This window comes from Catellatospora vulcania, assembly GCF_009720385.1.
In the GTDB taxonomy this organism is placed as follows: Bacteria; Actinomycetota; Actinomycetes; order Mycobacteriales; family Micromonosporaceae; genus Catellatospora; species Catellatospora vulcania.
This window is the reverse complement of record NZ_ML769303.1, coordinates 380,665-465,009: the sequence shown is the minus strand read 5'-3', so window position 1 is coordinate 465,009 and position 84,345 is coordinate 380,665. Positions and strand designations below refer to the sequence as shown.

Here is an 84,345-nt window from a genome sequence, read left to right as displayed (position 1 = left end):
GCACGCCGCCAGCGTTCGTCCTGAGCCAGGATCAAACTCTCCAAAAAGAATTCAAAAACCCGGCAAAAGATCAAACCCCGACAAATTAATGTCCGAATCCGAATCCATCACCAAAGCAACCACCCCGGAACGAAGCCGGGATGGCCAATAATTGGCACTTGGCTTAAATAGCACCCTGTTGAGTTCTCAAAGAACAAGCACACACCGAACACCACCCGATTCCTCGGGAAGCGCTACGGGGCTGTGTCGTTCACAGTACCGGACCGGTTTCGCGGCCCCCAACCGGGGTCCGCCCCACTCCGGGCGGCCAAGCGATCCGGCCTCCACCCGAGCTCTTCAGCCCCGGTGTTTTTGTCCGTTCCTCGCTGGCAGAGAGAACATTACGCGGCCCCCCGACCCGGATGCAAATCGGGGTCGGTTGTCGCCGGTCACATCATCACCGCCCGCCTATCTTAGCTGTTCACACCGGTTCGATGTCGCTAAAGGAGTGTTCCGGCAGGCAACGTGGAGGCAGAATCTGACCCGTGAGGGTGACCGCGGACACAGTCCTGGCCGAGTACGCCCCCACGGTCATGCCCTGGCTCAGTAGCGAACCGATCCGCAACAACCAGCTGCTGACACTGCTGCAGTCGCGGATGGACGGCATCGTCGCGCCCGAATCGGACCTGCTCATGCTGCGGATACTCGGCGACGGCGACACCCTGGCCGGCGTCGCGGTGTGCCCACCGCCCTTCGCCATGCTGCTGAGCGAGCTGGCCGAGGGCGCCGAGGCGGCGCTGGCGGATTACCTCGTCGCGCACGCGCCACAGGTTCGGCGGTTCACCGGGCTGCCGGAACAGACGCAGCGACTCGCGGCGGAACTCGCCGGGCGCGCCGGTGGCAGCGCGACCCTGCTGGCGTCGTACCGCATGTTCGATGTCGTGCGGGTGGTGCCACCGGCGGGGGTGGCCGGACGGCCGCGGGAGGCCGCGACCGCGGATCGGGACCTGCTCGTAGCCTGGTCTGCCGCGTTCCAGCGGGAGGCGCTGGCGGACCACCCGCACTCGAACCCGGCCGCGCCGATCGACGGCCGGCTCGCGCTGGGCGGGCTGCTCTGGGTGTGGGAGGCCGGCGGCGAGCCGGTCAGCATGGCCGCGCTCACCGCGCCCGCGGCGGGCGTCGTACGCCTGAATCTGGTCTACACCCCGCCCCGCCGCCGCGGAAACGGCTACGCCGGAGCGCTGGTCGCCGCGGTGAGCACGGCCGCGCTGACCGCGGGGCTGCGCCCGACGCTCTTTACCGACCTCGCCAACCCGACCAGCAACAAGATCTACCAGGCGATCGGGTATCGGCCGATGCAGGACACCGCGCTGTGGGAGGTCGACTAGGCCGACGCGCCGGCCGCGACCGGCTCGCGGTGGGCGATCTCCGCCGCGCGCAGCCTTCCTGCGGCGAGCGCGACGATCGCGATGAGGCCCGTCACCAGTGCGAACGAGAACGGCAGCGAGGTCGCGTGCGCGATCCCGCCCATCAGGCCCGGCGCGGCCAGACCGGCCCCGTACGACACCGTGGCCACCCCCGCGATCGCGTGCGCGGGATGGTCGCCGGTGTGCCCGGCGGCGCTGAACGCCAGCGGGACCACCACGGCGCAGCCCAGGCCGATCATGCCGAAGCCGAGTATCCCGACCAGCGGCGTCCAGGCGGTGACGACCAGCAGACCGCCGATGATGCCGACGACTCCGGCCACCCGCACCGTGCCGACCGCGCCGAAGCGCCGGACCACCGCGTCACCGACGAGCCGGCCGCCTGCCATGGACAGCGCGAAGGCGCTGTACGCCACCGCGGCCTGCCCCTCGCCGGCGTCCAGGACCTGGCGCAGGTAGACGGCACACCAGTCGGCGGTGGCTCCCTCGGCGAAGACGGCGCAGAAGCCGACCAGCCCGATGATCAGCACGGGTCCGCGGGGCAGCGAGAACCGCGGCCCGTCGTCGGAGGCCGGCACCGGCGCGTTCGGCAGCAGCCATCGACCGGCGGTGACGCCCACCACGGCGAGCAGTACGCCCATCACCCCGAGGTTCACCGGGGCGCTGATGCCGAGGTATGCCGCCCCGGCGCCGATGCCGGAACCGATCAGGCCGCCGACCGACCACATCCCGTGCAGGCTTGACATGATCGAGCGGCCGAGCCGTTGCTCCACCTCGACGCCCTCGGCGTTCATCGCGATGTCGGAGGTGCCCGCGGCCGCCCCGGCGAGCAGCAGCATGCCCATCAGCGCCCACTGACTGGGCGCGAGCGCGAGCACGCCGACGGCGAGGCTCCAGGCCGCGATGAGGACCCGGGTCGCGGTGCGCCCGCCCCAGCGCTGCACCAGCCGCCCGGCGAACGGCATGGTGCTCAGTGAGCCGACTGCCGGCATGATCAGCGCAAGACCGAGCGAGCCCTCGTTGAGGTGCAGGTTCTCGGCGATCCACGGGATGCGGGAGGCGAAGCTGCCGCTGGCCGCACCGTGCGCCGCGAATACCGTCGCCACCGCCCAGCGGGCTCGTGTCACCACCGAAGTCACAGGTGGGACGTTACGTGCCGGGCTCACCGGCGGCCACAGTGATTTCACCGGCCCCGGCCCTGCCCGCATCCGGGACCGCTTCCGCGAAGCGCTCATGGTGAGGGAGCACACCATCACGTCGCCGGGGCGGTGCCGCCTGCCTTGAGGGTTGCCGCACTGCGGGTCCACAACTTCTGGGTTGTACGCACAACCCAGAAGTTGTGGACCGTGCGACAGGAACAGCCGGGCCGGGCCGGCCGGGTCGCCGCCGCACGGCTGTCGCCAGGGTTCAGGCCGCGGCAAGGACCAGCGCGGTCGCGGCCATGCCGAGACCCGCGAACTGCACGGGGCGCAGGCGCTCCTTGTTCACGGCGAGTGCCAGCAGCACGGTGCTGGCGGGGTAGAGCGAGGCGATCGGGGCGACGATGCTCAGCTGTCCCTGGTGCGCGGCCAGCAGGTAGAGGCCGTTGGCAACGATGTCGAGTGTGCCCGCCACCGCGGTGAGCGCCAGCACCGATCCGCGCAGCCGCAGCGTGCCGCCCATGGGCCGGAGCAGGAGCAGACCCACCGGGATCGACGCGAACCGAGCCGCGGCCAGCGGCCACATGCCGGCGCTCTCCCCCGCCTGGGCCAGCAGCAGGAAGAAGATTCCGAACATGGCCCCGGCGGACAACGCGAGCCCTATCACCCGAGGGCTGGTCGCGCTCGCGCCCTCGGCAGGCCCGAGGCTGACCAGCGCGATCGCCCCGATGGCGCAGACCGCCCCGATGAGCGAGGCGAGGGCGGGCCGCTCGCCGAGCAGCAGTCCGCCGGTCAGCGGTACGAGGGCGGAGGTGACCGCGGTGACGGGGGCCACGACGGCCATGGCGCCACTCGCCAGCCCTTGGTACAGCAGGACAATCCCGAAAAGTCCGGCAATCCCGGCCGCTGCGCCCCATCCCAGTGCCGACACGCCGAGCCGACCCGGGACCAACAGGAGGAAAGCTGCGATCATCGGTATTGCGCACAACTGCGATACCACGGTCACCGAGTACGAGTGGCCACGCACGCTCGGGGCACCCTGTACGGCCTTGCCGCCGCAGAAGTCGGCGGTGCCCCAGACCAGGGCGGACGTGCCCGCGAGCAGGATAGAGATCACGACGAGTTCGTATCACAGTATTGACCGCAAAGGACAGCGTGTTGACCGATACGACGATCGAACGGGCCCGATCCACCGAGCGCGGCGACGGTTCGCACGCGCCCCGGCCCCGGCATCTGCCCCTTGAGGAGATCAACGCCGCGGTCGCGCTGCACGTGCGCGCGCTGCGGGCCGGCCGCGGCTGGTCCCTGGACGAGCTGTCCGGCCGGTCCGGGGTCAGCAAGGGCATGCTCGTCCAGATCGAGGGCAGCCGCACCAATCCCAGCGTCGGCACCCTCGCCCGCATCGCGGACGCCTTCGGTGTCACCGTGGCGCGCCTGCTCCAGCCCGCCGCCGACCGGACCGTGCACCTCAGCGAGATGGACGACGCCCCCGTGCTGTGGCGCGGCGGGCGCGGCGGCACCGGACGGCTGCTGCGCGGGCTGAACGACCCGGACTTCGTAGAGCTGTGGGACTGGCGGTTCGCCCCGCAGGAGCGCTACGAGGCCGAGGAGCTGCTGCCCGGCACCCGGTGCATGGTGCACGTGCTGGTCGGGCAGATCGCGGTCACCGTCGACGGCGTCGACCATCCGGTGCACGTCGGGCAGACCCTGGACTTCCGGGCCGACCGGGCGCACACGTACCGCAACGCGCTGGACTCCCCCGCCCGACTGGTCATGATCGTGGCGATGCCGCCGGGCGACTTCGACCGCCGGCGCGGCTCACTGATCGCCCAGCGCTAGCCGGAAGACGACGAAAGCGCCGTCCCCGACAGAGGGACGGCGCTTTTCAGCGTGTTCAGGCGGTCTTCTCCTCGCGGTGGTGACGCGCCCGGCGGCCGGTGCTGAGGTCGCGCCGCGGCACGATGGTCGGGTAGACCTTCTCCAGCACGGTGTCGCGGGTGATCAGCACACGCTCGGCGTTCGGGTCGCTGGGCACCTCGTACATCACGGAGAGCAGGACCTCTTCCATGATCGCCCGCAGGCCGCGGGCGCCGGTGTTGCGCAGCATCGCCTGGTCGGCGATGGCCTCCAGGGCCTCGGAGTCGAAGTCGAGCACCACGTTGTCCAGCTCGAACAGGCGCTGATACTGCTTCACCAGGGCGTTGCGGGGCTCGGTCAGGATCTTGACGAGCGCCTCGCGGTCGAGGCTGCGCACCGTGGTGATGACGGGCAGGCGGCCGATGAACTCGGGGATGATGCCGAACTTCAGCATGTCCTCGGGCATGACCTTGGCCAGCACCTCGTCGTTGGTGCGGTCGGACACCGCCCGCAGGTGCGCGCCGAAGCCCAGGCCCGAGCGCGCGGTGCGCTGCTCGATGATCTGCTCCAGGCCCGCGAACGCGCCACCGCAGATGAACAGGATGTTCGTGGTGTCGATCTCGACGAAGTCCTGGTGCGGGTGCTTGCGGCCGCCCTGCGGCGGCACGTTGGCCCGGGTGCCTTCCAGGATCTTCAGCAGCGCCTGCTGCACGCCCTCGCCGGAGACGTCACGGGTGATCGAGGGGCTGTCGGACTTGCGGGCGATCTTGTCGATCTCGTCGATGTAGACGATGCCGGTCTCGGCACGCTTGATGTCCCAGTCGGCGGCCTGAATGAGCTTGAGAAGGATGTTCTCGACATCCTCACCCACGTAGCCGGCCTCGGTCAGCGCGGTCGCGTCGGCTATCGCGAACGGGACGTTGAGCATGCGGGCCAGGGTCTGCGCGAGGTGCGTCTTGCCGGTGCCGGTCGGGCCGATGAGCAGGATGTTGCTCTTCGCGACCTCGACGGCCTCGCCGCCCCTGGTGTGCGCCGCGTCGGCCTGCAGCCGCTTGTAGTGGTTGTAGACCGCGACGGCCAGCGCCTTCTTGGCGCCGTCCTGGCCCACCACGTACGAGTCGAGGAACTGGCAGATCTCCATCGGCTTGGGCAGCTCTTCCCAGCGGACCTGCTCCTCGCCGGCGAGCTCCTCTTCGATGATCTCGTTGCAGAGGTCGATGCACTCATCGCAGATGTAGACGCCGGGCCCGGCGATGAGTTTCTTCACCTGTCGCTGCGACTTGCCACAGAAGGAGCATTTCAGCAGGTCGCCGCCGTCGATCCGTGCCACCTACGACTCCCCCTGCCCCTGAAGCGGACGAACGCCGCGCCGCACGAGACGGCGCGAATTCGGTTCTGCCTTGACGTTACCTGTTGTGAGCCGGTTTGCGGCGTCCCCACCCCGCCTACCGATGAACCTGATTCTGACACGTGGCTGTGACACCGCGGTGGTGCCGTCCACCTGTTGGGGTGAACGGCACCGCGCGACACTCAGCGAGCGCCCGCCATCAGGCTCTTCTTGCGGCTGGTCATCACGGAGTCGACCAGACCGTAGTCGAGCGCCTCGGCTGCGGTGAGGATCTTGTCGCGGTCGATGTCCTTCTTGACCTGTGCCAGGTCCTTGCCGGAGTGACGCGACAGCATCTCCTCCAGCTGGGTGCGCATGCGCATGATCTCCCGAGCCTGGATCTCGATGTCCGAGCCCTGCCCGTAGCCGCCCTCGGTGGCCGGCTGGTGGATAATGATGCGGGAGTTCGGCAGGGCCAGGCGCTTGCCCGGAGTGCCCGCCGCCAGCAGCACGGCCGCGGCGCTGGCCGCCTGGCCCAGGCACACCGTCTGGATGTCCGGGCGCACGAACTGCATCGTGTCGTAGATGGCGGTCATCGCGGTGAACGAGCCGCCGGGCGAGTTGATGTACATGGTGATGTCACGGTCCGGGTCGGCCGCCTCCAGCACCAGCAGCTGCGCCATCACGTCGTTGGCGGACGCGTCGTCGACCTGCACACCCAGGAAGATGATGCGGTCCTCGAACATCTTGTTGTACGGGTTGGTCTCCTTGGTCCCGTACGACGTGCGCTCGATGAACGAGGGGATGATGTAACGGTTGCTGACTTCGGCGAAGCTCGGCTTCAGGTTTGGAAACATCGTTTAGCTCCTTCAGTTCCCGACCGGCACGGCCTGCGCCGAGGTGATGACGTGGTCGATGAAGCCGTACTCCTTGGCCGCCTCCGCGTTGAACCAGCGGTCACGGTCGCTGTCCGCCTCGATCTGCGCCACCGGCTGGCCGGTGTGCTGGGCGATCAGGTCGATCATCAGCTTCTTGGTGTAGATCATCTGCTCGGCCTGGATGGCGATGTCGGCCGCGGTGCCGCCGATGCCTCCGGAGGCCTGGTGCATCATGATCCGCGCGTGCGGCAGCGCCGAGCGCTTGCCCTTGGCGCCCGCGCACAGCAGCATCTGCCCCATCGAGGCCGCCATGCCCAGCGCGATCGTCGCCACGTCGTTCTTGATGTACTGCATGGTGTCGTAGATGGCCATGCCGTCGTACACCGAGCCGCCGGGCGAGTTGATGTACAGGTAGATGTCGCGGTCCGGGTCCTCGGCGGACAGCAGCAGCAGCTGCGCGCAGATCCGGTTGGCGACCTGGGTGTTCACGTCACTGCCCAGGAAGACGATGCGCTCCTTGAGCAGGCGGTTGTACACAGAATCGTCGAGGCCGCCGGCGATCGGATCGGAACCCCGCGCAGATGGAACGTGCAGCTCGCTCATATCGGCAGCCTTTCTCGTTGTCCTACAGCGACCCTAACCGCTGCCACTGACCGCAGCTTCCCCGAGATCGGCGTGTTCGCTGTCAGCGCACCCCGCCCCGGCATGAACGGAGAAGGACCCGCCCACGGTGGTGAACGGGTCCTTCTCGATCTTCATGTCAGTGGTTGTGACCCTCGTGGTCACCGTGGTCGTGGCCCGCGTGGTCGTGGCCCTCGTGGCCGTTGTCCTCGCGCAGCGAGTCCAGGCTCAGCACCTCGCCGTCGGTGTCGGTCATCACGACCCGCTCCATGACCAGCGCCAGCGCCTTGCCTCGGCGCACGTCGCCGTAGACGGCGGCCGCCGCGCCCTGCTGGACCAGGCGGTCGTAGTAGACCTGCGGAGCGACCCCGGCGCGCTGCGCGCGGTGCACGATCTCGTGGCCGTACTCGTCGTCGCTGACCTCGACGTTCTCCGCCTCGGCGATGGTGTCCAGCACGAGCTGGATCTTCACGCCCTCGGCGGCGGCGTCGGCGAGCTCGGCGTCGATCTGCTCCTCGGTCTTCTCCTCGGCGGCGAGGTACTCCGGAAGGCTCGCGCCCATCCGCTCGAGCTGCTCGACCATGGCGGCCTTGCGCTGCTCGACCTCGTCGGAGACGACGCCCTCGGGAGCCGGCACGTTGGCCTGCTTGACCAGCTCGGCGAGCGCCTTGTCGCGGGCCGCGTACAGCTGCTCGACCTTCTTCACCCGGGTGATCCGCTCGCGCAGGTCGCCGCGCAGCTCCTCCAGGGTGTCGAACTCGCTGGCCAGGCCGGCGAAGTCGTCGTCGAGCTCGGGGAGCTCCTTCTCCTTGACCGTGCGCACGGTCACCTTCACGTCGGCGTCGCGGCCGGCGAACTCGCCGCCCACGAGCTGGCTGGTGAAGGTCGCCTCCTCGCCGGCGGACAGGCCGGTGATGGCCTCGTCCAGGCCCTTGAGGAGCTGGCCGGAGCCGACCTCGTGGGAGATGTTGCTGGCGGTGCCGCCCTCGACCTCTTCGCCGTCGACCGTGGCGATCAGGTCGAGCTGCACGTAGTCGCCGGTGGCGGCGGCGCGCTCGACCGTCTTCAGGGTCGCGAAGCGCTGGCGCAGGCCGTCGACCTGCTCGTCGATCTCGGCGTCGGCGATGGCCAGCGGCTCGACCTCGACCTTGATGGCGCTCAGCTCGGGCATGGTCAGCTCGGGGCGCACGTCGACCTCGGCGGTGAACTTCAGCGGCTGGCCGTCGGAGAACTCGAGGTTGTCCACGGCCGGGCGGCCGAGCAGCTTGACCTCGTGCTCACGCACGGCGGCGAAGATCTGCTGCGGGATGGCCTCCTCGATCGCCTCCTGCAGCACGGCGCCACGGCCGACGCGCGCGTCGATGACCTGGGCCGGGATCTTGCCCTTGCGGAAGCCGGGGATGTTCACCTGCGCCGCGATCTCCCGGTACGCCTTCTTCAGGCTCGGCTCGAGCTCTGCGAACGGCACCTCGATGGCGAGCCGCACTCGCGTCGGGCTCAGAGTCTCGACGGTGCTCTTCACTGGCGTACTCCTTGGGATCTTTCGGTCGTTTTGACGGGCCTTCGCACTGTACTGCTCGGCCACGCCGCGTCATGAGGCCGGTCCGACACGCGGACAGCGAAGCCCGGTCGAGTGTAGGCGAATACCTGGTGGCCCCCTGGCATCGGGCCGCGGTTCTCGGCGGATGTCACACATCCCGGGCGCGGCACCACCATAATATCCAGCAAAGCAGACAAACTGGGCGGGTTGTCCGGGGAGGGGTCCGCCGTGCCACCGATCGATGCGTCAATGCTGCTCGCCACCGTGCTCGCCGACATCGGCGGGCCGCTGATGAGCCTCGCTCCCGCCGCGGACCCGCTGCCCCGCCCGAGCATGATCCTGGCCTCGCCCGCGGCCGGCGACAAGGAGCTGGCGCTGCTGGGGGCGGTCTTCTTCGCCCTGCTCACGGTGGCGCTGACGGTGTGGCTGCACAAGAAGATCAGGCCAGAGCGGCTCACCCCGGCCAACGCGCACCTCGGGCACAACGAGCGGCCCGCGCAGCCCGGTGGAGCCCCATCCGCCTGATCGAACAAAGCCCCACCGGGGGTCCGGGCCACACCGCCGCGCCGAGCACCGGCCCTGCCATAGGCGCCGGCCCAGGAGCGTCACACGGCTCGGACGAACGAACCCCGGTGCACTCCTGAACCGGCGAGCGAGGGGCGCATCGTCTCCCCGTCCCTGACTCCACCGTAGGACGGCAGAGAGGTCGGCACGGGGCAAATGCCGAAAATGATTCACAACGGGACACGGTTATATGGGTGTGCGACAGCGTGCGAAGACCGCATACACTTCCGGGGGCGCCGGTGACCCGGCGCAACGGGGTGTAGCGCAGCTTGGTAGCGCACTCGCTTTGGGAGCGAGGGGCCGTCGGTTCGAATCCGGCCACCCCGACCAGCCACGGTCCGGCAGGAACCACCTCGCCGGAGGGCCGTGCTGACGGGCCGCTAAACTAGGGTCCGCGCGGGCGTAGCTCAATGGTAGAGCTTCAGTCTTCCAAACTGACTACGCGAGTTCGATTCTCGTCGCCCGCTCCAACGATGAAGGCCCAGGTCACCGGCACCCGCCGGACCTGGGCCTTTCTCATCGCCGGAGGCCTGTCACGCGGCCTGCGGGTCCGGGTCGCCGGCCGGGCGGGCGTTGTACACCAGGTCGCCGTGACCTGCCCAGATCACCACGCCCGCGCGATGTGCCCTCGCCCGCTCGGCGGCGGCGCGCAGGTTGCCGACCCGGAACCGGACGTAGTCCTCGCCCCGCCCGGCGGCGGCCGCCACGTCGACCAGGTGCTTGAGGATCAGCTCGCAGTCGTCGACCAGCTCGTCGAGCCGCCCGAAGTCGACCCACACGTCCCCCTGGGACAGCCCGACCACCACCGTCGCGCCCAGGGCGCGCACCGCGGGCGAACCCCACAGGGTGTGCCGCGTGTCGTCATGCCCCACCAGGTCGGACTCCTCCGGCGGGGTGGTGAGGATGACGAGGTTGCCGGAGTCGTTGCGCAGAAAGACGTCGACCGAGATGCTCACCAGCGCAGCAGACCACACCTGTGGGTAGCGCTCCAATCACGACTCACGCCATAGAGCGACAGCCGTACGGCCCGGCGTATCTGCCCGGACGGTCCATACCAGGGCCGGCGGCGTCCGCTCAGGCGTTGCAGAGTCGCTGGCGGGCGTACTCGTCGGCCGTCGTGTCGCACCGGTAGGGCGAGCCGAGGATCTCGCGCAGGTGCTCGGTCAGCGGGATCAGCTCGATGACCCCGGGGGCGAACACCCGCACCCGGTAGCCGTCGCCGACCCGCGGCAGGCCTTCGAGGCTGTCCGGCACGACCGTGGCGCCGCTGTCGTCGGTGTAGCGGAAGCCGGTGTAGAGCAGGTGGGGCGCGCCGGGGCTCAGGTCCACCTTGAGCGTCGCGGTGGCCGTGCAGCGGACCGGGACGGAGATGCCACGGCACGGGCCGAGTTCGATGCGTTCGGTGGCCGTGCCGTCGGGCTCGATCGTCATCTCCGCGCCGTGCACGCGCCACGTGCCGACGTATGGAGCGAGCTCGGGGATGACCAAGGCGGGCGTCGAGGCCGGGGTGCCGCTGGGCGTCACCGAAGCGGCGAGGTGCGCAGGCGCCGCGGCGACCGCGGTCGGGGTGGGGTCGCCGAGGCGTCCGTGGCCGAGCGCGATGCCGCCGCCGAGCAGCAGCACGCCCAGCGCCGCAGCCAGCGGATACCGCACTCCCACCGTGGCCTCCCCGCGTCCGCGCAAACTACGTCGGGCCGATTCACCCTAGTTCACACCGATTCGCGCCATCCAGCAAACGCGAAGATCGCCGTTCGAGGTCGGGATCCACGGTCGAACCACGGATCCTGACCTCAAACGGCGATCTTCAAGGGCGCGGCACGCGCCCCGAGGACGCGGAACGCGGGTCAGCGCACCCCGCGCAGGAAGTTCCAGGCGTCGACGACCCAGTCGATGGAGCGCAGGTACTGGATGCCGGCCACGACCAGGAAGATGCCGATCACGGCGTGGGACAGCCAGGCGGTGCGCCGGGTCCGGCCCATGATCTTCTCCAGCACCACCCCGCCGACGAGCCGGGACAGCGCGAACAGGCCGGCCCCGACCACGAAGATCAGGAACAGGGCCAGGGTGGCCGTGCCGTGGTCGCTGTCCGCGCCCGCCGAGGCCGCCCACAGGCCCCAGGAGACCAGCAGGAAGATCGCGCCGGCGACGCTCCACCGGCCGCCCGCCTTCAGCTGGCGCATGCGCACACCGAACGGCACATCCGGGCGCTTGAGGTGGCCGGAGGTGACGATCTGCCCAGGCATGAGCGTCGGCTCGAAGGAGACGGTCTGCTCCACCTGGCGCTGGGCGGGCACGGCGGCCACACCCGTCTTGTAGTCCTTCTGCCCCGGCGCGGGCTGCTGGGTCTGCAACGCCTCGGTCGGGATCTCCTGCGTACGGTCGAAGCGCAGTTCCTGCGTCGGATCGGTCCCCTCAGTCACGCCCGACATGCTAGCCGCCTGGCACGACACCGCCAGCCGAGTATCGCGGCCGCCCCCGTCGAACGACTAGCCTGGCGGGATGCAGGAATACGAGCGCCGTAGGCATCGTGGCCGCTCCGACGACGATGACGACCACGACCTCGAACGGGGTCTGCGCGGTCTGATCGGTCCCGGTGCGTCGCAGATCAGCCTGTCCGCGGCGATGCGGGCGCGCGACGCGGCCCGGCCCACGGCGGAGGATCTGGCCCGCGCCGAGGCCGAGCTGGAGATCGTCCGCCGTGGCTGGGTGCCGCGGGACCCGCTGCGCTGACGCCGCCGGAATCGCCCCGGATCAGTCAGGAATCCGTCAGTTCGGCAGCGGGGGAAGCTCGCCGGTCTTCTCGTAGACGGCGACCTCGTCGATGCGCCGGGCGTGCCGCTCGGCCTGCGAGAACGGGGTGCTGAGGAACGCCTCCACGATCGCGGTGGCCTCTTCCAGCGAGTGCTGGCGCGCGCCGATGCCGACGACGTTGGCGTCGTTGTGCTGGCGGCTCAGGGTGGCCGTGTCGATGTTCCAGGCCAGCGCGGCGCGTACGCCCGCGATCTTGTTGGCGGCGATCTGCTCGCCGTTGCCGGACCCGCCGATCACCACGCCGAGGCTGCCCGGGTCGGCGACCACCCGGTGCCCGGCATGCAGGCAGAACGAGGGGTAGTCGTCCTCGGCGTCATAGGCGTGCGCGCCGACGTCGACCACGTCGTATCCCTTGGCCTGCAGTTCGGTGACCAGGTGGGCTTTCAGTTCGAAACCGGCGTGGTCCGCCGCGAGGTAAACGCGCATGGTCAAAGTCTGCCAGCCGGACCCGGCCGCCGTGCAGCGGACCCGATCCCCGCCTCGCCCAAGCGGAGCGGGGTCCGCACCAAGGTCTTTCGACTTGCCAGGCAACTGGGCGAACAGATTTTCAAGATACGCACAGGTGCCCGGCAAATCGGACGATCATGAAGCGCGCGCCCCGACCCGACGCCGCTGCTCGACCGCACCGGCCCGTTAAGAAGGGCACCTTCTACATCGCAAAGCGATAAGAAGGTGCCCTTCCTTCGGCCTGTTGTTACGGGAGCTGGGCTACGACCAGGCCGGCGCGGGCTTTGGGGGTGAACCAGGTGCTCTTGCGGGGCATCTTCTGCCGGGCCAGGTTCACCGCGACGAAGTCGTCGACGGTGACGGGGGCGATCAGCACCGCGAGGGCGGACCGGCCCGCGTCGACCTCGGCGGTGAGCCAGGAGGCCGGGTAGTCGCCGCCGACGTAGGTGATGCGCTTGTCGCCGGGCTCGGTGTCCAGCGCCTCGCCGAACAGCACCCGCTCGACCAGAGCGTGGTCGATGTTGTCCACCACGGACCCGGCGGGGTCGCGGGGCAGGGTGACCGCGTAGGAGCGGCCGGCCGCGTACAGGTGGATGACGCCGCCGGTGGCGGGCACGTCCGGGGTGCCCTCGGCGACCTGCGCGCCGGCCTTCTCCAGCCGGGTCAGCAGCTCCTCGACGGTGACGTCGAGTTTGTGCACGAGGCGGTTGTAGGGCTGGATCGCCACCGAGGCCGGGGTGGTCACCACGGCCAGGAAACGCGCGAAGCCGCCGGTCTGCGCGGCCAGGCTGCGGTGGTTGCCGTCGGCGACGACCAGGTCGCCGCCGCCGGCCAGCGCGACCAGCGCGTCCGCCTGCGGGCCCGCGGGCAGCGGCCAGATCGCGTGGGTACGCCCCGACGGGTCCACGTCGGTCGCGGCCGGTTCGCCCGCCTGGGCGACCGCGTCGGCGAGCGCCGCGTGCAGCTCGTCGCCGCGGCCGGTCTGCAGCAGCAGCACCGGCGACAGCAGGTGGCCCAGCGCCTGGGCGAGCGCCACGCGCTCGCGCACCTTCTCCAGGAAGACGTCCTCGTTGCGGATGACCAGGCCCGGCTCGTCGGCGCTGGTGGAGATCTGGTCGGTGTCGACCATGCACCAGAGGCCGTATGCGGCCGAGCCGTCGGGGGCGGTGATCGCGTAGAGCACCACCACGTCCTGCTCGGCGCGGTACGCCCCGGCGTCCTTGGCCTGCGTCAGCCGCGCCACCGCGTCGGGCAGCGCGTCGGCGAAGGACTTGCCCAGGCTGTCCGGGGCCCGGTGCGGCATCTCGACGGCGAGCGCGCTACGCGGGTTGGCGGTGATGATCTCGGTGATCTCGGCGTCGTCGGCGAACTCGTCGTAGTTCTGCGCGCCGGTGGCTCCCGTGGTGAGCCAGGCCGTGTGGATCGGGTGTACGACTGTCACGGCTGCTCACGCTACCGCCGTCCACCGGCTGGGACGGGATGGCCCCGGAAGGTGGACGGCGGCGTGGCGTGGCTGCGCGCTCAGCGGCGCCGGGTGACTCCGAAGCCGGCGGGCGAGGCGCCGACCAGGACCGGCTCGGCGAGGAAAGCGGCGATCTCGGCGGGCAGGTTCGGCTGCCAGGTCGCCCACCTGCTCTCCTCGACGGTGAAGCAGGAGGTGCCCAGGCTGTCCGTGACGGCCTGGGCGGGTGCGTCCAGGCGCCAGGGGTCCGCGGCGACGTCCGCCATGATCTGTTCTCCCGACTCGTCGGTGAAGTGGTGAAAGTGGTCCACCTCACCAACGAGCGGGCGCGCGGAAAAGGTCGCCCCTGCGCGGTAGGCCGGTCGGCCGGACCTCAGTCGAAGATCGGACCGAGCTCGCGGCTGCGCTTGAGCTCGTAGAAGCCGGGGATCCCGGCCACCAGCAGCACGCCGTCCCAGAGCCGTCCCGCGGCCTCGCCCTTGGGGGCGGGCGTCACGACGGGGCCGAAGAACGCGATGCGCTCGCCGTCCGGGCCGTCCGTGTGGATCACGGGGGTGCCCACGTCGGTGCCGACCGGCTTCATGCCCGCGTTGTGACTCTCCACGAGCAGGTCGTCGTGCACGGTCTCGTCCGCGGCCGCGGCCAGCGCGGGGTCTAGCCCGGCGTCGGTGAGGGCGGCGGCGTACAGCTCCGGGCCCAGCTCCTGCTTGCCCAGGTGGATGCGGGTGCCCAGGGCGGTGTAGAGGTCGCGCAGCACGTGGTCGCCGTACTTGCGGGCGGCCGCGATGCACACCCGCACCGGACCCCAGCCGCGCTCCATCAGCCGCTGGTACTGCTCCGGCACGTCGCGGCCCTGGTTGAGCACGGACAGGCTCATCACGTGGAAGTCCACCCGCACCGGGCGGACCTGCTCGACCTCCAGCAGCCAGCGTGAGGTCATCCACGCCCAGGGGCAGATCGGGTCGAACCACATGCCGACCGAGGAGGGGGTTTCACCAACAGGGGTCATGTGGTGAATCATGACGCGGCGGTTTCACTCCGGCGCGTGACCTTAGCCACGCCCCTAAGACACAATGTGAAACAGTTACTTCGCGCCCTCACCCGGGACGTGATGAAAGACTGCTCTGGGCAGCGACACTGCCCTCCATGCTGCTCACGACCGCAGCCGACAGGAGTTAACACGCCGTGACCGGTACGCGCAATCTCTCCCAGGCCGAGGCCGCCGACAGGGCTCGGTTGCTGGACGTCAACTCGTACGACATCTCGCTGGACCTCACCGACGGGGCCGGCAACCCCGGCGACGGCACGTTCCGCAGCGTGACGACGGTGAAGTTCACCGCCGCGCAGCCGGGTGCGGGCACCTTCATCGAGGTCGCCGCGAGCAAGATCGCTCGGGCCGAGCTGAACGGCGTCGCGCTGGACACCAGCGCCTGGACGGCCGAGACCGGCCTGGTGCTGCCGGAGCTGGCCGGGCAGAACACGCTCGTGGTCGAGGCGGACTACCCGTTCTCGCAGCAGGGTCAGGGCCTGCACCGCGCGGTCGACCCGGCGGACAAGGAGGTCTACCTCTACAGCCAGTTCGAGACCGCGGACGCGCAGAAGGTCTTCGCGTGCTTCGACCAGCCCGACCTGAAGTCGGTCTACACCTGGCACGCCGTGGTTCCCAAGCACTGGAAGGTCGTCTCCAACGCGCCCGTCGCGTCGGTCACCACCGAGGGCTTCGGCAAGACCGTCCACTTCGAGCAGTCGGCGCGCATGTCGACGTACGTCACCGCGCTGTGCGCCGGGCCGTACCACGAGGTGCGGACCACGCACGACGGCATCGACCTGGGCGTGTACTGCCGCGCCTCGATGGCCGAGTACCTGGAGCCCGACGAGCTGTTCGAGATCACCAAGCAGGGCTTCGACTTCTTCCAGGCGCAGTTCGGCGTGCGCTACCCGCTGCCCAAGTACGACCAGCTGTGGGTGCCCGAGTTCAACGCGGGCGCGATGGAGAACTTCGGCTGCGTCACCCACGCCGACGCGTCCTACATCTTCCGCAGCGAGGTCACCGACTTCGAGCGCGAGCAGCGGGCCAACACGATCCTGCACGAGCTGGCCCACATGTGGTTCGGTGACCTGGTCACCATGCGCTGGTGGGACGACCTGTGGCTGAACGAGTCGTTCGCCGAGTGGGCGTCGCACTGGTGCAACGCCGAGGCGACCCGCTTCTCCGACGCCTGGACCACGTTCCTGTCACTGCGCAAGAACTGGGGCTACGGCCAGGACCAGCTCTCCAGCACGCACCCGGTCTACTGCGACATGCCCGACGTGGACGCGGTCGAGGTCAACTTCGACGGCATCACGTACGCCAAGGGCGCCAGCGTGATCAAGCAGCTCGTGGCGTACGTCGGCATCGACGCGTTCGTCACCGGCCTGCGCTCCTACTTCAAGCAGCACGCCTGGGGCAACGCCACCTTCGGCGACCTGCTCTCGGCGCTGGAGGCGGCCTCCGGCCGCGAGCTTCGCGAGTTCGCCGCGGCCTGGCTGGAGACCGCCCAGGTCAACACGCTGCGCCCGGTCGTGGAGATCGCCAAGGACGGCACGTACCGGCAGGTCACCGTGCTGCAGACCGCGCCGGAGAGCCACCCGACGCTGCGCCCGCACCACCTCGCCGTCGGCCTGTACGACCTCGTGGACGGCGCACTGGTGCGCCGCGAGCGGATCGAGACCGACGTCGCCGGCGCGGAGACGGTGCTCGCGGAGCTGGCGGGCCGCAAGGCCGCGGACGTGCTGCTGCTCAACGACGACGACCTCACCTACACCAAGCTGCGCCTGGACGAGCGCTCGCTGGCGACGGTGGTCGGCAACCTGAGCGGGTTCGACTCGTCGCTGGCGCGGGCGCTGTGCTGGGCCGCCGCATGGGACATGGTCCGCGACGCGGAGATGGCCGCCCGCGACTACGTGGCCCTGGTCACCAACGCCCTGCCGGGCGAGCGCGACATCAACCTGGTCACCGCCACGCTGCGCCAGGTCCAGCTCGTGCTCACCCAGTACGCCGACCCGGCCTGGGCGCCGACGGGCTGGGCGAAGCTGGCCGACACCGCCAAGGCCGCGCTGGCCGTCGCCGAGCCCGGCAGCGGCTTCCAGCTCGCCTGGACGCGGGCCTTCATCAGCGCGGCCCGCGGCAGCAACGACCTGGCCACGCTGCAGGGCTGGCTCACCGGCACCGGGGTGCCCGACGGCATCACCATCGCCGGCGAGCTGCGCTGGCAGCTGGTGCAGTGCCTGGTCGCCAACGGCGGCGTCGACCCGTCGATCATCCAGGCCGAGCACGACGCCGACCGGACCGCCTCCGGCGACATGGGCGCCGCGCTCGCGTACGCGCTGATCCCGACGCCTGCGAACAAGGCCGCGGTGTGGGCCGAGCTGACCGGCCCGACGGCGCTGCCGAACTGGCGCAACCGGGCGCTGATCCAGGGCTTCCAGCACTCGGCTCAGGCGGAGCTGACCGCGCCGTACACGCCGCGGTTCTTCGCCGAGGTGGCGGGCGTGTGGGCGGCCCGGGACAGCGAACCGGCCCAGGAGTTCGTGGTGCTCGCCTACCCGGTGCTCGACGTGTCCCCGCAGACCGTGTCCGCGGCGGAGGCGTGGCTGGCCGAGGAGGGCCACCCCGGCCCGCTGCGCCGGCTCATGGCCGAGGGCAACGACCGGGTGCTGCGTGCCATGAAGGCCCGCGCCAAGGACGCCGCGGCCTCCTGAGCGGAAGCGAAAGGGGCCGGACGCATCGCGTCCGGCCCCTTTTCCGTGCCTGCCGTCAGGACTTGCCGGCCAGACCGGTGAGCTGGGCGAGGCCGCTGACCAGGCCGCCGGCCAGGTCGCCGCCGCCGAACGAGGCCGCCATGGACAGCGCGGCCAGCTTGCAGTCGCGGTCCGACAGACGCTTGCGGGCCTGCGACCCGGTGACGATCTCCAGCTGGCGCTGGCCCGGCGCGACGGCGATGAGCACCGACTCCGCCGGGTGTGCCAGGCGGGCGTGCAGCAGCTCGGCCCCCTCGCGCACCGGCTCGTCGACCTCGCCGACGTACACGCTGAAGGTCAGGCCGGTGTTCTCGTCGGCCTTGCGCAGCGCGTCGTCGAGCCGCAGCAGCTGACGGGTCGTGAACGGCCCGTCGAGCACCGCCGTGCTGGACACGGCGTAGTGGTCACCAGCGGTCACTTGCGCCCCCTGTCACGTCCACGACCGGCGTGATGTCGCCGGCCGCGGTCAGCTCCGCGCGAGCGGCCGCGTCCAGCGCCGCGTGCTGCGCCTCCGGTCCGTCCGATTCGGGCCGGGCGAGGAACCACACCGGCGCGAACTCGTACGGCCGGCCGGGCCGGTACCGCTTGGCGTTGCGGCCGCCGGCCGCATAGACCAGTGCAAAGATGATCGCGATCACCGCGAGCGGGATGCCTGCGTAGATCAGCAGATCGGGTAGATCTGGCGTGGACACCGTGGAAGCCCCCCGGCTCGGTTCGAATGAACGTCTCAACGCTAGCGGAGCGGACGCGGCCACCTGCTCAGGGGTGGTCGCGTGCCGTCTCAGTCACCCAGCCGCGACAGCTCGGCGAGCACCGTCGGCCAGGCCGCCGACAGCGGGTCGATGACCCCGAAATGGGCCGCGCCGGGCACCGCGACGAGCCTGCTGCCGGGCTGCCCGGCGGCGTACGACTCGGCCACGGCGATCGGCACGATCGCGTCCGACACCCCGTGGACCAGCACCGTCGGGTCCGCGGGTGCGGGCAGCCGGGCCGGATCGAGATCCTCGCGGGTCGATGCGTCCGCGCCCAGGAAATCGACGACCGCGCCGCCGTCGAGTTCCAGCCGCTGGGCCAGTCGCAGGTCTGCCACCGGCGCCAGGGCCAGCGTACCGGCCTGCTGCGGCGCCGGGGCGGCGATCGCCGCCCACAGCACCAGGTGACCGCCCGCCGAATGCCCGACGGTGATCACCCTCCCGTCGTGTCCGCCCAGCTCACCAGGTATGACGGCGAGCGCGTCGGCGACGTCGCGGACTGTCGCGTCCGGATCGCCGGGCTCGCGGCGGTACTCGACGGACACCACCGTCCAGCCCGCGTCGCGGATCGCGGCGGCCATCGGGCGGGTGTGGGCACGGTCATACTCCGGCCGCCAGAAACCGCCGTGCACGATCACGACCAGCGGCCGGGCGGCGGCCCGCGCGTCGCCGCACCAGGCGTCGGCGACGTGTTCGGGCCGCGGACCGTAGCGCAGGGCGAGATCCGGGGCGACCGCCTCGCGGGTGAGCACGGAACGGTCCTCGCTCACGCCTCCTCCTCGCTGCGGCCGCCGCCGGCGCGTTCGCTCATGCGGCCCTCCCCAGGAAGGCCAGCGCGTTGCCGCCGAGCAGCTTGGCGCGCTGGGCGTCGGTGAGGAAGTCGGACTTGCGCACCACCGCCCCGACCGGGCGCTCGCCCAGCGGGTACGGGTAGTCGCTGCCCAGCAGCACCCGGTCCTCCCCCATCGTGTCCACCAGCAGCCGCAACGCGGCCGGGTCGAACACCACGGTGTCGACGGAGAAGCGGTGCGTGTAGTGGCTGGGCGGCAGCGCGGACTGCCCGCGTACCACGTCGCCGCGCCGGTGCCAGGCGTTGTCGGCCCGGCCCAGCCAGAACGGGAAGCTGCCGCCGCCGTGCGCGAAGCACAGCCGCAGCGTCTCCGGGACCTGGTCGAACACCCCGCCGAGGATCATCGACAGCACCGACAGGTGGGTCTCGGCGGGCATGCCGGTGAGCCAGCGGGCCATCCACCGGTCCAGGCGCGGCCCGGTCGGCATGTCCCAGGGGTGCACGAACACCGGCACCCCGACCTGCGCGCAGTGCTGCAGGAACTGCACGATGCCCGCGTCGTCGAGGTCGCGGTCGCCGACGTGGTTGCCGATCTCGACGCCGACGTGCCCGTTGGCCAGGCTGCGGTCCAGTTCGGCGCAGGCGAGGTCCGGGTCCTGCAGCGGCACCTGGCAGAACGGCACCAGCCGGTCGCCGCCCGCGGCGCAGACCTCCAGGGCCAGGTCGTTGAAGATGCGGGCCACCTTCATCGCCTGGTCGGCGGGGCGCTCATAGGAGAAGAACACCGGCGTCGGGGACACGACCTGGACGTCCACGCCGTCGTCGGCCATGTCGGACAGCCGGGTCGGCGCGTCCCAGCACTGCGCGCCGATCGGGCGGAACTCGGTCTCCCCGATCATGATCATGGCGGCGCGTTCGGAGTCGACCCGCAGCCAGGGCCAGTCGTCGCCGCCGCACGCCGACGACAGCTCCGGCCAGCCCTGCGGCACGACGTGGGTGTGCACGTCGACGACGGGGGCCATCAGCCCTTGCCCGGGTGCAGCGTGCCGCACTTGGCGCAGGTGCGGGCCTGCTCGCTGTCGTAGAACGCGGTGAAGACCGGGGGCAGGTCGGCGACGATGTCGCGCACCTGCAGCTCCACCTCGTGCACGACGTTCGCGCAGTTCGGGCAGTACCAGCGGAACTTCTCCAGCGTGCCCTCCTCGCGGACCCGCTCCATGACCAGGCCGATCGAGCCGGCCTCGCGCTGCGGCGAGTGCGGGGTGAGCCGGGGCAGCATCCACATGTGCCCCTCGGGCACCGTGATGGTCCGCGGGCCGTCCGGCGTCATCAGGTTGATCCGCAGGGTGCCCTTGATCTGGTAGAAGAACTCCTCGTACGGGTCCACGTGGAAGTCGGTGCGCTGGTTCGGGCCGCCGACCACCATCACGATGAAGTCGTCGCCGGTGGGGAACATCTGCTTGTTGCCGACCGGCGGCTTGAGCAGGTGCTGGTTCTCGTCGATCCAGCCGGGGAAGCTCACCGGCTCGGAAATCTCCGTCACTTCGGTCCTCCTTCGGGCAGCAGTGCGACAGCCTGGATCTCGATCAGCAGGTGCGGGTGCGGGAGCTGGTGCACCGCGACCGTGGTGCGGGTGGGCCCGGTGGCGTCGAAGTACTCGCCGTACACCTCGTTGTACCCACCGAAGTCGTTCATGTTGACCAGATACGTGGTGACCTGGACGAGGTCGGACAGGTCGGCGCCGACCGAGCGCAGGATGTCGCCGATGTTCTCGATCACCGCCCGGGTCTGCTCGCGGATGTCGAGGCTGGTCGTGCCCATCGCGTCGACCTGCGCCCCGGCGATCGTGTTGTCCGGCCGCCGACTGGACGTGCCACTGACGAACACGAACCCGCCCGCGACCTTGACGTGCGGAAACCGCCCCCGCGGCGTCGCCTTGCCCGCGACCGTCTTCGCCCCGGTCATGCCCTCTCCTCGCCGCGTCCGGCTCGGCCGGTCTGCAGTTTCGGGGAAACTGCGGGAATCGACGGCTCGATTCCGTCACTTTCCCCGAAACTGCACCAGCCTCCGCCGCCCGTGGCGGTGCGACCCGGGCGGGGGGTCATCGTGACACCTTCAGGGAGGCGGTGCCGATGGTCTCGACGACGGCGCGGACGTGGGCGCCGGGGGTGAGCGGGACGGCGGCGGTGGCCGCGCCGGCGAGGAAGACCCAGCCGGGCTCCAGGGCGAGGCCGTGGCGGGCGGTCAGGGCGCGGCCCTCGGTCAGGGCGCGGCGCGGGTCGCCGAGGATCGCCGCGGTCGAGCCCGCCTGGACCACCTTGCCGTCGACCTCCAGCAGCACGCCGAGGTTGTCCACCCCGGCCGGCATCGGCTGCCACGCGCCGATCACGAAGGCCGCGCCGGAGGTGTTGTCGGCGACCACGTCGGGGTGGGTGAACTGGAAGTCCGCGTACCGGGAGTCGATGATCTCCAGCGCCGGGGCGACCGCGGCGATGCCGTTCTCGCCCAGCAGGAACGCGATCTCCGGCTCGACCCGCGGGTGGATGAACCCGTCCAGGCTCAGCTCCCCGCCGTCGGGCACGGCCATCGCGTCGGTGAGCCGTCCCCAGATCACCTCGTGCACGCCGACCTGCGCCATCTTGGCCCGGCTGGTCAGCCCCATCTTGACGCCGACCAGGCGCTGGCCCCGGTCGAGACGGCGCGCGATGAGCGCCTCCTGGACCGCGTACGCCCCGTCGACGTCCAGCTCGTGGCTCAATGTGAGCTGCGGGATCGCGGTGGCGTCGACCGCCGCGTCGTCCAGCAGCACGGCCATCTCGGAGATGCTCACTTGGTTCCCTCCGCCGCCTGGACCAGGTCCAGGGCCACGTCCACGATCATGTCCTCCTGGCCGCCGACCATGCGGCGGCGGCCCAGCTCGACCAGGATCGAGCGCACGTCCACGCCGTACTTCGCCGAGGCGCGCTCGGCGTGGCGCAGGAAGCTGGAGTAGACGCCCGCGTAGCCGAGCGACAGCGTCTCCCGGTCGACCTGCACCGGCCGGTCCTGCAGCGGCCGCACGATGTCGTCGGCCGCGTCCATCAGCGCGAACACGTCGCAGCCGTGCTGCCAGCCCATCAGCTCCGCGGTGGCCACGAACACCTCCAGCGGCGCGTTGCCCGCGCCCGCGCCCATGCCCGCCAGGCTCGCGTCGACACGCACCGGCACGCCGGGGCGGTCGCCGTGCTCGACGGCGATCACGCTGTTGGCGACGCCGAGCGACAGGTTGTGGTGGGCGTGGATGCCGACCTGCGTGGTCTCGTCCAGCACCTGCCGGTAGGCGTCGACCCGCTCGGCGACGTCACGCATCAGCAGCCGGCCGCCGGAGTCGGTGACGTATACGCAGTGCGCGCCGTACGACTCCATGAGTTTGGCCTGCTCGGCCAGGCCCGCCGGGTCGTTCATGTGCGACATCATCAGGAAGCCGGCCACGTCCATGCCGTTGTCCCGCGCCCAGCCGATGTGCTGGGCGGAGATGTCGGCCTCGGTGCAGTGCGTGGCGATGCGCACGCTGGTCACCCCGAGGTCGCGGGCGGCCTTCAGGTCGGCGATGGTGCCGATGCCGGGCAGCAGCAGCGTGGTCAGCTTCGACCGGGTCATCACCTCGGCCGCCGCGGCGATCCACTCGGCGTCGGTGGCCGCGCCGTGGCCGTAGTTGACGCTCGACCCGGCCAGGCCGTCGCCGTGCGCCACCTCGATCGCGGCCACGCCCGCCGCGTCCAGCGCCGCGGCGATCTGCCGCACCTGGTCGACGGTGTACCGGTGCCCGATGGCGTGCATGCCGTCGCGCAGGGTCACGTCCTGTACGTAGATCTCCGTCATGCCGCCAACTCCATGCTCACGCCGCGCCGCTTCTCGACCAGGCGCTCCGCGGTGCGCAGCGCGGCCGAGGTCATGATGTCCAGGTTCCCGGCGTACTCCGGCAGGTAGTGCCCCGCCCCGGAGACCTCCAGGAACACCGACACCTGCAGCGCGGGTCCGGCCAGCATCGGCACGGTGACCTCGTCGAACTGCACCTTCTGCTTGAGCCGGTAGCCGGGCACGTAACCCTGCACCTGCTTGACCATGTCCTCGATCGACGCCTCGATCGCGGCCCGGTCGGCCCCGGCGTCCGCGCACAGGCAGTACACGGTGTCGCGCATGAGCAGCGGCGGCTCGGCCGGGTTCAGCACGATGATCGCCTTGCCGCGCGCCGCGCCGCCGACGACCTCGATGGCCCGCGCCGTGGTCTCGGTGAACTCGTCGATGTTGGCCCGGGTGCCGGGGCCCGCCGAGCGCGACGCGATGGACGCGACGATCTCGCCGTACGCCACCGGCGTCACCGCGTCGACCGCCGCGACGATCGGCACCGTCGCCTGGCCGCCGCAGGTCACCATGTTGACGTTGGACTGGTCCAGGTGCTCGTCCAGGTTGACCGTGGGCACGACGTACGGCCCGATCGCCGCCGGGGTCAGATCGATCACGATCTTGCCGTGCTTACGCAGCACCTCGTCGTTGCGCCGATGCGCCCCGGCCGACGTGGCGTCGAACACCACGTCCACCTCGGCGAACTCCGGCATCGCCACCAGCCCGTCCACACCGGCGGCGGTGGTCGCCACGCCAAGCCGCGCGGCCCGCGCCAGCCCGTCCGACTCCGGGTCGATCCCCACCATCGCCACCATGCGCAGCGACTCGCTCAGCCGCAACACCTTGATCATCAGATCGGTCCCGATGTTCCCCGACCCGATCACCGCCACTCCGGCCTTCACCGCACCCACCGCTTTTCTTGGTTGATCATGAACTTATGGCACGGGTCGGCGGCGTAACGTGACCACAACTTCATGATCAACTGATCTGCCGCGCCGGGCCGAGCCGGGTCTGCCGCCCGGAGGCGGGTTGCGGGAGCCACGCGCCTCACCCGGCCAGGCCGGAGAAGCGGGTGCGGACCGAGCCGAGGCCGGAGATGCGAGCCTCATAAACAGCGCCCGGTGTCACCGGGACCATCGGCCCCAGGGCGCCGGACAGGATCACGTCACCGGCGCGCAGCGGGGTGCCCGCGGCGGCCATGGTCTGGGCCAGCCAGGCGACGGCGTGCAGGGGGTTGCCCAGGCAGGCCGCGCCCGCGCCGACGGACACCGGCTCACCCTCGTGCTCCAGCACCATGCCGCACAGGCGCAGGTCCACGTCGGGCAGCGCGACCGGCCGGTTGCCCAGCACGAACATGGCGCTGGAGGCGTTGTCGGCCACCGTGTCCACGATGGAGATGTCCCAGTTCGCGATGCGCGAGCCGACGATCTCGATCGCGGGCAGCAGGTGGTCGGTCGCGCGGACCACGTCGGCCACCGTGACCTGCTCGTACGGCAGGTCCCGGCCGAGCACGAAGGCGACCTCCGCCTCGACCTTGGGCTGCAGGATCCGGGTCACGTCGACCTCGGCCCCGTCGAAGGCGGCCATGTCGGCGAACAGCACCCCGAAGTCGGGCTGGTCGACGCCGAGCTGCCGCTGCACCGCCGGGTTGGTCAGGCCGATCTTCGCCCCGACGATGCGCCGTCCGGCCGCGACGGCCTGCTCGGTCATGGCCCGCTGCACCGCGTACGCCGAAGCCACGTCCCCGGCCGGCAGCAGCCGCTCGCGCAGCGGGGCGCACGGCGTACGGGTCTCCTGCGCCTCGCGCAGCAGCCGCACCGCCTCGCCGAGGGTCTCCTTGCCGATACTCATGCTCACCTCTCGGGTCGTGGCGATGTCGCTCACGACAGGTCCACGCATACGTTGGTCAGTTCCGAGTAGAAGGCCAGCGAGTGCACGCCGCCCTCGCGGCCCACCCCCGAGGCCTTCACCCCGCCGAACGGGGTGCGCAGGTCGCGCAGGAACCAGGTGTTCACCCAGACCAGCCCGGCGTCCAGGCGCGACCCGGCCCGGTGCGCCCGGCCCACGTCCCGCGTCCACACCGTGCTCGCCAGGCCGTACACGCTGTCGTTGGCCAGCGCGTACGCCTCGTCCTCGTCGTCGAACGGCAGGAGGCTGCACACCGGCCCGAAGATCTCCTCGCGGTTGACCCGCGCGTCCTGGGCCAGCCCGGTCAGCACGGTCGGCTGCACGTACGCGCCGCCGTCCCGCGCGTCGCCGAAGCTGGGCACCCCGCCGCCGGCCAGCACCGTCGCGCCCTCGGCGCGGGCCAGGTCGTAGTAGCCGAGCACCTTGTCCCGGTGCTGCCGCGAGATCAGCGGCATGTTCACCGTCGCCTCCTCGTGCGGCCAGCCGAAGGCCAGCTCGGCTGCCTGCTTGGCGAGCCGGTCGGCGAACTCGTCGAAGACCGAGCGGTGCACGTACAGGCGCTCGGTGCACAGGCACACCTGGCCGCCGTTGGTGAAGCTGGACCGCACCGAGCCGGCCACCGCCGCGTCCAGGTCGGCATCCGGGAAGACCAGCCCGGCGTTCTTGCCGCCCAGCTCGAACGAGACCGCTTTCACGCCATCGGCCGCGGCGCGCATGATCGCGCTGCCGGTGGCCGACTCGCCGGTGAACGTGATCGCGTCCACGCCCGGGTGCCTGGTCAGGAACTCGCCGGCCGAGTCCGGGCCGAAGCCGTGGACCAGGTTGAAGACGCCCTCGGGCACACCTGCGGCGGCCATCACCTCGGCCAGCAGCGTGGCCGACGACGGGGTCTCCTCCGACGGCTTCACAATGACAGCGTTTCCGCAGGCCAGAGCCGGGGCGAGTTTCCAGGTGAGCAGCAGCAGCGGCAGGTTCCAGGGCACGATGACCGCGACCACGCCGACGGGCTTGCGTACCGCATAGTTCAGGGCGCGGCCCCCGGCCGCCGTCGTGGTCATGAACGATTCGGTGGGGGTCGTCGCCACGATGTCGGCGAAGGCCCGGAAGTTGGCCGCGCCGCGCGGGATGTCGAGGGTACGCGCCTGCGAGATGCTCTTGCCGGTGTCCGCGACCTCGGCCGTGACCAGGTCGTCGAAGCGCCGTTCCAGCTCGTCGGCGACCCGGCGCAGCACTGCCGCGCGCTCGCCCTCGCTCATCCGCCCCCACGGCCCGTGCAGGGCCCTGCGGGCGGCGGTGACGGCCGCGTCCACGGTGGACGCGTCCGCCTCGGCGACGTCGAAGACCTTCTCGCCGGTCACCGGCGACACCTTCGCGAACGTCTTGCCCGTCGCGACGAACTCCCCGCCGACGAAGTTGCGCAGCAGACCCGGCTCACCCGCCGGGCGGCCGGTCATCAGGATCGGATCCCAGTTCATCGGCCCGTGCCCTTCCGGAAGGCGAACGCGGCCAGCGCCCCCACGGCCAGCGCCGCCGCACCCGCCGCCGCGGCGAGCAGCCGCTGCTGGCGGCGCACCCGCTGCTGGACCTTGGCATATGGCGTGGTCGAGAACGACACCAGCTCGTAGCGGGAGACGTACCGGCCGGGCAGCGCCCGCTCCAGCGCGTGCTCCACCTTCTTCTGCGCCTGGAACACCGGGGAGGCGACCTTGTCGCGCATCTCCACGAAGTTCTCCAGCGCCATCTGCGCGATCGCCTCGGTGTTCTCCCGGCGGCGCGCCTCGAACTCGGGCAGCGCCCGGTCCCAGTCGTCGCCGGTCTCGTCCAGGATGCGATCCAGCTCGACGACGTCCTCGAAGGCGCAGTTCGCGCCCTGGCCGTAGAACGGCACGATGGCGTGCGCGGCGTCGCCGAGCAGACCCACCCGGCCGTAGGCGTGCCACGGGCTGCACCGGACCGTGCCCAGCACACCCACCGGGTTGTACAGGTAGTCGTCGACCAGGTTCGGGGCCAGCGCGATCACGTCCGGGTACACCCGCGCGAAGTGCTGCTCGATCGCGGCCGGGCTGCTCAGCGACGCGAACGCGTCGGTGCCGCCGGTCGGCCAGAACAGGGTGCAGGTGAAGGAGCGGTCCGGGTTAGGCAGCGCGATCATCATCGACGCGCCGCGCGGCCAGATGTGCAGCGCACCCGGGTCCATCGCGAACTCGCCGTCGCGGGCCGGGATGGTCAGCTCCTTGTAGCCGTGCTCCAGGAAGTCCAGGCTCTCGGTCAGGCCGGTGTGGGCCAGGAGCTGCCCGCGTACCGCCGAGCTGAAGCCGTCGGCGCCGATGACCACGTCGGCCTGCGCCTCGACCGCGCCCTGCGGGGTGTCGAAGCGCATCTCGCCGGTCTTCGGGTCCAGCCCGACCAGGCGGTGGTCGAAGAACGCCGTCACGTTCGGCAGTGCGGTCGCCGCCTCCAGCAGGGCGTTGTTCAGCGCGCCGCGGCTGATCGAGTTGATCGCCCGCTCGCCGTCGCTGCTGTAGGGCTGGAAGCCCGGCTCGCCCTCGACCGGGTGGATCATCCGGCCGCGCATCGGCAGCGCGTCGGCCATCACCGAGCGGTCCAGGTCGATGCGGCGCAGCGCGTCCAGGCCGCGCTCGGACAGCGCCAGGTTGATCGAACGCCCGCGCTCGACCTTGCCGGTACGCGGGTCCGGGCGGCGCTCGTACATCGTCACCGGGTAGCCCCGGCGCGCCAGGTAGCAGGCCAGCAGACTGCCCGCCAGCCCCGCGCCGACGACGGCGACCTTCTTCTCGTGCGTCATGCCTTCTCCTCGCCGTGCGGGAAGATCGCGGCGAGCGCCTGGGCGACCCGCCAGCAGTCGTGATAGGTCGAGTACAGCGGCACCGGCGCGAAGCGCACGATGTCGGGCTGGCGCGCGTCGGCGATCACGCCGTGCTCGTGGCGCAGCCGCCGGGCCAGCTCGTTCGCGCCCAGCTCGGTGGTCCGCACGGACAGCTGACAGCCGCGCCGCTGCGGGTCGCGCGGCGTCACCTGGGCCAGCGGCCGTCCCGGCAGCACCTCGTCGAGCAGGCTCTCCAGGTATGCGGTCAGCCGCATGCTGCGCTCGCGCAGCGTGTCCATGCCGACCTTGTCGAACAGGTCGAGCGACGTGCGCACCGGGCCCATCGCGAAGATCGGCGGGTTGGAGATCTGCCACGCCTCGACCGTGGCCGGCGGGCGGGAGGTCGGCGTCATCTCGAACCGCGTCGACGCCTCGGTGCTCCACCAGCCCTCGAAGCGGGGCAGCTCGGGGTCGCCGAGGTGACGCTCGTGCACGAAGACGCCGCCCAGCGCGCCGGGGCCGGAGTTCAGGTACTTGTACGAGCACCAGGCCGCGAAGTCGACGTCCCACTCGTGCAGCCGCAGCGGCACGTTGCCCGCCGCGTGCGCGAGGTCCCAGCCGACGACCGCGCCCGCGGCCCGGCCCGCCTCCGTGATCGCCGGGATGTCCATCAGCTCACCGGTGAGGAAGTTGACCCCGCCGAGCATGACCAGGGCGACCGTGTCGCCCTCGTCGCGCAGGAACGCCAGCACGTCCTCGGTGCGCAGGGTGTCCTCGCCGGTGCGCGGGCGCAGGCGTACCACGGTGGTGTCGGGGTCCAGGCCGTGGAAGCGGGCCTGGCTGCGCACCGCGTAGCTGTCGGACGGGAACGCCGCGTCCTCGATCACGATGCGGGTGCGCGCGCCCGCCGGACGGTAGAAGGACACCATCAGCAGGTGCAGGTTGACCGTCAGCGAGTTCATCACCACGGCCTCCGCGGGCAGCGCCCCGACCAGGCGGGCAGCCTGCTCGGTCAGCAGCTCGTGGTACGGCAGCCACGGCCGGGCCGCCTCCAGATGCCCCTCCACCCCGAGCTGCGCCCAGGCGTCGAGGTCGGCCAGCAGCTCGTCCCGGGTGGCCCGGGGCGGCAACCCGAGCGAATTCCCCGCCATGTAGGCGGTCTGCTCGTACACCCCGCCCTCCGCCGGTGGAACCCGGAACAGGTCTCGATGGCCGGGATCGGCCTGGTCCCGAAGCCGGGCGTCTTCTTCAGTGAACGTCATGCTGCTCTCGCTGTGTCTCGTCAGATGTCCTGATCATGAGGTTATGGCACCGACACGCCGTCGACCCGTGCCATAAGTTCATGATCAGCGCTTACATGGCGGTGCGGGCGGTCCAGAGTTCCGGGAAGACGGTGCGGGACATGCTGCGCTGGAGCCAGGCGTAGCCGTTGGAGCCGCCGCTGCCGACCTTCGCGCCCATGGTGCGCGCCACGGCCTTGAGGTGCTTGTAGCGCCAGTCGTCGAAGCGCTCGGCGACGTCGGTCAGCGCCTCGCCGAGCAGGCGCAGGTGGTTGTCCGGGCTCTCGTCACCGTAGATCCGCACCCAGGCCGCCTCGACGGCCGGGTGGGCCTCGTGTTCGGTCGCGAAGTCGCGGGTCAGCAGGTCAGCAGGGATGTCGAAGCCCTGGCGGGACAGCAGCGCGATCACGTCGTCCCACACGCTCGTGCCGTGCAGGGTCGCCAGCAGGTCGTGGTACACCTCGTCCTGGCGCTGGAACGGGCGGACCAGCGACGCCGTCTTCAGGCCGAGCAGGAACTCCAGATGCCGGTACATCGCCGACTGGAAGCCCGAACCCTCGCCGAGCAGGTTGCGGAACCGGTTGAAGTCGGCCGGGGTCATCCAGTGCAGCGTGTGCCAGGCCGCGTTGAGCCCGTCCAGGTGCAGCGCGGTGCGGCGCAGCGGGGCGAGCGCGCCGTACACGTCGTCCTCGGCCAGCAGCCGCTGGGTCTCCCGCAGCTCGAAGCGCACCAGGCCGAAGTACAGCTCCATCACCTGACTGATCATGAGGAAGGACATCTCGCCCGGGTCCTTGCTCAGCGTCTGCTGCAGCGTGTGCAGGGTGCTCGCGTGCACGTAGGCGTCATACGGCGTGCGCTGGGCGAACTCCAGGGTCGGCTCACCGCCGTTGGCCTCGGCGCGCTCGGCGCGTTCCTGCGCGGTCGCCGGGCGTACGGCGTCGGTCGTCGTCGATGGAGCGGTCACGCGTTCCTCCAGGTGCTCTGGTCAACGTCATGATGTCTCCGTTGGGGGCCGAGATGGAATGCCGAATCAACGGCGCTCGGGGCGATCGGCTTAACGTTCATACTGGGGTAGGGGCGTTTCGTTTACGAAGGGAAAGCGCGTCGTGGACGACATGGATTGGGCGCTGCTGCGCGAGCTGCAGGACGATGCTCGGCTGTCCTTCAGCGAGCTGTCCCGGCGGGTGCACCTGTCCCCGCCGGCGGTCGCCGAACGGGTACGGCGGCTGGAGGAATCCGGCGTGATCGTCGGCTACCGGGCACACGTGGACCTGACCGCGGCCGGGCGGCCGGTCGTCGCGCTGATCCAGATGTCCTGCTACGGCGCGGGCTGCGTGCTGCGCGACCCGGCGGTGCCCGAGTGGCCGGAGATCCTGGAGATCCACCGCATCACCGGCGACGCCTGCAGCGTCCTCAAGGTCGCCGCGACCTCGATGGACGCCTTCGAAGCCCTCATCGACCGGCTGGCCCCCCACGGCCGCCCCTCCAGCACCCTCATCCTCTCCACCCCCCTCGCCTGGCGCCCCCTGACCCCACCCCCCACCCCCTGACCCCACCCTCTTTCCTGGCGCAACTCTTAAATAGACGCGGCATCGGGAGGCCCCAGAGCCCGCAAGTCTTTAAGAGTTGCGTAGGGAGGTGGCGCGGGGCCGAGGGCAGGCGATGGTGGAGTCGTCCGTTTCGGGCTCTTTTTCATGTTTCCAAGGGTGGTGGGTGGGGCCAAGGTGAGAGGATTTGCGGTAGCCCGGGGTGATCGGGTGCTGATGAGTGATTTGGGGGAAACATGCGGTCTGCTCTCCGGGTGGCGGCCGGTGCCGCGGCGCTGGTCGTGGCGGCGCTCACCGCCCCGGCGCCCGCGCACGCCGAGGGTGTCTTCGTCGAGGTCAACCCGAGCACCATCCAGGCCGGTTTCCAGGTGGCGATCCGAGCCAGCTGCGGCGACGCGCTCAACAACGCGAAGGTGCACTCCGAGGCGTTCGGCACGGTCACCGTGGAGCCGGTCAACGTGTACCTGATCGCGGCCGCGACGGTGCCCGAGCACAAGAAGGCCGGCGGCTACAACGTGAAGCTGACCTGCCCGAGCCGGCAGACCGCCACCACCACGCTGTGGGTGGTCAACCACGACAGCCCGCAGCACGGCCCGAACACGGGCGGCGGCGGGCTGGCCGGGGACAACGGCGCGACGCTGATCGGCGCGGGCGCCACGGCGATGGGTCTGGGCCTGGGCGTGCTGCTGCTGTCCCGGCGGCGCGGGCGCAGCCCGCTGACCCCCGCCTGACGCCGTGCTGCGCCGGCTGCGCGGCCCGCTGGCCGTGGCACTGCTCCTGGTCGGGATGTTCAGTGTCGGCATCGGCCTGGGCAAGGCCAACGGCTTCTCGTTCGCGGAGCTGTTCCGGGGGCCCGGCAAGGCTCCGCCGGGCGAGTTCCCCGTGCTGGGCCCGAGCCGCCCGCTGCGGATCCAGATTCCCACCATCAAGGTCAAGGCGTACATCCACGGGGTCGGCCTGGACGAGCGCGGCGCGATCGACACCCCGTCGCTGCTGCTGCGCAACGAGGCGGGCTGGTTCGACGACGGGCCCTCCCCCGGCCAGTACGGGCCGGCGATCATCGTGGGGCACGTGGACACCAAGGATCAGCCTGGTGTGTTCCACCGCCTGAACGAGCTGAAGCCGGGCGCGAAGATCGAGATCACCCGCCGGGACAACAAGGTCACCGTGTTCGAGGTCAACACGGTCGAACGGTTCAGCAAGCAGAAGCTGCCCGTCGACCGGATCTACCACGACTACACCCGGCCCGGCCTGCGGCTGATCACCTGCGGGGGCCGCTGGGTGGGCGGCGAGCTGGGCTACGCCGACAACATCGTGGTGTTCGCGAGCCTGGTCAGCGCGCACAAGGCCTGAGCCTCAGGCGGTCTCCAGCCACTGCGCCCAGCGCGGGTCCGGGGTGCGGTGGCCGAGCACCCGCCAGATCGCGCCGTGCGGCACGGTGGGCTTCATGGGAAGACGCCAGCCGAGGTCGGCCAGCGTCTTGTCGCCCTTGTGGTGGTTGCAGCGGGCGCAGGCGGCGACCACGTTGTCCCAGGCGTGCTGCCCGCCCTTGGAGCGCGGGTGCACGTGGTCGATGGTCTCGGCCGGGCCCTGGCAGTACACGCAGCGCCCGCCGTCGCGGGCGAATATCGCGCGCCGGGACAGGCCGACCTGGGTGCGATACGGCACCCGCACGTAGCGGGTGAGCTTGGCCACCAGAGGGACGGGCACCCGGGCACGGGAGCTGTGCAGCACGCCGTCCCCGTCGGCGACACAGATGGCCTTGCCTGAGAGAATGAGTATTGCGGCCCGGCGCACGGACACGACACACAGCGGTTCATAGGTCGCGTTGAGGAGCAACGCGGCGGAGGCGGCTGTGGGTCGTATGTCAGGCATCGGTCTCACCCTCCGGCGGCCAGTCACGTCATCGCGTCATTGTGACCATCGTCCCCGATTGATCTGGTGAATGCACCTACAATTTGCGGCGGTCTCATGAATTCTCAGCCGCGTTATGCCCTGCTCATTGGCATATGCGAGGAAAGTCCCCCCAGGCCGCCCGCACCGTCGACCGACCGATGAGGTAGCTAGTTAGCCATGCCGTTGAGCCTTCTCGCCCCCGACCCCGCGACACCCTGCACCGAAAGCGACGTCATCTGCCAGTGGCTGTACAAGGCCACCGACTCGGCATGGCTGGCCGACGGCGGCTATTACCTGCTCCTCAAGCCGATCCGCATCATCGTCATCATTCTGGTCGCGATGATCGCCCGCGCGCTGCTGAACCACACGATCAACAAGATCGTGGCACGTACCGCGCAGGGCAAGGTGCCGACGATGCTGCGGCCGATCCGGGAGAAGGTGCCGGTCTCGGTGCTGAACACGGGGGCGATGTTCCCCGAGCGCCGGCGCCAGCGCGCGGAGGCCATCGGCTCGGTGCTCAAGAGCATGGTCACCGTGGGCGTGTTCTCGGTCGCCTTCCTGATCGTGCTCAGCGAGTTCGATATCAACGTCGGGCCGCTGATCGCCAGCCTCGGCATCGTCGGCGTGGCCCTGGGCTTCGGCGCGCAGTCGCTGGTCAAGGATCTGATCGCGGGCCTGTTCATGCTGCTGGAGGACCAGTACGGGGTGGGCGACGTGATCGACACCGGCGAGGCGGTCGGCGTGGTCGAGTCGGTCGGCCTGCGCACCGTCACCATCCGCGACGGCCGCGGCGTGATCTGGTACGTGCGCAACGGTGAGATCATCCGCATCGGCAACAAGAGCCAGGGCTGGGCCACCGTCATGATCGACGTGCCGATCGGCTTCGTCGGCGTGGAGGAGGCCACCGCGGTGCTGCGCCAGTCCGTCGACGCCTTCGCCAACGATCCCGAGTGGTCCGCCGACTTCGTCGAGCCGCCGCAGGTGCTGGGTGTGGAGAACATCAGCGTGGACGGCGCGGTGATCCGCACCGTCTGCAAGACCTCCGCCGACCGGCAGTGGGATCTGCAGCGGGAGATGCGCCGCCGGCTCACCGAGGCCCTGGAGGCGTCGGGCATCGCGGCGCAGATGCAGGCGGCCCGCGCGATGCGGACGTCGGTCCCGGCCGAGGAGCCGCCGTCGGCTCCCTGACCGGACACCGTGGCATCAGCCGTAGAGGCTAGCGCTTTATCCACCGATCGGGCAGAATCAACCGACGACATCCCTTCTGGGACGGTCATTCGGCGTGACTCTGCGACAGGATGGCGGTCCTCGACACTCATGTCGTGATCGATGGAGGACCATCCGGTGGTGCACCACCCCGCTCGCACCAACACACCCCCGCCGAACGAACCGCCCGGCTCGCAACCCGAGCACCGCGCGACCTTCGGTGAGGTGCTCGCCATCCGCGAGTACCGGGGCATGCTCGGTGCGAGCGTGCTGTCCTGGATCGGCGACTACCTGGCCAAGGCCGCGGTCACCACGCTGGTCTACGAGCAGACGCAGTCCGCCGGCATGGCCGCGGCCACCTTCGCGATCAGCTTCGCGCCGTGGGTGCTGCTGGGGCCCATGCTGTCCGCGGTCGCCGAGCGGTATCCGTACCGCACGGTCATGATCGTCAGTGATCTGGCCCGCATGGTGCTCATCGCGCTGGTCGCGGTGCCCGACCTGCCGATCCCGGTCCTGATCGGCCTGCTCTTCCTCACCGCTCTCGGCAACCCGCCCTACGAGTCCGCCCGCTCCGCGCTGTACCCGTCCATCCTCACCGGCGACCGCCTGGTGGTCGGCATCTCGCTGAACATCAGTGCGGGCCAGGCCGCACAGATCGGCGGCTACCTGGCCGGCGGCGTGCTGGCCGCGATGAACCCGCGCGCCTCGCTGCTGCTCGACGCCGGCACGTTCGCCGTGTCCGCGCTGATCCTCACCTTCGTCGTGCGGCACCGCCCGGCCGTGAGCGATCCGAAGGCACGGCGCAACCTGGTCCGGGAGACCGCCGACGGCTTCCGGGTGGTCTTCGGGATGCCCGCGCTGCGTGCCATCGCCCTGCTCGTCTTCAGCGTGACCCTGTTCGCGATCGTGCCCGAGGGGCTGGCCGCCGTCTGGGCGCACCACCTGGCACCGGGCGAGGACTCCGAGCGCGGCTTCGCACAGGGGATGATCATGCTCGCCAACCCGGCCGGTTACGTGCTGGGTGGCATCGTGGTCGGCCGGTTCATCGCACCGCACCTGCGCCGTTCGATGATCCGCCCGCTGGCCCTGCTCACTCCGATCATGCTGGTGCCGGCGCTGCTCAACCCGTCCCTGACCGCGGTGTGCCTGATGGCCGCGGCCTGCGGCTTCTGCGTGGCGGGCATGCTGCCCACCATCAACGGGCTCTTCGTGCAGGCGCTGCCCAACGTCTACCGGGCGCGCGCGTTCGGCGTCATGCAGGGCGGGGTGCAGGTGATGCAGGGCGGCGCGGTGCTGATCACCGGGGTGCTGGCCAACCACTGGCCGCTGCACCAGGTCATCGGCCTGTGGAGCGTGGCCGGCGTGGTGCTGGTGCTGGTGGCGCTCAGCGCCTGGCCCCCGCAGGAGCGCTTCACGGCCGCCATCGAGCGCGCCCGGCGGCTCAATGAGGCCCCCGTCGCCGGGTAGCCTAGGGCTGGTGAGTGACCAGCCCGCCCCCGCGTCGACCGCCCTGCCGACCCCGAACTACTTCGAGCTGCTCGGCGGTGAGGACGCCTTCCGTCTGCTCGTGGACGAGTTCTACGCCGGGGTCGCCACCGACCCGGTGATGCGCCCGATGTACCCGGAGGAGGACCTCGGCCCGGCCAACGAGCGGCTGCGCCTCTTCCTCATCCAGTACTGGGGCGGCCCGACCACGTACTCGCAGGAGCGGGGGCACCCGCGGCTGCGCATGCGCCACGCCCCCTTCGTCATCGGCGCCGTCGAGCGCGACGCCTGGCTGCGCCACATGCGCCACGCCGTCGACGTCCTCGAACTCACCCCCGAGCTGGACAAGATGCTCTGGGACTACCTGGAGCGGGCTGCGTTCTTCATGGTGAACGCCGAACACTGAGCGGCTCGGCAGTGACCTTGGGCACCCTTCTCGACTGACCTGCCGAGAGGGGTGCCCTCCTTTCGGTCGCCTCGTTAACCAGGGCGAGATTGCCCGGATTTGCGAGGAGACGTCCTGATGCGCCATCGCGTGGTATCGCTGGCCGCCCTGGCCGCGGTGGCCCTGCCCACCGCCGTGTGGGCCGCACAACCCGAGACCCCGGCCGAGAACCTGAAGCCGCGCGCGGTGCGCACCGTGGACGAGGATCCCGCCGACTGGACGCCGCACATCCTCGACGGCGAGGTGCACGCGCTGGCCGTGGTCGGCCAGACCGTCGTGGTCGGCGGCGACTTCACCAGGGTGAGCGACAACCTCGGCACGCAGGAGTACGAGCGCGAGCACCTGTTCGCCTTCGACCTGCGCACCGGGGACGTGCTCGACTTCGCCCCCGACGTGGACGGCATGGTCTACTCGCTGACCCCCGGCCCGGACAACTCGGTGTTCGTCGGCGGCTCGTTCCTGGAGGTCGACGACGAGGACCAGCGCGGGCTCGCCCGGCTGGACCTGGCCACCGGCGAGCAGGTGGAAGGCTTCGACGCCGAGATCAACTGGGGTGACATCCGCGGGCTGGCCGTCTCCGGGCGGTGGCTCTACCTCGGCGGCTCGTTCACCGCGGTCAACGACGTGCCGCGGCGCGGCCTGGCCCGGCTCGACCCGCTCACCGGCGCGGTGGACCCGCTGTTCGACGCGCGGCTGGACGCCCCGGAGATCGGCCGGGTGAAGGTCGAGGACATCGCGCTCTCGCCGGCCGGCGACCGGCTGCTGGCGATCGGCGCGTTCACCCGGGTCGGCTCGGCCCGCCGGGTGCAGGCCGCGATGTTCGACCTGACGGCCAACCCGTCCAAGGCCGCCAACTGGTCGACCGACGCGTACGTGCCGCTGTGCCGGGAGGGCTTCGACACCTACATGCGCGCGGCCGACTTCTCCCCCGACGGCGAGTACTTCGTCATCGTCACCACCGGGCGGCTCAGCGGCTTCGAGATCAACTGCGACACGGCGGCCCGGTTCGAGACCTACGCCACCGGCAAGGTCCGCCCCACCTGGGTCAACCACACCGGCGGCGACTCGCTGTACGCCGTGGAGATCGTCGGCGGAGCCGTCTACGTCGGCGGGCACCAGCGCTGGCTGAACAACCCGTACGGCATGGAGTCGGCCGGGCCGGGGGCGGTGGAGCGTCCCGGCGTGGCCGCGATCAACCCGGTCACCGGGATGGCCCTGCCCTGGAACCCGACCCGCTCCCGCGGCGTGGGTGTGCGCGCGTTCGCCACCACCCCGGAGGGCCTGCTGGTGGGCTCGGACACCGACGAGCTGGGCCGGGAGTACCACGGCCGGATCGGCCTGTTCCCGCGCACCGAATGAGGCCGTGACCCGGCCCACCCGGCAACGGGGCGGCCGGAGCGCGGCTCTGACGAGATCAGCCGCCTGCCCGGGTGTACGAGACCCGGACAGGCGGCTGTCGCCGTCAGAGGGCCCTGCGGCGGTGGAACGGCGTCCTCAGAGCAGCAGGCCGCCGTCGCTGTGCATCCAGTCCACGAAGGTGGTGGAGACCGAGGCGGCGCAGTCGAGCAGCTCCATCAGCAGCGCGTCGTGCACGCCGGAGCGCAGGGGCACCTGCCATTCGGCGTAGATCGGCAGCTGGCCGCGCTCGGTGGGGTCGCCCACATACGCCTTGGCGAAGCGGCGGGTGTGGTTCCACTCGTTGACCGCGCGGTACGCGAGGTCGGCCAGCTCCGGCGGCACGGTGGCGTGCGGGCGGGCCCGGATCACGAGGATCTCGTCGTCGGGGCCCTCGACCGCGAACAGCAGGGCGTGCCGCTCCCAGAGCGCCAGCAGGCTCTCCTCGCCGTCGGAGAGGTAGCGGATGTCGAGCAGGTCCAGGGTGGCGGCGATGCGGCGCAGGGTGACCTGCGGTGTCTCGGCCGGCGCCAGGGTCGTCGGAGCCGGCGGCAGACTGTCCATCATGGACAGATCGTCCGGCACCTCGAACAGACTCCGTTGCTGCGGGACCGTGCGCGGTCGCGCCGTCCCCGCCGTCGACTGCCCCACCCGCAAGCGTTGCCACGAAAACCACGCCATGCCCATGCTCCTGTCCGACCGTAGCCTGAAGCCGACAGATCAATGCTGAGGGAGATTGCTTGCCTACCCTCAGTTCCATCCCCGGCGAGGAGGCTACCCGGACAGCCGTCTTTCGTCATCCCCTTACCGAAGGTCCCAGGCTGAACAGCCGATGCGCGATCAGCCGATCGGCCGAGTAGCAATCGGTCGCACGGACAACACGGGTGTCCGGAACCAGGCGGTGCCAAAGGATCCGGCGAGTCCGGTCCACGTCCCCGCGGTGACGACGGTCACCTCCGCCGTGCCGAGGAAGCCCATCCGCACCAACCCCTGCACGAGCCGCTGCGGCACCGCGAACGCTACACCGTCCACATCGGACGTGCCGCTCACCACGACGTGGTCCAGGAGCGCGTCGCGCAGCACCCGCTGCCCGACGACCCGGCCCTTCACGCCGGTCGTCTCGACGTCGCGCAGCGCCTGGGCCGCGGCCGCGGCCGCCCCGCCGACCACCGCCGCGGGCAGCCGCTCGACGGCGCGGGCGGTCGCCGGGGGCAGCGCACCGCGCCACCGGTCGTCCAGCACCGGCGGCTCGGCAACGCCTTCCAGCAGCGCCGACGCCGCGGCCACGCGGTCGCGGTCGACGTGGCCGGCGACGGTGCGGGTAACGAGCACTCCCCATGGCAGCGAGGCCCACAGCGCCACCCGGCCCGGCCCGGCCGGGCACAGCCGCACCAGCGTCGCCGGGTCCAGCCGCAGCAGCCGGCGCAGGAACACCGCCGCGTCGGCGCGGTCGCTCAGGTCGACAGCCATGGCTTCAGGAAACTCTGCTCGGCCTCGCTCATCCGGCGCGGCCGCTGCTTGTCCAGGTCATACGGCACCAGCACGGACTTCGCCCGGCTGGCCAGCAGGTCACCGTCGAACAGCTCGTAGCAGACGGTGAACCGGGACGGCTTGAGGTCGGTGATCCACAGTTCGATGCGCACCGGGTCGCCGTAGTCGACGGGCCGCAGGTAGTCCACCTCGTGCCGGGACACCACGATGCCCTCCTCGAAGGAGGTGACCCCGGCCTCCCGCGCGCCGACGAACATCATCGCGACCCGGGCCTCCTCGTACAGGGTGAGGAAACGCGCGTTGTTGACGTGCCCGTACGCATCAAGATCGGACCACCGCAGCGCGCAGTGGTAGGTGAATCTCATGGTTCTCCCACTCCCCATGATTTCGGCCTGCCGACCGCACAGGCGGTCGGCAGGCCGTGGATCTACACGATCCGGATCAGTCGCGGGTCAGCCTGCGGTGGGTCACCCGGTGCGGGCGGGCCGCCTCGATGCCCAGGCGCTCGACCTTGTTCTTCTCGTACGACTCGAAGTTGCCCTCGAACCAGAACCACTTCGACTCGTTCTCCTCGGTGCCCTCCCACGCCAGGATGTGGGTGGACACGCGGTCGAGGAACATCCGGTCGTGGGAGATGACCACGGCGCAGCCCGGGAACTCCAGCAGCGCGTTCTCCAGGCTGGACAGCGTCTCCACGTCCAGGTCGTTGGTCGGCTCGTCGAGCAGCAGCACATTGCCGCCGATCTTGAGCGTCAGCGCCAGGTTGAGCCGGTTGCGCTCGCCGCCGGACAGCACGTTGACCGGCTTCTGCTGGTCCGGGCCCTTGAAGCCGAACGCGGCCACGTAGGCCCGCGACGGCATCTCGACCTTGCCGACCATCAGGTAGTCCAGGCCGTCGGAGACGACCTCCCAGACCGTCTGGCCGCTGTCCAGGCCGGCCCGGGTCTGGTCGACGTAGGACAGGGTGACCGTCTCGCCGACCCGGACCGCGCCGTCGTCCGGCTTCTCCAGCCCGACGATGGTCTTGAACAGGGTGGTCTTGCCGACGCCGTTGGGGCCGATGATGCCGACGATGCCGTTGCGCGGCAGCGAGAACGACAGGTTCTCGATCAGCACCCGGTCACCGAAGCCCTTGACCAGGTCCTTGACCTCGATCACCGTGTTGCCCAGGCGCGGGCCCGGCGGGATCTGGATCTCCTCGAAGTCCAGCTTGCGGGTCTTCTCCGCCTCGGAGGCCATCTCCTCGTACCGGTCCAGACGGGCCCGGGACTTGGTCTGGCGCGCCTTGGCGTTGGAGCGCACCCACTCCAGCTCCTCGGACAGGCGCTTGCGCATCTTGGCGTCCTTGCGGCCCTCGATCGACAAGCGCGCCGCCTTCTTCTCCAGGTAGGTGGAGTAGTTGCCCTCGTACGGGTGGGCGCGGCCGCGGTCGAGCTCCAGGATCCACTGGGCCACGTTGTCCAGGAAGTACCGGTCGTGGGTGATCGCGATCACCGTGCCGGGGTACTTCGCCAGGTGCTGCTCCAGCCACAGCACGCTCTCGGCGTCCAGGTGGTTGGTGGGCTCGTCGAGCAGCAGCAGGTCGGGCTGCTCCAGCAGCACCTTGCACAGCGCCACCCGGCGCTTCTCGCCGCCGGACAGCGGGCCGACCTCGGCGTCCGGCTCCGGGCAGCGCAGCGCGTCCATCGCCTGCTCGAGCTTGGAGTCGAGGTCCCACGCGTCGGCGTGGTCCAGCTCCTCCTGGAGCCGGCCCATCTCGTCCATCAGCTCGTCGGAGTAGTCGGTCGCCATCAGCTCGGCGATCTCGTTGAACCGGTCGAGCTTGGCCTTGGTGCCGGCGACGGCGAGCTCGATGTTCTGCAGCACGGTCAGCGACTCGTCCAGGCGCGGCTCCTGGGCCACCATGCCCACGGTGTAGCCGGGCATGAGCCGGGCCTCGCCGTTGCTGGGGATGTCCTGACCGGCCATGATCCGCAGCAGGCTGGACTTACCCGCGCCGTTCGGGCCGACCACGCCGATCTTGGCACCCGGCAGGAAGCTGAGCGTGACGTTGTCGAGCACAACCTTGTCGCCGTGCGCCTTGCGTGCCTTCTCGAGCGTGTATATGTACTGGGCCACGGTCGGGCCAACCCCCTTCAGACAGTCTTCGTGTCAATACTCCCAGGTGGCCCCGCGGCCTGGGCGGTGGGGCCGTGTGAGCCCACTCGCTCCGCCCGGGACGTGCGCCGATCCGGACATGCGGTTTGGCCGGGCACGGCCTGGGCATCACGCAGCGGGTTGTGATCAAAGCGCCCCGCTGGGATGATCTACACGTATCGCCTACGCGTGCCGCGCCGTTGATCCACCTTTGCGGGGACTTCAGTAGTCTCAGAGGATGGCCCACGATCCACCGATCGGAGGAGAGGCAGCGATGGTCGATCGCAGCCCGTTCGTTGTCGTCGCCAACCGGCTGCCCGTGGACGAAGTGACCACGGACACCCCGGGAGGCCGCGTCACCGGCTCCGGTGATTCCCGCCGCCGCTGGCGGCGCAGCCCCGGCGGTCTGGTGACCGCCCTGCACCCGGTGCTCGTCGAGCGCCATGGCACGTGGATCGGCTGGTCGGGCTCGCCCGGCGACGCTCCGGACCCGTTCGAGCTGGACGGCATCAACCTGCGGCCGGTGCCGCTCTCCGAAGAAGATCTTGAGCGGTACTACGAGGGCCAGTCCAACGCCACCATCTGGCCGCTCTACCACGACAACGTCGAGCCGCCCGTGTTCCGCCGCCGCTGGCGGGAGGCCTACCGGGTGGTCAACCGGCGCTACGCGGAGGCGGCCGCGGAGGTCGCCGCCGAGGGCGCGACCGTCTGGGTGCAGGACTACCAGCTGCAACTGGTGCCCGCGATGCTGCGGGAGCTGCGCCCCGATCTCAAGATCGGCTTCTTCCTGCACATCCCTTTTCCGCCGATCGAGCTGTTCATGCAGCTGCCGCAGCGCGCCGAGGTGCTGCGCGGGCTGCTCGGGGCCGACCTGGTCGGCTTCCAGCAGCGGCTGGCCGCGCAGAACTTCATCCGGCTGGCCCGGCACCTGCTCGGCACGCCGTACCACGGCAACGTGATCGAGTACGAAGGTCGCCAGGTCAAGGCGGACGCGTTCCCGATCTCGATCGACGTGGGCGAGATGCAGCGTCTCGCGGACAACCCACTTGTCCGGGAGCGGGCGGTGCAGATCCGGGCCGAGCTGGGTGACCCCAAAACGGTCATCCTGGGCGTGGACCGGCTCGACTACACCAAGGGCATCGAGCACCGGCTGAAGGCATATCGCGAGCTCCTGGCCGCGGGACGGCTTTCCGTGCCGGAATCGGTGATGGTGCAGGTCGCGACGCCGAGCCGGGAACGGGTCGAGCACTACCAGGCACTTCGCATCAAGGTCGAGCGCGAGGTGGGCCGGATCAACGGGGATTTCGGCCGCGTCGGCGTGCCTGCCGTGCATTACCTGCACCAGTCGTACAGTCGCAGTGAGTTGGCCGCGCTCTACTGCGCGGCCGACGTCATGATGGTGACCCCGTTGCGGGACGGTATGAACCTGGTGGCCAAGGAGTACGTGGCAGCACGCTTGGAACACGGTGGGGCGCTCGTGCTGAGCGAGTTCGCCGGCGCCGCGGGGGAACTGCGGCAGGCGTTCCTGTGCAACCCCCACGATCTGGACGCGGTCAAGGACGCACTCATGCGCGCGGTCACCGTCGACGAGCACGAGGCCCGGCGCCGGATGAGCGTGATGCAGCGGCACCTGCGCCGCCACGACGTGGCGCGCTGGGCGTCAGACTTCCTGACCGAACTGGGAGCAATACCATGACCCTGGGCATGACCGTCGATCTCGACCGCGACGGCTTCGACCCCGAACTGCGCTCCGCACTGGCGCAGCTGGCCCGTGTGCCGCACCTGCTCGTCGCGTGCGACTACGACGGCACCCTGGCCCCGATCGTGGAGGACCCGTCCGCGGCCGCCCCGATCCCGGAGGCGGTCGCAGCGTTGCGATCGCTGGCCACGCTCCCGCAGACCACCGTCGCGGTGGTCTCCGGGCGGGCGCTGCGCGACCTCGCGGCGCTGTCCCGGCTGCCCAGCGAGGTGCATCTCGTCGGCAGCCACGGCTCCGAGTTCGACATCGGCTTCGTCCAGCGGCTCGCCTCCGACCTGGTCGAGCTGCGCAGCAGGCTGCAGACCGAGCTGGAGCGCATCGCCGCCGAGCACCCGGGCGTACGCCTGGAGAACAAGCCCGCCAGCGTCGCAGTCCACCTGCGTACCGCCTCCCGGGCGGTGGCCAGCGCGGTGACCGACGCGGTCCGGTGCGGCCCGGCGTCCTGGCCCGGTGTGCACACCACCGAGGGCAAGGAGGTCGTCGAGTTGTCGGTGCTGGCCTCGCACAAGGGCACCGCCATCGACGAGCTGCGCCGCCAGGTGTCCGCGGGGGCCGTGCTGTTCATGGGCGACGACGTCACCGACGAGAACGCCTTCCGGCAGCTGTCGGGCAAGGACATCGGCGTCAAGGTGGGAGCGGGCGAGACCGCCGCGAACTTCCGGGTGCACGACCCGCTGCAGGCGGTGCGCATCCTGGCGCTGCTGCTGGACACCCGGCGGCACTGGCTGTTCGGCGAGCGGGCGGTGCCGATCGAGCGCCACTCGATGCTGGCCGACGGCCGCACCGTCGCGCTGATCAGCCCGGACGCCCGGGTGAGCTGGCTGTGCCACCCGCGGCCCGACAGCGCGGCGATCTTCGCCGACCTGCTCGGCGGCGCCCCGGCAGGCCACTTCACGGTCGCGCCGCTGCGCGGCGGCCACCCGCTCGGCCAGCGCTACCGCCCCGGCACGATGACCGTGGAGACCCGCTGGTCCGGGCTGACCGTGACGGACTGGCTGGAGGGCGACAGCCTGATGCGCCGCCTCACCGGCAACACGGTGGTGCGCGTCGAGTACGCCCCGCGGCCCGAGTTCGGGCAGGTGCCGGTGCAGTTGCAGCCGCTCACCGACGGGCTGCTGGTGCTCGGCACCAGCGAGCACCTGTGCCTGTACTCCCCCGGCGTGGAGTGGGACGTGGTCGACGACGGCGGGCACGACACCGCCCGCGCGGTGATCGACCTGTCGAAGATGAACGGCGAGGCGCTGCTCGAGATGCGTATGCGCAGCCACAACCTGACCGCCCACCCGCTGTCCGCGGGCGAGCGGCTGGAACTGGTCGAGCAGCCGTGGCGGGAGTGGGCCAACTCCCTGGAGCTGCCCTCGGTCGAGAAGGAGGTGGTCATGCGCAGCGCGCTCACGCTGCGCGGGCTGTGCCACTTCGAGGGCGGCGGCGTCATCGCGGCGGCGACCACCTCACTGCCCGAGACGCTCGGCGGCATCCGCAACTGGGACTACCGCTTCGTCTGGCTGCGCGACGGCGCGATGACCGTCAAGGCGCTCGTCGAGCTGGGCTCGCTGACCGAGGCCGAGGCGTTCCTGCGGTGGGTCGACGGTGTGGTCGACCGGACCGGCGGGCACCCGGAGCGGCTGCACCCGCTCTACACCGTGGACGGCTACGAACTCGGCCCGGAGGCCGTGATCGAGAGCCTGCCCGGCTACGCCGGCTCCCGGCCGGTGCGCGTCGGCAACGCCGCCAACAAGCAGCTCCAGCTCGACGTGTTCGGGCCGGTCGCGGATGTGCTGATGGCGGTCGCGGACCGGCGCGGCAAGATCCGTCATGAGGAGTGGCGGGTCATGGAGGCCATGGTGCAGGCCTGTGCCCAGCGCTGGCACGAGCCCGACCACGGCATCTGGGAGGCCCGCCTGCCTCCGCGGCACCACGTGTACTCCAAGGTCATGTCCTGGATGACGGTGGACCGGGCGCTGCAGGTGCTGGAGCGGCACACCACCGAGGAGCGGCCCGAGTGGGTCGAGCTGCGGGACCGGATCGCCGAGAACGTCCTGCACCAGGGCTGGCACGAGGGCACCAAGGCCTACACGGTGGCCTACGGGTTCCCGGAGATGGACGCGTCCAGCCTGTGGATCGGCCTGTCCGGCCTGCTGGCCGACGACGACCCGCGCTTCCTGGACACGGTGCTGGCCGTCGAGGCCGAGCTGCGCTCGGGACCGGTGGTCTACCGGTACAAGTGGGACGACGGCATGCCCGGCAAGGAGGGCGGCTTCCACATCTGCACCGCGTGGCTGATCGAGGCTTACCTGCGTACCGGCCGCCGGGCCGACGCCGAGGAGCTGTTCGACCAGATGCTGGCCACGGCCGGCCCGACCGGCCTGCTCCCCGAGCAGTACGACCCGGACCTGGAGCGCGGCCTGGGCAACCACCCGCAGGCCTACAGCCACCTCGGCCTGATCAGGTGCGCGCAGCTCCTGGGCCGCTGAAAGGAAGGGCACCTTCACATCGCCATGCGTTGTAGAAGGTGCCCTTCTTAACGTCTCGATAACTATGGTAGCTGTAACTATCATAGTTGGCGCTACCATAGTTGCGTGAATGCGTCCAAGCCTGAGCGGTTGCACGGCCGCACCCTCGAATGGGACGAACTGACCGACTTCGTGTCAGCGCCGACGCCCGGCGCGACGCTCGGGCTCGTCTACGGCCGCCGCCGCCAGGGCAAGACGCTGATGCTGGAACTCCTCGCACAGCAGACCGGCGGCTTCTTCTTCGGCGCGACGCAGCAGACCGAGAGCCAGAACCTCGCCGACCTCGGCCGCGCCCTGGCCGAGCACCGCGGGCTCGGCTCGCCCCTGGCCCCGGCCGACTGGCGCGAAGCCCTGGCCGAGCTGATCCGGCTCGGCCGCGAGCGGCAGCTCCCCGTGATCATCGACGAGTTCCCCTACCTCGTCGCCACCACGCCCGCCCTGCCCTCATACCTGCAGCAGGCGCTCAGCCCGCTCGGCGAGGCCAAGCAGGACACCCGTACCCGGCTCATCCTCTGCGGCAGCGCGCTGACCACGATGTCCACGCTGCTCGGGGCGGGCGCGCCGCTGCGCGGCCGGGCCGTGCTGGAACTGGTGGTGCGCCCGTTCGGCTACCGCGAGGCCGCCGCCTTCTGGGGACTCGACGATCCCGAACTCGCGTTCCGGGTCAACGCACTGGTCGGCGGCACCCCGGCGTACCTGGAGATGAGCGGCGGGGCCGGGCCGCGCAGCGTGGCCGATTTCGACCGCTGGGCGCAGCGCCGGATCGTCAACCCCGCCTCGGCGATGTTCCGCGAGGGCAGCCTGCTGCTGCGCGAGGACCCGTCGATCGCCGACCCCACCTCGTACGCCGCGGTCCTCACCGCGCTGAGCGCCGGCAAGGTCCGCCGCACCGAGATCGCGGCCGAACTGGGCCGGCCCGCTTCGGCGCTGGCCCACCTGCTCAACGGCCTGCAGAGCATCGGCCTGGTCGAGGCCGTCGACGACGCGCTGCGCAGCAAACGCACCGTGTACCGGATCACCGAGCCCGTCGTGCGGCTGTACCAGCTGATCATCACGCGCCACGAGGCCGAGCTGGTCGCCGGGCGCGCGGACCAGGTGTGGGCGCGCAACGCCGACACGATCGCCTCTAAGATCTACGGGCCGCACTTCGAGGACCTGACCCGCCAGTGGTGCCAGTGGCACGCGAGCGAGCAGACCCTGGGCGGCCTGGCGAGCCGGGTGCTGCCCACGCAGATCGCCTGCCGCGAGCACCGGGCCGGCCACGAGCTGGACGCCGTCGTCTGGGAGACCCGACCCGGCCAGGCCGACCGCATCATCGCCATCGGCGAGGCGAAAGCCACCACCAGCCCCGTAGGCGCCGACGAGCTGTCCCGCCTGGACCACCTGCGCACCCTGCTCCCCGCCGACGCCGCCGCCCCCACACCCCGACTGCTCCTGTTCAGCCGCTCCGGCTTCACCCCCGCCCTGAAACGCACGGCAGGCACCCGCGACGACGTCGAACTGGTCGACCTGGCCCGCCTCTACCAGGGCTCCTGACCCACCCTCCCGCCACTGCTGCGCAGTTTCGGGGAAGCTGCACGATCCACCGCCCCGTTTCATGCACTTTCCCCGAAACTGCGGGCCGGGGGCGGGCGGGGCCGGCCGGGGTGGGGTGGGCCGGCCGGGGTGGGCCGGGCCGAGGCGGGGGTGGGGGGTGGGAGGGTGGGGTTTGGGCGTGGGTGGGGTGGGTGTCAGCGGGTGGGTGTCAGCGGGTGGGTGGGAGGACGTCGGCGACGTGACCGACGACGACGATGGCGGGCGGGTTGAGTTGCCTAGCCAGGTCGGGGAGGTCGGCGAGGGTGCCGTGGACGGACTTCTGGTGGTCGGTGGTGCCCTCCTGGATCACCGCGGCGGGGGTCGCGGCGTCGCGGCCGTGGGCCAGCAGCGTGGCCACGATGGCGGGCAGGTTCTTCAGTCCCATCAGGATCACCAGGGTGCCGCGTAGGCGGGCCAGCGCCTGCCAGTCCACCAGCGAGTCCGGGTGGTCGGGGCCGATGTGCCCGCTGACCACGGTGAACTCGTGGGCCACCCGGCGGTGGGTCACCGGGATCCCGGCTGCGGCGGGCACCGAGATGGCGCTGGTCACGCCGGGCACCACGGTCACCGGGACGCCCGCCTCGGCGCAGGCCAGCACCTCTTCGCCGCCGCGGCCGAACACGTACGGGTCGCCGCCCTTGAGGCGCACCACGAACAGCCCGGCCCTGGCCCGTTCCACCAGGATGCGGTTGATCTCCTCCTGCTGCGCGGCCGGCCCGTACGGCAGCTTCGCCACGTCGACGAGTTCCACGTCGGCGCGCAGCTCGTCGAGCAGCAGGCCGGGCCCGAGCCGGTCGGCGACCACCACGTCCGCGGCGGCCAGCAGACGGCGGCCCTTGACCGTGATCAGTTCGGGGTCGCCGGGACCGCCGCCGACCAGGGCCACGGTGCCCTTGACCGTCTCCGGGACCGTGGCCTCGTCGGTGGCCAGCAGGTTCGCGATGCGGTCGCGCACCGCCACGGCCCTGCGGGGTGAGCCGCCCGCGAGCACCGCCACGGTCACCGCGCCGTGCCGGGCCACCGCCGGGGTCCAGGCACTCGCGGCGTGCCGGTCGTCGGCGCGTACGCAGAAGATGCGGCGCCGCTCCGCCGCGGCCGAGACCGACTCCGCGGCCTCGTGGTCGTCGACCGCGACCTGCACCAGCCAGACGCCGTCCAGGTCGTCCTCGGCGAACGGGCGCTCGTGCCAGGTGAACCGGCCCGCGTCGGAAAGGCCGCGCAGCGCGGGTGTCAGCTCCGGCGCGACCAGGCGCACGTTCGCCCCGGCCGCCAGCAGCGCCGGCACTCGCCGGGTCGCCACCGCGCCCCCGCCGACGACCAGCACCAGCCGCCCGTCCAGCCGCAACGCGAGGGGATAGAGGTCACTCACTGTCGGTGCACGTCCTTTGTGGGTGCCGGCGCAGCGTCCCCGGTCGGGCTCGCTGCGTCCGTGCTCAGTCTTCGGTCCTGGCGGAGCCGCCCGGGCTCGGCCGGGCGAGGCCCGCTCCGCTCACTCATCGACTTTCGCGGCGACACCGGCGCTGTCGAACGTCGCCATCTCGTGCAGGACCCGCACCGAGCCGGCGACGATCGGGTAGGCCAGCACCGCGCCCGTGCCCTCGCCCAGCCGGAGGCCGAGGTCGAGCAGCGGGTTCAGTTCGAGCTGCGACAGCGCCACGCTAGCGCCCGGCTCCACCGACTGGTGTCCAGCGATCATGGCGTCCCGGCTGCTGGGCGCCAGGGCCACGGCGGTCAGCGCGGCGGCGGCCGCGATCACGCCGTCGAGGATGACCGGCACCCGGCGCGACGCCGCGCCCAGGATGAAGCCGGTCAGCCCGGCGTGCTCCAGGCCACCGAGCGCGGCCAGCACCGCCACCGGGTCGGTGGCCGGGTCGCCGCCCCAGGACGGGCCGTGCAGCCCCAGCGCCTGCCGGATCACCTCGACCTTGCGCAGGTGGGTGGGCGCGTCGATGCCGGTGCCGTAACCGGTGACCACGCCGGGGTCGCGCCCGGTGAACGCGCAGATGAGCGCCGCCGACGCGGTGGTGTTGCCGATGCCCATGTCACCGGTGAGCAGCACGCGGGCTCCGCCGTCGATCATCGCGTGCGCGGTCTGGATGCCGACCTCCAACGCGGCCAGTGCCTCGGCGCGGGTCATCGCGGGCTCGACGGTCATGTCCCGGGTGCCGTGCCGGACCTTGGCCGAGATCAGGCCGTCGGCCGGGGGCAGCTCGGCGGCGACGCCGACGTCGACCACGGTCACCGTGACGCCGGTCTGCCGGGCGAGCGCGTTGACGGCGGCGCCACCGGCCAGGAAGTTGCCGACCATCTGGGCGGTGACCTCCTGCGGCCACGGCGTCACGCCCTGCGCGTGCACCCCGTGGTCGCCGGCGAACACGGCCAGCTGCGCCGGTTCCAGCAGCGGCGGCGGGCAGGCCGCGGTCAGCCCGGCCAGCCGCACCGACAGTTCCTCCAGCTCGCCCAGTGAGCCGGCGGGCTTGGTCAGCCGGGCCTGCAACTCACGGGCCTGGTTCATCGCGGCGGCGTCGAGCGGACGGACCGCCTCGATCGTTAAGCCCAACAGCTCACTCGTCACGACCTCACCTCACCACGTCGGCTGTCGCGATGCCGACTCGGGGGTAGAAATCGTCGCGTCTTTTACTGCTTTGAATCCATCTACTGAGTAGTTTGTCCTACCTTTGTAGGGTGAAGCCGCTTAGCCGCCTAAAAGGTGCAATTTCCGCCACCGGACGTCTCGCGCCGATCCTGCGCTCGGGCCTCATCGCAGGCGTCGTCGTCGCCGCGGTCACCTACCCCCTCGCCGCGGTGGGCGGCCTGGGGCTGAAGGCCGGCGCCGATTTCTACGACTCGCTGCCGTCGGAGCTCAAGAGCCTGCCTCCGGCACAGACCAGCTACGTGTACGCGTCGGACGGCAAGACGCTGCTCACGAACTTCTACGAGGAACATCGCAAATACGCGCCGATCGGCGACGTCTCGGAGAACATCCGCAAGGCGATCGTGGCCAGTGAGGACGGGCGCTTCTACGAGCACAACGGCGTCGACGCCAAGGGCATCGCCCGTGCCTTCGTGGCAAACCACACCGCGGGCGAGGTGTCCCAGGGGGCGTCCACGCTGACCATGCAGTACGTGCGCATGGCGCTGCGCGACGGCGCGCAGACCCCCAGCGAGGTCATGGCGGCGACCGAGCAGACACCGCTTCGCAAGATCCGCGAGGCGCGGCTGGCCATCAAGGTCGAGAAGGAAATGTCGAAGACCGACATCCTGGAGCGCTACCTGAACGTGGCCTACTTCGGGCACCGGGCCTACGGCGTCTTCGCGGCGGCGCAGATCTTCTTCTCCAAGCTGCCGAAGGACCTGACGCTGGCCGAGTCGGCCACGCTGGCCGGCCTGGTCAAGGCGCCCACCGCCTACGACCCGGCGGGCAGCGACCAGACGGCGGCCACCCAGCGGCGCAACTACGTCATCGACCGAATGGCCGAACTCGGCTACATCACGCCCGCCGTCGCCGAGACGACGAAGAAGGAACCCATCAAGCTGAAGATCACCGAGCCGCCGAACGACTGCATCGCGGTGGCCAAGAAGAACAACAGCTGGGGCTTCTTCTGCGACATGTTCAAGAACTGGTGGCTGTCGCAGCCGGCGTTCGGGGCCAACCCGGGTGAGCGCGAGGACAACCTGCGCCGCGGCGGCTACAAGATCACCACATCGCTGGACCCGAAGGTCCAGGACATCGCGATGGACCACGTCACCAAGCGGCAGCCGATCGGCAGCGCGTACGCCCTGGGCGAGGTCGTGGTGCAGCCCGGCACCGGGCTGGTCAAGGCGATGGCGGTGAACCGGACGTACTCGCTCGACCAGGCGGGCAACGGGGCGCACACCGACCCCAAGCGCTACGGCAAGGTCAAGGGCAACTACCCGAACACGGTGAACCCGCTGCTCGGCGGCGGCAACCTGCCGGGTTACCAGGCAGGCTCGACGTTCAAGATCTTCACGATGGTGGCCGCGCTGGACGCCGGCATGAAGATGAACACCTGGTTCTACGCGCCGCACCGGTACAAGTCGCAGTACTTCGCCGGCTGGGGCGAGCGCGGCTCCTGCGGCGGCGGGCACTGGTGCCCGTCCAACGCCAGCGGCTCGATGACCGGCAACCACGCCATGTGGTCGGGCTTCGGCAAGTCGGTCAACACGTACTTCGTCCAGCTGGAGCAGAAGGTCGGCGCGGACAAGGCGGTCCGCATGGCCGAGCGGCTCGGCCTGAAGTGGCGCACCGACATCGACCAGCTGCAGGCCTCGCCGGGCAAGTCCAAGACCTGGGGCTCGTTCACCCTCGGCGTCGCGGACACCACGCCGCTGGAGATGGCCAACGCGTACGCCACCATGGCCGCCGAAGGCAAGTTCTGCGAGGCGCTGCCGGTCACCGGGATCGTCAATCCCGACGGCACCCCGGCGATGATGACCGTAAAGGGCCAGCAGGTGCCCGTCGCGACGCCCCGCTGCCGCCAGGAGGTCAGCAAGGACGTGGCCCGCGCCGCCACCGACGCGATGCGCTGCGTCACCGGGTACGGCGCGGCCAAGGGCGGCTGCGGCGGCTGGTCCACGGCCCCCGGCGTCTACGGCATGGTGGACCGCCCGGTCGCGGGCAAGACCGGCACCACCGACGACACCCGGGCCGCCTGGTTCGTCGGGTTCACCAAGGAGCTGGCCGCGGCGGCCTTCATGGCCGACCCGGACAACCCGTTCCACGCCACCGGCGACTACAACTCCTGGAAGCCGATCGAGACCGTGGCGTACACCCTGAAGGACGCGCTGAAGGGCAAGGACGTCCAGCACTTCAACCCGCCCTCCGACAAGATCCTCGGGAAGAAGCCGGCCAACCTGCCGAAGATGAAGAAAAAGAAGAAGAACTGAACGGCTCACACAGCGAAGGGGCCCCGCCGGTCGGCGGGGCCCCTTCGCTGTTCCGGCTGTGTTCGGCGATTCAGCGCAGGTCGGCCGCGACGATGGACCAGACCTCCAGGTCCACCCGGCCGCTGTGCACGTACCCGGCGTTGCGCAGCAGGCCCTCGTAGGTGAAACCGGCCTTCTCGGCCACCCGCCGCGACGCCGTGTTGCCCGGGGCCACCCGCAGCTCGATGCGCTGGAAGCCGTGCTCCAGCACCAGGGCCAGGGTCAGCGCGTCCACCGCCTCCGGCGCCATGCCCAGGCCGCGGGTGTCCGCGGAGACCGCGTACGAGATCTCGGTGACCCGGCCGACCCAGTCCGTGCGCTTGGTCCACAGGCAGCCGACCAGCCGCTGGTCCTCGCGCCGCACGATGCCGTAGTGGTCGCCCGCCCCGCTGTCGCGGCGCTCCCCCGCCATCTCCGTGCACCACGAGCGCCCGTCGATCTGCCCGAACTCCTTCGGGAACGGCAGCCAGCGCTGCGTCTGCTTGTCCGCGAAGATCTCCGTCACCGGGTCGGCGTCGGCGCCCACCAGCGGGCGCACGTCCAGCCGCGGCGTCTGCACGGTCATCGTCGGAAACCGGCGCACCGCGACGTTGCCCAGCCCGGCCCCGCCGGAATCGGGATTGGCAGACATACGGAGAACTCCAGACGTAAGGGCGGCCGCCTCGGCGGAGCACAGGTGCTGTTCTTCAGACGCGCGGCCGCTGTCCGAAGCTGCACCATACCCGCTGTGCCATCCGGTCGTCCGAGTGACCGCTCCACCGATCGGCCGTGACAGAACTCACAGCTCACGGCCTGGGTAAACTGCCCGGGTGCACGCCCTCCTCTCCCGCCGCTGGCTGACCGTCTTCGCCGTCGCCCTGCTCGCCTCCTTCGTGATGGTGCTGCTCGGCCGCTGGCAGTGGAGCCGTTACGAACTGCGCAGCGCGATCAACGACCGGATCGACGCCAGCACCGTGGTCACGCCGGTGCCGGTGGGCGACGTGCTGGCCGCCGCCCCCGCCGGCAAGGGCGCGGCGCCCGGCCCCGGGGACGACTCGGCCTGGACCCGGGTCACCGCCACCGGGCGGTACGACACCACGCAGGAGATCCTGGTCCGCAACCGCACCGTCGACGGCACCGTCGGCTACGAGATCCTCACCCCGCTGCTGCTGGCCGACGGCTCGGCGCTGCTGGTCGACCGCGGCTGGGTGCCGCCGCACCCCGACGGCATCACCGTCGCGCCGGCGTTCCCCGCCGCGCCGACCGGCCCCGTCACCGTCGTCGGCCGGGTGCACCTGACCGAATCCGGCGCGGGCGCCGTCGACCAGCGCAACGGCCACTGGGAGACGCGCCGGGTCAGCCTGCCGGCCATCGCGGACAAGCTGCCCTACCCGGTGCTCGGCGCGTACCTGCTCGCCGACGCCGACACCCCCGGCGCGCAGGGGCTGACCGCGATCGAGGTCGGCCACGAGAACGACTGGCTCAACCTCGGGTACGCCGTACAGTGGTGGATCTTCGCGGCCGGCGCCCTGGTCGGCGTGGCCTATCTGGCCCGCAAGGATCTGCGCGAGCAGGCCGCCGCCGAGTCCGGCGCGGGCCCGGACCCGGAGCCGACTGCCGCACCGGCCGACGCCGCCGCATCGGCCTGACCTGGCCTGCCGTTCCGGCATCACCCCGGCCGCCGCCGTAAGCACACTGTCCGGTGCGGACGCCGGGTGATCGCACCGCGGCCCGCGCACGTGCGATCACCCCGGTGAGCGCTGATGCCGTGGACGGGCAACGGCTATCGTGCCGGTGTGACCGACGAGCAGCCCGACCAGCCGCGCCCCGACCTGCCGCCGACCCTGCCGCTGCCGACCCAGCCCATGTCGGCGTTCGGCGCACGCGCCCGTGCCGAGATGCCCGACGCGGCACAGGTCCCGGTCGCCGCCCCGCCGAGCGAACCGCCGGCCCCGCCGACCATGCCCGTGGTCTACCTCGCCGCCCCGCCGGTGACCCCGTCCACGCCACCGGCCGACCCGACGCAGCCGATCCCGTCGGCGCCCGCGGTCGGCTCGGCGTCCGTGCCCGCCCCGCCCCTCGCGCCGACGGCGCCGATCGCCTCCGCGCCTGCGGTGGGATCCGCGCAGGTCTCCAGCCCGCCCGCCGCACCACGCACACCACCGCTCGCGCCCACCATGCCGATCGCCTCCGCGCCTGCGGTGGGATCCGCGCAGGTCTCCAGCCCGCCCGCCGCACCACGCACACCACCGCTCGCGCCCACCATGCCGATCGCCTCCGCACCCGCGGTCGGATCCGCGCAGGTCTCGACTCCCCCGGTGGCTGCGTCGCCCTGGACGCCGCCGGTCGCCGCCGCGCCACCCGCCCCGCCCGCCGCGCCGCCGGCCCCGCCGCCGGTGGCACCGCCGCCCACGGCGCGAGCCGCACAGCCCGCGCCGCCGCGACTGCAGATGCCGCACACGCCTGCTCCGGCGACCCGTCCCCCGGCCACGCCGCCCGGGCGGCCCTCCGCCGGCCCCGGGCCGGTGCTCGTGCAGCTCGGCGAGGTGTCCGTCAGCTCGACCACGATCCACACGCCGTCGGGTGAGATACCGCTGCGCGGTTCGCAGTGGGCGGTCAGCGATCAGTGGCACTCCCAGCAGCGCATCCCCGCCTGGGCGGTCGTCTGCGCCGTGGTGGGCTTCTTCCTGCTCTGCTTCCTGAGCCTGCTCTTCCTGCTGGCCAAGGAGACCCGGTACACCGGCACCGTCCAGGTCATCATCACCAACGGCCCGCGCCAGTACGTGGTCCGCATCCCGGTGACCGACCAGCGCGTGGTCGCCCACATCCACGCCCAGGTCAACTACGCCCGCTCCCTGGCCGCCCTGTAACCCTGGCCGCCCTGTAACCGGACACCCCGTCATGCATAGACGCTGGCCTATCTGGATGAGAAAAACAAGATCGTACTCAACCAGATAGGCCAGCGTCTATGAAAAAGTGGGGACCCGCACCGCCCCGACGCCCGGCACGGGCGCGAGGCGGGACGGGTCCCTGGTGGTCGGCGGTCAGGCCTTGGCGGCCTCGGCCACGTTGTGCAGGAGCAGGGCCTCGGCGAGGCAGACCCGGGCGAACTCGCCCAGGTGCAGGCTCTCGTTCGGGCCGTGTGCCTTGGCGTGCGGGTCCTCCACGCCGGTGACCAGGATGGACGCTCCGGGGAACATCTCCTGGAAGGTGGCGATGAACGGGATCGAGCCACCGACGCCGATCTCGACCGGCTCGGTGCCGTCCCAGGCCGTGGCGAACGCCGAGCGGGCCGCGTCGAAGTACTTGCCCGTGGCGTCGATCACGCACGCGTTGCCGTCGTGCTCGAACTCGAAGCTGATCTTCGCACCCCACGGCACGTGCTTCTCCAGGTGCGCCATCAGCGCCTGGTACGCCGACTTCGGGTCGTCGCCGGGGGCCAGGCGCAGGCTCAGCTTGGCGCGGGCCGCCGGGACCAGCGCGTTGGGCGCCTCGGCCGTACGCGGCGCGTCGATGCCGAGCACCGCCAGCGCCGGCTTGGTCCACATCCGGTCGACGATGCGGCCGGTGCCGATCAGCTCGACGCCGTGGAGGATGCCCGCCTCGGCGCGGTAGCGGTCCACCGGGTAGTCCAGCGGCGCGGCTTCGCCGCTGACCAGGCCGGGCACCGCGACGTCGCCGTCGGCGTCGTGCAGCGTGGCCAGCAGCCGGCACAGCACCGTCAGCGCGTCGGGGACGGGGCCGCCGAACATGCCGCTGTGCACCGCGGACTCCAGCACCTGCACGTCGACGAAGCTGTTCACGATGCCGCGCAGCGACGTGGTCAGCGCGGGCACGCCGATGTCCCAGTTGCCGGAGTCGGCGATGACGATGACGTCCGCCGCCAGCTCGTCCTTGTGCTTGGCCAGCAGGCCCGGCAGCGAGTCGGAGCCGAACTCCTCCTCGCCCTCGACGAACACGACCACGCCCAGCGGCAGCCGGTCGTCGTCGGTTCCGCAGCCGAACGCGCGCAGCGCCGCGATGTGCGCCATGACACCGGCCTTGTCGTCGGCGGCGCCGCGGCCGTAGAGGCGGCCGTCGCGCTCGGTCGGCTCGAACGGCTCCGACTCCCACTTGCTCAGGTCGCCCACGGGCTGGACGTCGTGGTGGGCGTAGAGCAGGACGGTCGGTGCGCCGGCCGGGGCGGGGCGGCGGCCGATGACCGCGGGGTGCCCTTCGCCGATCCGGCTGACCTGCACGTCGAGCCCGACGCCGCGCATGAGTTCGGCGACCGCCTGGGCGGAACGCTCCAGCGGGGCGAAGTCGAAGCCGTCGAAGGCGATGCCGGGGATGCGTACGAGCGCCTCGAGGTCGGCCCGTACCCCCGGGAGCTCGCGCTCGATCGCAGCGCGCAGCTCGTCAACAGTGAGGGTCGTCATGAGGATGATCCTGTCACGGCCCCCGGACGACCTGCACGGTGATCGGCCCGTTGGGGCCTGTGCCACCGGTGGGCCGTCCCGCTCAGCCCGCCCCGTCGATCCGCAGGTCGGCGAGCGCGGCGGTGCCGTCGGCGGCGAAGTGGATCGCCTCGCGCCGCCGCCACTGCCGCAGCACCGGCTGCATCGCCGGTCCGTCACGCAGCACGCTGCGCGCCCGGCGCACCTCGGCCGGGGCGTCGACGTACACGGTGAGGCTGGCCAGGGGGCGGCCCTCCGCGCGGGCGCTGCCGACCCCTTCGACGATCACGATCTCGGCGGGCCACACGGTGATCCACTCGGTGCCGAAGCGGCGCAGGTGCCAGTCGTACGGGTGGTAGCCGCCCGGCGCGCCGAACCGGATCGGCGTGAGCACCTGCCGCTCCAGCCGCGGCCAATAGGTGAACTGGTCGTCCCAGCCGTCGAGCAGGTCGTCGGTGTGCACGACCGAGACCGACCGTGCGCCCAGCGCCTCGGCCAGCCGCGCCGCATGGAACGTCTTACCCGCCCCGCTGGGGCCGTCGACCAGCACCAGTCGGGTGCGCCCGAGCCGCGGTTCCGCCGCCAGCACCCGTGCCGCCTCAACGCTCGTCATCTCGCTCCTCACCGGCTCGGCCGCCCACAGTTTCGGGGAAACTGCACCCATCGGCGTGGCCGTTCCTGCACTTTCCCCGAAGCTGTGGGCCGTCCGCCGGGTGGGGTCAGGTGAGTGAGGGTGCGCCGGGTGGGAGGAAGGGGAGGTCCATGGGCGCTCCTTTCTCGATGAGGCGCCAGAGGGCGTCGGTGTCCAGATGCTCCTCGACCAGGTCGCCGAGGCGGTCGACGGTCGCCTCCCGCATCGCGGCGAAGCTCGTGTCCGGCGCGACCTCGAAGCCGCGCCGCCCGGCGAGGCCTGCGGCGAGGGTGAGGAAGCGGCGGCGGAACTCGTCGGACTCGAACGCGCCGTGCCAGTGCGTGCCGAACACGTTGCCGGCCGCCGCGCCCTCGGTGTCGCCGCCGGGCAGGGTGATCAGCGACGCCAGCGCCGGATCCCGGTACGCCACCCGCCCGTGATGGATCTCGTACCCGCGCACGTCGGCGCCGAGCGCCTGACCGGCCGGCCGGGACAGGGTCTTGTCCGGCGCGAACACGATGCGCACCGGCAGCAGCCCGAGTCCGGCGACGTCGCCGCGGCGGCTCTCCACCTCGTCGGCGATCTGCTCGGACAGCATCTGGAAGCCGCCGCAGATGCCCAGCAGCGGCCGCCCGGCCCGTGCGTGCGCCAGCACGGCCTGGTCCAGGCCGGTGTCACGGAGCCAGCGCAGGTCGTCCACGGTCGCCTTGGTGCCGGGCAGCACGACCAGGTCGGCGTCGGCCAGCTCGCCCGGCTCAACGGTCAGCCGGACGCTCACCCCGGGCTCGCAGGCCAGCGCTTCGGCGTCGGTGGCATTGGAGATGTGCGGCAGCCGCACCACGGCGACCCGCAGCCATTCCTGCCCCCGCGCCGGGGCGGGCCGCCCGAGCACCCGCCCGTACGCCAGCGCGTCCTCGGCGTCGAGCCACAGGTCCACATCGAACGGCAGCACGCCGTACACCCTGCGGCCGGTAGCCGCCTCGATCATGTCGACGCCGGGCTGCAGCAGCGCCCGCGAGCCGCGGAACTTGTTGACCACGAATCCGGCAACCAGCGCCTGGTCCTCGGCGTCGAGCAGGGCGACGGTGCCGAACATGGCCGCGAAGACGCCGCCGCGGTCGATGTCGCCGACCACGATCGTCGGCATCCGCCCGTGCCGGGCCAGCCCCATGTTCACGTAGTCGTGGTCCCGGAGGTTGATCTCCGCCGGGCTGCCCGCGCCCTCGCACACCACCACGTCAAACTCGGCGGACAGCTCGTCGTAGGCGGCGAAGGCGGCTCCGGACATGGCCGGCTTCAGCCGCCGGAAGTTCGCCGCGTCGATGGTGTCCACGGCCTGCCCCAGCAGCACGACCTGGCTGGTGTGGTCGCTGCCCGGCTTGAGCAGCACCGGGTTGAACCGCACCTGCGGCTCCTGCCCGCAGGCGAAGGCCTGCAGCGCCTGCGCCCGCCCGATCTCGCCGCCGCGGCCCTGCGCGTCGACGACGACCGCCGAGTTGTTCGACATGTTCTGCGCCTTGAACGGGGCCACCCGCACACCTCTGCGGTGCAGCCACCGGCACACCCCGGCGGTCAGCACGCTCTTGCCGGCGTCGGAGGTCGTGCCTGCGATCAAGATCCCGCTCATGCTCCCAGCCTAGGGGACCCCACTGCGCCGCCCGGCGGGCCGGACCTGCGGTGTGAGCGGGCGCAGCGAGCGAACCACACGGTTCGGTCGTCACGACGCCGACGAGCACGGCGAGGAGGGGGCGACCCGGCCACACCATCGGCCGGCTCGGCCGAACGAGCCGGACCGGGCTGGAGCGGGGCGGCCGGTCTCCCCAGTTTGCCCACCGGCCGCCCCTCCCCTGCAGAACATCGCCCGCCCGGCGACGCGCCCGCCGCTACCGCGGGCCGCCGCCGCGCGTCCCTACCGCGGACGGCAGGACGGGCCATGTCCCCCTCCCAGGGGTCTACGCCGCGACAGGCACGCGCGAGCGGGCCGCCGCCTCGTTCTCGTCCAGGTCGTCCTCGTCCTCGTCGTCGGCGTCCTGTTCGCCGGTGACGAGTTCGGCCTGCAGGCCGCCGCCGCGCAGCGAGGAGATCGCGTCGAGGTCGAACGCGCCGCCGAAGGACACGTCGTCGTCCTCGGCGAACAGCGGATCGTGGGGGTCCGGGCCGATCCGCATGTCCGGAGCGGCCTCGGTCTCCTCGCCGCCCACCCGGCTCTCCCCCGTGCCGTCCTCGAGCGCGCTGGTCGCCGTGCTCGGCTTGGTCCGGGCGAACTTGCCCCGGCCCCGGGACAGGTCGTGGCCGACCGCCGCCGCCTCCAGCTCGTACATCACGCGGCGCTGGCCGTCCTCGTCGATCCAGTCCCGGGTGTAGAGGCGGCCGACGACCACCACGGGGTCGCCGACCATGACCGAGCTGGCGACGCCCTCGGCGAGCCGCCGCCAGCAGTTGACCCGCACGCGCAGGCTGTTGCCGTCGACCCAGCGGTTGTTGGCCCGGTCCAGCCGGCGGGCCGTGGAGGCCACCTTGAAGTTGGCCACGAGCTGCCCGGACTGGCTGGTGCGCCGCCACTCCGGCGCGGTCAGGACATTTCCTACGATCGTGATGTTCGTGTCAAACACCGTTGTTTCTCCTCTCGGCGGGCGATGACACGAGGGTGCGCTGCGAGGGCGGCTCCGAGCCATCGACGTGGGCCGCATTCTGTGGACGGCGGGCTGCTTGGGGATAACCGCCTGATCATGGAGTTGATCTGTTATGACCGACCCCTACTTCGCGGTAACATAGGCCCGTGCAGACGGACATCCTGGGCGCGCCCTACCTGCAGCGGGTCATCGACCTCCCCGACGACGACCAGGGAAAGGTCGTCGCGACGCTGGTCAGCCGGCGCGCACCCGGGGACAGCCGGCGCGCGGTGCTCTACCTGCACGGCTTCACGGACTACTTCTTCCAGACCCACCTGGCCGACTTCTTCGTCACCCGCGGCTACGACTTCTACGCGCTGGACCTGCGCAAGTACGGCCGCAGCCTGCTGGCGCACCAGACGCCGAACTTCACCCGCAGCATGGACGAGTACTTCCCCGAACTGGACGAGGCGGCGCGGATCATCCGCGAGGAGGACGGCCACGACACGATGGTGGTCGCCGCGCACTCCACCGGCGGGCTGATCTCCGCGCTGTGGGCGCACGCCCGCGCCGACGCGGGCCTCGTCGACGGCCTGCTGCTGAACAGCCCGTTCTTCGACATCAACGCGCCCTGGATCATGCGCCGTCCGGCGGTGTCGGCGGTCGGCTCGCTGGCCCAGCGCGCGCCGTACCGGGTGATTCCGCTGAAGCTGCCCGGTCTGTACGGCCGCAGCCTGCACCGCGACCACGACGGCGAGTGGGACTACCGGGTCGACTGGAAGCCCGTGTCCGGCTTCCCGGTCCGGGTGGCCTGGCTCAAGGCGATCCGCAGCGGCCAGCGCCGGCTGCATGCCGGGCTCGACCTGAAGGTGCCGGTGTTCGTCGGCTGCTCGACGGCGTCGTACCGGCAGCGGCAGTGGTCGGAGCTGGCGCACGAGGCCGACGCCGTGCTCAACGTGGACCACATCGTGCGGTGGGCGCCGGCGCTGGGCCGCGACGTCACGCTGGCCCGCATCGAGGGCGGCAAGCACGACCTGACGCTGTCCCGACGGCCCGCCCGCGACCGTTTCTTCGCCGAGTCCGACCGCTGGCTGCAGACCCGGCTGCACTGACCGACCGACCAGTCGATCATGAACATAAGTCGCTGTTCGGCGGCGTGTCGCTGCCCTAGGATCGTGGTCAACTTCCGCCGGGTAGCCGATCACGCCGATCGTCTCGCACGGTAGCCTTCAAACGCGCGCTCGTAGCTCAGCTGGATAGAGCAGGGGCCTTCTAATCCTCAGGTCGCAGGTTCGAGTCCTGCCGGGCGCACCACATCGAAGTCCACGCTGTGCGCCCGGCCGTGGGCTCGGTCAGGCCGGGGACAGGTAGATCGACCAGGTCCCCGACTGCCCGGGGATCGGGGCGACGAACGGACGCCACCCTTCCAGGAACGTGCCCGGCCGCGGCGGCGTCCGCAGGACGACCGCGACCAGCTGTCCCCGGCCGCGAGCCGAGACGAGCGCCGCAGGCTCGGTGTTGTTGGGCGCGCTGCCGAGGGCGTCGCAGCCGAGCTCGTACGCGATGTGGAACCTGCCCTCGCCGGCGACCGCGCAGTCACCGGTCACGCCCAGCTCCCGCAACCGCTCGACGACCGCCGTGTAGGAGACCGTCCGGCTCGTCATCCCGGTGCGGTTGTTCACCGCGGCGAGCAGCTGAACCCCGGCCAGGCCGAGCGCGATGGCGACGGCGAGGACGGGAGCGGCCAGGCGCGCCCGCGGCAGGCGCAGCATGCCGACCTCCAGCACGCCGTACGCGACCGGCAGCACCAGCAGCCCGATCACCGGCAGCACGAAGCGCAGCTGGCCGTAGCGCATCATGAACAGGTAGGGGAAGGCGACGCACAGCCCGACGACCAGTGGGGCCAGGAACGGGGTCGCGCCCTCCGCCGTGCGGCGGGCGCGCACCGCGCCGAGGGCGCCGACGGCGAGCGCGAAGGCTGCGGCGGCCCACCACAGCAGGTCGAGGTAGCTGGCCCCCGGCAGTTGCACGGTCGCGACGGTGGCCGCGCCGCCGCGCAGCGGCACCGGGACGTCCAGACTGACCGCGCCGACGCTGCCCGAGTTCCAAAGCTTCACGTACAGCCCGGCCATGGCCAGGTCCGGGTACAGGTGGGTGCCCCCGAGCATGGCGCTGGACAGGTGCAGGCGCTGGAACGGGCCGCCGAACAGGTAGAGCGACTCGATGATCCACGGCGCCCAGCCGGCGACCTGGCCCGCCGCGACCGCCACGAGGATCCCCGGACGGCGCCAGTCGCGCAGCGCCAGCCAGGCCAGGCCGAGCGGCAGGACGAGCCACAGGCTGTCGCTCGGCCGCACCAGCGCGGCCAGCGCCACGGCGGCGGCCAGGCCGAACAGCGACCGGCGGCGGTTCTCGGCGCTGCGCCGGCAGACGACGAAGTAGCCGGTCGCGGCGACCGCCGCGAGCGCGGAGTAGAGGTTGGGCAGCGCCAGGGAACCGTTGAACACGACGACGGCCGTGCCGGCGAAGAGCGCGGCGGCGACCGGCGCCAGCGGCCGGGCGGACACCCGCAGCCAGGGCCGGAAGGCCAGGAAGAGGCCGGCACTCGCGAGGACCACGAAATAGAGGCGCACTGCCCAGAGCGGGGCGTCGAGCGCGGCCATCGGGGCGCCGAGCACCGGCATGCCCCAGGCCCGCCAGGCCGCCCACCCGTAGGTCGGCACGTCCGGGTTGAACTGGCTCAGGTAGATGGCCTCATCGGTGCTGTACGGGTAGCCCAGGCCGACGACCACCGGCACGAAGACGCCGAAGGCCACCGCCACGGCCGCGAGCAGCCATCCGTTGCGCCGGGCAGGTGGCCAGGAGGCGACGTCGAACCGCCGGCGCGAAGGCGGCTGCGGGCGGGACTCGCCGGCCTCCGTGGACGTGTCCGTCAGCGTCAGCACGCCGGATGCAGCACGGTCGCCGTCCCCGAGCCGGGCTTGTTCGGCACTGCTGCGCCGTACGTCCATGTCATGCCCTCTCCCGAACCACGTCCGGCGTCATCGGTGCGGCTCGAACGCGGTCACCTGTGCGCCGGACGCCCGGCCTTGCGCGCTCGATCGGCAGCATCCTAGACCCCGTCGGGGCCGTTGCCCGAGCCGGAGAAGCGATGGTACCGGCTGATCAGCCGCTCCCGCCGTGCCGTGGTCCGCGAAAACGGACGGACACCGCGTCGTCCCCTGGTGATAACTTCCGTCGGTGAACTACCCCTCACCTGAGTCGACTCCACCGCCGTACGGGCAGCCGCCGTACCCGCAGGTCCCGGCACCGCCGCCGGCCGCGCCGCAGTCCGGCCCGCCCGCCGACCCGTACGCGCCCTACGGCACGGGACCCCAGTACGGCACGGGCCAGCAGTACGGCAGCGGCCAGCAGTACGCCGTGAGCCAGCCCTACAGCGCCCCGCCGCAGCAGACCCCGCCCGGCGGCTACGCCGTGCCCTACCAGCAGACGCCCCCGCCGTCGGGGACCAACGGCTTCGCCATCGCCGCGCTGATCTTCGGCATCATGGGCGGCTGGCTGCTCGGCTTCATCTTCGGCTTCGTCGCGCTGTCGCAGATCAAGAAGCGCAACCAGAACGGCCGCGGCATGGCCATCGCCGGCCTGGTCCTCAGCTCGCTCTGGACGCTGGCGATCTGCGCCGTGATCGGCATCGCGATCGTGGCCGCCAACGAGACCGGCGCGTCCGGCACCACCGGCACGACGGGCGGCGACGACACGTCGGTGCACTCGCTGCGCATCGGCGACTGCCTCAACGACCTCAGCACCGAGGACGAGATCGAGGAGCTGCCGGTCGTAGCGTGCAGCGCGCCGCACGACGGCGAGGTGTACGCCGAGTTCAAGCTGACCCAGGCCACCTTCCCGGGCATCGACGCGATCGAGAAGGAGGCCGACCCGCGCTGCGCGGACCTGCTGAAGTCGTACGCCCCCGACGCCGTGGACGACCCGGCCGTGGACACGTACTACCTCTACCCGACGGCGGAGAGCTGGGCTCGCGGCGACCGCGCGGTGACCTGCATCGCGAGCTTCGACCCGGCGCGCACGGGCAAGCTCAAGGGCTGATCTCCGATCGCACCGGACGCCGCCCGGAACGAGTGGTCCCGGGCGGCGCCGCTTGCTCATCCCCGCCGTCGGCGGCGGCGCAGCAGCATCACGACGGGTGTCGCGAACAGGCCGGTGAAGACGACCAGGCAGCCGAGGAAGGCCCAGTCGAGCGGTTCGCCGCCGCCCGCGTCGACCGCGACGGCCACCAGCAGCACCGTCGTCAGGGCGAGGACGAGGGCGACCAGACCCAGTAGCGCGATCGCGATGATCTCCCCGACGTTGCCGCCGTCACCGGCGGCGGGCGGCACGGTCGCGGGCCGGACGGCGGCGGGCCGCGGGATCGAGGCCGGGTCGCGGGCGGGCTGCGGCAGGTGCCGGGCCGGGCCGACCCCGGCGTCCAGCGCGGCGATCTCCTGGTACGGCAGCGCCCACATCGCGGGTTCCAGGTGCAGCACGATGCCGTCGTGGCCGATGAGCCGGCGGGCGCCGTCCGGCCAGCTCATCATGGCCGCGCAGGCCGCGTAGTGAACCGTGGAGCAGGACCGCGAGCGCACGATGCTGACCGCCTCCGGGCCGATGACCAGCGCGAGCTCGCCGTCCTCCCGGTGGGCGTACCGGCGGCCGTCGGCCTCGCACTCCGACGAGGTCGGCGCGGCGGCGAACCCGGCCCAGTCCGCCGTGGTGCGGTGCGGCGTCTGCAGCAGGGCGGAGTCGGCGGCCTCCACCGCGACGGCGTGCACCTGTGCCACGGTGACGGCCGACAGCTCGGCGCGCAGTTCGGCCACGGTCAGGTTGCGCTGGCCGGTGAGCAGGTTCAGCGCGTGTCCGGGCAGGCGGGCCGCCTCGATCTCCGGGTGGTTCAGGTTCTCCAGGGACTTGGTGCGTACGGCCGCGACGCTCGCCGGGTCGATGGTCCCGTGACGCAGCCGGGCCAGCACGTCGACGAAACCGCCGAGCACAGCCCCCTGCTTCTCCGGCAGCGCGTCCGCGTGCGCGGTGATCGTGGCGTAGCCGTCGCCCCGGGGGTCGTACGAGGTGGACGCGGTGTACGAGTAGCCGCCCTCCTGCCGCAGGTCGCGGAACAGCTCCCGTTCCAGCACTCCGGAGTAGACGCTGGCCGCGGTGCTGCGGCGGACCACCGCGCTGCACACCACGCTGCTGTCGTCGCCGGTGTACCAGGCCGGGGTCTGCGACAGCGCCGAGGTCGGCACGGGCACCGGCCGGCGCGCTCCCGGTCGCAGCCGCAGCCGCAGCCCGGCCGGGACCCGCTCGCCGGCGATCCACAGCACGGCGTTCTCGCGGGTGAAGTAGTTCTCCACCCACCAGCGCAGGTCCTCGGGGCGCAGCCGGGCCAGCCCCCATTCGGGGTAGCTGGGCAGGCCGTAGCCCTGCGCGCCGTACCGCCACAGCGGCAGGGCGGAGGTGCCGCCGCGGGTGCGGCTCTCGGTGCGCAGGATCTCCTTCTCGGTCTCCAGCCGGTGCATCGGCAGGTCGGCGAGCCCGTCGCACACCTTGCCGAGATAGCCGACCACATCGGACTCGCCGCCCCGCAGGTGGAAGTGGGTGTACACCGAGGCCGTCTCGCCGTTGTAGTGGTAGTCGGACAGCCCGCTGTCGTGCAGCGCCAGATGCTCCACCAGGTGGGTGATGCCGTGCAGCGGCAGCGTCTCGTCGGCCTGGCCGACCCGGAAGATCAGCCCGGCCGCGGTCCGCCCGGTGGACGGCGCGAACAGCGTGGGCACGCCGTCGACCTCGGTCACCTCGACCACGGGTCAGCCCGCCTTCAGCGCGAGGTCGCGGTGCTTGACGTACTGCTGCTCGGCGTCGCCGCCGTAGGCCCAGGGGTATCTGTCGGCCAGGCCGCCCAGGGCGCGGAAGTGCACCGCGGCCCGCCGGTGGTCCCCGGCCAGGCTGAACGCCCAGGCGAAGTGGCTGTGCGCGCCCACCCAGCCGTAGGTGGGGCGGAACGCCGGGTGCAGCACCGAACGCAGCGCCGCCTCGGCCACCTCCCGCTGCACCTCGGGCCGGCGCAGGTACGCGTCGCGCTCGCCACCGCGCAGCGACAGCCAGTACTCGGCGTGCAACTCGGGGATGAGCGCGCCGCTCAGGCTGCCCTCGGGTGCGGCGGCGGCGCACCGGCGCGCGAACCCGAACGCCGCGTCCCACGAGCCGCTCCACTTCGGACACAGCTGCTGCAGCAGCTGCGCCTGGGCGAAGTACATGTGCGGGTGGTGTTTGGCCAGCCGGTCGTAGCGCCGTCGCGCCTCGGCCTGGCCGAGTTGCAGGCCGCGCGCGTTGGTGATGCGCAGCGCCCAGGCCGCCCCGTTGCCCGGCTCCCGGGCGGTGACCTCCAGCAGCCGTTCCTCGCCGTAGCGCAGGTGTTCGTGCATCTCGTCGAACTGCTCGCGGCTGACGTGCGCGGCCCGCGCCGTGGTGCGCGCGTCCCAGGCCAGCGCGGCGGCGCGGGCGGCGAGCAGCAGCTTGGGCAGCACGGCCGACGGCTGTGCCTGCGCCACCTCGCCGACGAAGGTCATCACGCCCGGCAGCTCGCCGACGGCCCGCACGGTGAAGTACACCGCGTCGGCCGTCGGCAGCTGCGCGAAGTGACGTGCCACCGCGTCCCAGTCGCCCTGGCGGCACCAGGCCTGCACGGCCTGCACCTCGGGGAAGGCCGCGGCGCGGTCGAAAGTGGGCGCCGCCACGGCCGGGGTGATCGTCACCGGGGCATCCTAGGTGACCTGTCACGCTGTGCGATGCCCCGTGACGACGCCCGTACGGCTAGAGCTTCACCACCATCTTGCCGGTGTTCGCGCCGCGCAGCAGGCCCAGGAACGCTTCCGGCGCGTTCTCCAGCCCCTCGACCACGGTCTCCTCGGCCTTGATCTCACCGGCCGCGTACCAGGCGCCGACCTCGCGGATCAGGTCGGCCATGCGGTCGTTGTGGTCGGAGACGATGAAGCCGCGCATGGTGATCCGCTTGCCGATGAGCAGCGCCAGGTTGTCCGGCCCCGGCACCGGCTCGTTGTACGCCGAGATCGCGCCGCACAGCGCGAACCGGGCGAACGGCTTCGCCCTGGCGATCGCCGCGGTGAGGTGGTCGCCGCCGACGTTGTCGAAGTACACGTCGATCCCGTCCGGCGCGGCCTGCTTGAGCAGTTTGGACACCTCGCCGTCGCGGTAGTTGAACGCGGCGTCGAAGCCGAGGTCGCCGGTGAGGTGGGCGACCTTCGCGTCGCTGCCCGCGCTGCCGACCACCCGGGCCGCGCCCTTGAGCCGGGCGAGCTGGCCGACCAGGCTGCCGACGGCGCCGGCGGCACCGGACACGAACACGGTGTCACCGGGCTTCATCGCGGCGATGTCGAGCAGCCCGACGTACGCGGTGAGGCCCGGCATGCCCAGCACGCCCAGGAAGGCGCTGGGCGGGGCGATCGGCTCCAGCTTGCGGAAGCGCCGCGCGTCGTCGACCACGAAGTCCCGCCAGCCGTAGCCGTGCAGCACCAGGTCGCCGGGCTTCAGGTCGGCCGAGCGCGACTCGACGACCTCGCCGACGGCCCCGCCGTCGAGCACCGCGTCCACCGCGAACGGCGGCACGTACGACTTCACGTCGTTCATCCGCCCGCGCATGTACGGGTCCACCGACATCACCAGGTTGCGCACCTTCACCTGGCCCTCAGCGGGTTCCGGCACGTCCACCTCGACCAGGCGGAAGTTGTCCGGGGTGGGCACGCCCACGGGGCGCGAAGCCAGGTGGATCTCACGTCCGACGGTCACGTCGTCTCCTTGTCCGGGGCGGCCGTGGCCGCCTCAGTGATCTTGCGCAGCGTGTCACGCAGATAGGCGAGTTCGGAAGCGGGCACGCCGGTCGCCTCGGCGATGGCCCGCGGGATGCCGGTGGCCTGCTCGCGCAGGCGGTCGCCGGACGGGGTGAGGCTGACGACCACGGAGCGCTCGTCGCGCGGGTCGCGGGCCCGGTCCACCAGACCGGCCGCCTCCAGCCGCTTGAGCAGCGGGGACAGCGTGCCCGAGTCGAGCTGCAGGGACTCCCCCAGCGCCTTGACCGAGGTCTGCCCGCGTTCCCAGAGCACCAGCATCACCAGGTACTGCGGATAGGTCAGGCCGAGCCGTTCGAGCACCGGGCGGTAGACCGCGGTCAGCGCGCGGCTGGCGGCGTACAGCGCGAAGCAGACCTGCTTCTGCAGGTCCAGGTCACCGGGGTCCGGGCGGTCGGCGCGGGTCATGGTCTCAGCGAAGCACGAGCTGGACGTCGATGTTGCCACGGGTGGCGTTCGAGTACGGGCAGACCTGGTGCGCGGTGTCCACGAGCTGCCGCGCCGTCTCGGCGGGCACGCCCGGCAGCGCGACCTCCAGGGTGACGGACAGGCCGAACCCGGCGCCGTCGCGGCCGAGCCCGACGTGCGCGGTCACCTCGGAGCCGTCGACGTCGGCCTTGGCCCGCCGGGCGACCAGCCGCAGCGCGGAGTGGAAGCAGGCCGCGTATCCGGCCGCGAACAGCTGCTCGGGGTTGGTCGCCCCACCGGCTCCGCCGAGTTCCACGGGCGTCGCCACAGCCGTCTCCAGCAGCCCGTCCGAGCTGCGCACCTTGCCGTCACGTCCGTCACCGGTGGCCGTCGCGACGGCCGTGTAAAGAGTAGTCATGCCCCCGACGCTAACGACCGTTTAGATTGTGCACAACCAAAACGCACGCGACTAAAGTCACTTCCACCCCGGAGTCGTCTGCAGTTTCGGGGAAACTGCTGCATTCGACGGTGGGGTGGCCGCAGTTTCCCCGAAACCGCAGACCGGCCGGGCGCAGGCGACGCAGCCCGCGGACGGCAGGGCGTGGTGCGACGATGGGGCGGTGGGGCGAACACGACAAAACGGGCGACTCCGGGAGCGGCGGGCGACGTTGTTCTGGCTGGTCGTGCTCGTGCTCGCCGCGGGCGGTTGGCTCTGGTACGCCTACGGCCGCCCCGATGCCCGTCCGCCCGGCGCGACGGCGTCATCGAGCCCGTCCGCCCGGCTCACCGGGCCGCCCGCCGGAGCGCAGCAGGTACGCGTGGACTTCCCGCTCGACGGTGACTCGTTGCAGGTCACCGCGGATCAGCCGGGTCCGGTGATCGACATCACCGACCCGGTCCAGCTGCGCCTGCTCGGCATCGACGCCCCTGAACTGCACGGCGCCGACGGCACCCCGCAGTGCTGGGCGCAGACCGCGCTTGCCGAACTGCGGAAACTGGCCCCGCCCGGCGCACGGCTGTGGCTGCTGCCCGACAGCCAGCGCCTCGATCCGTACGGCCGCCGACTGGTCTACGCCTGGACCGCCGACGGCCGCTTCGTCAACGGCGAGCTGGCCGCCCGCGGGGCCGTGCGCGAACTCGCGATCCGTCCCAATCTGGCGCACCAGCAGGACTTGCACGACGCCGTCGAGCAGGCCCGGACACAGCGGCGCGGCCTGTGGGGAAGCTGCGTGGAACGATAATCATTTAGCGAAGATTTCAAGTATGTCCAATGGCTTTGTGTCGTTGATTGCGGAAGAATCCCGCCCGTGGAGGTCCCGATCGGTACCGCGCTGGCAGGGCGATACGTGCTGACCAGGCCTCTGGCGCGCGGCGGAGTATCCACTGTGTACCAGGCCGTCGACGCGACCGCCGGCCGCCGGCTCGCCGTGAAGGTGGTCGACGACCGCTATTCGGGCCTGATCCGGCACGAGGCCGCGATGACCGACCGGCTGCGCCATCCGCATGTGCCCAAGGTGCTCGACGTCGGCGTGGAGACCGGGCCGGACGGCCGCGACATCGGTTACCTGGCGCTGGAGCTACTCAAGGGCGAGGCGCTGACCAGCGTGCTGCTGGACGGCCCGCTGCCGTGGGCCGGGGCGGTGCGGGTCGCCGCGACCGCCGCCGACGTGCTCGCGGTGGCGCACCGGCGCGGCGTCGTGCACCGGGACCTGACCCCGGGCAACGTCATGATCACGACCACCGGGCCGAAGGTGGTCGACTTCGGACTGGCCGAGCTCATCGGCAGCACCGCCGCCCCGGCGGGCGAGTTCGCCAGTCCCTCCGACGACGTGTACGCGCTCGGCGCCCTGCTCTACCAGGTGCTCACCGGCAAGTCCCCGTATGCCGGGGTCAACCGCAGCCCGCAGGGCACGACCGCGCTGCGCTGGCTCGCGCCCACCCCGGTGCTGGGCGTGCCCGGCCTGCCGCAGGCCGTCTCCGACCTGTGCCGCGCCTGCATGGACAAGAACTCGCTGGCGCGGCCCAGCGCCCGGGAGGCGTCGCTGCGGCTGTGGACCATCGCCGGCAACGCCCTGCACTAGTGCTGCTCAGGCACGCAGCTCTCCGGCGGCGAGCCCGGCCGTGAAGGCCCGCCACTCGTCCGCGTCGAAGGTCAGCCACGGGCCGTCCGGGTCTTTCGAACTACGCACCAGGACCAGCTCGCCGTCGAAGCACACTTCCACGCACTGCCCGGACTCGCATCGGGACGACCGCCGCCAGTGACGGTCCTGTTGGTACTCGGACATGGCCTACCGCCTTACGCCTCGTTCCGGTTCCCGCTCATCACTGTGACATATCCACGAATGCACGAACATGCCATGAGTCGTGAACGACGGGTACTCGCGCGAGGACATTCACGTCTACTCCCCCGGGCAAACAAAAAGCCGGCACGGGCGTCGTCGCGTGCCGGCCGGAGCCTGTTCATCCATACGGGGTCAGCGCAGGTCGAACTCTCCGGTTTTCACGCCGGCCACGAAAGCGCGGAACGCCTCCGTCGACACGACCAGATGCTGCGCCGGACTCACCGAGTCCCGAAGACCGACTCCGGTGTTGCCCAAATCTGCGATCTCCACGCAGTGGGCCGATTCGCAGCGGCCGCTCTTGCGCCATGCTGCGCCCAGCACAGACGTCATAGGTTCACTCCAGGTCACGATGTGTAAAGAGTTTCGCCCCGCGGTTACTGGCACGCCGGTGGTTGGCGCGCAGGGCTGCGCCCCCAGTAAACTCGTCGGAAAGATTGGTCGCAAGTAGCCATACGGCGTTTCGCCAGCGGCTCAGTCCGTGGCGTGGGGCGGAAGGCGGAGATCAACGTGAGCGCGCAGAGCCCGGCGGTCGCCCGTCTCAGGCTGCGACACGCGCTCCGGTCCGCCCGGGAGGGCTCCGACTACACCCAGGAGCAGGTCGCCTCCGAACTCGAATGGTCACTCTCCAAGGTGATCAGAATCGAGAACGGCACCGTCCGGATGACCGTGACCGACGTGCGGGCGCTGATGCAGCTCTACGGCATCGACGACGCCTCCGAGATGTCCGAGATGGAGAGCCTGGTCCGCGCGTCGCGTCAGCGCTCGTGGTGGACGCAGTACGGCAGCGAGGTCATGTCGGGCCGCTTCGCCACCTACATCGGGCTGGAGGACGGCGCGTCGGCGCTGGCCATGTACCAGGCGCTGGTGGTGCCGGGGCTGCTGCAGACCGAGGCCTACGCGCGCGCCGTCATCGCCGGGCTGCGCATGCCCGAGGAGGACACCCGCAACCACGAGACGTATCTCGACATCCGGCTGCGCCGGCAGGAGAACGTGCTCCAGCGCAAGGACCCGCCGCAGATCCACGCGGTGCTGGACGAGGCCGTGCTGCGCCGCATCAACGGCGGCGTCGGCGTGCAGCGTGACCAGCTGCTGCACCTGGTCTCGCTGGGCGCCGCGCCGCACATCCACCTGCGGGTGCTGCCGCTGTCCACCGGCATCCACACCATGGAGTCGACGTTCGTGCTGCTGTCCTTCCCGTTCGGCGAGGACGTCGTCTACCTGGAGCTGAACAGCGCGCTGGCGGGCGACCCCGACCGGGGCCAGTTCCTCGACCGCGGCGAGGTGGCCGCGCCGTACCGGGACACCTTCACCATGCTCACCGGCGCCGCCCTCAGCGAGGCCGACTCGCTGGCGTTCATCGCCAAGGTCGCCGGGGATCTCCGTTGATCACCACGCGCCGTCCCGCCGCAGCGTGCGGCATAAACTCGGCGGCATGAGCTTTCCTCCCTCCGCCGCGCCCTGCGCCGACGTGCAGCGCGTGCTGTGCGTGTTCGCCCATCCCGACGACGTCGACTTCGGCGCGGCCGGCACGGTGGCCCGCTGGGTGGACGAGGGCCTCGAGGTGTCGTACCTCCTGGTCACCAGGGGCGACGCGGGCGGCTTCGACGAGACGCCGCGCGCGGAGATGCCCGGCCTGCGCGAGGCCGAGCAGCGGGCCGCCGCGGCCGCCGTCGGGGTCAAGCAGGTCGACTTCCTGGAGGGGTATGCCGACGGCTCGGTCACGGCGAGCCTGGCCCTGCGCAAGGACCTCGTCGCGGCGATCCGGCGCGCCCGCCCCGACCGCATCCTGACCAGCTCCCCGCTGCGCCGCTGGGACCGCATCGCCGGGCCGAGCCACCCCGACCACCTGGCCGTGGGCGAGGCGGCGACCTGCGCGGTCTACCCCGACGCCCGCAACCCGTTCGCCCATCCCGACCTGGGCGCGGCGGGCCTGGCCGCCTGGACGGTCCGCGAGATCTGGTATTCGGGCGGCCCTGACCCCGACCACGCGGTGGACGTGACCGACACCTTCGACCGCAAGCTCGCCGCGCTGCGGGCGCACTTCTCGCAGACGGCCCACCTGCACGAACTCGACGTGATGCTGCGCGAGCGCCTGGGCGGCCTGGCGGAGTCGCTCGGCCTGCCCGGCCGGCTGGCCGAGGCGTTCACCGTCATCAGGACCGAGTGAGCCGGGGACGCGCAACGAGGGCGTTGCCGCGGGTGCGGCAACGCCCTGTTCTGTTCAGGCGGGCAGGTCAGGCGGCGCGTTCCCAGCCGGACCGGCTCCCGCCGGGGACCAGTCGAGAGGGGTGCATGTTCGAGGGGTGCGGCACCCCGCGGCTCGGCCTGGGCCGCGGGAGGTTCAGGTGGCCCAGGCGCGCCTCGACGAGGCTGCGCCGCAGGTAGCGCTCCACCGCGTGGAACAGCCACCAGTCGTCGCTGACGAACAGCTGGGTGGGGTGACCGTGGTAGTCGGCCCACAGCTCCAGCCGCCGCGGCCGCCGCCGCGCGCTGATCAGCGTGGCCACGGCCAGGCCGCTGAGCACGGCGACCGCGGCGACGATGCCGGTCGCGTTCAGCAGCGGCGCGAACGCCCCGAGCAGGACCATGCCGACCACGGCCATCGCTCCGGCGCGACGCGTCAGCGGGTCGTGCCCGGCCTGTCGCATGTGGACGTTCTCGATGGCGCTGAGGGTGAAGTGACGCCCGCCGACCTGGAAACATGTCGACGAGATGTGCAGCCCCGGGCGGATGGTCACGATGGCTTGTTCTGGTGGCCGTTCCGGTGCCCGTGTAGGCTCCATGGAAGTCTCCCAACTGCTCGACACGCGGGCCCGGCTGGTGGTGGTGCCCGCGGAGGTGGCGACGCCTGGCATGTGGTGGAGCTTGTGGACCGACACTCGGTGGCCGCCGGGTGTCGGTCTTTTTCGCTTTTCGAGCCGCCGCGTTAGCCGTCCGTCGGTGGACTTCCCGGCTGCCTCGTGACCTCAGTGTGACCGAGACAGCCGTCGTTGTGAAGCCTCTCAATCAGCCACCTGTCAGATTGGCACGTTCCCTGAACCTAATGTGCGTTCAGGAATCACCTAATGTGACGGAACTTTTCTCGCAATTCTGGATCAGATCGGGCACATGGTTTATTACGCCCTTGGGCTTGGCGGTTTCCGGGACTACCGTGGCCAACACTGGCCGGTCGTCCGCCGCCCACCCCCGGGCGGCACCGGACCAGCGCCGCCGAATCGCCGCGCGATCGTGAAGATCGATTAGCTCGTTTGCGCGCGAACCGGGGACCCAGGTTATCGGGGTGAATCAGTGGTCACGCTAAGTGACCACAGTAGGGCGCCCTTCGCCCGAACCCGTCAGCTAACTCGGTAGGCGGCTGCGGAGAAGGGCCACCCACACCTTGTCATCCCCCCATGGCAGGGGCTGGCGCGCTGCGGCGCGCCTGCTCGTCCCTGCCGGAGCACTGATCATCGGACTGCTTGCGACCGGCGCTCCCGCGCACGCCGCGCCCAGCGCCGCCGAACTCCGCAAACAGATCTCGGAGAAGTCCGAGCAGCTGGAGAAGGTCGTCGAGCAGTACAACAAGCTCAACACGCAGCTCAAGCAGAGCCGCGCCGAGGCGGCCGCGTTGGAACGCGAACTCGGCCCGCTGGAGATCAAGGTCGACCAGGCACAGGGCAACGTCGCACGGATCGCGGCGACCGCGTACCGCACCGGGTCGTTCAGCGGCTTGAACGCGCTCCTGGACTCGGCCGGCGACGGCAAGCTGCTGGCCCGGCTCAGCGCCCTGGACCAGCTCGCGACGAGCCAGCGGGCGCAGATCGACGAGGCGCACCAGGCGGCCGGCGACCGGTTCGAGGTCAAGGCCGCGCTGGAGGCGCGGCTGCAGGAGCAGACCACCCGGTTCACCGCGGTCGAGACCCAGCGCAAGGGCATCGAACGCGACCTGGCCAAACTCCAGGAGCTGCGACGCAAGGCGGGCCTGCGCGACGAGAAGTCGTCCACCTACACGGGCAACATCCCCGCGTACAAGGGCAAGGCCGGCGTCGCCGTGGCGTTCGCGTACAAGCAGCTCGGCAAGCCGTACGTGTGGGCCGCCGACGGGCCGGGCGGGTACGACTGCTCCGGTCTGACGCTGGCCGCCTGGCGTGCCGCGGGCGTGAGCCTCTACCACCAGGCCGCGACGCAGTGGCGTGAGACGACCCACATCAGCCGGTCCCAACTCCTGCCGGGAGACCTGGTCTTCTACTCGGGCCTGGGGCACGTGGCGATCTACGTCGGCAGTGGCAAGGTGATCCACGCGCCCACCACAGGCGAGGTGGTGAAGATAGCCAGCGTCAACATGATGTCCCCCTACGGCTACGGCCGGGTGCGCATCTGACCCGGCTCCGCACGGCAAGAAGCCCTCTCCCGCATCGGGAGAGGGCTTTCTGCGTCAGTAGGGAGAGGGTTCGGTCAGACGGACTGCAGGCCCTCCGCGCGGGCCAGCTCGCGCAGCCGGCCCAGCGCCTGGATCTCCAGCTGGCGGATGCGCTCGCGGGACAGCGAGAACCGCGACGCCACCTCGGTCAGCGAGTGCTCGCGACCGTCCTCCAGGCCGTACCGCGCGCGCATGATGCCGGCGGAACGGTCGTCGAGGTGGTTGAGCAGGCCCTCGATCCGCTGGCGCTCCAGCGCCGAGAGGACGATCTCCTCCGGGCTGGGCGTGTCACGGTCGGCGACCAGGTCACCCAGGTTGGTGTCGCCGTCGTCGCCCACGGGCGTGTCGAGCGAGACGGTGTCCTGCGACCAGCGGATCAGCTCGGTCACCCGCTCCACGGTCACGCCGAGGGCGGCCGCGATCTGGTCCGGCTCAGGGTCGCTGCCCAGCTCACGGGTGAGCTGACGGGTCACGTTGCGCATCCGGTTGACGTCCTCGACCAGGTGGACGGGCAGCCGCACGGTGCGCTCCTGCTGGGCGATGGCACGGCTGATCGCCTGCCGGATCCACCAGGTCGCGTACGTGGAGAACTTGTAGCCCTTCACGTAGTCGAACTTCTCGACGGCCCGGACCAGGCCGGTGTTGCCCTCCTGGATCAGGTCCAGCATGGGCATGCCCGAGCGCACGTAACGACGCGCGATCGAGACCACCAGGCGCAGGTTCGCGCGGATGAACAGGTCCTTGGCGTGGCTGCCGTCGGCAACCAGCTTCTCCAGCTCGTCGCGCTTCAGCCCGCGCTTGAGCTTGTCGGCCTCCAGCAGATGCTCAGCATATAGTCCTGCCTCGATCGCCTTCGAGAGGTCGACCTCCTGCGCCGCGTCAAGCAGCGGAGTACGCGAGATCTCGTGCAGATATACACCGACGAGGTCTCGCTCCTCAGCCACCTGGTCGGTGCGCAGCATGGTCATGTTCTCCACGTTCGGGTCCCTCCCACGTAATCGCCGCAGGGCCTTGCGGTACTGACACCTTCACAACAGATGACGCCCGGAGATGATTCCGCGTTGCCCATCGAAACTGTCACGAAAAGCTGTGAACTCGCTGATACCGGCTTGCCGACTCGCTGGAAGCTAGCCGACCGGTCCGCAATGCCCTATTTATGACACCACGGAGCTCCACAGGGTACAGCGATCCACCTCACTACAACGCTGTGACCTGCGTCGCCATTTCTTGTGACGTCCGAGCCCGCGCGCTATTGCACGGTTCCACACCTGCCCACCCGGACGCAGGACCCGCATACCCCATCGAGTGGAAAGCACACCCATTCGGCCATGAAGTCCCCGCGAATGGGGTCCGGCTTTCGAGTCCGTGCTCCTGTTCCAGGAAATGATCTGGGGCCCGGACGCATGTTTCGACCCGAAACAGCGATCGACTCCGGTTCGCTCGGGCGCCGGTCAGTCGGTGAGGGCGGCGACGGCGTCGCGGACGCGGTTGCCGTGGCCGGCAAGGGCGCCACGGGCGGCGGCCACCTCGCGGCCGGCCAGCAGGGCGACCAGCGCCGCCCGCAGGTCGCCGCCGGCCGCGTCCAGGGTGCGGCGGCAGTCCTCCTCGTCGTGGCCGGTCGCCTCGACGAGGATGTTCAGCATGCGGCCGCGCAGCTTCGCGTTGGTCGGCACCATGTCGATCATGAAGTTGGAGAACACCCGTCCCAGGCGCACCATCACCGCACTGGAGAACGCGTTGAGCAGCAACTTCTGCGCGGTGGCGGCCTTCATCCGGGTGGACCCGGTGATCACCTCGGGGCCGGTGTCGACGCCGATGAAGACATCCACCCAGGCCGCGGCGGACGCGTGCGGGTCGGCCGCGATGAGCGCGGTCCGGCAGCCCAGCTCCCCGGCGGCACGCAGCGCGCCGAGCACGTACGGCGTGCGGCCGCTGGCGGCGATGCCCACGACCACGTCCCCGGTGCGGGCGCACCGGGCCAGCTCGTCGGCCCCGCCCGCCGTGTCGTCCTCCGCGTCCTCGACCGCCGCCAGCAGCGCGCCCGGACCGCCGGCGATGTGGGCGCAGAACCAGCTCCGCGGGGCGTTGAAGGTCGGCGGCAGTTCGGCGGCGTCGAGCACGCCGAGCCGGCCGGAGGTGCCCGCGCCCACGTAGTGCACGCGGTTGCCCCGCTGCAGCGCCGCGACGGCGTCCTCGACCACCACGGCCAGCGGGTCCAGCACCGCGCCGACCGCACCGGCGACGGTGCGGTCAGCCTCGTTGATCACTTGCAGGATCTGGCGGGTGCCCAGCAGGTCGAGTTCGGCGCTGGGGGCATACCGCTGCTCGGTGGGGGCGTGGACACGGACCGGGAGGGAACCGGTGGGCAGCTCAGGCATCGCCGGACCGGCGCCGGGCAGTGCTGACGCGACGTCCGCGCACCGCCTCGGCGGTGACCTCCAGCGCCTTGCGGGCCTTGCTGCGGGTGCGGGCGGCCACCCCGACGAACAGGCAGTCCACCACCGTGAGCTGGGCGAGCCGGCTGGCCATCGCGCCGGACCGGTAGGTCGTCTCGCGGGCCGCGGTGGTCAGCACGAAGTCGGCGACGTCGCAGATCGGCGAGCGGGGGAAGTTGGTCAGCGCGACGGTCAGCGCGCCCGCCGCCTTGGCCCGCTCCAGCACGTCGATGGTGTCGGCGGTGGTGCCGGTGTGCGAGATGCCCAGCGCCACGTCACCGGGGCCGAGCAGGGCCGCGGAGGTGAGCGAGGTGTGCAGGTCCGGCCAGTAGTACGCGATGCGGCCTATGCGGTGCAGCTTGGCCTGGAAGTCGGCGGCGACGAAGCCGCTCGCACCCGCGCCGAAGACCTCGACCCGGGACGCCTTCACCAGCAGGTCCACGATCTTGTCGCAGACCTCGGGGTCGAGCTGCTCGGCGGTCTCCTCGACGGCACGGGCGTCGTTGAAGGCGATGGTGGCGATGATCTGGGCCATGTCGGCGCCGGGCGGGATGTCCCCGCCGACCACCCGCGAGTCGGTCGGCTCGACCCGGCGTGCGGCCTCGGCGGCGAGCCGGATGCGCAGCTGCGGGTAGCCCGACATGCCGATGGACCGGCAGAAGCGGATGACCGTCGCCTCGGAGGTCTCCGCGGCGGCGGACAGGTCCGTGATGGTGCGGCGGGCCGAGGCGGCCGGATCGGCGAGCACGAGCCGTGCCACGCGCTGTTCGGCCGGGGAGAGCGCGGGCAGCAGACCATTGATCTGAACGATCAGCCCGACAGGTTCCTGACCGGCGCGCGCCGCACCGTCATTCTCCTCGGAAACTTTCGACTTCTTCGCCACGTTTGAAACTTACTTTCATGACAGCCCCGCGTCAACTGCCAAACCCCGTTTGACGACCGGCCAAACGACCGCCCAGACGGCTTGGGCGACCGCGTCGGGATCACCACTGCCGTCGACGTGTACCGCATCCGACAGTACGTCTTTGTAGGCCGCGTAGCTCGCGTTCAGATATTCGATGTCCTCGTGGTCGTCGCCACGCTGCTCCACCCGGTGATAAGCCACCTCGGGCGGGACGTCGAGAAAGATGATGACAGCCGGTCGAGGGAAAGGGGCATACGCCGCGCGTACCGTCCGCGTCAGCCACTCGCCGCCCTCATGTGCCCGAATGCTGACCAGCTGGCAGGGGGTGTACCGGTCCATCACCGCCGTCGAACCGGTCAGCCGCGCCGTCAGCAGTGAGCGGGCGATGGCCAGCCAGCGCAGCACGGCCTCGACGGTGAGCAGGCCCCGGCGCCCGAGCAGGGAGACCGCGTCGTCGCGGCCCACCTTGCGGGCGACCCGCCCCAGGAAGTGCCGGCCGCCCGCGTTGCGGCCGTAACGGGCGGTGACCCCGGCCGCGCACAGTGCCGCGGCCAGCCGTATCGCCTGGGTGGTCTTGCCCGAGCCGTCGATGCCGACCAGGGCGACCACCGACGCACTCGTGCCTGCCATGCCCTGACGCTACCCGGCCCCCGCCAGCGGTGATCGACAGTGCGGACACGGACACGCTGTGCGATTGAGTGAGCCTCATTCATGGCGCAATGACAACCTCCCATCCATCCCGGAGGCGCTCCCATGGCAGAAGTGCACCATTTCGCGTACGGCTGGTTCAATCCGGTGACCGCGTACCTGATGGCCTTCATCGGCTCGCTGCTCGGCCTGGTGTGCACGGCCCGCGCCCGCCGTGCGCCCACCGCCGGCCGGCGGGCCCGCTGGCTGGTCATCGCCTCGCTGTCCATCGGCGGCACCGGCATCTGGCTCATGCACTTCATGGCGATGATCGGCTTCGACGTGCCGGCCAGCCCGGTCCGCTACGACCCGGTCGTCACCTTCATCAGCTTCGCGCTGGCCGTCGTCACCGTCGGCATCGGCCTGTTCATCGCGGGCCAGGGCCGCCGTTCCGCGATGCGGATCGTGGCCGGCGGCGGGTTCACCGGCCTCGGCGTCGTCGCGATGCACTACAGCGGCATGGCCGCGATGCGGGTCGCCGGGCAGGTCAGCTACGACCTCGGCCTGGTGGGCGCATCCGTGCTGATCGCCGTGGTGGCCGCGACCGTCGCGCTGTGGTTCACCGTGACCGTCTCCGGCATGCGCTCCATCATCGCCGCCGCGGCCGTGATGGGCGTGGCGGTGTGCGGCATGCACTACACCGCGATGGCCGCGATCCGGATCACCCTGGACACCGGCGGCACCGGCCAGGTCGAAGGGCTCAGCCCGTTCGTGCTCATCGTGCCGATCGTGCTGCTGTCGGCGCTGTGCCTGATCGGTGTGATGTTCAACGCCCTGCAGGCCATGACGCAGGAGGAGTTCGACGGCGCGGACGCGGGCCGGGCCCGGCACCGCCCACCGGTGGCGACCGTCATCCCCGGCCCCCGCACCACCGTCGACCCGCCGGCTGTCCCGGTGAACCCGCCGTTCAGCCTGGCCAGGGCGCTGGCCGACCGCAACCGCACCAAGATCCCCCGCTGACCGCCGGATCCGGCGCGCGCCGTGCCCCTGTCGAAAGAACGACACTGGGGCACGGTGCGCACCTCGGTCCGGATCGGAGGGAGCGCGCGGGCGGCGTTGATCCGATATAAACGGCGGCATGGACGCCCCGGCATACCTCATGACCATGCCCCTGCACGCCATCACGGAGGTGCTCGGCGAGCAGGGCCTGCGTGACCGGTTCGCCCTGGAGATCCAGCGCCTGTCCGAATCCGATCAGGCCGTGCTCACCGAGGCGCTGGAACTCGCCGCCCGGCTGCACGCCGAGCAGCGCCGGGTTCGCGAGCCGTACCTCAACCACCTGCTGCGCGTCACCATCCGGATCATCACCTACTACCGGATCACCGACCGGGACGTGCTCGTCGCCGCCCTGCTGCACGACTCGGTCGAGGACCAGCCGTGGGGCATCGTCGGCCAGGCCCACCGCGGCGGTCCCCCGCCGCGCGAGCAGGCCCTGGCCGTGCTCGCCGAGCGCTTCGGCCCCCGCGTCGCGCAGCTGGTCAACGCGGTCACCAACCCGGAGTACGACCTCGACCGCGACAAGGACGAGCAGTATCGCGAGCACGTCGTGGAGTCGCTGGACGTGGACCCGTGGGCGCGGATCATCAAGGTCTCCGACTTCACCGACAACGGGGTCGGCGTCATCCACACCATCGGCCCGAAGGTGCTGCGCGCCGCGACCAAGTACCAGCCCCTGGTGCCGCTGCTGCGGGAGCTGGTGGCCCGGCCGGACACGCCGCTTCTCGGCGAGGTCAAGGCGCACATCTTCGCCCAGTTCGACCTCGCCGAGAAACGCTTCTCCGCCATCCTGGCCGGAAACTGAGGGTCAGAAGTCCTCGTCGAGGCTGACCGTGCCGGGGACCGCCACCTGGTAGGCGGTGACCCGGCGCTCGAAGAAGTTCGCCAGCTCCTGCACGTCCTGCAGGGCCATGAACGGGAACGGGTTGCTCGAACCGAACCGGGCCGGCAGGCCCAGCCGGGCCAGCCGCTGATCGGCGACGTACTGCAGGTACTCCCGCATGTCGGCCAGGGTCATGCCGGGCAGGCCCGCGCCGCACAGGTCCTCGGCGAAGGCCAGCTCGGCGTCGACCGCGTCCTCCAGCATCCGGGTCACCGCCTTGCCCAGCTCGTCGTCGAACAGGTCCGGCTCCTCGGCGCGGACCGTGTCGACCACGGCGAAGGCGAAGTCCATGTGCATGGACTCGTCGCGGAACACCCAGTTGGTGCCCGCGGCCAGCCCGTCCAGCAGGCCGCGCGAGCGCAGCCAGTAGACGTACGCGAAGGCGCCGTAGAAGAACAGGCCCTCGATGCAGGCCGCGAAGCAGATCAGGTTCAGCAGGAAGCGCCGCCGGTCGTCGGCGGTGGCCAGCTCGGGCAGGTCGAAGACCGAGTCGATCCACTCGAAGCAGAACCGGGCCTTGCGGGCGATCGACGGGATGTTCTCCACCGCGTCGAACGCGGCGGCCCGCTCGGCGTCGTCGGGCAGGTACGTGTCCAGCAGGGTCAGGTAGAACTGGACGTGCACCGCCTCCTCGAACAGCTGCCGGCTCAGGTAGAGCCTGGCCTCGGGGGCGTTGATGTGCCGGTACAGGTTCAGCACCAGGTTGTTGGCGACGATGGTGTCGCCGGTGGCGAAGAATGCGACCAGGCGGTTCACCAGGTGCCGCTCGCCGTCGCTGAGTGAGGCCAGGTCGGCCAGGTCGCTGCCGAGGTCCACCTCCTCCACCGTCCAGGTGTTGCGGATCGCCGCGCGGTAGCGCTCGTAGTAGTCCGGGTAGCGCATCGGCCGCAGGGTCAGGTCCAGGCCCGGGTCGAGCAGCATCTTCTTGGTGTCCGTGGTCACTGGCAGGCCTCGCAGATCTCGGGGTTTTCCAGGTTCAGGTCGATCAGGCTCGCCGCGGTGCGCAGCGGCTGCGCAGGCAGACCGCCGACCCCGGCCGCAACCGGCGCGGCCACCCCGAGTGAGGCGTTAAGAAGGTGCCCTTCCTCTACGGAAACCGATGTGAAGGTGCCCTTCCTTACGGTCGTCTGGGTGATGGCGGTGGCGGGGCGGGAGCGGAGGTAGTAGGTGGTTTTCAGGCCTTTTCGCCAGGCGTAGGCGTACATGGAGGAGAGTTTGCCGATGTCGGGGGACGCCATGAAGAGGTTCAGGGACTGGGACTGGTCGATGTAGGGGGTGCGGGCGGCGGCGAGGTCGATCAGGGCCCGCTGCGGGAGCTCCCAGGCGGTGCGGAAGCGGGTGCGCAGCTCGGCCGGGATCTCGGTGATGCCCGCGACGGAGCCCTCGGCGGCGAGGATGCGCTCGCGCAACTGCGGCGTCCAGAGGCCGCGGGCCTTGAGTTCGTCGACGAGGTAGCGGTTGACCTGGAGGAACTCGCCGGACAGGGTTTCGCGCTTGAAGACGTTGGCGACCGGGGGTTCGATGCACTCGGCGCAGCCGGCGATCGAGGCGATGGTGGCCGTGGGCGCGATCGCGATCAGGAGCGAATTGCGCAGGCCGGTGCGGGCGACCTTGGCGGCCAGCTCGTCCCAGGCCCACGGGCGGGTGCGGGACGCGTCCGGGTAGTGGTCGGGGTGCAGCACGCCGCGGGCGGCGCGGGTGTCCGCGTACGACGGGTGCACGCCCAGCTCGGCGGCCAGGTCGGCGCTGGTGTCGTAGGCCGCGAGCGCGATCTCCTCGGCGATGCGGGTGGACAGCGCCAGCGCCTCGGGCGAGTCGAAGTCCAGCCGCAGCGTGGCGAAGACGTCGGCCAGGCCCATCACGCCCAGGCCGATCGGCCGCCACCGGTTGTTGGCCCCGGCTGCCTCGCCGGTCGGGTAGTAGGACAGGTCGATGGTGCGGTCGAGCACGCGTACCGCGGTGCGCACGGTCTCGCGCAGGGCGTCCCAGTCGACGCCGTCGGCGCCGAGGTGGGCGGCCAGGTTGACCGAGCCGAGGTTGCACACCGCGGTCTCGCCGTCGCTGGTCACCTCCAGGATCTCGGTGCACAGGTTGGACAGGTGCACGGTGTTGCCGGCGACCGCGGTCTGGTTGCAGGCGCGGTTGGCGGCGTCCTTGAACGTCATCCAGCCGTTGCCGGTCTGCGCCAGGGTGCGCATCATCCGGCCGTACAGCTCCCGGGCGGGCAGCGTGCGCACCGCGCGCCCGGCGGCCTCGGCGGCCCGGTACGCCGTGTCGAACTCCTCGCCCCACAGGTCGACCAGCTCGGGCACGTCCTTCGGGTCGAACAGCGACCAGCTCGCGTCGGCCTCGACGCGGCGCATGAACTCGTCCGGCACCCAGTTGGCCAGGTGCAGGTTGTGGGTGCGGCGGCTCTCCTCACCGGTGGAGTCGCGCAGCTGCAGGAACTCGTCCAGGTCGGCGTGCCAGGTCTCCAGGTAGACGCAGGCAGCCCCCTTACGCCGGCCGCCCTGGTTGACGGCGGCGACGCTGGAGTCGAGCGTGCGCAGCCACGGCACGATGCCGTTGGACAGCCCGTTGGTGCCGCGGATCAGCGACCCCCGGGACCGGATCCGGCTCCAGGCCACCCCGATGCCCCCGGCGTACTTGGACAGGCGCGCAATCTGGCCGTAGCGCTCGTAGATCGACTCCAGCTCGTCGCGCGGCGAGTCGAGCAGGAAGCAGCTGCTCAGCTGCGGTCGGCGGGCTCCGGCGTTGAACAGCGTAGGCGAGCTGGGCAGGTAGGCCAGGCGGCTGAGGATGGCGTACAGCCGGGCCACCTCGGCGGTGCTGCCGGGCAGCCGCCGTCCGGCCGTGCCCGCCTCGCCGACCTCGCCCATCAGGCCGCAGGCCACCCGCAGCAGGAAGTGCTGGGGCGTCTCCAGCACCTTGCGGGTCACCGGGTGCCGCAGCAGGTAGCGGTCGTACACGGTGCGCAGGCCGAAGTACTCGAAGCGGTCGTCGGCGGCCGGGTCGACGAGCACGGCCAGCTCGTCGGCGTGCGCGGCGACGAACGCGGCCAGGTCGTCGGCGAGCAGCCCGGCCGCGTGCGCGGCGCGCACCGAGCTCGGGAAGCCGGTCACGCCCTGGGTGGCCGCCTCCGCGGCGATGTGCACCGTGAGCAGGCGCGCCGCGAGGCGGCTGTACGACGGCTCCTGTGCCACCAGGGCGGCGGCCGTCTCGATGGCGCGCAGCCGCAGGTCGGCTTCGGTCGCCCCGGGCCAGACGCCGGCCACCACGGGGGTCAGCACCGCGGTGTGGTCCACATCGGGCAGCCCGTGGGCCGCCTCGGCGAGCAACCCCTCCAGCGGCGCCGCGGCACCTGCCTGATCCGTTGCCAGTGTGGCTGAGCTGCTCATTATCGTGCTGGTCAAGGCGTGCGCTCCCTCGTCGAACGCGGGAGGGCACGCCGAACAGCACTCACCCGCCAGGGTGGGCACAGTCCACCGTGGACCGTCCCGCGCGGCCCGGTGATGCCGACGCGGCCACGGCCCGAGGGCGCGGGGCAGCATCGTCAGCGCGTCGCGGAACCGTCCGCGGCACGCACGCCGGCAGGTCTTCGGGCTCGTGGGCACGGCCGGGCCGCACAGCTGGACGCCGTGCCGCCGTAGACCCCCTACGCCGTCGCTTCCCAGGCCGGACCGGCCCAGTGCTGTCCACACCCCTCTTCGCGGGAGGAGCGCGGGACGGCTTCGTTCCCACTCACCGCTGCGGGGCAGCTCCGGAATCGCACCGGATTCCCTCAGCGCGGGCCGCCCTGCGGCGGCACGCGCGCACCCCGAAACCCGGTCCCGAAGGGGGACCGGAGGGGTGGACCAGCGATGTCCTCACACTACATCTAGTGGCAGCCGCGCGAAAGCGACCCCATATAGGCTCGGCGTGTCGTCAATGGCCCACCCTCACCACCATCGATGCGTACGGTCAGCAGGCGCAGGCCGCGCCGCTCGCCGGGGCCGTCAGCGGGTCCACGTCGTGCTTGCGGAGCCCGAGGAAGGTCTGCGTGTCGAAGCCCTCG

At 71.2% G+C, this 84,345-nt stretch carries 83 protein-coding genes, 3 tRNA genes and 2 riboswitches (1 of these 88 only partly in view); of the genes, 30 read left to right on the top strand and 56 right to left on the bottom strand.

Going from position 1 to position 84,345, the window contains the following annotated elements; all coding sequences use genetic code 11:
• Window positions 1-524 precede the first annotated feature (524 nt).
• On the top strand, window positions 525-1,367 hold the full coding sequence (locus F6W97_RS10150) for a GNAT family N-acetyltransferase (protein WP_155369942.1): 843 nt from the start codon (window positions 525-527) through the stop codon (window positions 1,365-1,367).
• On the opposite strand, the gene F6W97_RS10145 is transcribed toward F6W97_RS10150, so the two are convergent.
• On the bottom strand, window positions 1,364-2,542 hold the full coding sequence (locus tag F6W97_RS10145; protein WP_230686542.1) for an MFS transporter: 1,179 nt from the start codon (window positions 2,540-2,542) through the stop codon (window positions 1,364-1,366). The genes F6W97_RS10150 and F6W97_RS10145 overlap by 4 nt on opposite strands.
• Window positions 2,543-2,810: 268 nt before the next feature.
• Window positions 2,811-3,659: a DMT family transporter gene (locus tag F6W97_RS10140; protein ID WP_155369941.1), complete on the bottom strand. Its 849-nt coding sequence runs from the start codon at window positions 3,657-3,659 to the stop codon at window positions 2,811-2,813.
• A 41-nt stretch (window positions 3,660-3,700) separates the two neighbouring features.
• Here F6W97_RS10140 and F6W97_RS10135 point away from each other — a divergent pair, with 41 nt between their 5' ends.
• A complete protein-coding gene (locus tag F6W97_RS10135) occupies window positions 3,701-4,381 on the top strand; it encodes a helix-turn-helix domain-containing protein (protein ID WP_230686541.1) in 681 nt (226 codons plus the stop codon).
• Between the two features lie 55 nt (window positions 4,382-4,436).
• Here the strand turns inward: F6W97_RS10135 and clpX are convergent, their stop codons facing one another.
• The 5 genes from clpX to tig form a co-directional block, all read right to left on the bottom strand.
• A complete protein-coding gene (gene clpX, locus F6W97_RS10130; protein ID WP_155369940.1) occupies window positions 4,437-5,729 on the bottom strand; it encodes an ATP-dependent Clp protease ATP-binding subunit ClpX in 1,293 nt (430 codons plus the stop codon).
• Window positions 5,730-5,929: 200 nt separating this feature from the next.
• On the bottom strand, window positions 5,930-6,583 hold the full coding sequence (locus tag F6W97_RS10125; RefSeq protein WP_155369939.1) for an ATP-dependent Clp protease proteolytic subunit: 654 nt from the start codon (window positions 6,581-6,583) through the stop codon (window positions 5,930-5,932).
• 12 nt (window positions 6,584-6,595) lie between these two features.
• The gene (locus F6W97_RS10120) at window positions 6,596-7,207 is read right to left on the bottom strand and encodes an ATP-dependent Clp protease proteolytic subunit (RefSeq protein WP_120316546.1); all 612 of its coding nucleotides are present in this window, start codon (window positions 7,205-7,207) and stop codon (window positions 6,596-6,598) included.
• 33 nt (window positions 7,208-7,240) lie between these two features.
• Window positions 7,241-7,363, bottom strand: a complete 123-nt coding sequence (locus tag F6W97_RS41205) for a hypothetical protein (protein ID WP_269059676.1) — start codon at window positions 7,361-7,363, stop codon at window positions 7,241-7,243.
• Window position 7,364: 1 nt separating this feature from the next.
• Window positions 7,365-8,747, bottom strand: a complete 1,383-nt coding sequence (gene tig, locus F6W97_RS10115) for a trigger factor (protein ID WP_155369938.1) — start codon at window positions 8,745-8,747, stop codon at window positions 7,365-7,367.
• Window positions 8,748-8,993: 246 nt separating this feature from the next.
• Here tig and F6W97_RS10110 point away from each other — a divergent pair, with 246 nt between their 5' ends.
• The 3 genes from F6W97_RS10110 (at window position 8,994) to F6W97_RS10100 (ending at window position 9,799) form a co-directional block, all read left to right on the top strand.
• A complete protein-coding gene (locus tag F6W97_RS10110; protein WP_155369937.1) occupies window positions 8,994-9,290 on the top strand; it encodes a hypothetical protein in 297 nt (98 codons plus the stop codon).
• A gap of 292 nt (window positions 9,291-9,582) precedes the next feature.
• Window positions 9,583-9,659: transfer RNA gene (locus tag F6W97_RS10105), tRNA-Pro, on the top strand.
• Window positions 9,660-9,725: 66 nt separating this feature from the next.
• Window positions 9,726-9,799, top strand: a tRNA-Gly gene (locus F6W97_RS10100).
• Between the two features lie 63 nt (window positions 9,800-9,862).
• Here the strand turns inward: F6W97_RS10100 and F6W97_RS10095 are convergent.
• The 3 genes from F6W97_RS10095 to F6W97_RS10085 form a co-directional block, all read right to left on the bottom strand.
• On the bottom strand, window positions 9,863-10,285 hold the full coding sequence (locus F6W97_RS10095; RefSeq protein ID WP_155369936.1) for a hypothetical protein: 423 nt from the start codon (window positions 10,283-10,285) through the stop codon (window positions 9,863-9,865).
• Window positions 10,286-10,403: 118 nt separating this feature from the next.
• On the bottom strand, window positions 10,404-10,988 hold the full coding sequence (locus F6W97_RS10090) for a hypothetical protein (protein ID WP_155369935.1): 585 nt from the start codon (window positions 10,986-10,988) through the stop codon (window positions 10,404-10,406).
• Window positions 10,989-11,173: 185 nt separating this feature from the next.
• Window positions 11,174-11,749 carry a hypothetical protein gene (locus F6W97_RS10085; RefSeq protein ID WP_155369934.1) on the bottom strand — a complete coding sequence of 192 codons (576 nt, stop codon included), beginning with the start codon at window positions 11,747-11,749 and terminating at the stop codon, window positions 11,174-11,176.
• A 79-nt stretch (window positions 11,750-11,828) separates the two neighbouring features.
• Here F6W97_RS10085 and F6W97_RS10080 point away from each other — a divergent pair, with 79 nt between their 5' ends.
• A complete protein-coding gene (locus tag F6W97_RS10080) occupies window positions 11,829-12,059 on the top strand; it encodes a hypothetical protein (protein ID WP_155369933.1) in 231 nt (76 codons plus the stop codon).
• A 36-nt stretch (window positions 12,060-12,095) separates the two neighbouring features.
• Here the strand turns inward: F6W97_RS10080 and F6W97_RS10075 are convergent, their stop codons facing one another.
• The 4 genes from F6W97_RS10075 to F6W97_RS10060 all read right to left on the bottom strand — a co-directional run bounded on the left by F6W97_RS10075 (window position 12,096) and on the right by F6W97_RS10060 (window position 15,058).
• Entirely contained in the window at window positions 12,096-12,566 is a 471-nt protein-coding gene (locus F6W97_RS10075) for a ribose-5-phosphate isomerase (RefSeq protein ID WP_155369932.1), read from the bottom strand.
• 268 nt (window positions 12,567-12,834) lie between these two features.
• Complete coding sequence (locus tag F6W97_RS10070; protein WP_155369931.1) at window positions 12,835-14,028, bottom strand: DUF1015 family protein; 1,194 nt, start codon at window positions 14,026-14,028, stop codon at window positions 12,835-12,837.
• Between the two features lie 80 nt (window positions 14,029-14,108).
• Entirely contained in the window at window positions 14,109-14,360 is a 252-nt protein-coding gene (locus F6W97_RS10065; RefSeq protein ID WP_155369930.1) for a hypothetical protein, read from the bottom strand.
• Between the two features lie 62 nt (window positions 14,361-14,422).
• Complete coding sequence (locus tag F6W97_RS10060) at window positions 14,423-15,058, bottom strand: mycothiol-dependent nitroreductase Rv2466c family protein (protein ID WP_155369929.1); 636 nt, start codon at window positions 15,056-15,058, stop codon at window positions 14,423-14,425.
• Between the two features lie 176 nt (window positions 15,059-15,234).
• Here F6W97_RS10060 and pepN point away from each other — a divergent pair, with 176 nt between their 5' ends.
• Window positions 15,235-17,790, top strand: coding sequence for an aminopeptidase N (gene pepN, locus F6W97_RS10055; RefSeq protein ID WP_155369928.1), 2,556 nt, complete (start codon window positions 15,235-15,237; stop codon window positions 17,788-17,790).
• 55 nt (window positions 17,791-17,845) lie between these two features.
• Here pepN and F6W97_RS10050 read toward each other — a convergent pair whose 3' ends face one another.
• The 14 genes from F6W97_RS10050 to F6W97_RS09985 form a co-directional block, all read right to left on the bottom strand.
• Complete coding sequence (locus F6W97_RS10050; protein ID WP_155369927.1) at window positions 17,846-18,247, bottom strand: DUF5130 family protein; 402 nt, start codon at window positions 18,245-18,247, stop codon at window positions 17,846-17,848.
• Window positions 18,234-18,521 (bottom strand): aa3-type cytochrome oxidase subunit CtaJ, encoded by a 288-nt coding sequence (ctaJ, locus tag F6W97_RS10045; RefSeq protein ID WP_230686540.1) that lies wholly within the window; start codon window positions 18,519-18,521, stop codon window positions 18,234-18,236. Before ctaJ ends, F6W97_RS10050 begins: the two co-directional genes overlap by 14 nt.
• Window positions 18,522-18,610: 89 nt before the next feature.
• The gene (locus F6W97_RS10040) at window positions 18,611-19,351 is read right to left on the bottom strand and encodes an alpha/beta hydrolase (RefSeq protein ID WP_155369926.1); all 741 of its coding nucleotides are present in this window, start codon (window positions 19,349-19,351) and stop codon (window positions 18,611-18,613) included.
• A gap of 37 nt (window positions 19,352-19,388) precedes the next feature.
• The gene (locus F6W97_RS10035; protein WP_196279057.1) at window positions 19,389-20,396 is read right to left on the bottom strand and encodes an amidohydrolase family protein; all 1,008 of its coding nucleotides are present in this window, start codon (window positions 20,394-20,396) and stop codon (window positions 19,389-19,391) included.
• Entirely contained in the window at window positions 20,393-20,914 is a 522-nt protein-coding gene (locus F6W97_RS10030; RefSeq protein WP_155369924.1) for a 3-hydroxyanthranilate 3,4-dioxygenase, read from the bottom strand. The genes F6W97_RS10035 and F6W97_RS10030 overlap by 4 nt, the downstream gene beginning before the upstream one ends.
• Window positions 20,911-21,336, bottom strand: a complete 426-nt coding sequence (locus tag F6W97_RS10025; protein ID WP_155369923.1) for a RidA family protein — start codon at window positions 21,334-21,336, stop codon at window positions 20,911-20,913. Before F6W97_RS10025 ends, F6W97_RS10030 begins: the two co-directional genes overlap by 4 nt.
• Window positions 21,337-21,472: 136 nt before the next feature.
• Complete coding sequence (locus F6W97_RS10020) at window positions 21,473-22,186, bottom strand: 2-keto-4-pentenoate hydratase (RefSeq protein ID WP_155369978.1); 714 nt, start codon at window positions 22,184-22,186, stop codon at window positions 21,473-21,475.
• Window positions 22,187-22,197: 11 nt separating this feature from the next.
• Window positions 22,198-23,232 carry a 4-hydroxy-2-oxovalerate aldolase gene (dmpG, locus tag F6W97_RS10015; protein WP_155369922.1) on the bottom strand — a complete coding sequence of 345 codons (1,035 nt, stop codon included), beginning with the start codon at window positions 23,230-23,232 and terminating at the stop codon, window positions 22,198-22,200.
• Complete coding sequence (locus F6W97_RS10010; protein ID WP_155369921.1) at window positions 23,229-24,158, bottom strand: acetaldehyde dehydrogenase (acetylating); 930 nt, start codon at window positions 24,156-24,158, stop codon at window positions 23,229-23,231. Before F6W97_RS10010 ends, dmpG begins: the two co-directional genes overlap by 4 nt.
• Window positions 24,159-24,303: 145 nt before the next feature.
• Complete coding sequence (locus F6W97_RS10005; RefSeq protein WP_155369920.1) at window positions 24,304-25,107, bottom strand: 2-keto-4-pentenoate hydratase; 804 nt, start codon at window positions 25,105-25,107, stop codon at window positions 24,304-24,306.
• A 29-nt stretch (window positions 25,108-25,136) separates the two neighbouring features.
• Window positions 25,137-26,639 (bottom strand): 2-hydroxymuconic semialdehyde dehydrogenase, encoded by a 1,503-nt coding sequence (locus F6W97_RS10000; RefSeq protein ID WP_230686539.1) that lies wholly within the window; start codon window positions 26,637-26,639, stop codon window positions 25,137-25,139.
• Entirely contained in the window at window positions 26,636-27,970 is a 1,335-nt protein-coding gene (locus F6W97_RS09995; RefSeq protein ID WP_155369919.1) for an FAD-dependent oxidoreductase, read from the bottom strand. The genes F6W97_RS10000 and F6W97_RS09995 overlap by 4 nt, the downstream gene beginning before the upstream one ends.
• Entirely contained in the window at window positions 27,967-29,253 is a 1,287-nt protein-coding gene (gene kynU, locus F6W97_RS09990) for a kynureninase (RefSeq protein ID WP_155369918.1), read from the bottom strand. Before kynU ends, F6W97_RS09995 begins: the two co-directional genes overlap by 4 nt.
• Window positions 29,254-29,344: 91 nt before the next feature.
• A complete protein-coding gene (locus F6W97_RS09985; protein ID WP_155369917.1) occupies window positions 29,345-30,235 on the bottom strand; it encodes a tryptophan 2,3-dioxygenase in 891 nt (296 codons plus the stop codon).
• 142 nt (window positions 30,236-30,377) lie between these two features.
• Between F6W97_RS09985 and F6W97_RS09980 the strand changes: the two genes are divergently transcribed.
• The 3 genes from F6W97_RS09980 to F6W97_RS09970 all read left to right on the top strand — a co-directional run bounded on the left by F6W97_RS09980 (window position 30,378) and on the right by F6W97_RS09970 (window position 32,171).
• On the top strand, window positions 30,378-30,821 hold the full coding sequence (locus F6W97_RS09980; protein WP_155369916.1) for an Lrp/AsnC family transcriptional regulator: 444 nt from the start codon (window positions 30,378-30,380) through the stop codon (window positions 30,819-30,821).
• Window positions 30,822-31,054: 233 nt separating this feature from the next.
• Window positions 31,055-31,549 carry a hypothetical protein gene (locus tag F6W97_RS09975; protein ID WP_155369915.1) on the top strand — a complete coding sequence of 165 codons (495 nt, stop codon included), beginning with the start codon at window positions 31,055-31,057 and terminating at the stop codon, window positions 31,547-31,549.
• A 4-nt stretch (window positions 31,550-31,553) separates the two neighbouring features.
• Window positions 31,554-32,171: a class F sortase gene (locus F6W97_RS09970; protein ID WP_155369914.1), complete on the top strand. Its 618-nt coding sequence runs from the start codon at window positions 31,554-31,556 to the stop codon at window positions 32,169-32,171.
• A gap of 3 nt (window positions 32,172-32,174) precedes the next feature.
• On the opposite strand, the gene F6W97_RS09965 is transcribed toward F6W97_RS09970, so the two are convergent.
• Window positions 32,175-32,693, bottom strand: coding sequence for an HNH endonuclease (locus tag F6W97_RS09965; RefSeq protein ID WP_155369913.1), 519 nt, complete (start codon window positions 32,691-32,693; stop codon window positions 32,175-32,177).
• A 198-nt stretch (window positions 32,694-32,891) separates the two neighbouring features.
• Here F6W97_RS09965 and F6W97_RS09960 point away from each other — a divergent pair, with 198 nt between their 5' ends.
• From F6W97_RS09960 to F6W97_RS09945, 4 genes are all read left to right on the top strand, one after another.
• Window positions 32,892-33,902, top strand: a complete 1,011-nt coding sequence (locus F6W97_RS09960) for a mechanosensitive ion channel family protein (RefSeq protein WP_155369912.1) — start codon at window positions 32,892-32,894, stop codon at window positions 33,900-33,902.
• A 159-nt stretch (window positions 33,903-34,061) separates the two neighbouring features.
• Entirely contained in the window at window positions 34,062-35,387 is a 1,326-nt protein-coding gene (locus tag F6W97_RS09955) for an MFS transporter (RefSeq protein ID WP_230686538.1), read from the top strand.
• A 10-nt stretch (window positions 35,388-35,397) separates the two neighbouring features.
• Complete coding sequence (locus F6W97_RS09950; RefSeq protein WP_330164961.1) at window positions 35,398-35,811, top strand: globin; 414 nt, start codon at window positions 35,398-35,400, stop codon at window positions 35,809-35,811.
• A gap of 117 nt (window positions 35,812-35,928) precedes the next feature.
• Entirely contained in the window at window positions 35,929-37,209 is a 1,281-nt protein-coding gene (locus F6W97_RS09945) for a WD40 repeat domain-containing protein (protein ID WP_155369910.1), read from the top strand.
• 135 nt (window positions 37,210-37,344) lie between these two features.
• On the opposite strand, the gene F6W97_RS09940 is transcribed toward F6W97_RS09945, so the two are convergent.
• The 4 genes from F6W97_RS09940 to ettA all read right to left on the bottom strand — a co-directional run bounded on the left by F6W97_RS09940 (window position 37,345) and on the right by ettA (window position 40,854).
• Window positions 37,345-37,812, bottom strand: a complete 468-nt coding sequence (locus tag F6W97_RS09940; protein ID WP_230686537.1) for a type III secretion system chaperone family protein — start codon at window positions 37,810-37,812, stop codon at window positions 37,345-37,347.
• 273 nt (window positions 37,813-38,085) lie between these two features.
• Window positions 38,086-38,715 carry a hypothetical protein gene (locus F6W97_RS09935; protein WP_155369908.1) on the bottom strand — a complete coding sequence of 210 codons (630 nt, stop codon included), beginning with the start codon at window positions 38,713-38,715 and terminating at the stop codon, window positions 38,086-38,088.
• A complete protein-coding gene (locus F6W97_RS09930; RefSeq protein ID WP_155369907.1) occupies window positions 38,700-39,101 on the bottom strand; it encodes an acyl-CoA thioesterase in 402 nt (133 codons plus the stop codon). The genes F6W97_RS09935 and F6W97_RS09930 overlap by 16 nt, the downstream gene beginning before the upstream one ends.
• 76 nt (window positions 39,102-39,177) lie before the next feature.
• The gene (ettA, locus tag F6W97_RS09925; RefSeq protein ID WP_155369906.1) at window positions 39,178-40,854 is read right to left on the bottom strand and encodes an energy-dependent translational throttle protein EttA; all 1,677 of its coding nucleotides are present in this window, start codon (window positions 40,852-40,854) and stop codon (window positions 39,178-39,180) included.
• 292 nt (window positions 40,855-41,146) lie between these two features.
• Between ettA and F6W97_RS09920 the strand changes: the two genes are divergently transcribed.
• The 3 genes from F6W97_RS09920 to F6W97_RS09910 all read left to right on the top strand — a co-directional run bounded on the left by F6W97_RS09920 (window position 41,147) and on the right by F6W97_RS09910 (window position 46,680).
• Window positions 41,147-42,568: an alpha,alpha-trehalose-phosphate synthase (UDP-forming) gene (locus tag F6W97_RS09920; protein ID WP_155369905.1), complete on the top strand. Its 1,422-nt coding sequence runs from the start codon at window positions 41,147-41,149 to the stop codon at window positions 42,566-42,568.
• Entirely contained in the window at window positions 42,565-45,105 is a 2,541-nt protein-coding gene (gene otsB / locus F6W97_RS09915) for a trehalose-phosphatase (RefSeq protein ID WP_230686536.1), read from the top strand. Before F6W97_RS09920 ends, otsB begins: the two co-directional genes overlap by 4 nt.
• Window positions 45,106-45,210: 105 nt before the next feature.
• A complete protein-coding gene (locus F6W97_RS09910) occupies window positions 45,211-46,680 on the top strand; it encodes an AAA family ATPase (RefSeq protein WP_155369903.1) in 1,470 nt (489 codons plus the stop codon).
• 208 nt (window positions 46,681-46,888) lie between these two features.
• On the opposite strand, the gene cobA is transcribed toward F6W97_RS09910, so the two are convergent.
• Window positions 46,889-48,088: a uroporphyrinogen-III C-methyltransferase gene (cobA, locus tag F6W97_RS09905; RefSeq protein ID WP_155369902.1), complete on the bottom strand. Its 1,200-nt coding sequence runs from the start codon at window positions 48,086-48,088 to the stop codon at window positions 46,889-46,891.
• Between the two features lie 120 nt (window positions 48,089-48,208).
• Window positions 48,209-49,282 (bottom strand): nicotinate-nucleotide--dimethylbenzimidazole phosphoribosyltransferase, encoded by a 1,074-nt coding sequence (gene cobT, locus F6W97_RS09900; RefSeq protein WP_155369975.1) that lies wholly within the window; start codon window positions 49,280-49,282, stop codon window positions 48,209-48,211.
• Between the two features lie 122 nt (window positions 49,283-49,404).
• Between cobT and F6W97_RS09895 the strand changes: the two genes are divergently transcribed.
• Window positions 49,405-51,627: a transglycosylase domain-containing protein gene (locus F6W97_RS09895; protein ID WP_230686535.1), complete on the top strand. Its 2,223-nt coding sequence runs from the start codon at window positions 49,405-49,407 to the stop codon at window positions 51,625-51,627.
• Window positions 51,628-51,697: 70 nt separating this feature from the next.
• Here F6W97_RS09895 and F6W97_RS09890 read toward each other — a convergent pair whose 3' ends face one another.
• Window positions 51,698-52,297 (bottom strand): GNAT family N-acetyltransferase, encoded by a 600-nt coding sequence (locus tag F6W97_RS09890; RefSeq protein WP_155369900.1) that lies wholly within the window; start codon window positions 52,295-52,297, stop codon window positions 51,698-51,700.
• Window positions 52,298-52,475: 178 nt separating this feature from the next.
• Between F6W97_RS09890 and F6W97_RS09885 the strand changes: the two genes are divergently transcribed.
• Both F6W97_RS09885 and F6W97_RS40540 read left to right on the top strand, forming a co-directional pair.
• On the top strand, window positions 52,476-53,294 hold the full coding sequence (locus F6W97_RS09885) for an SURF1 family cytochrome oxidase biogenesis protein (protein WP_230686534.1): 819 nt from the start codon (window positions 52,476-52,478) through the stop codon (window positions 53,292-53,294).
• Between the two features lie 147 nt (window positions 53,295-53,441).
• Complete coding sequence (locus tag F6W97_RS40540) at window positions 53,442-54,515, top strand: hypothetical protein (RefSeq protein ID WP_230686558.1); 1,074 nt, start codon at window positions 53,442-53,444, stop codon at window positions 54,513-54,515.
• A gap of 174 nt (window positions 54,516-54,689) precedes the next feature.
• Here the strand turns inward: F6W97_RS40540 and F6W97_RS09875 are convergent, their stop codons facing one another.
• The 4 genes from F6W97_RS09875 to ssb form a co-directional block, all read right to left on the bottom strand.
• Complete coding sequence (locus F6W97_RS09875; RefSeq protein ID WP_155369899.1) at window positions 54,690-56,063, bottom strand: dipeptidase; 1,374 nt, start codon at window positions 56,061-56,063, stop codon at window positions 54,690-54,692.
• 82 nt (window positions 56,064-56,145) lie between these two features.
• Window positions 56,146-56,694, bottom strand: a complete 549-nt coding sequence (locus F6W97_RS09870) for a uridine kinase family protein (RefSeq protein WP_155369898.1) — start codon at window positions 56,692-56,694, stop codon at window positions 56,146-56,148.
• A 106-nt stretch (window positions 56,695-56,800) separates the two neighbouring features.
• Window positions 56,801-58,339 carry a cobyric acid synthase gene (locus tag F6W97_RS09865; RefSeq protein ID WP_155369897.1) on the bottom strand — a complete coding sequence of 513 codons (1,539 nt, stop codon included), beginning with the start codon at window positions 58,337-58,339 and terminating at the stop codon, window positions 56,801-56,803.
• Between the two features lie 325 nt (window positions 58,340-58,664).
• A complete protein-coding gene (ssb, locus tag F6W97_RS09860) occupies window positions 58,665-59,324 on the bottom strand; it encodes a single-stranded DNA-binding protein (protein ID WP_155369896.1) in 660 nt (219 codons plus the stop codon).
• 167 nt (window positions 59,325-59,491) lie between these two features.
• Here ssb and F6W97_RS09855 point away from each other — a divergent pair, with 167 nt between their 5' ends.
• Both F6W97_RS09855 and F6W97_RS09850 read left to right on the top strand, forming a co-directional pair.
• Entirely contained in the window at window positions 59,492-60,436 is a 945-nt protein-coding gene (locus F6W97_RS09855) for an alpha/beta hydrolase (protein ID WP_196279045.1), read from the top strand.
• 125 nt (window positions 60,437-60,561) lie between these two features.
• Window positions 60,562-60,638, top strand: a tRNA-Arg gene (locus F6W97_RS09850).
• Between the two features lie 38 nt (window positions 60,639-60,676).
• On the opposite strand, the gene F6W97_RS09845 is transcribed toward F6W97_RS09850, so the two are convergent.
• Window positions 60,677-62,335, bottom strand: coding sequence for a hypothetical protein (locus F6W97_RS09845; protein ID WP_155369895.1), 1,659 nt, complete (start codon window positions 62,333-62,335; stop codon window positions 60,677-60,679).
• Window positions 62,336-62,564: 229 nt separating this feature from the next.
• Between F6W97_RS09845 and F6W97_RS09840 the strand changes: the two genes are divergently transcribed.
• Window positions 62,565-63,425 (top strand): DUF4190 domain-containing protein, encoded by an 861-nt coding sequence (locus F6W97_RS09840; protein WP_155369894.1) that lies wholly within the window; start codon window positions 62,565-62,567, stop codon window positions 63,423-63,425.
• 56 nt (window positions 63,426-63,481) lie between these two features.
• On the opposite strand, the gene F6W97_RS09835 is transcribed toward F6W97_RS09840, so the two are convergent.
• From F6W97_RS09835 to F6W97_RS09815, 5 genes are read right to left on the bottom strand one after another with little or no spacing between them, the layout of a single operon-like run.
• A complete protein-coding gene (locus tag F6W97_RS09835) occupies window positions 63,482-65,176 on the bottom strand; it encodes a M16 family metallopeptidase (RefSeq protein ID WP_155369893.1) in 1,695 nt (564 codons plus the stop codon).
• A gap of 3 nt (window positions 65,177-65,179) precedes the next feature.
• Window positions 65,180-66,127, bottom strand: a complete 948-nt coding sequence (locus F6W97_RS09830; RefSeq protein WP_155369892.1) for a hypothetical protein — start codon at window positions 66,125-66,127, stop codon at window positions 65,180-65,182.
• A 58-nt stretch (window positions 66,128-66,185) separates the two neighbouring features.
• On the bottom strand, window positions 66,186-67,178 hold the full coding sequence (locus F6W97_RS09825) for an NADP-dependent oxidoreductase (protein WP_155369891.1): 993 nt from the start codon (window positions 67,176-67,178) through the stop codon (window positions 66,186-66,188).
• Window positions 67,175-67,645, bottom strand: a complete 471-nt coding sequence (locus F6W97_RS09820) for a MarR family winged helix-turn-helix transcriptional regulator (protein ID WP_155369890.1) — start codon at window positions 67,643-67,645, stop codon at window positions 67,175-67,177. The genes F6W97_RS09825 and F6W97_RS09820 overlap by 4 nt, the downstream gene beginning before the upstream one ends.
• A 4-nt stretch (window positions 67,646-67,649) precedes the next feature.
• The gene (locus F6W97_RS09815; protein ID WP_155369889.1) at window positions 67,650-68,063 is read right to left on the bottom strand and encodes an organic hydroperoxide resistance protein; all 414 of its coding nucleotides are present in this window, start codon (window positions 68,061-68,063) and stop codon (window positions 67,650-67,652) included.
• A gap of 202 nt (window positions 68,064-68,265) precedes the next feature.
• Here F6W97_RS09815 and F6W97_RS09810 point away from each other — a divergent pair, with 202 nt between their 5' ends.
• Together F6W97_RS09810 and F6W97_RS09805 are read left to right on the top strand one after the other, a co-directional pair.
• Window positions 68,266-68,886, top strand: coding sequence for a thermonuclease family protein (locus F6W97_RS09810; RefSeq protein WP_196279044.1), 621 nt, complete (start codon window positions 68,266-68,268; stop codon window positions 68,884-68,886).
• Window positions 68,887-68,952: 66 nt separating this feature from the next.
• On the top strand, window positions 68,953-69,726 hold the full coding sequence (locus tag F6W97_RS09805; RefSeq protein ID WP_196279043.1) for a serine/threonine-protein kinase: 774 nt from the start codon (window positions 68,953-68,955) through the stop codon (window positions 69,724-69,726).
• A gap of 6 nt (window positions 69,727-69,732) precedes the next feature.
• Here the strand turns inward: F6W97_RS09805 and F6W97_RS09800 are convergent, their stop codons facing one another.
• On the bottom strand, window positions 69,733-69,930 hold the full coding sequence (locus F6W97_RS09800; protein WP_155369886.1) for a DUF397 domain-containing protein: 198 nt from the start codon (window positions 69,928-69,930) through the stop codon (window positions 69,733-69,735).
• 189 nt (window positions 69,931-70,119) lie between these two features.
• Complete coding sequence (locus tag F6W97_RS09795) at window positions 70,120-70,317, bottom strand: DUF397 domain-containing protein (protein WP_155369885.1); 198 nt, start codon at window positions 70,315-70,317, stop codon at window positions 70,120-70,122.
• A gap of 177 nt (window positions 70,318-70,494) precedes the next feature.
• On the opposite strand from F6W97_RS09795, the gene F6W97_RS09790 reads away from it, so the two are divergent.
• Together F6W97_RS09790 and F6W97_RS09785 are read left to right on the top strand one after the other, a co-directional pair.
• On the top strand, window positions 70,495-71,373 hold the full coding sequence (locus F6W97_RS09790) for a helix-turn-helix domain-containing protein (RefSeq protein ID WP_155369884.1): 879 nt from the start codon (window positions 70,495-70,497) through the stop codon (window positions 71,371-71,373).
• Window positions 71,374-71,419: 46 nt separating this feature from the next.
• Complete coding sequence (locus F6W97_RS09785) at window positions 71,420-72,154, top strand: PIG-L deacetylase family protein (RefSeq protein ID WP_155369883.1); 735 nt, start codon at window positions 71,420-71,422, stop codon at window positions 72,152-72,154.
• A gap of 67 nt (window positions 72,155-72,221) precedes the next feature.
• Here F6W97_RS09785 and F6W97_RS09780 read toward each other — a convergent pair whose 3' ends face one another.
• Window positions 72,222-72,725 (bottom strand): DUF6232 family protein, encoded by a 504-nt coding sequence (locus F6W97_RS09780; RefSeq protein ID WP_155369882.1) that lies wholly within the window; start codon window positions 72,723-72,725, stop codon window positions 72,222-72,224.
• 493 nt (window positions 72,726-73,218) lie between these two features.
• A riboswitch (cyclic di-AMP (ydaO/yuaA leader) is annotated at window positions 73,219-73,357 on the top strand.
• 9 nt (window positions 73,358-73,366) lie between these two features.
• Between F6W97_RS09780 and F6W97_RS09775 the strand changes: the two genes are divergently transcribed.
• Window positions 73,367-74,347: a C40 family peptidase gene (locus tag F6W97_RS09775; protein WP_155369881.1), complete on the top strand. Its 981-nt coding sequence runs from the start codon at window positions 73,367-73,369 to the stop codon at window positions 74,345-74,347.
• Window positions 74,348-74,421: 74 nt separating this feature from the next.
• Here F6W97_RS09775 and F6W97_RS09770 read toward each other — a convergent pair whose 3' ends face one another.
• The 4 genes from F6W97_RS09770 to F6W97_RS09755 all read right to left on the bottom strand — a co-directional run bounded on the left by F6W97_RS09770 (window position 74,422) and on the right by F6W97_RS09755 (window position 78,334).
• Window positions 74,422-75,354, bottom strand: a complete 933-nt coding sequence (locus F6W97_RS09770; protein ID WP_155369971.1) for a sigma-70 family RNA polymerase sigma factor — start codon at window positions 75,352-75,354, stop codon at window positions 74,422-74,424.
• 483 nt (window positions 75,355-75,837) lie between these two features.
• Window positions 75,838-76,764, bottom strand: a complete 927-nt coding sequence (locus tag F6W97_RS09765; protein WP_155369880.1) for an N-acetylmuramic acid 6-phosphate etherase — start codon at window positions 76,762-76,764, stop codon at window positions 75,838-75,840.
• A complete protein-coding gene (locus tag F6W97_RS09760) occupies window positions 76,757-77,704 on the bottom strand; it encodes a MurR/RpiR family transcriptional regulator (RefSeq protein ID WP_155369879.1) in 948 nt (315 codons plus the stop codon). Before F6W97_RS09760 ends, F6W97_RS09765 begins: the two co-directional genes overlap by 8 nt.
• Before the next feature lie 15 nt (window positions 77,705-77,719).
• Window positions 77,720-78,334 carry a dTMP kinase gene (locus F6W97_RS09755; RefSeq protein ID WP_230686533.1) on the bottom strand — a complete coding sequence of 205 codons (615 nt, stop codon included), beginning with the start codon at window positions 78,332-78,334 and terminating at the stop codon, window positions 77,720-77,722.
• A 144-nt stretch (window positions 78,335-78,478) separates the two neighbouring features.
• Here F6W97_RS09755 and F6W97_RS09750 point away from each other — a divergent pair, with 144 nt between their 5' ends.
• Together F6W97_RS09750 and F6W97_RS09745 are read left to right on the top strand one after the other, a co-directional pair.
• Entirely contained in the window at window positions 78,479-79,372 is an 894-nt protein-coding gene (locus F6W97_RS09750) for an MHYT domain-containing protein (RefSeq protein WP_155369877.1), read from the top strand.
• A gap of 118 nt (window positions 79,373-79,490) precedes the next feature.
• Window positions 79,491-80,213 carry an HD domain-containing protein gene (locus F6W97_RS09745; RefSeq protein ID WP_155369876.1) on the top strand — a complete coding sequence of 241 codons (723 nt, stop codon included), beginning with the start codon at window positions 79,491-79,493 and terminating at the stop codon, window positions 80,211-80,213.
• 3 nt (window positions 80,214-80,216) lie between these two features.
• Here F6W97_RS09745 and F6W97_RS09740 read toward each other — a convergent pair whose 3' ends face one another.
• The 3 genes from F6W97_RS09740 to F6W97_RS09730 form a co-directional block, all read right to left on the bottom strand.
• Entirely contained in the window at window positions 80,217-81,212 is a 996-nt protein-coding gene (locus F6W97_RS09740) for a ribonucleotide-diphosphate reductase subunit beta (protein WP_155369970.1), read from the bottom strand.
• 17 nt (window positions 81,213-81,229) lie between these two features.
• Window positions 81,230-83,689, bottom strand: coding sequence for a ribonucleoside-diphosphate reductase subunit alpha (locus tag F6W97_RS09735; RefSeq protein WP_155369969.1), 2,460 nt, complete (start codon window positions 83,687-83,689; stop codon window positions 81,230-81,232).
• Window positions 83,690-83,883: 194 nt separating this feature from the next.
• A riboswitch (cobalamin riboswitch) is annotated at window positions 83,884-84,073 on the bottom strand.
• A gap of 178 nt (window positions 84,074-84,251) precedes the next feature.
• A protein-coding gene (locus tag F6W97_RS09730; RefSeq protein WP_155369875.1) for a rhodanese-like domain-containing protein crosses the window boundary here: on the bottom strand, window positions 84,252-84,345 show its final stretch. 383 nt of this gene lie beyond the right edge of the window; only the last 94 of its 477 coding nucleotides appear in the window; its start codon lies beyond the right edge, outside the window — the gene reads right to left on this strand; it ends in the stop codon at window positions 84,252-84,254.

Coding starts and splice junctions, on each gene's coding strand:
- F6W97_RS09960 (WP_155369912.1), top strand. CDS start 32,892: ATGCCGTTGAGCCTTCTCGCCCCCGACCCCGCGACACCCTGCACCGAA.
- F6W97_RS09845 (WP_155369895.1), bottom strand. CDS start 62,335: ATGGACGTACGGCGCAGCAGTGCCGAACAAGCCCGGCTCGGGGACGGC.
- F6W97_RS09750 (WP_155369877.1), top strand. CDS start 78,479: ATGGCAGAAGTGCACCATTTCGCGTACGGCTGGTTCAATCCGGTGACC.
- F6W97_RS10080 (WP_155369933.1), top strand. CDS start 11,829: ATGCAGGAATACGAGCGCCGTAGGCATCGTGGCCGCTCCGACGACGAT.
- F6W97_RS10060 (WP_155369929.1), bottom strand. CDS start 15,058: ATGACCCCTGTTGGTGAAACCCCCTCCTCGGTCGGCATGTGGTTCGAC.
- F6W97_RS09865 (WP_155369897.1), bottom strand. CDS start 58,339: ATGAGCGGGATCTTGATCGCAGGCACGACCTCCGACGCCGGCAAGAGC.
- F6W97_RS09800 (WP_155369886.1), bottom strand. CDS start 69,930: ATGTCCGAGTACCAACAGGACCGTCACTGGCGGCGGTCGTCCCGATGC.
- F6W97_RS10005 (WP_155369920.1), bottom strand. CDS start 25,107: ATGAGTATCGGCAAGGAGACCCTCGGCGAGGCGGTGCGGCTGCTGCGC.
- F6W97_RS09920 (WP_155369905.1), top strand. CDS start 41,147: ATGGTCGATCGCAGCCCGTTCGTTGTCGTCGCCAACCGGCTGCCCGTG.
- F6W97_RS09815 (WP_155369889.1), bottom strand. CDS start 68,063: ATGACTACTCTTTACACGGCCGTCGCGACGGCCACCGGTGACGGACGT.
- F6W97_RS10020 (WP_155369978.1), bottom strand. CDS start 22,186: ATGGCCGTGCTGCTGGACGACGCGGCGGTCGACGCCACCGCGATCCCG.
- kynU (WP_155369918.1), bottom strand. CDS start 29,253: ATGACGTTCACTGAAGAAGACGCCCGGCTTCGGGACCAGGCCGATCCC.
- F6W97_RS09965 (WP_155369913.1), bottom strand. CDS start 32,693: ATGCCTGACATACGACCCACAGCCGCCTCCGCCGCGTTGCTCCTCAAC.
- F6W97_RS10025 (WP_155369923.1), bottom strand. CDS start 21,336: ATGACCGGGGCGAAGACGGTCGCGGGCAAGGCGACGCCGCGGGGGCGG.
- F6W97_RS09870 (WP_155369898.1), bottom strand. CDS start 56,694: ATGACGAGCGTTGAGGCGGCACGGGTGCTGGCGGCGGAACCGCGGCTC.
- F6W97_RS09945 (WP_155369910.1), top strand. CDS start 35,929: ATGCGCCATCGCGTGGTATCGCTGGCCGCCCTGGCCGCGGTGGCCCTG.
- F6W97_RS09995 (WP_155369919.1), bottom strand. CDS start 27,970: ATGACGCACGAGAAGAAGGTCGCCGTCGTCGGCGCGGGGCTGGCGGGC.
- dmpG (WP_155369922.1), bottom strand. CDS start 23,232: ATGACGGAGATCTACGTACAGGACGTGACCCTGCGCGACGGCATGCAC.
- F6W97_RS09890 (WP_155369900.1), bottom strand. CDS start 52,297: ATGTCTGCCAATCCCGATTCCGGCGGGGCCGGGCTGGGCAACGTCGCG.
- F6W97_RS09935 (WP_155369908.1), bottom strand. CDS start 38,715: ATGGCTGTCGACCTGAGCGACCGCGCCGACGCGGCGGTGTTCCTGCGC.
- F6W97_RS09795 (WP_155369885.1), bottom strand. CDS start 70,317: ATGACGTCTGTGCTGGGCGCAGCATGGCGCAAGAGCGGCCGCTGCGAA.
- F6W97_RS09975 (WP_155369915.1), top strand. CDS start 31,055: ATGCGGTCTGCTCTCCGGGTGGCGGCCGGTGCCGCGGCGCTGGTCGTG.
- F6W97_RS10075 (WP_155369932.1), bottom strand. CDS start 12,566: ATGCGCGTTTACCTCGCGGCGGACCACGCCGGTTTCGAACTGAAAGCC.
- F6W97_RS09745 (WP_155369876.1), top strand. CDS start 79,491: ATGGACGCCCCGGCATACCTCATGACCATGCCCCTGCACGCCATCACG.
- F6W97_RS09765 (WP_155369880.1), bottom strand. CDS start 76,764: ATGCCTGAGCTGCCCACCGGTTCCCTCCCGGTCCGTGTCCACGCCCCC.
- F6W97_RS09940 (WP_230686537.1), bottom strand. CDS start 37,812: ATGATGGACAGTCTGCCGCCGGCTCCGACGACCCTGGCGCCGGCCGAG.
- F6W97_RS09785 (WP_155369883.1), top strand. CDS start 71,420: ATGAGCTTTCCTCCCTCCGCCGCGCCCTGCGCCGACGTGCAGCGCGTG.
- F6W97_RS41205 (WP_269059676.1), bottom strand. CDS start 7,363: ATGAAGATCGAGAAGGACCCGTTCACCACCGTGGGCGGGTCCTTCTCC.
- F6W97_RS10125 (WP_155369939.1), bottom strand. CDS start 6,583: ATGTTTCCAAACCTGAAGCCGAGCTTCGCCGAAGTCAGCAACCGTTAC.
- F6W97_RS09820 (WP_155369890.1), bottom strand. CDS start 67,645: ATGACCCGCGCCGACCGCCCGGACCCCGGTGACCTGGACCTGCAGAAG.
- F6W97_RS10000 (WP_230686539.1), bottom strand. CDS start 26,639: ATGAACTGGGATCCGATCCTGATGACCGGCCGCCCGGCGGGTGAGCCG.
- F6W97_RS09770 (WP_155369971.1), bottom strand. CDS start 75,354: ATGACCATGCTGCGCACCGACCAGGTGGCTGAGGAGCGAGACCTCGTC.
- F6W97_RS09740 (WP_155369970.1), bottom strand. CDS start 81,212: ATGCTGCTCGACCCGGGCCTGGACCTGACCCTGCGGCCGATGCGCTAC.
- F6W97_RS09735 (WP_155369969.1), bottom strand. CDS start 83,689: ATGAGCAGCTCAGCCACACTGGCAACGGATCAGGCAGGTGCCGCGGCG.
- F6W97_RS09930 (WP_155369907.1), bottom strand. CDS start 39,101: ATGAGATTCACCTACCACTGCGCGCTGCGGTGGTCCGATCTTGATGCG.
- otsB (WP_230686536.1), top strand. CDS start 42,565: ATGACCCTGGGCATGACCGTCGATCTCGACCGCGACGGCTTCGACCCC.
- F6W97_RS09875 (WP_155369899.1), bottom strand. CDS start 56,063: ATGACGACCCTCACTGTTGACGAGCTGCGCGCTGCGATCGAGCGCGAG.
- F6W97_RS10120 (WP_120316546.1), bottom strand. CDS start 7,207: ATGAGCGAGCTGCACGTTCCATCTGCGCGGGGTTCCGATCCGATCGCC.